Origin of the sequence: Halomonas sp. EF61 (assembly GCF_040147045.1) — a bacterium.
In the GTDB taxonomy this organism is placed as follows: Bacteria; Pseudomonadota; Gammaproteobacteria; order Pseudomonadales; family Halomonadaceae; genus Halomonas; species Halomonas litopenaei.
On sequence record NZ_JAMSHM010000001.1, the window covers coordinates 1,888,950 to 2,001,093 of the forward strand.

A 112,144-nucleotide genomic window follows, 5' to 3' on the forward strand; every position below is an offset into this window, starting at 1 on the left:
AGATAGGAACCATGAAAAGGATGCTGTCGTTGATTCTGGTATCAGTATTCACCCTGGCGCTGTTGAACGGCTGCAACACCGTTCGTGGAGTGGGCGAGGATATCGAGAAGGGTGGAGAGGCGATCCAGAAAAGCTCCAGCTAGCCAGAAAGGCTCGGTCTAGCCGGAAACCTTCCCGCTAGACCGAGCCAGGAAACACAGGGGCTGCGAGAAGAACCACGGCGGTGAGTCGCCTCGTCGTCGCTGTTCTCCCCATGGGTGCTCTTTATCGCCGTGCCTCTGCTGACTCGCGCTATCCGTTTCTCCGTCGGAACTTTCCCGCCATTGCTGTCTCCAACAGGTTCCATGTTCGTCGTCCCGACCGCCAGGTCTGTCAGTTGGCAACGAGTTGACCACGGCCTGTCCGTCAGGCGCAGCGCCGTGATAGGTTTTGAGGCGCGCTGCAGCGATACGAGGCTGGCGGGCGCTTGCACAAGGATTTCTGGCACTGGAGGCCATCGATGAAACCACTTCTTCCCCTGCTGCTGGTCGCGGCTCTGGCCGGCTGCTCGTCGTCGTCCGGCGGATCCGGCGAACCGGCACCGCTGCCGCCGGAGCGCGCTCCCATGGCCGAGGCCTGCGACGCCGAGGCGGTGCAGGGCCTGGTCGGCCAGAGCTACGACGCCAGCTTCGATGAACGGCTCAAGGCCGAGAGCGGGGCCAAGACGGTGCGGGTGCTGCGTCCCGGCGGGGTTGCCACCATGGACCTGCGGCTGGATCGCCTCAACGTGCGCCTGGATGATGCCGATGTCATCCGTGAGCTGGCCTGCGGCTGAGCGTCACGCTGCCCGCCCGGCAATCGACAAGGCCGCCCTTCGGGGCGGCCTTGTTGTGTGGACTGGTTGTGTGGACTAGTTGTGTGAAGACCTATCGAGCTGTCGGGCGATGACACACCTTCAGCGCTCGCCCAGTTCCTGGTTCGTTCGCATCTCTTCCTCTTCGGCCTGCTTGCGCAACTTCTTGCGCAACGCGGCTTTTTCGTAGCGCAGCTTGCGGATCGGCGTGTCCAGGGTCAGCGGAGGCACCGAGGCCGGGCGGCCGTCGGGGTCCACCGCCACCATGGTCAGGTAGCAGCTATTGGTGTGGCGAATGACCTTCTGGCGGATGTCCTCCGCCACCACCTTGATGCCGATCTCCATGGAAGAGCGGCCCACATGGTTGACGCTGGCCAGAAAAGTCACCAGCTCGCCCACGTGGATCGGTTGCTTGAAGCGCACCTGGTCCACCGACAGGGTCACCACATAATGGCCCGAATAGCGGCTGGCGCAGGCGTAGGCGACCTCGTCGAGCTTCTTGAGGATGGCGCCACCGTGTACCTTGCCACTGAAATTGGCCATGTCGGGGGTCATCAGTACGGTCATGCTCAATTCGTGCTGACCCGGTAGGCTCTGCTCTGCCATCGAAGTTTCCTCGGAATACGGTGCGCGGGGGGCTGTAGGCGTCTGTCTGGCGCTCCACCACAGCATAACGCCTTGCCCCCCGGCAAGGGGACAAGGCGCTCGTTGAAAGTCAGTTGTCGCCTCGGCTGTACAGGCCGCCAAGCGCCCGGCTGACGCTCCGGGAGGCCTCTACAGCCAGGTCAGGCAGACCGAGATGATGATGCCGGTGACGAACAGCTGGATCAGGCAGAAGCCCATGATGTCCTTGGCCTTTAGCCCGGCGATGCCGAGTACCGGCAGCGCCCAGAAGGGCTGCAGCAGGTTGGTCCAGGCGTCACCCCAGGCCACGGCCATGGCCGCGCGGGGAATATCCACGCCAAGCGCCTGGGCGGCAGGAATGACCACCGGGGCCTGAACCGCCCACTGGCCGCCGCCGGAGGGCACAAACATGTTGACGATGCCTGCGCTGAGGAAGGTCCAGAACGGCAGGCTGGTCTCGGTGGCAAAGGAGATCATCGCCTCGGACATGGTCTCGGCCAGTCCCGACTGGATCATGATGGCCATGATGCCGGCGTAGAAGGGGAACTGGATGACGATGCCGGCGCCACCCTTGATGCCCTCGTGCAGGCTGTTGAGCAGGCTCTGGGGGGTGCGGTGGAGGATGATGGCCAGGAACAGGAACATGAAGTTGACCACGTTCAGGTTCAGACCGCCGCCGCCGACGAAGTAGCTGATTAGATAGATCAGACCCGGTACGCCTACCAGCAGCGCCAGAGTCATGCTGTTCTCGAGGCGCTCGGCCGGGCGGGTGATGCGTACCCGACGGTCCTCGTCATCTCCCAGCAGCGCCGGATCGACGTAGACGCTTTCCTTTTCGCCGGGCAGCATCAGCCGGTTGACCAGCGGCACCGCGATGAAAAGAGCTAGCACGATCAACAGGTTGAAGTAGGAGAAGATCGTCTCGCTGGTGCCGATCACGCCGATCTGCTCCACCGAGAAGTGGCCATCGGTGGCGATGGTCAGCGGCACCGAGCCGGCAAGACCACCGTGCCAGACCACGAAGCCGGAGTAGGCGCTGGCCACCAGCAGGCGATAGTCCACCCGAATGACCCGGGCCAGCTCCTTGGCGAACAGGGCGCCGACCACCAGGCCGAAGCCCCAGTTGATCCAGCTGGCCGCCAGCGACACCAGGGTCACCAGCAGGATGGCGGCGCCGGCATTGTTGGCAAGGCCTGCCAGGCTCTGCAGCAGTCGCTTGACCGGCGGTGAGCTTGCCAGCATGAAGCCAGTGACCAGCACCAGCAGCATCTGCATGGAGAAGCTCAGCAGGTTCCAGAAGCCGTCACCCCAGTAGGTGAGCACGGCCATGGGGGACTGGCGTTCGATGGCGATGGCTGCTGCGGCGGCGATGATCGTCAGCAACAGGACGAAGATGTAGGGATCTGGCAGATAGCGTTCCACCAGTTTCACGGCGGGTCGTGACAATGCTCTCAGCATGGCGTGTATCGCTTCTTCTGGTTGTGAAAGAGGGCCTTCCCGGGCCACTGGGAGTCAACGGTGCCGCAGCAGGCGCCCGTGAGTCAAAACCACCTGTAAGGCAGATAACGTCTCGGCACATTCACCATCGGTGATCTTCGGCCGTCGCTCCTCAGGCGGTGTCACGCCAGCGCGTGCTGCGATAGCGAAGATAGTAGGTCACAAGTACCGCCGAGCGCACTGCGGTAAAGGTCGTAAAGGCCAGCCACAGGCCGTGGTTGCCGAGCCCCTGGGTCAGCCACCACAGCGGCAGATAGACCGCCAGGCCGATGAAGATGGAGTTGCGCATTTCGGCAATCGCGGTGGCGCCGATGAAGACCCCATCGAGCAGGTAGCTCCACACCGCGATCAGCGGCATGGCGACCATCCAGGGCAGAAACTGGGCCGCCGTGGCGCGTACCTCCGGCAGGCCGGTAAGCAGCGCGATCAGGGCATTGCCGCCCAGCGCGAAGGCGAGGCTTGCCAGGGCCGCAGTGGCCAGCGAGCACAGCGCCGCCGCGCGCACCGAGAGAGCGAAGTCATCGAAACGACGGCGACCGATGGCGTGACCGGTAAGGGCCTCGGCGGCGTTGGCGAAGCCGTCCAGGCCGTAGGAGGTCAGCATGATGAACTGCAGCAGCACCGCGTTGGCGGCCAGCACGGTGTCGCCCTGGGACGCCCCCTGGGCGGTAAAGAAGGCCTGGGCGAACAGCAGGCCAAGGGTGCGCACGAACAGGTTGGCGTTGACCGAGAACAGCTCCCGGTAGGCGCCAATGGTCAACAGCCGCGCCCGCTCGAAATGTCCGCCCAGTCGGCCCAGGCGTCGACGGCACAGCCACAGCCCCAGGGCGGCGGTGGTGTAGTCGGCGATTACCGTTGCCCAGGCCACGCCGTCGCTGGTCATGTCGAGTCCCACTACGAACAGCACATCGAGCACGATATTGACGCCGTTGTTGGTCAGCAGCAGCAACAGCGTCACCCGACTGTTCTGCTGGCCGAGGAACCAGCCGAGGATGGCGTAATTGGCCAGCACCGCCGGCGCCGACAGCAGACGAATGGCGGCGTAGCTCTCGGCGAGCCCGGTAGCCTCGGGGCTTCCATCCAGTAGCCACAGCCCCAGCGCGATCAGCGGGTCACCCAGCAGGATCAGCGCAAGTCCGATCCCTCCTGCCAACAGCAGCGACTGCCCCAGCAGATGGCGCACCTGATCGTCGCGCTCGCGTCCCAGCGCCTGGGAGGTCAGGCCGGTAGTCCCCATGCGCAGAAAGCCAAACCCCCAGTAGAGGAAACCGAACAGGGTCGCGCCCAGCGTCACTCCGGCCAGGTAGCGTGAGTCGGGCAGGTGGCCGACCACGGCGGTGTCGACGAGGCCCAGCAGCGGCACCGTGATATTGGACAGGATGATCGGCCAGGCCAGGCCGGCGATGCGCGGCAGGCGTTCGAGGGTGGACGAGAAGGTGCTGGTGGAGGTCGACACGATGAAAGGCCTGTTCGGCTGAAGGCAAGGGCGCAACGGGACGGCGGCGAGGTGGGCAAGTGTCCGGTGATGGGGGAAGGGGGTCAAGGCCATGACCCCAAGGCGACGGCCTCAAGGTAATGCCGTCGCCAGGCATGGCGGTCGCGTTGCGGGAAGTGGTTGCTCAGGGCAGGGCCATGTCTGGAGTTGAAATGTCCGATATATCATTCAAGTGTCATCTCGTGTGATGAAACAATCTGTATCTCCTGTTAATCAATAGATACGTTTGGTTTCATTCTAGAGGATGACAAAAATAGTCAGGATGACTACTAATAAAGAGAGGTCGATATTAATAAAAAAGGATTAATAAAAGGCAGGAGGTATAAGAAGAAAACAGGAATCACTCGCGAAAAGCTGACGATATACAAAGAAAAAAACGATTTTACGCAGGAGTGTCAAAATGAAAGTATTCCAGCGCTTTTCCCGGGGCGAGCGCGCCCCTGTGCGCAAGTCTTCCTCCCTGAATCACCCCCGCTACCGTGGGCAGCGCGGAGCCAGCGCGATCGAGTATGCGATCATTCTTGCGGTGATAACTGTGGTGATCATTGGCGTGCTTCAAACAGATTCTTTTACCTCGGGAATTTCTGGCCTGGCTACCGATATTGGGTCTCTTTTCTCTTCTGATGATTGAAAAAACAAATAGTCGTTAAGGCTTGCCAATGTCCCCATCATTATTAAGAGTTCTTGCGGGGTGTCTTGTGCTCTGCGCTCTGGCCATGGCCTTTATCGGCTGGTCGCTAAGTCGTACCGCGATGACGACGAGCGTCGATTCGGTGTCAGGCCCCGAGCCCACCCCCGAACCTCTGGGCCATCCGGTTCTGGTGGCGGCCAGAGACCTGGCAGCGGGGGAGCGTCCTGCCGATCTCGAAGACGCGTTGCGCCTGGCCTACTTCCCCGAGCCGCCTGCAAGCACCTTCTCTGCTCTCGATCAGTTGCCCGACACGCGCCTGGCACGTCCTCTGGCGGAAGGCGACGTGCTGCGTGAAAGCGGCTTTGTCGGTGGCAGCGCTCTGGCCGAGGTGGTGCCTCCGGGCTTTCGCGCGGTGGGGGTCGGCATCGATGCGGTGATCGGTGGCGGTGGTTTCGTCGCCCCGGGGGATCGCGTCGACGTGCTCTATTTTGCCGAGGCTCAGGGGGAAGGTGGCGAGCGACACCGCCTGGCGCGACGACTGTTTGCCGACGTGTCGGTGCTGGGGGTCGGCGAGCGACTGGTGGGCGTGGACGGTGACGACGAAAAGGGGGGAGAGCGCACCGCGGTGCTGGCGATGCCCGAGACCGAGACCGCCCGGCTGCTGCTGGCCGAGACCACCGGGCGGCTGCGCCTGGCGGTGGTGGGCAGCGAGGAGGCCGCCGGCTTTGGCGAGGGGATCGATGATCTGCGCATGATGGCAGGCGGCGCCAGCTTCCTGCCGGTATCCCTGGGCCAGAGCCTCAGTGAGCCGGGCCAGACCGTCAGCTTCGAGGAGTTGACCGGTGTCGAGCGACCGGCAGCGAAAAGTGCTCCCGCGCCGCCACAGACCGGCTATCGGGTGGTGCAGCACGTCGGCGCCAGTCGCAGCGTGGTCACCCTGCCGTGACGGCGGTGGAGGAAGCAGGCAGACAACCATAACGAGAGGCCGGTAGTCGCCGAGGGAAAGGCGAGATACCGCGCCCGCGCAGGGAACAGGAAGGACCATGACGCGAGACAATGAGATCGTCCCACGCAGATCGGGGCGCGGGGGTACGTGCGCCGGAACACCGGTTAGCCGTCTGGCGAACGCGGCCCCTTCGGCACCGTGCCTGATGTTCGGCCTTGGGCGTAGCCTGGTGCTTGGCCTTGTAGTCGGTCTGGCACTTATGCTGGCCGGCGTCACGACAAGCAACGGCCAGGCGCTGGCGCAACAGCCGCCGCTGACCCTGGCGGTCGGCGATCAGGAGTGGCTGGGCCAGCCCGGCCGTATCACCCGCACGGCGGTGGGGCGGGGCGACGTGGTCGAGGCCCAGGTTCTGGACCCGCGTTCGCTGCTGGTCACCGCGGTGGGGCCGGGCAGCACCACCCTCAAGGTGTGGACGGCGGGGGCCAGTCAGCCCCGCGAGACGTTCATTCAGGTACGTCCCGCCGGCGGCGAGGGGCTCGAAGGCGAGTACTCGCTGGCCCCCCATTCTTCCAGCGCCGAGATCCGTGGCGTTACGAGGTCGTTGGAACGCCACGATCAGGCGGTGTCACGCTTCGCTACCCCTCCCATCGATGCCAGCCAGCAGCTAGGCCCTGTTCAGGTGCAGACGGATATCCGCGTCGTCGAGGTCAACCGCAGTCGCATGGCTTCGGCCGGCTTCTTCATCGGTCGCAACCAGGCCGGCTCCACCCGCTTCGCGCTGGGGCGCAGCGACGAGACCCTCGACTTCCTTTCTGGCGGTGCGGTGGCACCCAACGCCGGAGACGGGGGCTTCTCGATCATCCAGGTCAACACCAGCGGGGTGCTGTCGGCGATCAGTGCGCTGAGCGCCAACGGCTTCGCCTACACCCTGGCCGAACCCAGCCTGGTCAGCCTGTCGGGCCAGACCGCCAGCTTCCTGGCCGGTGGCGAGTTTCCCTTCCCGGTGCAAAGCGGCGATGACGAGATCAGCGTCGACTTCAAGGAGTTCGGTATCCGCCTGCAGCTGACGCCGACGGTGCTCGATGAGCGTCGGATCATGCTCAAGGTGGCGCCCGAGGTGTCCGAACTCGACTTCTCCCGGGGCGTGCAGACCGCAGGAGTGGCGGTGCCGGCACTCAACGTGCGCAGGACCGACACCACCGTGCAGCTCGGCAACGGCGAGAGCTTCATCATCAGTGGCCTGGTCAGTCGCAACATCATCCAGAGCGTGGACAAGATTCCGGGGCTTGGCGATATCCCGGTGATCGGCAGCTTCTTTCGCTCCACCCGACTGGATCGCGACGAGAAGGAGCTGGTGATGATCGTGACCCCCCATCTGGTGCGGCCACTGGCTGCCGGCGTCGATCTGGGGCCGATGCCTGGGGAGGCTTTCGAGGACTATGACCCCAATTTTCTCGAGCTGATGTTCGATCCCCGTGATGCCCAGGAGATCCAGCGTGTCTCCGAGGTCGGCTTCAGTCCCTGAAGGTTGGCGTTCGACGGCTGGTGTTCGGCGATCAGGAGGATGCATGCACTTTCGTCAAAAGCGAGTCCAGGAAACTGAGCCCCAGTCCGCCCCGGTGGTGGGGCCTGGGCTGGTCAGCGAGTTGCACCAGCTGGTCATCGAGCGCCTCGAGGATGATTCAAGGGGACTACTGGATGATCCGCTGCAGCTACGCCAGCGGGTACGGGAGCTGATCGAGGAGACCCTCAGACTCAGGGGCTACGCCCGCTCCGACGAGTGTCTCGAGCGGCTGGTCGAAGGTGTCTGCCGCGAGCTCAACGGCTTTGGGCCGCTGGAGCCGCTGCTCGCCGATGACGGTATCTCGGACATCCTGATCAACGGCCATTCCCAGGTGTTTATCGAGCGCGGTGGTCGGCTCGAACCCTGCGCGGTCAACTTCCTCGACGACGACCATGTGCTGAGGGTGGTGCGACGCATGCTGGCCCCCCTGGGTAAACGGCTGGACGAGTCGAGCCCCATGGTCGACGCGCGACTGGCCGACGGCTCCCGGGTCAACGTCATCATCGCGCCGCTGTCGCTCAATGGCCCCAGCGTGTCGATTCGCAAGTTTCGCCGCGAGGCGCTGGGTGCCGATGACCTGGTGGCCATGGGCAGTGTGCCGCCCAACCTCATGACCTTTCTGCGCCGGGCGGTGGAAGAGCGCTGCAATGTGCTGATCAGCGGTGGCACCGGTGCCGGCAAGACCACCCTGCTCAACGTCTTGAGTGGGGCGATACCGGCCAGCCAGCGGGTGGTGACCATCGAGGACAGCGCCGAGCTGCAGCTCGCCAGCCATCACGTGGTACGCCTCGAGACCCGGGCGCCAAACATCGAAGGCGAGGGCGAAGTCGGCGCCAGCGCCCTGGTCAAGAACGCCCTGCGCATGCGTCCTGACCGGGTGCTGCTGGGGGAGAGCCGGGGCGATGAGGTGCTCGACATGCTGCAGGCCATGAATACCGGCCACCAGGGCTCCATGAGCACGGTGCACGCCAACTCCGCCGGCGACGCCGTGGTGCGCCTGGAAATGATGGTACGGATGTCACGCTTTCAGGGCACCGACGCCCTGGTACGCCAGATCATCACCACCGCCCTCGATCTGATCGTCCATGTGGAGCGGGGCAGCGACGGCAAGCGTCGGGTGGCCGAGGTACTGCGAGTCGGTGGTCTCCAGCGCGGCGAAGTCCAGCTGGAGCCCTTGTACCGAGCCGACGGTGGCGCGGTGCCCTCGCTGCAGCCACCGGGCGACGATGACTCACCGATCGGCTGGCGCCGGCTGCTGAGCTCCCTGCAGGAGCCTTCGCCATGACGGTCTGGGGAATGTTTTCGCTGGTAGCCCTGTGCCTGGGGGGCGCCGCCTGGCTGCTGCTGAAGAGCGCCAGTGCGCTTACAGAACGCGCCGCAGGTGGTACACGCACCGCCCGGCGGCGGCTGATGTCCCAGGATTCGTTGATGGAGTGGCTGGTGGAGCGACTCACCGCGGCGGGGCTGCCGGCCTCGCCGGCCGTCGTGGCGCTGTCGGGAGGCAGCCTGCTGGTGCTGGCGATGCTGCTGCTGTCGCGGCTGGGGGCGGTGTGGGGCCCCGCCATGGTGCTGGTCATGGTGCTGGCAGCCAACGCCCTGATTCGCTTCAGAGCGGCGAGGCTGCGACGCCGGGCGAGGCGCCAGCTTGGGCCCTTTCTTGGGCATATCACGCGAGGGCTCAGCGCCGGTCAGGGCCTGGAAACCGCCTTCGAACTGGCCATCAAGCGCTCTCGGCCGCCGTTGTCGGATGCCCTTTCCCGAGTAAAGCTGCGTCGCCAGCTGGGCCAGGAGCTGGACGAGGGCCTGGCCCGGGAGGGCCAGATACTCAGGCTCGACGAACTGCGGCTGCTGGCCACCGCGATACGCATCAATCAGCGTCACGGCGGCAGCCTTTCCGAGATGCTCGACGCCTTCGCCTCGGCCCTGCATCAACGCGAGCAAAGCGGCCGAGAACTCGCCGCCATGACCGGCGAGACCCGCGTCAGCGCCTGGGTGCTGGGACTGTCGCCGCTGGCGTTGACGCTGTTTATCCACTTCACCCAGCCGGAATTTCTGGCACCGATGCTCGAAAGCGCCGGCGGACGCCAGGCATTGATGCTGGCGGTGGCGCTTCAGCTTGGCGGCGGCTGGCTGCTGTGGCGAATGCTCAAGTCGGTGTAAACCCGGGCGCGTCGCGACATGACGATAACGAACAGGAGGCGCGGATGTGGAACCTATGGTGGAGCGGGGCGGTGATGGCGTTGGCGCTGGCGGCGTCACTGCTGTTGATCAGCGCCCGCCGGCCGCTGGGCGCCGAGGGCGAGCGACGCCACGACGAATCCCGGCTGCTGCGCGAGGGGCGCGGCCTGTGGCGTAGTCGGTCCCGTCAGCAGGGTATGGCGGCGCGACTGTCGTTGCGCCTGCGCCAGTGCGGGCATGTCGGTGCCAAGGCGCAGCTTGCGGTGTTGCTGGCCTGGGGCGTGCTCGCTGTCGGTGCGGTGATGCTCGGGGGGCTTCTGGCGCTGGCCGGTGGCAGGCCACCGTTGGCGGTGGTCGCCATGGGAGCCGCCTGGGGAGGCTTCGCGCTCGGGCTCGGCTGGCTCGCCATGGAGCGCAAGCGGCGGCGGCGCATTCGACGACTCGATGAGGATATCGAGCTGGTGCTGCAGGTGACGCGGATGCTGTGGGACACCGGCATGACCCTGGAGAGCCTGCTCAACCGGCTGATCCAGCAGCTTGGTGCGACCACCCCGGACATGGTGCTGGAGCTTCGTGTCGTGGCCAATCGTATCGACAGCGGCCAGGACCGGGAACGGGTGCTGGAAGAGGCGGCCGCGGTGCAGGCCAGCGAAGGGGTCGAGCAGTTCTTTCTGCTGTTCGCCCAGATCGCCCGTACCGGCGGGCGAGCCAGGGACAGTCTGGCGACCCTGGTCGATCGCCTCGGGGCGCAGCGACGTACCCGGCTGCAACAGAAGGTCAGCCAGCTCTCCGGCACCATGTCGCTGGTCATGATGCTGTGCCTGTTTCCCGCCCTGCTGATCGTCATGGCAGGGCCTGCGCTGGTCAACCTGGGCGGCCTGATGGGGTCGCTCGGTGGACCATGACAACGGATCGCTGGAGGCGCCCATGCGCACGACAACAACGCTGAACAAGCGCTCGCCATCACCGAAGATGCGTCCCCTGTGGCTGGCCACCGGTGTGGTGCTGATGACCGGATGCTCGAGTACACCGGATGGCCCAACGTCGATGGCGGCGCTGGGCGCGCTGTCGCCGGACATCTCGCGGGCCGCCCCGGAGCAGAGCGTCGGCCCCTGTGGCCGACGCTACGACGCCGAGATCGGCGTCGAGCTGTCGCTGATCCAGCGCATGCTGGACGACGACAAGCCGCGCTCGGCCGCGGCCCATCTAGAGGCCGGCGACTATGGTCTACCGCTGGCCTGGCGGCTTGAGGGCGAGGCGCTACGCGCCGTCGGCGACACTGTCGCCAGCGACCGGGCCTACGAGGCCCTGCTGGGCACCTGCCTGGCCGCGGACGGCTATCGCGGGTTGGCCCGCAATGCCTTCAGCGAGGGACGGCGTGAGCAGGCGCTGGCGCTGATGCGCGAAGCCCGCCAGACACGGCCGATTGATCCACGCATTCGCAACGACCTGGGCTACCTGCTAATGCTGGCGGGGGACAATCGGGCCGCCGCCGAGGAGTTCCGCACCGCGCTCGAGCTGGACCCGGGGCACGAGCAGGCCGCCGCCAATCTGGTGCTGGCGCTGAGCCGCAGCGGGCAGCGGCAGCGTGCCGCCGACGCCGCCCGGCACTTCGGTGTGGATGCACGGCTGGTGGGCGTGCGCGATAGCGCTGCAGCCACAGAGCTCTCTGCATCGGGCTCGGCATCGCGGTCGGTATCACGTCCGGCGGCGCAGGCCGAGAGTGAAGAGTCATGAAGCCTCGTCGATCCATCCATCCGTGCAAGGAGCGCCTGTCCATGCTGTCGAACCTGTTGTCGAAAAAGACCTTGCTCGAGCCGCGAACGCTGGTCACCGTCGCCCTTATCTGCCTGCTGGTCAGCCTGGCGCTGGTGTTCTGGCCCGACAGCGCCAGCGCGCAGCAGACAGGAACCGCGCAGACCAGCTCCCAGGCCGTTGCCTCGTCGCAGGTCGTGCGCCTGCCGGCCACCCGGGATCCCTTCGGCGAGCGTACCCGCACGCTACTGGCCGTCCAGCGCGACGGGCGCCTGGCGTCACCCTCGCCCCAGGCGCTTTCGGGCAAGGTGCAAGGTCAGATCTACCAGCGCTATGTGGACAGCTTCGGCCACCCGATTCCTGAGCGCTATATCGAGACGGGCTTTGGCGAGGACTAGACGTGCCATGGCGCCATCGCCGCGGGTTGAGCCCTGGCCGAATCACGTAACCGGAAAGGCCAGAACCGGCTGGCCGGTGGGCGATCGTGCTCAGGCGATTGGGCGAGCGAAGGAGCGCAGGTGTGGCCCAGCCTCCCAGCGTGGCGCCATCGGCGTGATGACCGCCTTCTTGCTGGTGGGGCTGGTGGTGGTGGTGACGCTGGCACTGGACGCCGGTCGCCTGTATCTCGAGCAGCGCCGACTTCAGCAGGCTGCCGACCTGGCGGCGGTCTCGACGGCAGCAAGCTGCGACGCGCTGTTTCAGGGCGAGGCGTGCCGCTCGGGAGAGCTGCGCCAGGCCGCCATCGCCGCCGCCGCGGCCAACGGCGTCGTCGTGGGCGCCGATAGCGAACAGGGCGAGGCCACTCTGGCGGTGACCCAGGGGGCGCTGGACGATGAAGGTGTTTTTGATGACGAGGAGGGACTGGCCAGCGCCGTCAGCGTGGTCCTGAACCGCCAGGTGCCCAGCAGCCTGCTGGCCAACCTGGGAGAGCTGCTCGGGAACGAGGTGGAAGATCTGGTCATGCTCCAGGCCAGCGGTGTGGCGCGGCGAACCGCGGTGGTGACCCTGAGCGCCGGCACCCGCCTGCTTGCGCTCGATACCAGCGAGTCGACGCTGCTCGATGCGCTGCTCGGAAAGCTGATCGGGGGGAGTCTCGATCTCACCGTGCTGGGTGCAGATGACGGCGTGGGCCTGGACGTCAGCCTGGGCGAGGTGCTGGACGTGGAAGCGCTGGACGTCGACCTCGATGAGGGCCTGACTCAGAACTTGGCCCAGACCTTGAACGAACCTCTGGATCTGCACACGCTGGGCAGTCGACTGGCATCGGTGTTGGATCTGGCGGGTGGCAACCCGGTGCTTGGCGACGCGCCAGGCGAGAGCTTCACCCTGGGCGAGCTGCTGGCGATCGATACCAGCGGCGAAGTGTCGATGACATCCTTGCTCGAAGCACGCGTTCCGGTCCGGGATCTGCTCGAAGGGGCGCTGCTGCTGACGACCAGCAAGCAGCAGGATAGCGTCAGCCTCGGCTTGGCCGATCTCTCGCCGCTTGTTGTCGGCCTGGGGCTAGACCTTGCCGATATCTCGCTTGAACTCGACGTCATCTCGCCGCCGAGCATCGCCGTGGGCCCTCCGGGGCCCTCAGCGGCAAGCCTCGCGAGCGATTGTGCACCTTCCAGTTGCTATCGCAGCGTGGCACGCAATGCCCAGCTCGGGGTGGCGCTGGATGTCGAGCTGAATGTTCTTGGGCTGATCGGTGTGAAGGCGAGCACGCGAGTGACCGGGGCCAGTGGCAAGGCGGCGATCGGTTCACTGGCCCCAGCGGACGATAGCCTCGCGCTGACGCTCGCCGCCAGGCGCGAACTGCTCGAGGTCACCCAGTCGGTGGAGGGTACTGGATTGCTCGGCATCGGCTCGGTTTCGCAGACCGTGCGCTCCGGCGGGACTGGTGATGCCACGCAGCTCATCCGCTGGCCAGCGCAGAAGGGGGCGGAGTTCGATGACCAGGGGGGGGCTCAACTGACCGGCGTGCTCAGCGGCCTGCTATCAGACCTGGGGCTCTCGGCGCTGTTGTCCGGGACCCTTACGGACGTCAATACGATACTGCTCGAGCCGCTGCTCGAGGGGTTGGGCATCGGTATCAACACCCTGGAGGTGCGGGTGCTGGCGGTGGACGCCGGAGGCGTCGAGTCGTTGACTGCCTGCGAGGCAACCCAGGCCGGCTGTCGAGGAGGAACCTAGACCATGCATAGAGGCAAGGGCACGCGAGCGTGCCGCCAGGGCGGAGCAGTGGCCATCGAGTTTGCCATCGTGCTGCCGATCTTCCTGCTGTTGCTGTACGCCCTGGTCAGCTATTCGGTGGCCATGGTGCAGCAGCACCAGTTGACCCAGGTGACCAGCGAGGCGGCCAGGTCTGCCGCGGTGGTGGCGAGCGCCCCCTGGCTCGCCGACGAGGATATGCTGGCCGAGGCCACCCAGCGAGTGCTGGACAGCATCGAGGCCATGGGCTGGCTCGCCGACGATACCCCTGGCTGCATCGAAGGTGCCAGGGTGGCGATCGAGGACGACACCCTGACGGTGTGTCTTGAGCGCTCGCTTTCGATAAAGACCTTGAGCGTGGCGGGCATCAGCGTCCCCGATCTGCCCGAGGCCTTGAGTGGGCGGGCGGTGATCAAGCTCTAGCCGGGGTGCCGCCCCTGGCCTTGAAACGACACGAGCCGCCCTTGGGCGGCTCGTTGAGATTTTCGGGTCGTGGCTTGCGAGAGGTGGTGTGCGGGTCGTGGCTTGCGTCGTCGAGCAGACTTGGCCCGTTGCCGGACTCAGGCAGCGGTGATGATGTGGTACTTCTCCATCAGCTGATCATGGCTCTCGACCCGCTCCGGGTCCAGCGGAATGCAGTCCACCGGACACACCTGTTGGCACTGGGGCTCGTCATAGTGGCCCACGCATTCGGTGCACAGGTTGGGGTCGATGACGTAGATCTCCTCGCCGGGAGAAATGGCGCCATTGGGGCATTCCGGTTCGCAGACGTCGCAGTTGATGCACTCGTCGGTGATCATCAGTGACATTAGGGGTCCTCGCGCAGAGTCGTGGCCACAGGGCCAAGGCAGCGTGCCGCCGGAATCTCGCCGTCGCGAGGGGGCCGGGCAGGCTGCAGGGGGGCTCGGCAAGGCCGATAGCCACCCTGGAGTTCGGGATCAACGGGAAGACCACGGCCTGATCGCAGCGCGCCGAGGTCAATTCCCAGTGTGATGGTCAAGTATTGTAATGGCTACGCAGGGTTTGTGCGACCTTGGGGTGCACATGCTTCGAGATGTCGCCGCCCAGCCGAGAGATCTCCCGCACCAGAGTGGAGGAAATGTAGGAGTTCTCCACCTCGGGGGTCAGGAACACGGTCTCCAGGTCCGGCATCTGGGCGCGGTTCATGTTGGCCAATTGCAGCTCGTACTCGAAGTCGGAGACGGCGCGCAGTCCTCTCAGCAGCACCCGGGCGTTCTGCTCTTTCATGAACTCCGTCATCAGGCCGGAAAAGCCCACCACCTCGACGTTGCCAAGGGAGGCAACCACCTCTCGGGTCAGCGCCAGACGGGTGTCCAGGTCCAGCGTCGGGCCCTTGCCAGGACTCGAGGCGATGGCCACCACCACCTTGCCGAACAGCCGCGAGGCGCGCTCGATCAGGTCATAGTGGCCATTGGTGATGGGATCGAAGGTGCCAGGATAGATGGCGGTGGTCATCACCTCTTCTCCTGTCTCTCGTCAGCGAACGGCGTGTCCAGCTCGTCGCCGGCTTCGTCGAGCCGGCCAAAGGGATTGTCCACGCTCAGCGACACCGGCTGCTGGTAGCCGGGGATGTGGATGCTGTCGGCACCGACCTCAAGCTCAGGGCCTTCCAGCACGCCTTCACCGAAACGATAGCGCACGGCGAAGTGTCCCGCATCGGCCTGTTGGTGGTAGACGGCGGCCTGGGCCCGCGTGGCCTCGCGACGCTCGCGCCAGGCGGCCATGGCATCGGCGCCGTGGCGCTTGGCCAGCAGCCGTTCGGTGGCCTCGGGGGAGATCAGCACCCCGGTGGCGTTGTTGCCGCCAAAGCCCTTGGCGTTGATCAGGCTGGCGTCGGCCTTGAACGCCTGGGTGTCCTTGAACAGTCGCAGGCGCTCGGCGTGGACGTCGTCGGCGACCCGGTCGAGGGTACAGATGCCCGGCAGCAGGCCGTAGGCGAAGCTGCCCAGGGCGTTGGTGAGCTGGTCGCCGGCGGCGCTGCCCTGGGAGTGGCCAAGGTAGGCCTTGATCGCCACCACCGGCCAGTCGGTGATGCCGTGGGCCTTGGCCACGGCGTCGAACACATGGGACTCGGTGGTGCGGTTCTTCGGCGTCGAGGTGCCGTGGGCGTGGATATAGCTGCGTTCTCGCAGGCTGGTCTCGCCGAGCATGTCGCGAATCAGCGAGCAGGCCTTGCCGAGGGTCACGTAGTTGCCGATGCCGGGGGCCGAGATCGAACGCTTCCAGCCGTCGGCGTTGACGAACACCTCCGGTGCGGCGGCCAGGATATCGGCACCCACTTCCAGCGCCAGGCTGTCGTCCATCAGCATCACGAACTGGCTGGACTCACCCATGGTAAAGCCGCAGTTGCGGGCGAAGGGGCGGCTGGCGCGCTGGTAGTCGGCGTCGGTCAGAAGCTCCAGGGCGTCCAGCGCCTTGAGGCTGTCGTCGTCGGCCAGCGCCCCCATGGTGCGAAAGCCCTCGATGATCTCGGGGGTGATCGGGGCGTCCGAGGTGCCGACCATGACGATGCGGCGGCGGCCGCTTCTGATGTCGTCGATGCCCAGGCGCAGGTTGTAGAGGAAGCTGGCGCAGGCGCCCAGAGCGGCGCCGGTGGCACCGACGCTACCCAGCACATAGGCATTGAGGAAGTCAGCGGGCATCTGGCCGTAGCCCAGCGGCATCTGCTTGGAGGTGGCGCGCTTGCCCGAGACGAAGCTCTTGAGCAGGCCTCCCCAGCCCTCGTCGTCGAGCTGACCGATGGAGTTGCCGGCATAGACGGCGATGGCGTCCGGGTCCAGGCGGTCGCGCAGCGAGTCCCAGTCGAGTCCACTGTCACCGAGGCAGTCGCTGGCGGCGAATACCGCCATGGACAGCCCGCGCGGGTGATGCACGCTACGGTAGAGCTGACTCGGGTCGAAGCCGCTGGGCAACTGGCCTGCGGCACGGACCTGGGCCTGGCGGGTCTCCGGCAGCATCACGTCCATCTGGCCGGCGGGTACCGTGACTTCCAGATGATGGCGATCGACCTCACGCACCTGCCAGGTGGGCGGCAGGTTGTCCGGTAGCTGCCTGCGGCGCAGGCGAAAGGTCAGCGGCGATTCCAGCGCCAGGTTGGCGCGGCGATTGGCGGGCAGCCCCTCGTCATTGAAACGGGGATCCTCGATGCGACGAATCAGGGTGTGGCTGAGCACCTGGTCGCGGGTCTCCTGCGCCAGCTGGGCGGCATCGAGCACCTGCCCCTGGGCGTTGTGCCAGCGCTGGTCGGCGTCGCAGTGCGCCAGGCGCATCATCGCCGCCAGGCCGAGCAGGGTGGAGGTCTGCTCGGCCTCGGGAAGGGCGTCGAGCACGGTGCGACGGAAGGCCTGGTGGCCCGAGGTACGGCCGGCCGGGTTGACGCCGCCCATGCCCACGATCACCGGTAAGTGTGACAAGCCGGAGTCCTCGTATTGAAGCGGGTGAAAGGCTCGCTCTCGGAGCGGAGAAACGACATTGAAGGGCGCTGCGACAGACCCGGACAGCCTGGCTGTCCGTGAACGAGGTAAAGACGGCTCGACTCTCGTGTTGCCTTGCAGCGATAGCGTGACGATCGCCTGCAAGCGTCGGTCGAGAGGAGCCTGAACCTCACCATTCTGGCGGCGAGGAGTCGTGCCTCGCGCGATGCCGCGTGCGCCCCAAGCAAAACGCCGTTCGATATTGCCATGGGAGAGGGATTCAGGCCAGCGATGTTAGCACTTGGTCTTGCCTCAGTCATGCGCGTTTCGGTGAAGCCAAGGGGGAGAAAGGCTTGGCGCCGGGGCTCGCGCCCGGTCTCGCTCGACAACGTGAATGGTGAAGGCGGGACGAGTCCTGCGGTGTAAGCCCCTGCTTACGCGTGAGGCACTTGATACACTGCATGCCAGGGCAAGACCAGGTCTTCGCCTCGCCGTTTCCACTGCCCGAGATCGCCCATGTCCGACGCCCCCCGCATCGTCACCTCGAACCAGACCGGTCCCCACGAGGACCTGCCGCGTCGGGTCAGTCGCGGTCTGTCCCATGTCTGGCGCAAGCCGCTGGCCGAGCACACCCGTGAAGCCTTCGCCGAGGCCGAGACCTGGCGCAGGGCTCAGGGTGAGCGAGGGCTTATTCTCGACGCCTGCTGCGGGGTCGGGCTGTCGACCCGCAAGCTGGCCGAGCGGTTTCCCGAGCACTGCGTGATCGGCGTCGATCGCAGCGCCGATCGACTGTCGCGGGACCACGGCCGGCTGCCGGACAACGCCCTGCTGGTGCGCGCCGACCTGGTCGACTTCTGGCGGCTGGCGCTGGCCGAAGGCTGGCGACCGGAGCGCCACTACCTGCTGTACCCCAACCCCTATCCCAAGTCGGTGCAGCTCAAGCTGCGCTGGCACGGGCATCCGGTATTTCCCGCCATCGTCGGCCTGGGCGGACGTCTCGAGGTGCGCTCCAACTGGCGTCTGTACATCGAGGAGTTCGCCATCGCCGTGTCCCGGGCCACCGGCGTCACCACACCGCTGGGGCCCTTCGACCCCGGCGATGACCCGCTCACCCACTTCGAGCGCAAGTACCATGAGCACCACCAGCCGCTGTGGCATCTGGTCGTCAACCTTGACCATCGCCCGGGGCTGATGCCCGGCATGTAAGCGGCCACTCGCCGACTCCCAGGCCGCCACTCTACCAGGGGGTGATCACGGCACATGGCTCATCGGGACGAACTGTGCTCCAGCGCGCGGAAGCTTTCGCCAAGGGTACGGGCGAGCCAGCTGGCGATGGGGCCACGGGCGGCGTCGCGGCGGGCCACCGTCTCCACCTCGATGGTGGGGGGCTCGCCGAGGCCCGGTCCGGTCAGCTCGACCAGTTGGCGCCGGAAGGGTGGATAGTGCGCGATGTGCTCCGGTACCAGCGACCAGCCAAGCCCGCGGGCGGTCAACTCGGCCATGGAGTAGAAGCTGTTGAGTCGCCAGTGCTGGGGGCTCAACGGTTGTTCGGCCTGACGGTCTGGCTGGCGCGAGGCGATCATCAGCTGGCGATGATGGGCCAGTTCGCTACGGGTCACCGAGTGGACGCTGGCCAGGGGGTGGTCGCTACCCGCCACCCAGCGCTGGCGCAGGTGGGCGATACGCTGACCCTCCAGCGGGCCGGCGGTGTGGGCCTGGCTCAACAGGATGCCGAGATGGGCGGTGCCCTGTTCGACCCAGTCGGCGACGTCGCCCTGGGCGCCGTAGAGCAGGGTCAGCGACAGCGCCGGGTAGTGTTGCGCCAGTGCCTCCAGGGTGGCATCCACCGGTGGCATCTCGACCAGCGCCTCGTGGATCGCCACCACCAGCTGGGCCTCCTCGCCCTGGGACAGGGTCGCGGCTCGCGCATTCAGGCGCTCGCACTGGGCCAGCACCGCCCTGGCTTCCGGCAGTAGCGCCTGACCCGCCGGGGTCAGGGTTGGCGAGCGCGAACTGCGGTCGAACAACTCACAGGCCAGATCGAGCTCGAGATGGGCGATGGCGGTGCTCACTGCCGACTGGGCGCGGCCAAGGTGGCGCGCCGCGGCGGAGAAGGAGCCGCGCTCGGCGCAGGCGATGAACAGGCGCAGCTGATCCAGGGTCCAGTGCATGGGGTGGGTCTCACCTATCGTAAAACCTGATAGTAGCTACCTGGCAACCATCGTCCAAGTCACTAGAATAGCGATCCATCGATAGTCATCACGCCGTCGGCGGGGGTAGTCAAATGCGGTCGCTCAAGGAACGCCTGATCCATATGGTGTCGTTTGAACTCGGCGGGCTGGTGATCGTGACCCCGTTGGCCAGCGTGCTGACAGGCCACGGTCTGGGCGAGATGGGCGTGCTGGCGGCGGGGCTGGCCACCGCCGCCATGCTCTGGAACCTGGTCTGGAACTGGCTGTTCGATCGCTGGCTACCGACCCGTCGGCGCACCCTGTCCCAGCGTTTTGCCCAGGCCATGGGCTTCGAGACCGGGCTTCTGATCATGACCCTGCCGGCGGTGGCCTGGTGGATGGAGATCGGCCTGGTCGAGGCATTCTGGCTCGACGCCGGCTTCATGCTGTTCTTTCTGGTCTATGCCATGGTCTTCAATTCCCTGTTCGACCGCATCGTCGAACGTCGACTCCACGGAGCAAACGGATGAGCTACTTGTACCTGGCGCTCGCCATCGTGGCCGAGGTCATCGCCACCTCAGCGCTCAAGGCCTCCAACGAGTTCACCCGGCTGTGGCCAAGCGTGGTGGTGGTGGTCGGCTACCTGGCGGCCTTCTATCTGTTGTCACTGGTGCTGCGCAGCGTGCCGGTAGGCATCGCCTACGCCTTCTGGGCGGGGCTTGGCATCGTGCTGGTGACCCTGGTGGGTATCGTGGTCTACGGCGAGAAGCCAGACCTTCCCGCGGTGATCGGATTGGCCATGATCGTGGGAGGTGTCGCTGTCATTCAGCTGTTTTCCTCGGTGTCCTCTCACTGATGGGGTGGTTCGTCGTGTGACCGGGTTGAGTCGTTGCCGCCCAGCAGGTCGGTGCGGCCTTCCGGCGGCGTCGTAGTGCCGATGGACTGCTCGATGGCCCGGCGTTCGGTCTCGAGGCCGCCTTCGGCACTGGTGACGTCGGCATTGTCGCTGGCCGGGACGACGTTGCTCGGTGCTGGCGTGGCCGGTGTCGCGACTCCCTGAGGCGGCTCGACGGCGGAGACTTCCGATGGGGAAACGACGGGTACACCCTGGGGAAAGATGATTTCCCGGGCCTCGTCCGGCATCGAGATACCGGCTTCGGTCAAGGTGTTCTTGATCTGGCGCAGTACTGCCGAGCGCAGCTTGACGCCGGCGATGGTCTGGCCGTCAAACCAGAAGTAGGCCTTGAGATTGACCGTGGATGCGCCAAGGGCATCGACCAGTACCATGGGTTCGGGGTGCGCGATGATCGCTTCGTGCGCGGTCAGAACCTGATGGATCAGCGTCTGGGCATGGGTGACAGAGTCATCGTAGCCGATGCCGATATCGACGCTGGTCCTGAGGCCTGGTGAGGTGGAGTAGTTGATGACGATCGTCTTGAAGATCGTGGCATTGGGAATCTGAATATGATTGCCCTCGGCAGACAGCAGCACCGTCGAGCGGGCGTTCATGCTTTGCACGATTCCGCTGTGCTCTGCGACGGTGATCCAGTCGCCGCGACGAAAGGGCTGGCGTATCGACATGATAAGCGTGGCCAGGAAGTTCTCGGCGATGTCGCGAAAGGCAAAGGATACGACAATGCCGATCATGCCGGCGCCGCCGACCACGGAAAACGCCAGGCCGGTCAACCCGGCGACCTGCAGGATGAGATAGATGCCGAGCAGCAACACAGGAAGGGCGATGGCACGGGCCAGCACCTGGCGTAGAAAGGGCGAGGCGACACGCTTGCGCAACAGGCGCCTGGCCAGCGCCGAGACCAGGCGTGCAAGCAGCCAGGCCAGCGGCAGCACCAGCAGCGCCAGCAAGGCCAGCGGTACATAGGTCAACGCCTCGCGGCCAAAGCGCCCAAGTTCGTCGATGACCGGCGTCAGCGACAGCGTGAATTCGGGCTGCACCTCGATGCGATTGACGACGGCGACAACGCCCTCGGTCTTGGCGGCCAGGGAACCGGCCCAGTCGCGGTGGTTCCCCGAGGCCGTCGCACCGTCCAGGTAGACGATGCCTTCCTTGACCTCGACGGCGAGACTACGATACCAGCCGGCCGAGGCCAGAATGCCGGTCAATCGACGTTCGATATCGGCATCCTCGGTGCGCTCTGAGACCGCGATCGTCTGGGTGCCCTCGACGCTCGGCGCCTCCTGGGCACGTGCGCTGCTGTCGAGTACGACGTTGCCAAGCATGGTGCCAAGGATCAGTACGTACAGGATCCCGCGCATGGCCTTTCTCCACGAATGCAAGTCGCTTCTCAGCATGCTGGTATTTTCCTGGCTTAGCCACTGCAGGCTGTGCTTGGCTGGCGCTGTTTCTGCTCGTCGATACGCGCGGTCGTGCGTCGGGTGACGTCGGTCGAATTAGGCGGGTGGTTCTCCGAGGATTGTGAGAATCGTCACCGATCCGCCGCCGGCCCGGTGGCGTAGAGCGCGGCGTGGTCATGTCATCAAGCTATAGTCGAATCCTTGGACGCCAGGCGGTAGACTCGGCCCTCGTTGCGCCGCATGGGCGCAACGCCCGTTCATCGCAGGGAAGTCTTCATGTCGCCTCGCTCGCCATTCGCCTGGCCCGTTCTCCTCGTTTCCGCCCTGGTGGCGTTGTGCCTCACGCTGTTGTCCGCCGCCTCGGCGCAGGCCGCCGGCTTCGGCAATCTGGCCGAATTATCCAAGCAGGGCTTTCTGATCAGTGCCGAGGCACGTCTGCTCGGCACCGGTGATGCGCCCGGCGAGACCCTCGGCAGCCTGACCCCGGAGCGCCAGCTCACCCCGGCCTCGGTGACCAAGGTCTACACCGCGGCAGCGGCGCTGGATGCCTGGGGCCCGCAGCATCGTTTCACCACCGAGCTCGTCAGCACCGCGCGCCCGGGAAGCGACGGTACCCTGGCCGGCGATCTGGTGATGGTGGGGGGAGGCGATCCCAGCCTGACCAGCGAGGACCTGTGGCGCCTGGCCCAGCGTCTGCACCAGGCCGGGGTGCGCCGGGTGACCGGACGGCTGGTGGTCAGTCAATGGCGCTTCGGTCCGGTGACCTGCCGGACCATCGATCGCTGCACCGCCCGCGAGCGCTCCGACAACGCCTACAGCGCGCTGCTGACGTCGGCCGGGGTCAACTACGGTAGCTGGTGCGTGCAGGTGGCGCCTGGCGCCGTCGGCGGCCCGGCGCGTATCACCGGCTGCAACAGCCAGGCGCCGCTGTTCGCGGTCAACAACAGGGTCACCACCCAGGGCGCCAACGCCGGCACCAGCCTGCAGGCGACCCGGGTCAATGGCGCCGAAGGCGAGACCCTGACGGTCAGCGGCCAGATCTCGTCCAACGCCCTGCCGCGAGAGGTCTACCGTGCCAGCGCCGATCCGGCGGCCCAGACGGCGGCGACCCTCAACGCCATGCTGGCGCGCTCCGGCATCCTCGTCGAAGGCGGCGTGGCCACCAGCAGCGAGGCGCCCCCCGGCGGCGCCCGTCGCCTGGCAGCGGTGGACGGCAAGCCGCTGCAGGAGATCCTGCTGCGCATGCTCAACTACTCCAACAACTACATGGCCGATGTGCTGGCGCTGGATCTGGTGGAGGGGCCGCGGGTCGAACTCGATCAGGCCGGTGCGGCGCTGGAGGCCTTCGTCGCCCGGGTGCCCGGCCACGGCGAGGTGACCCTGGAAAGCGGCAGCGGCCTGACCACCGGCAACAAGATCTCGGCCCAGGGCGGCAACGCCCTGCTCGAGTACATGTTCGGGCGGGCGGACCTGTTCCCGGTGTTCAACGCCGGCCTGCAGGCCCCGACCAACGGCCCCATGCGCTTTATCCGGCGCGGTTCGCCGACCTTCCAGAGCCACGTGACGCTCAAGACCGGCACCCTCAATCAGCCGGTGGCGGTACGCGCGGTAACCGGCTACTTCCGTACCGCCAGCCACCGCTTCGGCGTTTTCACCGTGCTGGTCAACGGCACCGCCAACACCCCTTACATCAGCTGGGCCAGGGTGCTTGACCTGGTATCCCTGGATCTCGACCGCATGATTGCCAACCACTGAGGGGCCGGGAGCGCCCCTTTCGCCACGAGGAACCCTCATGAAGCCCGGACACACCGGCTGGCGCCACCTGATTCACTCGACGCGTTACTCGCTCAAGGGCCTGCGGGCCGCCTTTCGTCACGAATCTGCCTTCCGTCAGGAGCTCGCGCTGTGCCTGGTGCTGGTACCGCTGGCCTGGTGGATCGGTGACACCCCGGTGGAGTGGATCCTGCTGGTCGGTAGCTGCTTCATGGTGCTGATCGTGGAACTGCTCAACAGTGCCATCGAGAGCGTGGTCGATCGCATCGGCCCCGAGCGCCATGTGCTGTCCGGTCGGGCCAAGGACATCGGCTCGGCGGCGGTGATGCTGTCGCTGGCGATGGCGGGGCTGACCTGGGGGCTGCTGGCCGTGGAGAAGTTCCTGATGGCATAGGCGGCCGTGCTCACACGACCGGGCTTGCCTGATGGCCCAAGGGACCGTGCTCACAGGCCCGGGCTTGAGTATGCTCAGGGGAGGAGCACAGGCCCAGGCCCGCCGTGATCTGCGCACGGGGGCGACGAGTGAACAAGGAGAGCCGCCATGCAGCTGAGCCAGGATTTCTTGCCCCGAGACGACATCCCCACCGCCCTTGTCGGTGCCCTGGATGCCGCCTGGGAGCGCCTTGCCTCGCGGCTCGAACAGGCAGACAACGTCGCCGAAATGAGCGGCAATGAGCCCCCCGGCGAACTTTATCAGGCATTGGAGCCCCATCGTCGGGTCGAGCTCGCCCGGGTGCTGGCGATCTCCGAGTTCGCCTGCGAGACCCTGTGTCGCCATCCCCAGTGGCTGGGTTGCCTGGACTCCAGCGGTGAGCTGGATCGTGCCTTGACGCCCGAGGCGCTCAGGCAGCTGCTCGACGAGGGCCTCGAGGCCGCCGAGGATGAAGCCGCCGTGCAGGCGGCGATTCGGCGCTTTCGTGCCGCGCGCATGCTGGCCATCGTGTGGCGCGACATCAACCGCCCCGAGGGCGTCGACGCCTGGGCCACCGGTGCCGCGGTGTCGCGCCTGGCCGAGGTCTGCCTGGAAGGGGCGCTTGGCTGGCTCGAGCGCTTTGTCGAGGCCCGCTGGGGGCGTCCTGCCCCGCGCGAGGACGGCAGCGAACAGCGCCTGGTGGTGCTCGGCATGGGCAAGCTGGGCGCCGGCGAGCTGAACCTGTCGTCCGACATCGATCTGATCTTCGCCTACCCGGAGAAGGGCGAGACCCAGGGTGGGCGCAAGTCGCTGGACCACGTCGAGTACTTCACCAAACTCGGGCAGAAGCTGATCTCGGCGCTGGACCCGGTGACCGCCGACGGCTTCGTCTTTCGCGTCGACATGCGCCTGCGCCCGCTGGGTGACGGTGGGCCCCTGGTCGGCAGCTTCTCGTCGCTGGCCGGCTACTACCAGGATCAGGGCCGCGAGTGGGAGCGCTACGCCATGCTCAAGGCGCGCCCGGTGGCCGGCGATATCGACGCCGGCTATGAGCTGTTGTCGAGCATCCGCCCCTTCGTCTACCGCAAGTACCTGGACTTCGGCGCCATCGAGTCGCTGCGCGAGCTCAAGGCGATGATCAATCGCGAGGTCCGGCGCAAGGGTATGCAGGGCAATATCAAGCTGGGGCCCGGCGGCATCCGCGAGGTGGAGTTCATCGTCCAGGCGTTTCAGTTGATTCGCGGCGGGCGCGATACGGAATTGCAGGTGACCTCGCTGAAGACCGCCATGCAGCGGCTGCCGGAGTTGGGCCTGCTGCCCCAGGAGGTGATCGACGAACTGCTGCCGGACTACGCCTTTCTGCGCGACCTGGAGCACGCCATCCAGGCCCTCGAGGACCGCCAGACCCAGGCGCTGCCCGACGACGACCTCGACCGCGAGCGGGTGGCGCTGGCGATGGGCGCCCAGGGCTGGCCGGCGCTGATGGCGCGTCTGGATGAGGTGCGTGGGCGGGTGCGCAAGCACTTCGACGCGGTCATCAGCGACCCCGAGGACGAGGTCGAGGAAGATGGCGTCGACGAAGGCGCCAGTCTCGATACCTGGCGCCAGCTATGGCGCGGCGAGCCGGACGATGACGAGGCCCAGGCGACACTGCAGGACGCCGGCTTCGACGATGCCGCCACCGCACTCAAGCGAATCAAGGGACTGGCCGGGTCACGCCAGGTTCAGGCCATGCAGCGTGTAGGCTACGAGCGCCTCGATGCACTGATGCCGCTGCTGTTGGACGCGGTGGCCGAGAGCGAGGCCCCGGATGCGGCGCTTGAGCGGGTGCTGCCGCTGATCGAGGCGGTGCTCAGGCGTACCGCCTACCTGGCGCTGTTGCGCGAGAACCCCGACGCCCTGGGCCACCTGATGAAGCTGTGCGGCGCAAGTCCCTGGATCGCCGAACAGATCGCCCGCTACCCGATCCTGCTCGACGAGCTGCTGACCCCGGATACCCTCTACACCCCGGCGGACAAGGAACGCCTGGCCGACGAGCTGCGCCAGACCCTGGCACGGATTCCCGAGGACGACGAGGAAGCCCAGCTCGAGGCACTGCGGGTGTTCAAGCACGCCCAGGTGCTGCACGTGGCGGCCTCGGACATCGCCGGCACCCGCCATCTGATGAAGGTCAGCGACTACCTCACCTACATCGCCGAAGTGATCCTCGACGCCGTGCTGGCCATGGCCTGGAAGACCCTGACCCGCAAGCACGGCTATCCGCTGGGCAAGGACGGCGAGCGTGCCGGTAAAGCACCGGAGTTTCTGATCGTCGGTTACGGCAAGCTTGGCGGCATCGAGCTCGGCTACGGCTCGGATCTCGACCTGGTGTTCCTGCACGATTGCGCCTCCCAGGGAGAGACCGATGGCAAGCGGGTCATCGACAACACCGTGTTCTTCACCCGGCTGGGCCAGCGCATCATCCACCTGTTGTCGGCGGTGACGCCGGCCGGTTCGCTCTACGAGGTCGACATGCGGCTGCGCCCCTCGGGCAACTCCGGTCTGCTGGTCAGCCCGCTCAAGGCCTTCGCCGAGTACCAGCGCGAGCAGGCCTGGACCTGGGAGCACCAGGCGCTGGTGCGCTCCCGGGTGGTGGCCGGCGACGCGACCCTGGCCGAAGGCTTCGAAGAGGTGCGCCGGGAGATCCTCGGCCGCGAGCGCGATCGCGAGGCGCTGCGCGAGGAGGTGGTCAAGATGCGCCACAAGATGCGCGATCACCTGGGCTCGAAGGGCTCCGACGATACCTTCGACCTCAAGCACGACCCCGGCGGCATGGTCGACATCGAGTTCCTGTGCCAGTACGCGGTGCTGGCACTGTCTCACCAGACACCCGAGCTGATGCGCTTCAGCGACAACATGCGCATCCTCGAGACCCTGGAGGAGACCGACCATCTCGAGGCCGACGAGGCCCAGGCGCTGCGCGACGCCTACCTGGCCGCGCGCAGCGCCAACCACCGCGCTGCGCTGACGCGGGAAAGCGCCCGGGGCGACGTCGAGGCGTTCAAGGACCACCGCCGAGCCATCATCGACGCCTGGAAAGCCTGGCTGGAGCCTGAACAGGGGTGAATGACGGCGGGGTCCAGCCCCGCTCGAGTGGCACACTGCAAGAGGGCGAGGCACGCCAGGGCAACAGGGCAAACAGCTGGTGAAGCGACATGACCGTGGATTCAAGCGTCGCACCTCGCTGCCTGTTCGCGCCAGCCGGTTCGTGGTCCTGGGCGTGGACGCCTTCAAGCAGTTCTGTGAGGATGAGCGAAAGCGTGCCGCCAACGAGCAGGCCGTCTCTCTTTTTGCCCCCCACGGCGTGAACTGTTGAAGGAGAATCCTTGATGAGTGGCAAGGTACTGGTCCTGCACGGCCCTAACCTCAATCTGCTGGGTACCCGAGAGCCCGAGATCTACGGCCACGAGACCCTGGCCGAAATCGACAACGCGCTGCGCGAGCACGCCGTGCTTGAAGGCTGGGAGCTCGCCAGTCGCCAGAGCAATCACGAAGGTGAGCTGATCGACGCCATCCATGCCGCACGTCTCGATGGCACCGTCGCCATCATCATCAACCCTGCGGCCTATACCCACACCTCGGTGGCGATCCTCGATGCCCTGAACGCCTTCGACGGCACGGTGATCGAGGTGCACCTGTCCAACGTGCACAAGCGCGAGAGCTTCCGCCACCACTCCTACGTCTCGCTGCGTGCCGATGGCGTCATCGCCGGGCTCGGCAGTCAGGGCTACCACGCCGCCCTGGATGCAGTGATCAGAAAGGGCTGACGCCGGATCAGCGATCGCGCCCCCGAGTCAGCGCCAGGGTGATGCCGGCGGCGCTGATCAGCGCCGCGCCGATCCAGGTCTCCGGGCGTGGCACGTCGCCGAAAAAGATGAAGCCGAACAGCGCCGCCCAGACGATCTGCAGGTACAGAAAGGGCGAGACCAGCGAGGCCGGCGCATAGCGCATGGCCAGGATCAGCGTGAGCTGACTGGCCGCGCCCATCAGGCCGACAAAGACGAACAGCGGCAGATCACCCAATGCCACCGGGGTCCAGAAGGCCGGAACCACCGCCGAGCTGACCAGGGCGCCGGCAAGGCCCGCGTAGAACAGCGAAGTGAGGGGATGGTCCTCGCGCCCGAAACGTCGGGTAGACAGCTGGTAGAGCGCGAAACAGGCGGTCAGGCCGAAGGGCAGCAGAATCGCCGGGTTGGCGCGCCAGTCCACCGGGCCCACGCAGATCACCACCCCACCGAAGCCCACCAGGATCGCCAGCCACTGGCGCCAGCCGACCCGCTCCTTGAGCAGCGGAATCGCCAGCAGGGTCACCAGCAGCGGCGAGCTGAAGTTGATGACGTAGACCTGCAGGATCGGCAGGGTGCGAAAGGCCAGGTAGGCGAAGGTGCTGGCCCCCAGCAGCAGCAGGCCACGAACGAACTGTCCGCCCAGGGATGACGTCTTGAGCATGGCCATGCCCGGCCCACGTCCCAGATAGACCAGGTAGCCGGTCAGCACCAGCATATGGCCAACGTAGCGCGCCCAAACCACCTGCACCGGCGAATAGTCCTGGGCCAGGGTCTTGACCCCGGTGTCGAGCATGCAGAACAAGAGCCCCGCCGCCAGCATGAAGGCGATGCCCTTCATCGGCCGGTCGCGGTTGAGGGCCTGTGGCGACGTCAGGGGCGTAGTGTCTGGTGTCGATGAAGGTGTGGACATGGCGGGCCGTTGGCGGTCGAAGCGGGACGGCGACATTCTGCGCCGACAAAAAAGTAGCAAGCTAAATGATGCCTTTCATGGTACGTGAGCCAGGGGCCCGTCGCCAGCGAGTCAGCCAGGGTTGGGCATCAGGCCTCAGTCACTCGTCGGCAGCGCAATGGTGTCAGCCAAGCAGCGGCATCAGACCGGTGTGTGATAGCGCCCACAGGACAACGCTAAGAGTCACAAAGCTTGATAGCGTGCTTGCCATCAGGGCGGCGGCACCCACGCCCTCCATGCCGAAGCGCTGGGCGATCAGCGGGTAGATGCTGATCATCGGGCAGGCGGCGAAGATCATGGCGCCGGCGAAGATCAGGGGGGGCAAGGGCGCCAGGACGGTCTGGAAGGCCAGCAGCATGCCCAGCACCAGCAGCGGGTGGAGTACCAGCTTGCCGAGCATGATCTGGCCCATGTCCTTGACCATGCCGCGGATCTTGAGGCCGTACAGGGTGCCGCCGATGACGAACAGCGCAGCGGGCCCGGCGGCGCCGGCCAGCAGCTCGATGGTGCGATCCAGCGTCGCCGGCAGGCGTATTCCCAGTGCCGCCAGTGCCAGCCCCAGGCTCAGCGAGATCAGGATCGGGTTGCGGACAAGCCTGGTCAGGGTCTGGCGCAGGGCATCACCGGCGCGGGTGTCGCGCTGCTGACCGACCTCGGCCAGTACCAGGGCGCCGGGAATCACCAGCAGGATTTCGACCATCATGGTGTGGACCATGATGATACCCGCCGCCGCCTGACCCAGCGCCAGGGCAGCGATCGGGTAGGCGACAAAGCCGCTGTTGGAGGCGGACATGCCAAGGGCCTGGATGGCCCGCTCGGTGGGGGACTTCTTTTGGCGATTGCGCGGCAGCCAAAGGCAGGCGACGAAGGTGGCCACGGAACCCAGGGCGTAGGCTGCCAGCAGCGGCAGGCTGATCACTTCGCCAAGCGAGTTGCGGGTCAGGGCGCCGAGGATCAGTGCCGGCAGCGCGGCGTACAGCACGAAGTTGGCGACACCGGAGAGCTGCACCGGCGATACCAGGTTCCAGCGCCGGGCCAGAAAGCCGACGCCGATCAGCAGAAAGATCGGTGTGGTGATGGAGAGTATCGCTAGCATTCAGGCCTCCCTGCCATTGTCATACTTCCCCATATGCGCCTGTCCCCGGTGCGCTCAGACAAGGACGATCAGCTCACGTTGGCACGAATCTGGCGAGCCTTGCCCTGGAGCAGCGGCAGGTAGCGCTCAAGCAAGGTGTCGTGGTCGATTCTGGCGGCATTGGTGCTGATATTGATCGCACCGATCAGCTCGCCGTTGGCGTCGAAGGCGGGTACTGCCAACGAACGCAGCCCAGAATCCAGCTCCTGATCGACGATGGCATAGCCCTGCTGGCGAGCCTGGAGGATGGCGCGCTTGAGCTCAGCCTTGTCAGTGATCGTCTTGTCGGTGAAGCGCTCGAGGGTGGTGCGCTCGATAAAGGCATCCAGTTCGTCGTCGGTCTTCTGTGCCAGCAGCATGCGCCCCATCGAGGTGTAGGCGGCGGGCAGCCGTGTGCCCACCGACAGGGTGATGGCCATCAGCCGCTGGCGCGACGCCGAGCGCGCCACATAGGTGACCTCATCTCCGTCGAGTACCCCAAGAGAAGAGGATTCGCCGCTTTCGGTAGTGATGTCCTCGAGCACCTGCTGGATCAGGTGCTGATAATTGTTGGCGGACAGGAAGGCGTAGCCGAGCTTGAGCACCCGCGGCGCCAGCTCGAAGTGGCGATGGTCCTTGCGCACATAGCCCAAGGCATGCAGCGTCAGCAGAAAGCGTCTGGCGCGGGCACGGTTCATGCCGGTGCGCGTCGCCACCTCACTCAAGGTCATCCGAGGGTGGGCCTCGTCGAAGGCCAGAATGACGTCGAGGCCGCTGGCGAGGGCAGTGACGAAGTCGCGGTCATCCGGGCTCAGGGCGGCGTCGGCCGGTGCCGTATCCATCGAGGTGTCCTTTTTTCAGATTCGAGTGTCACTAAGATCTAGTGTTGCAGTGATCGAGCGCCACGACGTGAGAGCGTTGTACAGCCCGAGCGACGATGATAGCAGGGCAGCGTCCGGATACGGCCCCCGATGTCATGGCAGCAAGAAGACATTCGTCTTCTGTGGGCGACGGTTTGCTCCCGTGTTGTCGATAATCTAGCATGCTTGTTCGAGGTGCGAACACCTGTGCGACTATTGGTGGGGCGGCCATGCTGTCGCCATCGCGTGTCCTTGTCGTTGCCTCCTTGCTGCTATCCCCTTGAACTCGCCCCGGTCGATACGCCCCATTCGCTCCCCAGAAGAAGAGGAACCTTGCCATGTCCGACGCCCTGCTGAGCCATCCATTCATGAGCCAGAGTGCCCTGGAAGCCTGTCGCGACGATGACCTGGTGGCCTCGATGCTGGCCTTCGAACTCGCCCTGGCGCGCGTCCAGGAAGGTGTCGGCGCACTGCCAGCGGGCAGCGCCGGGCGCATGGCGGCGGCGCTTGAGCATCACGACTTTGACACCGCGGCCATCGCCCGGGGTATCGCCAGCGGCGGCAACGCGGCGATCCCCTTCGTCAAGGCCGGGCGAGCGGCGTTGCCGGACGAGCTCAAGGCGTGCTGGCACCAGGGGGCGACCAGCCAGGATGTGGTGGATTCGGCGCTGATGCACCTGCTGACGCCACGCCTGGCGAGCCTGGATGGCCTGCTCGAGCGCTGTCGCAACGCGGTTCTCGCGCTGATGCGTGACCACGAGCAGACGCCCATGGTCGGCCGTACCCTGATGCAGCAAGCGCTGCCGATGACCTTTGGGGTCAAGGCGGCCCAGTGGGGCATTGGGCTCGAGCGCGCGCGACGCCGGCTTGGGGATATCGCCGCCGAAGGACTGCCGGTGCAGTTCGGCGGTGCAGTGGGGGTGCACTCGGGCTGGGGGGAACAGGGGCTCGAGCTGATGCAGGCCTTGGCCGAGGAGCTTGGCCTGTCCTGCCCGGTACTGCCCTGGCATACCGACCGCCAGCCGATCCATGCCTTGCAGACCGCCCTGGACGCCGTCGCCGGGGCGTTGGAAAGCCTGGCGCTGGACGTCGCCCTGCTGACCCAGACCGAGGTTGGCGAAGTCAGCGAGCCGAGCGCCCCTGGCATGGGCGAATCGTCGTCGATGCCGCACAAGCGCAATCCGGTACGCTGCGCCCTGATTCGCGGCGCGTCGCGTCGGGTGCACGGCCACACCACGGTGATCATCGGTGCCGTGGCCCAGCCGCTGGAACGAGGCCTCGGCGAGTGGCACGCCGAGTGGGCGCCGCTCAGCGAGTCGGTGCTACTGGTGGAAGGGGCGCTGGAGCAGGCGGCAACCCTGCTGGAAGGACTCGAAGTACATCCTGAGCGCATGGCCGCCAACCTGGCGTTGACCGGCGGCGCGATCATGGCCGAGCCGGTGGCGCGCCTGCTGACACCCCACCTCGGCAGCGACAGGGTCAAGGCGCTGGCGGCCGAGGCTGCCGAGACCGCGCGCCGCCAGGGGCGTCCTTATCACGAGGTCTTGCACGAGGTGCTGAAGGCGGAGGCGGGCGAGCCATCCACCGCAGAGCAGAGCAGTGAGGCTCCCCGGCAGCCCCTCGATATCAGTGTCGAGCAGCTCAAGGCCGCCACCGATCCGGCGTTATACATTGGTAGCAGTCGACAACAGGTCAGCAAGGCCAGGGAGTGGCTGGAGCAACGCTAACACGTTGATTGATAGGTAGAAGAACGAGAAGGGGCGGGAGCGGCGTATGCCGTTCCCGCCCTTTTTGCGTTTGACGGCCCTGACGATCGGCAGTAACTTGTTCGTATAACAAACCTACGTTCACATAGCGAACAAGGCTGTTCTGTCCACCGCATTGGTTCATCGTTAACAGAGGCAACCCACATGGCCGAGATCCTGAGTCTTGACGAAGCGGTAAGGCGCTACGTCCATGACGGCGCCACCGTCGCCATGGAAGGCTTTACCCACCTGATTCCTTTCGCCGCCGGGCATGAGGTCATTCGCCAGCGTAGGCGCGACCTCACCCTGATCCGGATGACCCCGGACCTGATCTACGACCAGTTGATCGGTGCCGGCTGCGTGAAGAAGGTGATCTTTTCCTGGGGGGGCAACCCTGGCGTCGGCTCGCTCCATCGCCTGCGTGATGCGGTGGAAAAGGGCTGGCCCCACAAGGTCGAGATTCTCGAGCACAGCCACGCCGCCATGGCCTGCGCCTTCGAGGCTGGCGCCGCCGGATTGCCGCTGGCGGTGCTGCGCGGCTACGTCGGCAGCGAGCTGCCCAACGTCAATGACCAGATCAAGTTCATCGAGTGCCCCTTCACCGGCGAGCGCCTGGCGGCGGTGCCCTCGGTGCGCCCGGACGTCTCTATCGTTCACGCCCAGAAGGCCGACCGTGCCGGCAATGTGCTGGTCGAGGGCATCATCGGGGTGCAGAAGGAAGCGGTGCTGGCAGCCAGCCGCGCCATCGTCACCGTCGAGGAGATCGTCGATGACCTGGACACCCACCCCAACGCCTGTGTGATCCCAGGCTGGGCCATCGACGCCATCGCCGTGGCCGAAAAGGGCTCGCTGCCGTCCTACGCCCACGGCTACTACCCGCGTGACAACCGCTTCTACAAGGAGTGGGACGCCATCGCCCGCGACCGTGACGCCTTCACCCGCTGGATCGACGACAACATCATGAACACCGCGGAGGACGCCCGATGAGCACCGCAATCGACTACAGCGCCAGCGAGATGATGACGGTCACCGCCGCCCGGGCGCTGGAAAACGGCATGACCTGTTTCGTCGGTATCGGCCTGCCGTCCGAGGCCGCCAACCTGGCGCGGCTGACCCATGCCCCCGAGGTGGTGCTGATCTACGAATCCGGCACCCTGCAGACCAGGCCGGACGTGCTGCCGCTGTCGATCGGCGATGGCGAGCTGTGCGAGTCGGCGCTGACCACGGTGTCGGTGCCGGAGATGTTTCGCTACTGGCTGCAGGGCGGAAAGGTCAGTGTGGGCTTTCTGGGAACCGCCCAGATCGATCGCTACGCCAACCTCAACACCACCCTGATCGGCGACTACACCGCACCCAAGGTACGCTTGCCCGGTGGCGGCGGGGCGCCGGAGATCGCTACCAACGCAGGTGAAGTGTTCATCACCCTGAAGCACTCGCCGCGGGCCTTCGTGCGTGACGTCGATTTCATCACCACCCTGGGCTTCGGCCGCGACGGCAAGGGACGCGACGGTGTACCCAATATCGGCAAGGGGCCGACTCGCGTGATCAGTGACCTGTGCGTGATGAAGCCGGACCCCGAGGATCGTGAACTGACGGTGGTCTCGCTGCATCCCGGCGTGACGCGCGAGCAGGTCCAGGAGGCCACCGGCTGGGACATTCGTTTCGCCGCCGAACTCGAGACCACGCCGGTCCCCAGTGCCCATGAGCTCGAGGTGCTGCGTGAGCTGAAGGCGCGCACCGATCGTGCCCACAGCGGCCAGTAACCGGCCCGTCAGCCCCAACCAGACCTCCATTTCGCCCCTTCCCCGACACACCCCGCGCCAGTGCGCGGGGTGACCAAGGAGTCCGACATGACCGACGTCTTTCTCTGTCATCCCCGTCGCAGCGCCATCGGGCGCTTCGGTGGCACCCTGGCAAGCGTGCGTCCCGACGACCTGGCCGCCGACATCTTCAAGGCGGTGCTGGCCCAGGCGCCAGAGCTTGATCCCGGCGCCATCGAAGAGGTCTTCATGGGCTGTGCCAACCAGGCCGGCGAGGACAACCGCAACGTGGCGCGCATGTCGGCGCTGCTGGCGGGTCTGCCGACCTCGGTGCCCGGTACCACCATGAATCGTCTGTGCGGCTCCGGCATGGATGCGGTAGGCACCGCCATGCGCGCGATCAAGGCCGGCGAGATGGATCTGGCCCTGGCCGGCGGGGTGGAGTCGATGTCCCGGGCGCCTTACGTCATGGGCAAGGCGGAAGGCGCCTTCTCCCGGGGGCAGCAGATCGAGGACACGACCATCGGCTGGCGCTTCGTCAACCCGCTGATGAAGAAGCTTCACGATACCCACTCGATGCCCGAGACCGCCGAGAATGTAGCCGAACAGTTCGACATCTCCCGCGCCGATCAGGACGCCTTTGCCGTACGCTCCCAGCAAAAGGTCGCGCGGGCCCAGCAGGAGGGTCGCTTCGCCGAGGAAATCACCCCCATCGAGATCCCCCGGCGCAAGCAGCAGCCGCTGGTGTTCGACATCGACGAGCATCCTCGCGCCGGTACCACCCTGGAGAAGCTGGCCGCCCTGCCGACCCCCTTCAAGGACAATGGCAGTGTCACTGCCGGCAACGCCTCCGGGGTCAACGACGGCGCCTGTGCCATGCTGGTCGCGAGCCAGGCGGCGGTGGAGCGCCATGGCCTGGTGCCGATGGCGCGTATCGTCGGCATGGCCACCGGCGGGGTGGAACCGCGCATCATGGGCTATGGCCCGGTCCCGGCGGTGCGCAGGCTGCTCGAGCGCAGCGGCGTTACGATCGATGAGATCGACGTGATCGAGCTCAACGAAGCCTTCGCCGCCCAGGCCCTGGCCTGTCTGCGCGACCTCGGCGTCGCCGACGATGATCCCCGGGTCAACCCCAACGGCGGGGCCATCGCCCTGGGCCATCCGCTCGGCATGTCCGGGGCGCGCCTGTTGATGACCGCCGCCCACGAGCTCAACAGGAGCGGCAAGCGCTACGCCTTGTGCACCATGTGTGTGGGCGTGGGCCAGGGCATCGCCACCCTGATCGAACGGGTATAGAGGAACAGGAGAGAGGTCATGGCATTTCTGAATATCGAAGGACGCAGTGTCGCGTATCGCCTGCTCGGCGCCGAGGCCAATCCTCTGGTGGTGCTGGCGCATCCGCTGGGCATGAGCCAGGCGGTGTGGGACGACGTCCTGCCGGTGCTGCTGCCACGCTACCGGGTGTTGACCTGGGACCTGCCCGGTCACGGCGCCAGCCAGGCCTGGGGCGACGGGCCGATCACTCCGGCCGAACTGGCGAAGGAAGCCATCGCCCTGGCCGACCACGCCGGCGCAGGCCGCTTCCACTTCGTCGGTACCTCCATCGGTGGCGTGGTGGGGCAGCAGCTGATCAGCGAGCACGGCGAGCGCCTGCTCTCCGCCGCCCTGACCAACACCGGGGCGGTGATCGGCACCAGCGAGCTATGGACCACCAGGGCCGAGCGTGTGCGGCGCGTGGGCCTGGCGGCGATGTCCGGCGAGATCGTGCCGCGCTGGTTCGCTGCCGCCTGCTTCGACGCCGAGCCGGCCCTAAAGGCGGGCTGGTGCACCCAGATGGGGCGCGGTGACGACGAGTCCTACGCGCTGCTCTGCGAAATGCTGGGGCGAGATACCTTCACCGGCAAGCTCTCCGGCAAGGGCGTCAAGGTGCAGCTGTTCGGTGGCAGCGAGGACCTGGCGACGCCACCGGCCACCCTGGAGGCCCTGGCGGCCGAGTGCGACGGCGCCCCGCTCGAGGTGCTCGAGGGCGTCGGTCACGTGCCTTCGGTAGAGGCGCCAAGCCGATTCGCCGAGAAGCTGCTGGCGGTGATGGCGGTGGACCTGGGCGATGTGGGCGCGGAGGGCGTCGATTATTCCACTGGCCTTGCGACCCGCAAGCAGGTGCTGGGCGAGGAACACGTGGCCCGCTCCACCCACAATGCCAACAGCCTGGACACTCCGTTTCAGCAGATGATCACACGGCTGGCCTGGGGCGAGCTGTGGTCCAACGACGACCTGACGAGACGCGAGCGCAGCATGATCACCACCGGCATTCTCGCCGCCCTGGGGCGCGAGGAGCTGACCCTGCACCTGAAGACCGCCCAACGTATCGGCCTCAGCGAGGCGGAGCTGCGTCAGGTGCTGATGCACGTGGCCATCTATGCCGGCGTGCCGGCGGCCAATCATGCCTTTGCCCTGGCCAAGGAACTGGGCTGGGGGACGGTCGAGCCCTGAAGGTTCGTCGTCATGCGTTTGATGGAAGCCACTGAATGAAGGTGGCGGGGAGCCCCATGTCTGGTGATGTCGGCCTGTGTCTGGCGGCTCCTTGTTCCTGCGTCAGCATCCCGGCGCGAGCGTGCCTGATGCCGTCGTGAAACGGTGCGGACGTCAGTTCGCCGGCCCGCATCGGCAGACCTATCGTCAGTAGGACCCCGGTACCTGGCATCGCCTTCGAGCCTGCCTCTGTTTGCCTGCGGCATCTCGCTCCACTTGCAGGCCCACCGTTACTTCAAGGATGAGCTCGGGACCAATGTCGCCTGCCCGTCGTGGGGCCGCTCGTCTTGGTTTTCCCTATCTTAGCGTTTCGATAACAAGAGAGGACACATGTCTACTCCCTGCATCATCTGTGTCGCCATCACTGGCAGCGTGGGCCGCAAGGAACATAATCCGGCCATTCCCGTGACCATCGAAGAGCAAGTCGAAAGCACCCAGGCGGCCTTCGAGGCAGGAGCCGCCATCGCCCATTGTCATGTGCGTAACGACGATCAGTCGCCCACGTCGGATCCGGAGAAGTTTGCCAGGCTGATGGAAGGCCTGAGGACCCATTGCCCGGGCATGATCATCCAGCTTTCCACCGGCGGTCGCTCCGGGGCCGGAGAGGCACGCGGCGGCATGCTACGCCTCAAGCCCGACATGGCAAGCCTCTCGGTGGGCTCCAATAACTTCCCCAACCGCGTCTACGAGAATCCGCCCCAGCTGGTGGAGTGGCTCGCCGACGAAATGCTCAAGTACGACGTCAAGCCCGAGATCGAAGCGTTCGATCTGTCGCATATCCATCAGGCGGTGGCTCTGTCGAAACAAGGCAAGCTCAAGGGGCCGCTTTACGTCCAGTTCGTCATGGGCGTCAAGAACGCCATGCCGGTGGACAAGCCCACCCTCGACTTCTACGTCGAAACGCTGAATCGGCTCGCACCGGACGCCCAGTGGTGCGGCGCCGGGATCGGGCCCAACCAGGCCCTGCTCAACGAGTGGTCGATCGCTGCGGGCGGGCATACCCGCACCGGGCTCGAGGATAACGTGCGCCTCGATCGTCATACCCTGGCTCCCTCCAATGCGGCCCTGGTCGAGCGCGTCGTGACCCTGTGCGAGAAGTACGAGCGGCCGGTGGCCACCTGGCAGCAGGCCCGCCGGATGCTCGACCTGACTGAATGATCGGGAGGCATCTTCAGCCTTTGGAAGGCTGGCGCTCTCGGACTGGAACATCCGCCATAGTTGGCGATGACCGTCTGGGCTGCTTCCCCATCGGTTCGTCTGTTGCTGATCGAGAAGCGCCTGTATCGGGGCTCAGGCTCCCTGAAGGGCATGCGCCGGGCCTGGCTAAGGAACTGGGCTGGGGAAGCGGCGAATCATCGGCATAAGGGACATGGTTTGCCGCTTGGGGTAAAAGAGTGGTAAATAGCTGACTCACGGAGCACAGAATCCTCCAGGCAGGCAGCAAGGCTTCCTGCCCGTTGGTGACTTGCCATGCCATAGGTGGCAGGGCAACCCTGCTGCTCCATTCGTGGATCCTCGGTCAGTTGCTAGACTTGGCAAAAGGAGAAAGAGAGGATTCCGTCAGGCAGGGAGTGCCCGATGCATGCCCGTTTCGGCAGCAAGAGGTCAACTATTGATGTGGTTCAAGACGTTTGTGGCGATACTGCTCGGCACCTTGATGGCGAATACGGCGTCGGCAGAGTGGCGCTACACCCAGGCCCACCAGATGTTCGGCGACGCCCCGGCGGCGCGAGTCGATGATGGCAGCGGTCATTCTCTGGCACTGGTGTGCTGGAACGGTGTGCCCATGGTATCGGTGGCCGGTTATGCCTCCCAGATGGGCGCCGATCGGCGCAAGCCGCTGGAGGTGCTGGTGGACGGCATCGGGTATCGCCTGGAGTCACGCCACTCCCCCCACGACGGCGTGTGGTTCGCCCCGTCTCCCCTCGGTTTGACCAAGACCCTGCAAGGCGGCAACGTGGCGGTGGTCACACCCCAGGATACCCGTCCCTCACGCTTCCCGCTGAGTGGCGCCGACGAGCCCATCGAGCGCGTGCTGGCGGCCTGTCGCTAGCGCTGTCGGCGTGGTGGAGGCTGACGAGGTGCCACGCCACGGCGCCACGCTGGACACCCGTCACGTCGCCAGATCGCAGGCCACCATGCTCAATCATCGTATCAAGCTGCGCCATCTCAACGCCTTCCTCGAGGTGTCGCGCAGCCGCAGCTTCGCCCGTGCCGCCGATGCCCTGGCGATCACCCAGCCGGGCATCTCCAAGGCCATCCGTGAACTCGAGGAGATCGTTGGCGCCAGCCTGTTCGAGCGTAGCGCCCAGGGCGTCAGTCTGACCCAGGCGGGACTCACCCTGTTGCGCCACGCGGGGCCTGCGCTGCGCGCCCTGGAAGAGGGCGTGGTGGCGCTGGCCGACGGCCATGGTGGGCAGCGTTGGCTCAGGGTCGGGGCGCTGTCGACGGTGGAATCGCGGCTGCTGCCGGCGGCGATTCAGCACTTCCAGGCCTCGCCGCTGGGCCAGGAGACCAGCGTGACCGTGACCACCGGCGCCAGCGCCTTTCTGCTGTCGCGGCTGGCGCTGGGTGAGCTCGACGTGGTGGTGGGGCGTATGACCGAAGCCCGCGAGATTCGTGACCTGGCCTTCGAACATCTCTACTACGAGTCGCTGCGGCTGGTGGTGCGCCGGGGGCATCCGCTGGCCACCGTCTCGCCCTGTCCTCCCGAGGTCCTGAGCGACTACCCCTGGGCCGTGCCTCCCCCTCAGACCACCTTGCGTCAGCGGGTCGACAGCTTCTGTGTGCGTCACGCCATCAGTTTGCCCGCGCCCTGTCTGGAGACCCTGTCGCTGCCGGTCAGCCGGCGCTTCACACTGGACACCGATGCCATCTGGGTGGCGCCCTTCGAGGCGGTGGCCGAGGATCTGGAAAGCGGCCAGCTGGTCGAGCTGGCACTGTCCTTCGAGCACCAGGGTGGCTCGGTAGGGCTGTGTACCAACACCTCTTTGAGCCCCAGCCTGGCGCTGGAAGGCTTCGCCGAGTCGCTGCGCCAGGCCGCCGCGGCAAGACCCCAGTAGCGGCGCTGAAATATCCGGGGGCGAAGCAGCAGGCCAGGACGTACTCGTTCCTGCGGTCCGACGCCCCGCCATCCGGTCATCATAACCCCTGGGTTATGACGACCGGCCAAGGTCTCAATTGGCAGCCCGGGTGTGGCTGGTCACACTGCAATCATCGCCTCGTGTCTCGAGGCGCGTGTGAACAACCAACAATCACGCCAGGACCTCTTCCCCCATGACCCTCAATCGGAACCTCAATCGTCGCTTCGTCGAGCGGGATCGCCAGTGGCACCCCGCCGCCTACACCCCCGGCTACAAGACCTCGGTGCCGCGCTCTCCCTCCCAGGCGCTGGTCAGCCTGCAGACCCCCAGCGTGTCGGAACTCACCGGCCCCGAGTTTAGCCGCCTGCGCATGGGACCCCATGACAACGACCTGCTGTTGAACTTCCGCGATGCCGATAGCCCCGGTCTGCCGGTGGGGGAGCGGGTGATCATGTTCGGCCGGGTCGTCGACCAGTTCGGCAAGCCGGTGCCGCAGACTCTGGTGGAGATGTGGCAGGCCAATGCCGGTGGCCGCTATCGCCACAAGAAGGACAGCTATCTGGCCCCGCTGGACCCCAACTTCGGCGGCGTCGGGCGCTGTCTCACCGACGACGATGGCTGGTACCACTTCCGCACCATCAAACCCGGTCCCTATCCCTGGCCCAATGGCATCAACACCTGGCGCCCGGCGCACATTCATGTGAGCGTCATGGGCCCGGCCATCTCCACCCGGCTGATCACCCAGATGTACTTCGAGGGGGACCCGCTGATTCCGATCTGCCCCATCGTCCAGACCCTGAAGGACGAGGAGGCCGTGGGCACCATGATCGGTCGACTCGACATGGCCCGCTCGCGTCCCATGGACGCCCTGGCCTACCGCTTCGACCTGGTGGTGCGTGGCGAACTGCAGACCTATTTCGAGAATCAGTGAACAAGACCAGGAACAACAGGTGCCGTGGTGCCCGAGTCGGCCCACGGCAGCGAGGAGACCTCATGCAACAGCCAAACCTTACCCCCACCGCGAACCTGATGCTGCGCGAGACCGCGTCCCAGACCGCCGGCCCCTACGTGCACATCGGCCTGGCGCTGGCCGTCGCCGGCCTGCCCGAGCGCGACGAGGAGATCTGGAACGAACTGGCCAAGGATAACGCCGAAGGCGAGCGTATCGAGGTGGCGGGACGGGTCATCGACGGTAACGGCGACCTGGTCCGCGACGCCCTGCTGGAGGCCTGGCAGGCCGACGCCAATGGTGACTATCAGACGGCGTTCGACCTCAAGGCGCCGTTCAACAGCTTCGGGCGTACCGCGACCACCGCCGAGGGCAACAGCGAGTGGCGCTTTGTCACCGTCAAGCCCGGCGCCATCGCTCGGCCCGACGGTCGCACCATGGCCCCGCACATCAACCTGACGATCTTTGCCCGGGGCGTGAACCTGCATCTGCAGACCCGGCTCTACTTCGATGACGAGCACAAAGCCAATGCCGGCTGTCCGGTGCTGGGTGCGATCGAGTCGCCGGCCCGGCGCCAGACGCTGATCGCCCGGCGTGAAGAGGGCGGGGAAGGCGGCCTGCCACGCTATCGTCTGGATATCGTGCTGCAGGGTGAGGGAGAGACGGTGTTCTTCGACTTCTGATCGCGTTCGCCTGACCACACGGACGTCGCGGCGTGAACCGCGACGTCCGTGTCGCTATTTGCCCGCGTTTGCACCGACGCTTCCATGGCCTATGCTAGCGGTCTTTCCCGCCCTGGCTTCGAGGCCCCCCATGGATATCCACCGCATCAATCCCACCCCCCGCTGGTCCGACATCACCGTGTTCAATGGCATGGCCCACTTCGTCGAAGTCGCCGAGGCGGACACCCGCGCCGATATCACCGGCCAGGTGGAGCAGATCTTCGAACAGGCCGAGGAGTCGCTGGCCAAGGTGGACAGCGACAAGACACGCATCATCTCGGTGACCATCTACCTGACCGACTTTGCCCACTTCGATGCCCTGAACATCGCCTGGGAGGCCTGGTTCGAGCCCGGCACCGCCCCCAGTCGCGCCTGCGTCAAGGCCGAGCTTGCCAACCCCGAACTGCTGGTCGAGATGGCCTTCGTGGCAGCGGCGGGGGAAGAGTTTCGCTAACACCGCAGCGCTATCAACGCGCCGCAGGCAGGGTCCTGGCCCTGCCACCACTCGATATGTTTCACGGGTACTTGCCCGTCCGACGATTCTCCACCAGCACCTCGAGGATGGCGTTGGCCGCCTGCATGGTCGCGCTGGGCGTCTCTCCCCGGCGCCGGCTGCAGACGATCGGTGAGGTAATGTGCTTCTCCGCCAGGTACAGGTAGCGAATGCCATCGCGGTTCTGTCGCTTGACCTGCTCCGGCACCAGGGTGATGCCGAAGTCCGACACCACCAGGCCCAGCGCCGTCTGCATCTCGTTGGCCTCCTGCACCACCGTGACCTTGAGCCCTCGGCGGCGAAACAGCCCCAGCACCAGGTCGGCAAGGCTCGGGCGCGGGCTCGCCGGGTACAGCACCAGCGGGTAGCGGGCGAGCTCCTCCATGGTTGGGGTGGTGCCCACCAGCGGGTGGCCCTCCGGCACCGCCGCCATCATCGGTTCCTCGAACAGCACCTCCTGTTCCACGTCGGGATCGTCGATCCTCAGGCGTCCGAAGCCGATATCGATACGTCCTGCCTTCAGCGCCTGCACCTGCTCCACCGTGGTCAATTCGGCCAGGGTCAGCTCCACCTCGTCCTTTTGTCGCAACTCGCGCACCAGCAGCGGCAGCTGGCCGTAAAACAGCGAGGGCACAAAGCCGATACCGAACATTTCCTTGTGGCTTCGAGACATACGGCGCACCGCCGCCACCGTGGTATCGAGCTTCTCGAGCATCTGCAGGGCATGCTCATGGAAGAACTTGCCAGTGGGCGTCAGGGTCAGCCCTCGGGGACCGCGAATGAATAACTGGGCCCCCAGTTCTTCCTCCAACTGATTGATCTGCCGGGTCAAAGGGGGCTGCGCCATATGCAGCCTGGCGGCCGCCCGGGTGATGTTCAGCTCTTCTGCTGCGGCACAGAAATAGCGCAGGTGTCGAAGCTCCATGATACCTCCAGGGTATTGCGGTCTACCCAGACCATATTGGTTGTGCCCCTCAAAGACAATCACACTGCACTCAATCGCCGGATCAAGCGTCTTTCCGCCGTAGGTCTCTGCCGATGTCGATGGCAGTGGTGCTTCGCATCGTAAGAGAAATCTTACCAAGGTATGGCTTGATCGCTTACGAGTCGCCGAGGCTTACAGCGCTTGCGGCTTTCCTCATCACCCAGATCGCCAGCCCGTGGATGACAACGAGCTGATGGTAATTGCCGGAGCCGCCATGACCGCCCTGATCGAAAGCGTCGAGACCCTGCTGGTCGACCTGCCCACCATCCGACCGCACAAGCTGTCGATGGCCACCATGGCCACCCAGACGCTGGTGATCGTACGCCTCAAGTGCTCCGACGGTATCGAAGGCATCGGCGAGGCCACCACCATCGGCGGCCTGGCCTATGGCCCGGAAAGTCCGGAGAGCATGAAGGTCAACATCGATACCTACCTGGCGCCGGCGCTGGTCGGCCTGGCGGCGGACAACGTCAACCTCGCCATGGCCCGGCTCGACAAGCTGGCCAAGGGCAACGTCATCGCCAAGTCGGCGCTCGAGACCGCGCTGCTGGATGCCCAGGGCAAGCGTCTCGGGGTGCCCCTGGCGACACTGCTGGGCGGCGCCCGCCACGATCACCTGCCGGTGCTGTGGACGCTGGCCAGTGGCGATACCGACAAGGATATCGAGGAGGCCAGAAAGCGGCTGGAGCAGCGTCGCCATCGTGACTTCAAGCTCAAGATCGGCGCCAACGAGGTGGATCACGACGTGCGCCACGTTGCCGCCATCAAGGCCGCACTGGGGGATCGCGCCAGCGTCAGGGTCGACGTCAACCAGGCCTGGGACGAGGCCACCGCGGTGCGCGCCATCGCCGCCCTCGAGGAGGCCGGGGTCGACCTGATCGAGCAACCCATTCCGGCCCACGAGCGGGCTGGGCTTGCACGACTGGCCAATCGCTTCGAGGTCACCATGCTGGCCGACGAAGGTGTCCAGGACCTGCGCTGCGGGCTGGCACTGATCGAGTCCGGCTTCAGCGGCGCCTTCGCCCTGAAGATCGCCAAGAGCGCCGGGCCGCGCGGCGCGCTGCGCCTGGCCCACCTGGCCGACGCCGGGGGCATTGGCCTCTACGGCGGCACCATGCTCGAGGGCACCATCGGTACCGCCGCTTCGCTGCACGCCTGGGCGACCCTGCCCGAGATGGCCTGGGGCACCGAGATGTTCGGCCCCTTGCTGTTGACCGATGACATCGTCACCACCCCCCTGCGCTACGACGACTTTGGCGTGGCGCTGCCGCAAGGCCCGGGACTCGGGCTCGAACTGGATCACGACAAGCTGCGCGAGTACGCACGCAGCTGAGCGACATCGCCATCAGACCGGCCGCGCGAGCCTCCAGGGCTGCATCGACGGCCCCCGATCGAGAGGAGAACGAAGATGCTGTTTCAGGTGGAAATGACCGTCAAGCTGCCGCCGGATATGGCGCCGGAGCGCGCCGCCGAGATCAAGGCCCGCGAGAAGGACTACGCCCAGGAGCTGCAGCGCTCCGGCAAGTGGCGCCATCTGTGGCGGGTGGCCGGCAGCTATTCCAACGTCAGCGTGTTCGACGTGGCCGACAACGCCGAGCTGCAGGAGCTGGTATCGAACCTGCCGCTGTTTCCCTACATGGAGATCCGCGTCAAGCCGCTGTGCCGCCACCCGTCCTCGATCCGCGATGACGACAGCTAGGGTCTGCCCCTGGCCAGCCAGACGTCGGGGCAGAGCGAATCGCCAGGCCCCGGCCAGTACCGCCAACAACGATAACGACAAGTACGCCACACCTGAGGACCGCCAGATGAACAGTCTCAATCCCACCACCAAGTCAGTGCGCATCTTCGACACCCCGGAGGTACAGGACTTCCTCAATACCGTCGCCGGCTTCGACAAGACCGAAGGCAACGAGCGGGCCAAGGAAATCCTGCATCGTCTGCTGTCGGACCTGTACAAGCTGATCGATGACTTCGACGTCACCCCGGAAGAATTCTGGCAGGGCGTCAGCGTGCTCAACGCGCTCGGCGCCGAGACCCAGTACGGCCTGCTGGCCCCGGGTCTGGGCTTCGATCATTACCTCGACATGCGCATGGACGCCGAGGACGCCGCCCGCGGCCTTGCCGGGGGTACCCCGCGCACCATCGAGGGGCCCCTGTACGTCGCCGGTGCCCCGGAGTCCGAGGGCGAGGCGCGCCTGGACGACGGCTCGGACACCGACGCCGAGGCAATGTGGCTGACCGGTCAGGTACGCGATACCCAGGGCCAGCCGATCTCACGGGCCAAGGTCGAGATCTGGCACGCCGACAGCAAGGGCAACTACAGCTTCTTCGACCCGTCCCAGGCCGACTTCCACCTGCGTCGTACCATCTACACCGACGCCGATGGCCGCTATCGCGCGCGCAGCATCATCCCCTCCGGCTACGGTTGCCCCCCGGACAGCCCGACCCAGCAGGTGCTGGACCTGCTCGGTCGTCATGGCCAGCGACCGGCGCATATCCACTTCTTTATCTCGGCGCCCGGGTACAAGCACCTGACCACCCAGATCAACCTCGCCGGCGACCCCTACACCTACGACGACTTCGCCTTCGCCACCCGCGAGGAGCTGGTGGTGGACGCCAGGCGCATCGAGGACGCCAGCGAGGCCAGCGATCGTGGCCTCGAGGGGCCCTTCACCGAGGTGGTGTTCGACATCGAGCTTGCCGCCACCAGCGAGACCGAGCTGCAGCAGCGCCACAAGCGCCCCCGCGCCCTCGAGGACGGCTGAGCCGCCTGGACTCGCGACAACCCTGAACCGACCACCGAGTGTCACGGGAATCGCTGTGATGGACAGCCCTGTGATGGATAGCCCCGAGGTAAATCGCGCCAAGCCAGACCAGGCCTGCCCTGCGGGCAGGCCGCCCCAAGGGGCCGGCGGGACGAGCGACTCGAATGAGCTGTCTGTGTGAGCCGCCCGTGTGAGCGGACCGTGATAGAGAGGAGAACAACGATGAGCAACAAACTCGATCAGATCGAAGCCCGCGTGCGTGGTGCCGTCGAGGATGACCCCGAACAGGGCGTCTTTCGCTGCCACCGCAGCATGTTCACCGACCCCGAGTTCTTCGAGCTCGAGATGAAGCACATCTTCGAGGGCAACTGGCTGTTCATGGCCCACGAGAGCCAGATCGCCGAGCCCGGTGACTACTTCACCCTGAACATGGGGCGCCAGCCGGTGGTCATCACCCGCGACAAGGAGGGCGAGCTTCACGCCCTGATCAACGCCTGCGCCCACCGTGGTGCCACCATCTGCCGTCGCAAGCAGGGCAACAAGGGCACCTTCACCTGCCCGTTCCACGGCTGGACCTTCAAGAACGACGGGCGTCTGCTCAAGGCCAAGAACGAGAAGGCCGGCGCCTACCCGGACGCCTTCAAGCAGGACGGCTCCCACGACCTCAAACGCCTGCCGAAATTCGCCAATTACAAGGGCTTCCTGTTCGGCAGCCTGAGCGACGACGTCATGCCCATCGAGGAGTACCTGGGCGAGACCATGAAGGTCATCGACAACATCGTCGACCAGGCCCCGGAAGGTCTCGAGATCCTGCGTGGCACCTCGTCCTACACCTACACCGGCAACTGGAAACTGCAGGCCGAGAACGGCGCCGACGGCTACCACGTCAGCACCGTGCACTGGAACTACGCCTCCACCATGGACCGTCGAAACTACGACGAAGGCGGCACCAAGGCGGTGGACGCCGATGGCTGGTCCAAGTCCAAGGGCGGTTTCTACTCCTACGAGAACGGCCACATGATGCTGTGGACCCGGCTGCTCAATCCCGAGGTGCGTCCGGTCTACGAGCACAAGGAGCGCATCGAGAAGGAGCTGGGCGAGGCCCGCGCCGACAACATCGTCAACCAGACCCGCAACCTGTGTCTGTACCCCAACGTCTATCTGATGGACCAGTTCTCGACCCAGATTCGGGTGCTGCGTCCGCTGGCGGTGGACCGTACCGAGGTCACCATCTACTGCTTCGCGCCCAAGGGTGAATCGGCGGAGAACCGTCGCGTGCGCATCCGCCAGTACGAGGACTTCTTCAACGTCAGCGGCATGGGCACGCCGGATGACCTGGAGGAATTCCGCGGCTGCCAGAACGGCTACAACGGTGCCCTGGCCGAATGGAATGACCTGTCGCGTGGCGCCAAGCAATGGATCGATGGTCCCGACGAAGACGCCAGCGCCATCGACATGAAGCCGCTGAAGAGCGGTGCCTCGCCGGAGGACGAAGGCCTCTACGTGCTGCACCACCAGCACTGGGTCGAGGAAATGCTGCGCGCCATCGACAAGGAACGCAGCCAGTTCATCGCCACGGCCTCAGCCTGAATCCTGCGGAAAGGAGACGAATCATGAGCATCAGCTATCACGACATCCAGGCCTTTCTTTATCGCGAAGCGCGCCTTCTGGACGAGCGCGAGTGGGACGAGTGGCTGACCCTGTACCACAAGAAGGCCGAGTTCTGGATGCCCTGCTGGGACGACGACGACACCCTGACCGGTGACCCGAACAGCGAGATATCGCTGATCTACTACCCCAATCGGGAAGGGCTCGAGGATCGCGTCTATCGGATCAAGACCGAGCGCAGTGGCGCCAGCACGCCGGAGCCGCGCACCACCCACCAGATCACCAATATCGAGGTGATGAAGGAGGAGGGCGACAGCCTGGAGGTGCGCTTCAACTGGCACACCCTGAGCCACCGCTACAAGCAGACCGACAGCTACTTCGGGGTGTCTTTCTACACCCTGGACGTGTCCGGTGACAGCCCGCTTATCACGCGCAAGAAGGTGCAGCTCAATAACGATTATATCCACCAGGTCATCGACGTTTATCACATTTAAGTCGGTGAAGGAGAACGACCATGAGCTTCACCATCGCGCTCAACTTCGAAGACGGGGTGTCGCGCTTTATCGACTGCAACGAGGGCGAGACCGTCCTTGATGCGGCCTACCGCAACAAGGTCAATCTGCCGATGGACTGCTCCGACGGCGTCTGCGGCACCTGCAAGTGCCACTGCGACCAGGGCGAGTTCGAGCTGGGTGACGAGTACATCGACGAGGCGCTGTCCGACGAGGAGCTGCACGAGGGGCAGGTGCTGACCTGCCAGATGGTGCCGTCCTCGGACTGCGTGCTGTCGGTGCCGGTGGCCTCGACCGTATGCAAGACCGAGGTCGACAGCCGTGCCTCCACGGTGGTCCACGTCGAGCCCTTGTCCGAGGACTCCATCGAGCTTGCCATCGATATCGAAGGCGAGCCGCTGAACTTCCTGCCGGGGCAGTACGTGCACCTGGAGGTACCGGGCTGTGGTGAGCACAGAAGCTATTCGTTCAGCTCGCTGCCGGGGGAGTCCCGCGCCAGCTTCCTGATCCGCAATGTGCCGGACGGGCTGATGAGCGGCTATCTGGCGGACAAGGCCAAGGCCGGTGACGCCATGGCCGTGACCGGTCCCATGGGCAGCTTCTACCTGCGCGCCATCCAGCGCCCGATCCTGATGCTGGCCGGCGGCACCGGGCTTGCTCCCTTCCTGTCGATGCTCAAGCAGCTTGCCGCGCTCGAGGCCCAGGGCGAGGGCGCAGGCCAGCCGATCCACATGATCTATGGCGTGACCAAGGACGATCATCTGGTCAAGTGCGAAGAGCTCGACGCGGCGGTCGAAGCGCTGCCCGACTTCGACTACCTGACGGTGGTCGCCGACGAGGACAGCAGCCACGAACGCAAGGGCTACGTCACCCATCACATGGACCCGCAGAAGCTGCATGACGGCGACGTCGACGTCTACCTGTGCGGCCCGCCGCCGATGGTGGATGCGGTGCTCAAGCACTTCGACCAGCAGGGCATCAAACCGGCGAGCTTTCACTACGAAAAGTTCACGCCCAACTGACGCGTCCTGCCCCGAAGCAGATCCGGCAAGGGAGACCTTTCGCCCTTGCCGACAACAGACAGCCGCAGGCCGGGGCTCCCTGTCCAGCGAGAGCCCCGCAATCTCATAACGATAATCACAACCTGACGAGACATGATCATGGCCAAGCTCACTATCGATAAAAACCTCAACACCGATAACACGCCCAGCACCGATAACACGTACAGCCGCCGCCAAGCTTCCCTGTCATCCCGGCGCCTTGGCCCGCTTGCACGTTCGCTGCAGGCCGCGACCCTGGCGCTGGCCGGTGCCGCCCTGTCCACCCAGGCCCTGGCCGAGCACGACGTCAAGCTCGGGCTGATGCTGCCGTACTCCGGCACCTACGCCGCACTAGGCGAGTCCATCACCAATGGGCTGAAGCTCGCCATCGAGCAGGAGGGCGGCAGCCTCGGTGGTCATGGTGTCGAGTACGTGACCCTGGACTCCGAGGCCAACCCCTCCAAGGCGCCCCAGAACATGAGCCGCCTGGTCAAGGGTGATGGCGTCGACGTGGTCATCGGTCCGGTCCACTCCGGCGTCGCCATGGGCATGCTGCGGGTGGCCAAGCAGACCGGCGCCATCACCATCATCCCTAACGCCGGACTCGAGGCGGCCACCAACCAGCTGTGCATGCCCAACGTCTTTCGCACCTCGTTCAGCATGTGGCAGAACAGCTATCCCATGGGGCAGGTGGCCTACGATCAGGGCCATCGCAAGATCGTCACCATCACCTGGGACTACGCCGGCGGCAAGGAAGACCTGGCCGGCTTCGAGCAGGCCTTCACCGATGCCGGCGGCGAGATCGTCGAGCAGATCCTGGTGCCGTTTCCGAGCACCGAGTTCCAGACCTACCTGGCGCAGATCGCCAGCATCGCCCCGGACGCCGTCTACACCTTCTTCGCCGGTGGTGGCGGGGTCGGCTTCGTGCGGGACTACGCCGCCGCCGGACTCAACGACAGCATTCCGCTGTATGGCTCGGGCTTCTTGACCGACGGCAACCTGGGGGCTTTGGGTGAGGCCGCCAACGGCGTGCAGACCACCATGCACTACGCCGAGACCCTGGACACACCCCAGAACCAGGCCTTCGTCTCGGCCTACCAGGAAGCCTATGGCGAGGCCCCGGACACCTATGCGGTGCAGGGCTACGACGCGGGCAAGCTGCTGGCTCAGGCCTACGCCTCGATTGACGGCGAGCCCGACCGCGAGGCGCTGATCGCGGCGCTGGAAGCGGTGGAACTCGACAGCCCGCGCGGCCCGGTGAGCTTCTCGGCCTCCCACCACCCGATCCAGAACGTCTACCTGCGCGAGGTAAGGGACGGCGAGCACCACGTCACCTCGATCGCCAGCGAGCAGCTGGAAGTTCCCGACAGCGCCTGCCCGATGAAGAGCTGAGGCGACCTTCGTTCACCGCGTCAATGACCTGGCCGAGGCGCCCGCGAATACCGGGCGCTCTCGGGCGGGCCAACGCCAAAGGAGTTCTTCATGGACCTTGCCTTCTTCGGGGTGCAGCTGCTCAACGGCTTTCAGTACGGGCTGTTGCTGTTCCTTATCGCCAGCGGCCTGACGCTGATCTTCGGCATCATGGGCATCATCAACCTGGCCCACGGCGCCATGTACATGATCGGCGCCTATCTGGCCTTCGACCTGACCCAGCGCCTCGGCAACTTCTGGTTGGCGATCCTGATTGCGGTGCCCATCGCGGTACTGCTGGGGCTGGTCATCGAGCGGCTGTTTCTCGACACCCTGTACAAGCGTGACCACCTCTACCAGGTGCTGTTGACCTTCGGCCTGATCCTGGTGCTCAACGAGGCCCAGCGCATCATCTGGGGCGGCGACGTCCACTCGGTGGCGCTGCCGGAGCCCTTTACCGGCGCCATCGCCCTGACCGACAACCTGCAGTACCCGGTCTATCGGCTGTTCGTGGCGGCGGTATGCCTGGTGCTGGCGGGGGCCATCTACTGGATCATCCGCCACACCCGGCTCGGTATCGTGATCCGCGCCGGCGCCGTCAATCGCGAGATGGTCGAAGGGCTCGGCATCAATATCCGCACCCTGTTCACCCTGATCTTCAGCGTCGGCGTGGCCCTGGCGGCCTTCGCCGGGATGATGGCGGCGCCGCTGTCGTCGATCACGCCGGGCATGGGCGACTCGATCTTGATCACCTGCTTTGTGGTGGTGGTCATCGGCGGCATCGGCTCGATCAAGGGGGCCTTCTTCGGCGCGCTGTTGATCGGCATGGCCGAGACCTTCGGTCCGGTGCTGATCCCGAGTCTCGCCAGCATGCTGATCTACCTGATCATGGCGCTGGTGTTGCTGATCAAGCCGCGCGGCCTGTTCGCCTGAGACCCGACGACAATCACCCTCCGCTCGGGCATCCCTTGCCGCCTGATCGGACCCCTTTGCAGACGGGACACCCGTCTGGAGGAGAAACACCATGTTGCATCGATATCCCAAGCGCGTGACGGTCCTGCTGCTGGCGGGCCTGGCGCTGCTGATCGCCTATCCGGCCTGGGGGCCGGCGGTATTCGGGGAGTCCAGCGCCTTCTTCATGGAGAAGCTGACCCTGATGCTGATCTTCGCCCTGTTCGCCGTCAGTCTCGACCTGCTGGTCGGTATCCTTGGCCTGGTCAGCCTGGGCCATGCGCTGTTCTTCGGCCTGGGGGCCTACACCCTGGCGATGGCCAGCCCCGACTTCAGCGCCGCCTCGCTGTGGTGGATGCTGCCGCTGGTGATGCTGGTCTCCGGCCTGGTCGCCGCCATCGTCGGCCTGCTGGTGCTGCGCACCAAGGGCATCTTCTTCATCATGACCACCCTGGCCTTCGGCCAGATGCTGTTCTACACCGTCAGCACCTCCAGCATGACCGGCGGTACCGACGGCGTCTTCATCATGTTCCGCCCGAGCCTTGCCATGGGCGAGACACCGCTGATCGACCTCGACAACCCGCTGACGTTCTTCTACTTCTGCCTGGCTCTGCTGGTGGCGGTCTACCTTATCCTGCGCGCCCTGACCCGTTCCCACTTCGGCCAGGTGCTCGATGGCATCCACGACAACGAGCACCGCATGCAGGCGCTGGGCTACGCCACCACCGGCTACAAGCTGATCGCCTTCGTGGTCTCGGCGATGATCGCCGGCGTCGCCGGCATGCTGGCGGCCATGCAGTACGGCTTCGCCAACCCGGCCCAGCTTGGCTGGCACCACTCCGGCGAGGTGCTGATGATGGTCATCCTCGGCGGCATGGGAACCATCTTCGGGCCGATCCTCGGCGCCTTCGCCTACGAACTGCTGCTGTACTTCTACGAGCACCTGACCAACCACTGGCCGATCCTGATGGGCCTGACCATCATTATCGCGGTGCTGGTGCTGCCCAAGGGCATCGCTGGGCTGCTGCTCGACCCGCCGGGGCGCCAGGCCTCGCTGCTGGGGCGGCTTGGCGGTGGCAAGGACAACTTGGCGAAGGGCAGACAGACTTCCGCCTCCGACAGCGACGGTAAAAGCGTCGGCAAAAGCGCCGGGGAGGTGTCCTCATGAGCAGCATGCTCAAGACCCGCGGGCTGACCCGCAGCTTCGGTGGCCTGCTGGCGGTCAATGACGTCGACTTCGAGGTCGAGCAGGGCGAGATCCACGCCATCCTCGGTCCCAACGGTGCCGGCAAGAGCACCCTGATCAACCTGCTGTCCGGCGAGATTCCGCCGACCCGCGGCGAGATCGAGTATCGCGGCAGCGCGATCCAGGGCAAGAAGGCCCACCAGGTCGCCCGACTCGGTATCGGTCGCAGCCACCAGAAGACCAACATCTTTCCGCGCCTGAGCTGTCTGCAGAATTGCCAGCTGGCCGCGCGTATCCACCACGGTGGCGTCATCGGCAGCTGGCGCTCGCGCCGGCGGGCCCGCGAAGTCGATGAGCGGGCGCTGGCCGCGCTGGACACCTGTGGTCTGGTGACCCGGGCCCACACGGTGTCCTCCGGCATGAGCTACGGCGAGCAGCGCCAGCTGCAGATCGCCATGGTGCTGGCCACCCAGCCACAGCTGATGCTGCTGGACGAGCCGATGGCCGGCATGGGCCGCGAGGAGACCGACCAGGTCGCCGACCTGCTCAAGCGGCTGTCTCGCGACTACACCATCGTGCTGATCGAACACGACATGGACTCGGTGTTCCGCCTGGCCGATCGCATCACCGTGATGGTCGACGGTTGCGTGCTGGAAAGCGGCGACACCGAGAGCATTCGTGCAAGCGAAACGGTGCGTGACGTCTATCTGGGACGTCACGACAGCAGCGAGGACAGGCGCCCCAGCGATAGCGTCGATATCGGCAACGGCTCCAGCAATAGCGAGGTGACGTCATGAATGTGGCGATCAAGGAGGCAGGAACTCAACGGGTGGACGCTGCCGAGGATGTCGAGTCGCCGTTGATCGAGGCTACAGGCCTGCACACCTTCTACGGCGAAAGCCATGTGCTGCACGGGGTGGACCTGACCCTCCAGGCCGGCGAGACGCTGAGCCTGCTCGGTCGCAACGGGATGGGCAAGACCACCACCTTGAAGTCGATCCTCGGCTTCGTGCCGCCGCGCCATGGCGAGGTGCGGATCATGGGGGTGGACACCCGCAAGCGCCGTCCCTGGCAGATCATTCGTCAGGGCATCGGCTACGTGCCGGAAGGGCGGGGCATCTTTCCCGGTATCAGCGTGCGCGAGCATCTGGTGATGGCCGCACGCCCGGGGGCTGACGGTCGTACCGACTGGGATATCGAGCGGGTGCTGGACACCTTTCCCCGGCTCAAGGAGCGCATCGGCCACGATGGTTCGCTGCTGTCCGGGGGCGAGCAGCAGATGCTGTCGATCGGTCGCGCGCTGATGCTCAACCCGCGCCTGTTGATTCTCGACGAGGCTACCGAAGGGCTGGCGCCGCTGATCCGCGACGAGATCTGGTCGATCCTGCGCACCATCAAGGCCTCGGGCATCGCCAGCATCATCGTCGACAAGAACATCGACAACCTGCTCGAGGTGGGCGACCGCCACCTGTTGATCGTCAAGGGCAAGGTGGTGTTCGACGGTGACAGCCAGGCGTTGAGGGCCGATCCCTCGATCCTCGATACCCACCTCGGTGTGGGCTGAGGCCACGCCGTGGCCACTTCACCCACCGCATCCGACAGCAGAAGGACAGCAACATGAAGCGATTCGAAGGACAGGTGATGCTGATCACCGGCGCCGCCCAGGGGATCGGTCGGCGTCTGGCCGAGCGGGCCGGCGAGGAGGGCGCTGCCCTGGTGCTGGTCGATCGCGCCGAACATGTCCACCAGGTGGCCCGCGAGCTTGGCGAGCAGGGAGTCGAGGTCCTTGCCCTGAACGCCGATCTGGAAACCTGGGAGGGCGCCGAGGGCGCCATCAAGAGCGCCATCGAGCGCTTCGGGCGACTGGACGTACTGGTCAACAACGTCGGCGGGACCATCTGGGCCAAGCCCTACACCCAGTATTCACCGGAGCAGGTCGAGGCCGAGGTGCGTCGCTCGCTGTTTCCGACGCTGTGGTGCTGTCGCGCGGCGCTGCCCCACCTGATCGATAGCGGCGGCAATATCGTCAACGTCTCCTCGGTGGCCACCCGCGGGGTCAATCGGGTGCCCTACGCTTCGGCCAAGGGCGGGGTGAACGCCATGACCGTGGCGCTGGCCATCGAGATGGCCGAGCACGGCGTAAGGGTCAACGCCACCGCCCCCGGCGGCACCGAGGCGCCGCCCCGGCTGACGCCGCGCAACGCCGAGCCCCAGAGCGAACAGGACAAGCTGTGGTACCAGCAGTTGATCGACCAGACCCTGGCGTCGAGCCTGATGCACCGCTACGGCACCCTTGACGAGCAGGTCGGGCCGATCCTGTTTCTGGCCTCCCGCGACGCCAGCTATATCACCGGCACGGTGGTGCCGGTGGCCGGCGGCGACCTGGGCTAGCCGGTTGATGCCGCGTGACGTGGACCCACCTTGCATCCCGCTGTACCTGCGGGGGCACCGGGACGGCGTGGTGAATCTTGTATCCTCCTTGGCCTGGCCGCGTGCCGGGCCTTTTTTGTCTTCCGTCGACGTCGCCAGGGGACCCACCAGGTGACATTCCTGGCCGTACATCGACGCCATCATCAAGGAGCCAGCCCATGCGCCGAACCGACTCCGATACCGTAACCGCACCCCAGGGATCGGCTGCAGGGTCGTCCCTTTTTCGTGACCTGTCACTGTCGGCGGTGACGGCAGGCTTTGTCGCGGTGCTGATTTCCTACTCGGGGCCGCTGGCGATCTTCTTCCAGGCCGGGGCGGCGGCGGATATCTCACCCGAGATGATGACCTCCTGGGTGTGGGCCATCTCGCTGGGGGCGGCGGTGTCGGGCATCGTCCTGAGCCTGTGGCTCAGGGTGCCGGTGGTGACGGCCTGGTCGGCGCCGGGGACGGCGCTGCTGATCACCCTGTTCCCGGAGCTGTCGCTGGGCGAGGCGGTAGGCGCCTACCTGACAGCGGCGGTGCTGATGCTGATCATCGGTGTCACCGGCAGCTTCGACCGGTTGATGGCGCTGATTCCGTCGGGCGTGGCCGCCGGCATGATGGCGGGCATCCTGTTCCAGTTCGGCCTCGGTGCCTTTGCGGCCATCGAGACCTCGCCCTGGCTCGCCGTCGGCATGTTGCTGGCCTATCTGGTGTTCAAGCGGCTGGCGCCGCGCTATTGCCTGATCCTGTTGCTGATCACCGGTGTGGTGCTCGCCGTGGTGCTGGAAGGCGCGAGTCTCGCCGGCGTCGGTGTGCACCTGGCGATTCCCCGCTTTATCGCTCCCGAGTGGACCATCACCAGCACCCTGAGCCTGGCGTTGCCGCTGGTGGTGGTGAGCCTGACCGGCCAGTTCCTGCCGGGAATGGCGATCCTGCACGCAGCGGGCTATCACACCAGGGCCCGGCCGATTCTGACGGTGGCCAGCCTGACCTCCTTCGCCACTGCCTGCTTTGGCGGCATCACCACGGTGATCGCGGCCATCACCGCTGCGCTGTGCACCGGCAAGGATGCCCACCAGGACCCGGGCCGTCGCTACGTCGCCGGGGTCGCCAACGGCGTCTTCTACCTGGTCGGTGGGCTGTTCGCCGGCACTATCGTGGCGCTCTTCACTTCCTTGCCCGGCGCCTTTGTGGCGGTACTGGCGGGGCTTGCCTTGATCGGTGCGATCACCAGCAATCTGGCCGCCATGATCGCCGCCGAGGGGCACCGCGAGGCCTCGGTGATCGCCTTTATGGTGACGGCCTCGGGCATGAGCCTGTTCGGTCTGGGCGCGGCCTTCTGGGGGGTGGTGATCGGCATGCTGGCGGTCAGATTGCTGCACGCTGGACGCGCCGCGGCCTGACGCTGGCGGTGATGCATGGTCCCAGGCCGAATGGCGCTCGAGCGTCGCGAATTCATCGATGTCAGCACCGTCGGTGAGCCTGACCTGCAGCCGTCTGATACCGCTGGATTAGTGTGCTGAAACGATCGCTGCGTCAGGGTGGGAGCGCGGGGTGACAAAGTTGCCGGCTATCATCGGCGGAGCCCTATTTGGGCGCTGTCCGAAAAGTCGACGAGCGAAGGTTAGACAAGGCAAAAATCGGTGAGAAAGCGCAGTTTACGGAGTGTAAATGAGCATTTTGATCCGATTTTTAACGCCGTATTACCGAGTGCAGGCACTTTTCAGACAAGCCCTAGGCAAAGATGTCCGCTGTACTCGCTCGAATCACCAGGAAACCGCCGTGACCCCGTATTCAAGAAGTGCTCTCGCCTGCCATGCGCTGGCGACCCTGATTCTGATCGCCTTTGGTCTGGTCTATCTCGGCCGCAGCGAATTCATGCCCTACCATGCCGCCGCCATGGGGCTCGACTGGGCGTCGGTCGCTCCAGGCACCCGACAGGTCCTGCTGGCGCTGATGCACGCCCTGGGGGGCGCCTGTCTCAGCGTGGCGATGCTGGTCGGGGTTCTGCTGTGGGGACCGTTTCGGAGGGGGGCCGACTGGGCGACCTGGACGGTGCCGCTGGCCGGCTTTGTGCTGTGTGCGACCTCGCTCTACGCTCAGGTCGGGGTCGCCCTCAGGACGCCGGCGTCGCCTCCCATGCTGCCGGTCATCGCCGCCGGTGTCTTGCTGGCGCTGGGGCTGTGGCGGTCACGGCGCTGGTGCAGGCGTGCCGTCCCGTCGAGCACCCGGTCGGACTCACGCTAGCGCACCGTACTGACGGTAACCGCAGGGTCAGTCTCCCTCCCACTTCTCCAGCAGCCGGTCATGATAGCGCCCCAGCTCAAGAAGCCGACTGGCACCCCGCCCGCTTTCGCCAAGCCGTGCGCGCAGAAGACGCAGGCGCTTCTCGCAAGCGCTTCGCTCGGCGGCTTCCTGTGTCTGCGCCAGCAGGTCTTCCACCTCACGAATCTCGCGCTGAAGCTGAAGCTCCGGGGGCAGATAGCCTGAGTTCTTCAGCAGTCGGTAGCCTGCCCGCAGCGCCTCGGGAATCATGCTGTCGTCGTCGAGTTCGATGGGCTTGCCGTGATCCGGCAGGTCGTCGAAGGCGCCTTCCTGCTGCGCCTTCTGGATACGTGCCTCGGCCAGTTGGTCGAGCAGGGACATGGGAGCACCTCGTGGCGTAAAGCGGTCCTGTTGACCCGACTTTAGGCCATCGGCGCGCTCCCATCACCCGCCACCGGGAACCTTCAAGAGAAGGAAGGCTCGAGGGCTACAGCTCTGGATGTCGACGATGCCAGTCGGTGACCTGCTGGAAGGCCCAGCCGGCGCGTACCAGCATTGCTTCGTCGAACATCGGTGCGATGAACTGGAAGGCGATGGGCCCGCCCTGCTGGCTGAAGCCCGCCGGCAGGGTAATGGTCGGGTGCCCGCTCAGATCGAAAGGACAGGTATAGCGCAGCATGCCGGAAAACAGCGCTTCATCCTCACCGAACTTCTCCATGAAGGCCATCGACGGGGCGGCGTAGGCGGTGACCGGGGCGATCAGCAGGTCGACACTGGCCAAGAGGCGATCGACCCGGCCCTTGAACTCGGCCCGGCGCAGCAGTCGTTGCTGGTGGTCCATGGCGCTCTGGGCGCGGCCCAGGTCGATCAGACCTGCAAGACCAGGGCCGTACGCTTCGCGCTGGCTGGGGAAGGTCTCGGCATGGGCGACGGCGGTCTCCACGCCGCACAGTGGCGCCCAGTCGAATACCGCCTGCTGGGTGTCGGGGAAGTCGATTTCCTCGATCACGGCATCGAGCTGTCCCAGCGTGGACACGACCTGTTCGAGGACGCCGCGGGTTTCGGTATCCACCGCTTCGATGGCCCAGCGAGGGTCGAGCCCGATACGCACGCCCTTCAGGCCTCGCGTCATGCCGGCCAGGTAATCCGGCACGGCGAGGGGAACGGCGGTGGGGTCACGTTCGTCGGCACCGGCAATAACGCCAAGCAGCGCCCCTACATCGGCGGCGCTGCGGGCGATCGGCCCGATGTGGTCCATCGAGGCCGCCAGCTCGAAGGCGCCGTGTCGGCTGACTCGGCCCCAGCTCGGCTTGAGGCCGGTGACGCCGTTGGCGGCCGAGGGGAAGCGAATCGAGCCACCGGTGTCGGTGCCCAGCGAGCCAAAGCACAGCCCGGCGGCGGTGGCCACGCCGGAACCGCTGGACGAGGCGCCTGACCACAAAGCCTCGCCCCAGGGGTTGGTGGGCGGCGTGATGTCGGGGTGGTGATCGGCGAAGGCGCCTTCGGTCTGCTGCAGCTTGCCCAGCAGCACGGCTCCGGCCTGGTCGAGGCGTGTGACCACGCTGGCCGTTTCCCGGGGCACGTGGTCACGGTGCAGGGGCATGCCGTGGGTCGTCCGGGTCCCCGCTGTCCACAGCAGATCCTTGACGGCCAGCGGAACGCCCTGAAGGGGCCCCTTGTGGATGCCAGCGGCCAGATCGCGGTCCGCCTGGGCGGCCTGTTCAAGTGCACTGTCGGCCATGACGGTGACAAAGCTGTTCAGGGTGGTATCGACGCTGTCGATTCGCTCGAGCATGGTTCGAGTGACCTCGACGGCGCTCAGTTCCCTGGACTGGATTCGACGGCCGACCTCGATAAGGCCGTCAAAGTGCAGCGGATGGTCTGTCATTGTTGTCATCCTGATGGTGAGAGAAGACGCTCACCTTCAGGGTAGGCAGGGCGTGGGACTCAGGTTTGCCTGAACGGGCCAAGCGTTGGCCCGAGAGGGCCAGAGCGAGCTGGTGGGGTCACATCGTCCCGGGTGCGTGGCGACCTGCTTGCAGCAAGGTAGAGGGCGGATGACCGTAGGCCTGACGGAAGCTTCGGCTGAAGTGGGAGACACTGGTGAAGCCATGCTCCAGGGCGACCTCGGTGACGCTGCGGATACCACCTGCCCGCAGGGTGGCGCGACTCTGCTCCAGGCGAATCGCCCACAGTGCTGCCATGGGTGTGTGACCGTGCTGAGCGAACAGCCGGGTGAGGGTGCGCCGAGAGACATGGTTGTCCCGGGCGATGCGATCGAGGCTCAGGGACGGGTCCCGGTGCTGTTGTTGCAGGTAGTGACAAAGGCGTCGGTAGAGCACGTCATTGCGACTGTCGCCAGCGCCGCCCAGCCCCTCGAGCACCAGAGCCGCCAGATCGACCATCGCCTCGCCGAGCCCGATCGACGAGGCTTCGGCGTCCAGCCGGGCGCCGTCTCGGATCAACGCCTTCAAAGAGGTGGCGCCGGGCAAGGTCGCCGGGATAGGTCGCGCGGTCAGCGGCTCGGTGGAGGTCAGGCGACGCATCAAGGGCGCCCGAGGAAGGCGCACAAGATGAAGCGCGCTGGCGCTCAGGCACCATTCGAACGGGCGGCAGGCATCGTACAGCACCAGGTCGCCGGGCCCGATGGCGATACGCCGCTGATCCTGGTCGAGTCTGGCCGTGGCGTTCTCGAGAAAGCCGAGCCACAGGTCATCGTCGCTGTCGCGGGACAGGTGGTGTGACTGCCGGCGCCAGCGGTGGGAAGAGGCGGCCATGGTACTGATGGCGACGTCGCCGTATTGCCTGACGTTGAGACTGCCATGGAAGGGCCGTTCGTCGAGGCATTGGCTGTCGGCTGGAATGCAGTGGCTGCAGACGACGTCGTGCCAGAAGGCGAAGCGCTCTCGGGAGTCGATCTGTCGGGTGGTAAAGGCGGCCGTCATGCGGGTGTCCTGTGGGGCGGGCACGGGGGCTCGGAACCCGCCTTTGTCTCGACACTATAGCGCAGGCGGGCCAGCAAGCACTCCATGGCAGTGGCAGCCAGGGGGCATGTTCCTGGGAGAGGCCAATCGGCGAGGGACTGTGATGGTTTGGCATAGGCGCATCTTGCCTCATGTTTCACCATCGAACTCGGCAAAGAGTTCATGAACAAGGCTTCTCAGCCACTGGTTGGCGGGGTCCTGATGAAATCGGCGGTGCCAGAACAGGTTGATCGGCAAGGGCGGAAAGTCCAGTGGGTGGGCGCGGGTCACCAGGCCAAAGCGCTCGGCGGTGGCCTCGGCCAGCTTGTCGGTCACCGTCACCACCAGATCGGTGCTGGCGATCACGAAGGGTACCGTGACGAAGTGGGGCATACGCAGGCACACCGGGCTCGGTACACCGGCCTCGGCCAGCACGTTGGCGATCGACTCGTGGCCTGTCCCCTGGGCATCGATCAGGACGTGGCGGGCGCACAGGAAGGCCTCGCGGGTCAGCTCACCTTTGGCCAAGGGATGGCCCTGGCGCATCAGGCAGACATAGCGCTGGGTGAATAATCGACGCTGGTAGAAGCCGGCACCCAGCTGGGGAATCAATCCGACGGCAAGGTCGATTTCGCCGTCCTCCATGCGTCGCTTCAAGTTGTGGCCTCGCACTGTCTCGAGGCTGACGCCGGGCGCGGCCTTCTCCAATGCTTCGAGCAGGCGTGGCAGAAAGACGATCTCGCCGATGTCGGTCATCGACACGGTGAAGCGCCGGTCGCTGGCGGTGGGATGAAAGTCGCGCGCCAGATTGAGCCCGCGCTCCAGCTGTAACAGGGCGTCCTCGACCAGGGGGTGCAGGCGATTGGCGTAGGGGGTCGGTGCCAGCCCGCTCGAGGTTCGCTCGAACAGTTCGTCGTCCAGCAAGGTACGCAGGCGTTTCAGCGCGTGGCTGACGGCAGGTTGGGTGATGCCCAGTCGCTCGGCCACCCGGTTGAGGTTGCGCTTGCGGTGGATCAGGTCGAAGACCACCAGCAGGTTGGTATCGATATCGCTCAGACGGAGCATGGATGGGACTCCCGGGGGGCGACATTGGCCAGAATAGTTCGGTGAGTTTGCCTCAGTATGCCGTGAGAATGTGGCGATCCACGGTTAGACCTAAGTCCCCCCGCAGGCCGAAATCCGGCGCAACCAGCTGACGTGGCGCCATATTCATACGGTTGATGGGAGACATGATCGTGGCTTTGTGGAGCCAAGGGGGGCGTCTTTCTAAGGTGGGGGCTCTAGATGGCTCGCCCCATGTCGAGACGACCTGCAGAGGAGCTTCACCATGACCCAGCCAGATCAAGCCTCCCAGCAAACACACGCCTTCTCGCACGCTCGACTGAGGGTGGCGGTCGTCGGCGGTGGCATCGGCGGCGTCGCCCTGGCCATCGGCCTTGGCCGCGCCGCGGACCTGAATGTTCGCCTGTATGAAGCGGCCAACGCCTTCTCCGAGATCGGCGCCGGCGTTTCCTTCGGGCCCAACGCGGTGCGTGCCATCGAGCGCCTCGAGCTCAAGGCGCCATATTCCGATATTGCCGATGGCTCCCCGGCGCCCTTCGAGGATGTCTGGTTCGAGTGGCGGCGCTGGCATGACGACAACTACCTGACGGCCTCCCTGGCCCCTGGCTGCGGGCAGTCATCGGTGCATCGTGCCGACTTTCTCGATGCCATCGTGGCCCATCTACCGGAAGGTATCGCCCAGTTTGGCAAGCGCCTGGCGTCCGTCGATCAGGACGATCACGGGTGCCGACTCGAGTTCACCGACGGCAGCCACGCCGAGGCCGATATCGTGATCGGCTTCGATGGCATCAAGTCGGTGGTGCGCGAGCACGTGTTGCCTCCGCAGCAGTACGGCTATCTGGGGCCTCGCTACAGCGGCACCGAGGCCTATCGCGGGATGATCGAGACCAGCGCCCTGGCCCAGGCCTTCGAGGCGGCCGGCGTCGAGCCGCGCCTGGCGCGGGTGCCGCAGATGTACCTGGGCCCGGATCGCCACCTGCTGACCTTTCCGGTCAAGGGGGCCGAACTCGTCAATGTGGTGGCCTTCGTCACCGATCGCCGCGCCACGCGCTTCACGCCGGCGGGGGACGCGCCCTGGGTGGTCGAGACCAGCCAGCAACAGATGTTCGATGACTTCCCCGACTGGGGACCGGCGACCCGGACGATTCTCGGGCTGATCGAGGCGCCTACCCGCTGGGCGCTGCACGATATCGCGCCGCTGCCGCACTACCGGCGCGATCGGGTCCTGCTGGTGGGAGACAGCGCCCACGCCATGCTGCCCCACCAGGGGGCGGGTGCCGGACAGGCGCTGGAAGACGCCTATGTGCTGTCTGAGCTGCTTGCCGACCCGCGCTGTGATCGTTCCAGTGTCGAGGACGTCTTGGCGGCCTTCGAGACGGTGCGACGGCCTCGTGCCAGCCGAGTGCAGACCACTTCCTTCGAGGCTGGAGAGCTCTACGAGTACGCTGCGCCGGGAATCGGTGATGACGAGGCGCGTATCGCCAGAGAGCTGGAGCAGCGCTTCGACTGGCTGTGGCAGCACGACCCCGAGGACGACGTGATCGCCTCTCGCCGGCAGTTGGGCTGGGCCGAGGCGAAAGCCGAACGCTGAGCGTCCTTGCGGCCATGGGCCCAACCTTCGGATCGCAACGCCTTCACAACGACAACAATACAGGAGGTCTCCATGACCACCACCGCTGACGAGTTTCTGGCCGAGCGACGCTTCGGTCGCTTTCAACGCCACCTGCTGATCTGGTGCTCCCTGATCATCGTGTTCGATGGCTACGACCTGATCATCTATGGTGTGGTGCTGCCATTGGTGATGGAGCAATGGCAGCTGACCAGCATCCAGGCGGGCCTTCTGGGAAGCTCTGCACTGCTTGGCATGATGGTCGGCGCGATCACCTTCGGCACCCTCGCCGATCGCCTCGGGCGCAGGGTTATCATCCTGTCGTGTCTGGCGCTGTTCAGCGTGGTCACGGTGATCAATGGCCTGGCCACCACCCCGACCCAGTTCGCGGTGTGTCGCTTTATCGCCGGATTGGGGCTTGGCGGGGTGATGCCCAACGTGGTCGCGCTGGTCACCGAGTATTCACCGAGGCGGCTGCGCACCACGCTGGTGGCGATCATGTTCAGCGGCTACTCCATCGGCGGCATGCTGTCAGCGGGCCTCGGCATCCTGATCGTGCCTCGCCTGGGCTGGGAGATGATGTTCTTCCTGGCGGGGGTGCCGCTGCTGTGCCTGCCGTTCATGTGGCGCCACCTGCCGGAGTCCCTCGACTATCTGGTGCGCAAGGGACGCCATGAGGAGGCCGAGCGTATCGCTCAGCAGCTGACACGGCAGGAGGGCCTCGATGCCATCCCGCGCCTCGCGGCCAGCGAGGAGGCCGACGCCAAGGCGCCTGTCGCCGCGCTGATGCAGCCCCAGCGCCGCGTCAGCACGCTGATGTTCTGGTTGGCCTCCTTCATGTGCCTGCTGATGATCTACGCCCTCGGTTCCTGGCTGCCGACACTGATGACCATGGCCGGCTATCCCATCGGCAAGAGCCTCGGCTTTTTGCTGGTGATGAACCTTGGCGCCATCGCCGGCGCCATCGGTGGAGGACTGGCGTCCGACCGACTGTCGCCACGGCTGGTGCTGATCGTGTTCTTTGTTGCCGGCTCCTGCGCCCTGGCGCTGCTTGGGCTGAAGAGCTCGACGCTGGTGCTCTATGCCCTGGTTGCCGTTGCCGGCGCGGCGACCATCGGCGCCCAGATCCTGATCAACGCCTACGTCGCTCAGTACTACCCGCCGGCCATTCGCTCCACCGCGGTGGGATCGGCGCTGGCGGTGGGCCGCGTCGGAGCCCTGGCGGGGCCGTTGGTCACCGGCATGCTGCTGTCGCTGTCGTTGCCCCACGCGGTCAATTTCGCCGCCTTTGCGGTGCCGGGACTGATCGCACTGGTGGCGGTGTCGCTGATCGGACGCCCGTCCACGGCAACGACCGCCTCGCCGCACACCGGCTAGACGACGGGGCCGCACCGTGCAGCTGGACCGGCAGTGAGATCCGCTGGTCCAGCACGCGGATGACGCCCTGAATTCAAACAACAAGAGAAACCCCCGCGAGATCGCTCACGCGGGGGCTTTGGTAATGGGTCGCTTGCGCTTGACGGTCGATCAAGACCGTCAGGCGGACCCCTTTCGATCAAGCCCTGCCAAGGGCTCTGGCGCTAGCTTGGACTCAGGCGTCGGCCTTCTCCTTTTTCTTCTTGCGGCCAGCCGGCTTGCCGGTGGGTGTGCTCGCTTCGTCCTTGGTGTTCTGTCGGGCCCTTTCTGGGGCCTTGGCAGGGTCATCGGCAAGCGCCCGGGCCGGCGCGCGCGCTTCGCTCTTCTTGATCACGGTGGTGCCGGCGAAGGTCTCGCCCTCCACGTAGACCTCTCCGTAGTAGGACGCTCGCAGCACTTCCTTGAGCTCGCTGATCAAGGGATAGCGCGGGTTGGCGCCGGTGCACTGGTCATCGAAGGCCTCTGCGGCCACTTCATCGAGCTTGGCCAGGAAGTCGGCCTCGGGGACGCCGGCGTCCCTGATCGAGGCGGGGATGTCCAGCTCGCGCTTGAGCTCATCGAGCCAGTTGATCAGTCGCTCGACCTTCTGGGCGGTGCGGTCGCCGGCCTGGGACAGCCCCAGGTGATCGGCGACCTCGGCGTAGCGGCTGCGCGCCTTGGGCCGGTCGTACTGGGAGAAGGCGGTCTGCTTGGTCGGGTTGTCGTTGGCGTTGAAGCGCACCACGTTGGTAATCAGCAGCGCATTGGCCAGACCATGGGGCAGGTGGAACTCGGCGCCGAGCTTGTGGGCCATGGAGTGGCACACGCCGAGGAAGGCATTGGCAAAGGCCATGCCGGCGATGCTGGCGCCGCTGTGGACCTTTTCGCGGGCCACGGCGTTGCGCTCGCCCTCACGGTAGCTGGCAGGCAGGTACTGTTTCAGCAGCTTCAGCGCCTGCAGCGCGTGACCGTCCGAGAACTCGTTGGCCAGCACCGAGACGTAGGCCTCCAGCGCGTGGGTCACGGCGTCATAACCCCCGAAGGCGGTCAGCGAGCGGGGCATCTTCATCACCAGGTTGGCATCGACGATGGCCATGTCCGGGGTCAGCTGATAGTCCGCCAACGGGTACTTGATGCCGGTGGCGTCATCGGTGACCACCGCGAAAGGCGTGACCTCGGAGCCGGTTCCGGAGGTGGTGGGGATGCACACCAGGCTGGCCTTTTCGCCCATGGTGGGGAACTGGTAGATCCGCTTGCGGATGTCCATGAAGCGCATCGCCAGGTCCTGGAAGTGCACGTCAGGGTGTTCGTACTTGACCCACATGATCTTGGCGGCGTCCATCGGCGAGCCGCCACCGAGCGCCAGGATCACGTCGGGCTGGAAGCTGGCCATGGCCTCGGCGCCCTTGTCGACGATCGACATGGTGGGGTCGGCCTCGACGTCGTAGAAGGTGTGGACCTCCATGCCGAGGCCCTTGAGCAGGGCCATCAGCTCATCGGCGTAGCCGTTGTTGAACAGGAAGCGGTCGGTGACGATAAAGGCGCGCTTCTTGTCCTTGAGGTCGGTCAGCGCCACCGACAGGCTGCCGCGACGGAAGTAGATCGATTCGGGGAGCTTGTGCCACAGCATGTTTTCCGCCCGGTTGGCCACGGTCTTGGTGTTGATCAGGTGCTTGGGACCGACATTTTCGGAGATCGAGTTGCCGCCCCAGGAACCGCAGCCGAGGGTCAGCGAGGGCGCCATGTCGAAGTTGTACATGTCGCCGATGCCGCCGTGGGAGGTGGGGATATTGACCAGGATGCGCGCGGTCTTGAGGCGGTCGCCGAAGTAGCGGATACGTGACTGCTGGGTGTCCTGGTCGGTGTAGAGCCCCGAGGTGTGGCCGATACCGCCAAACTCGACCATGGTGCAGGCCTGGTCCACCGCGTCCTCGAAGGAACTGGCGCGGAACATGCCGAGCGTCGGTGACAGTTTTTCGTGGGCAAAGGCGTCGTCGATGCTGACCCGCTCGCCCTCGCCGATCAGGATCTTGGTGTCGGCCGGTACCTCGATGCCGGCGAGTCCGGCGATGGTCGCCGCCGACTGGCCGACGATGGCGGCATTCAGTGCGCCATCTTTCAACAGCACCTGACGGACCTGGTCGGCCTCGTCGGCGGACAGCAGGTAGGCCGCGTGGGAGGCGAAGCGTTCACGCACCTCGTCGTAGACCTCATCGAGTACGATCACCGCCTGCTCCGAGGCGCATACCACGCCGTTGTCGAAGGTCTTCGACATCAGGATCGAGGCCACCGCCCGCTTGATGTCAGCGCTTTCGTCGATCACCACCGGCACGTTGCCGGCGCCCACACCGATGGCCGGCTTGCCCGAGGAGTAGGCCGCCTTGACCATGCCGGGCCCGCCGGTGGCCAGGATCAGGTTGATGCCCTCGTGCTTCATCAGGGCCTCGGACAGCGCCACCGAGGGCTGGTCGATCCAGCCGATGATGTCCTGTGGTGCGCCGGCGGCCACCGCCGCCTCCAGCACCAGCTTCGCGGCAGCGTTGGTGCAGTGACGTGCGCGTGGGTGGGGCGAGAAGATGATGCCGTTACGGGTCTTCAGCGAGATCAGCGCCTTGAAGATGGCGGTGGAGGTGGGGTTGGTGGTGGGGATGATGCCGCAGATCAGGCCCACCGGCTCGGCGATGGTCATGGTGCCGGCTTCATCGTGGGTAGCGATGACGCCGCAGGTCCTGTCGTCCTTGTACTTGTTGTAGATGAACTCCGAGGCAAAGTGGTTCTTGATCACCTTGTCCTCGAGCACGCCCATGGCGGTCTCTTCCACCGCCTGGCGGGCCAGCGGTATGCGGGCCTGGTTGGCGGCAAGCGAGGCAGCGCGAAAGATCGCATCGACCTTCTCTTGAGAGAAGCTGGCAAAGACCCGTTGCGCGGCCTTGACCCTGGCGACGAGGGCGTCGAGTTCAGCGAGGTTGGTAACAGCCATTATTGGCCTCCAATAGCGTGACAAAGGAAAGAAAAGCGACCTGCGAAACCTCCTCGGTGTATACGGTGCCTGCTGCTCGGGCCTTGGCAAGCTGGTGGCTCGGGCGTCGGCGGGCATAAGGCTCGTGTGGCGGCGAGCATAAGGCTCGGGCGTCGGCGAGCATAAGAAGCAAAGCGGCTTGAAAAGTGGCTTGATGTCTTCCCGTCGAGATTCAGTCTATGGCTGTCTCGATTCAGCTCTGCTGACAGGGGTCAGTTTTGTCGCCGGTATTCCGCTGATTCGAACATCATGATGATCGCAAGCATCAGCCCGGCCTATCCGTGGGCTGGGGTAGGGAGGGCGCTTCAGCCGAGCCCCCTGTGGAGGAGGAGAGGTAGGCTCCACCTCGGTCAGGAGAGGCCATTGGCAATAATGTCAGGACACAAATCGTCACTCCGACGGGTCTTGCGACCCGAGTGATGGTTGACTAGCCTTGTGTGACGATAGTTGGACGAAAGCTATACAGAACGAAAGGAGTCGTTATGTGGAGCCTCAAGGATCTTCATCTGCAGCCGATCGCCGGTGAATGGAGGGCTGGAAGTTCCGGCGAGTCGCTCAAGGTGATGGACCCCTACCACCAGAAACAACTGGTGGAGATCACCCAGGCAGATTGCTCCGACGTCGAGCGTGCCTTTGATGCGGCCGACCGAGCGCAACGGCAGTGGGCGGATACCAGCGCTACCCACAGAGCGGCTGTACTGCTCCGTGTCGCCGAACTGATGGAAGAGCGCAAGGATGAACTGGTCGAGTGGATCATCCGCGAGTCGGGCAGCACTCGCATCAAGGCCGAACTCGAGTGGAACAATGCCTGGGAGATGTCGCTCGAAGCCGCCGCCATGGCCACTCGCGTGCAAGGTACCACTGCCGCTTCGAGCGTCCCGGGCAAGGACCATAGGGTCTATCGCAAGCCGCTGGGCGTGATTGGCGTGATCAGTCCCTGGAACTTTCCCTTCCACCTGACCCAGCGCACCATCGGCCCCGCCCTTGCGCTGGGTAACGCCGTGGTGCTCAAGCCTGCCAGCGATACCCCCTTGACCGGTGGATTGCTGCTGGCACGGCTTTACGAGGAAGCGGGGCTGCCGAAGGGGCTCCTCAGTGTTCTGGTTGGTGCTGGCAGCGAGCTCGGCGACCCGCTGGTCGGACATCGGCTCGCCAAGCTTATCTCCTTCACCGGTTCCACCGAGGTGGGCCGACAGATCGCCAAGGGGGCGGTCGGCGGAGAACATATCAAGCCAGTGGCACTGGAACTCGGCGGCAACAGTCCCTTTGTGGTGCTCGATGACGCTGACATCGATCGGGCCGTACGGGCGGCGGTGGTCGGCAAGTTCATGCATCAGGGCCAGATCTGCATCGCCATCAACCGTATCATCGTCGATGCGTCGATCCACGACGCCTTTGTCGAGCGCTTCGTCGAGCGGGTCAAGGGGCTCAAGGTCGGGGACCCCTCCGACGCACATACCGTCATCGGACCGATCATCAACGATCAACAGCTAGACGGGCTGAAGGACACCATCGACAGGGCCCGTGAGTCTGGTGCCCGGGTGGCGCTCGAGGGCTCTCTTGAAGGCCCTTGCCTGCATCCCTGGGTGTTCAGCCACGTCAGCGAAGAGATGGACCTGGCCTGCAACGAGATCTTTGGTCCGATCGCCGGCATCATCAAGGCCGACGGTGAGGCCGAGGCGATACGCATCGCCAATGCCACCGAGTATGGCCTCTCCGCAGCGGTCTTCAGCGGTTGTTCGGCGCGCGGCGAACGGGTGGCACGCCAGATAGAGTCGGGAATGGTGCACGTCAATGACATGCCGGTGAACGACGAACCACACATGCCGTTCGGTGGTGAGAAGAATTCCGGGATCGGCCGCTTCAACGGTGACTGGGTGCTAAACGAGATGACAACCGTGCAATGGGTCAGCGTCCAGCACGAGCCTCGCGACTATCCCTTCTGATGGTTTCCCTCGGATACGGTGCGAAGCGCGTGCCGCCTGCTAGAGTCAAGTAGACTTAGGGTTGTGGATTGAACCCTCTGTGAGCGTCCCTGGACCCTGGCCAGGGTCAACCGACAGCGCTAGGGTGAAAGGGAATCACGACCAACGTCTTAGACAAGGAGATGTTATGAAAAACAGCATGATGCGTCGTTTCGGAATGGCTTTCGTGATCGCGATGATGGCGGGTGGTCTGGCCGCCTGCGAAGAGGAAGGCCCTGCCGAGCAGGCCGGCGAGGAAATGGATCAGGCGGTCGAGGATGCCGGTGAGTCCATGGAAGACATGGGCGAAGAGATGGAAGAGTCGGCCGAGGAAGCCACCAACTGATGTGACAGGCGTCACCGTCAGCGGCGCTATGCCGAGAGAGGCAGCGTGAAGGACGGGTCTGCTCACACTGACCTTGTGGGTCGGTGATGTCGCCTGTCTTCGCCGCTGAGGAGTATCAGGATAAGAGGTCTGTCCCCAGGGGCAGGCCTTTTCTGTGTGCAACGGAGTTGTTTCATGATCAAGCGGATCAAGATCGCGGCGGCACTGAGCGGCCTGATGATGTCCCAGGCAGTGATGGCCGCCGCGCCCGAAACGTCACACTGGTCCTACACGGGAGACACGGGACCTGCCTACTGGGCTGACATCGACGACGACTTCAGTATGTGTGGCCTAGGTCGCAACCAGTCGCCCGTCGATATCGATGGCGCTATCGATGCCGAACTTCCACCGCTACAACTTGACTACGCGACCACCGGGACCAGGGTCTTCAACAATGGCCACACGGTGCAGGTAGCCTCCCCCGAGGGCAACACGCTGACGCTTGATGGGGATCTCTTCATCCTGCAGCAGATGCACTTTCACGCGCCTTCCGAGCACACGGTAGACGGACGCCGGTTCCCGCTGGAAGCGCATCTGGTGCACAGCGACAAGGACGGCAACCTGGCGGTAGTCACGGTGCTGTTCGAGGAAGGCGAGGAAAATGCAGCATTGCGCTCGCTTGCCGATAGCCTGCCAGATACCGCCGGTGAACGTGCCGACGTAACCGATACCGTGAACTTCACGCAGATGTTGCCGGCCCAGCATGACTACTATCGCCTGAACGGTTCCTTGACCACTCCACCCTGCTCCGAAGGCGTCCGCTGGGTGATCATGCAGAGCACGCAGGATATTTCATCTGATCAGGTCGAGTCGTTCTCTGCTGCGATCGGGGACGCCAATAACCGGCCGCTGCAGCCTCTGAATGCCAGAGTGCCACTCAAGTAGTTCCGTCTCTCGACAACACCTTGTCACATGGTGATAAGCATCGCTCCCGGACGTCGTCGGCGCTGCTGCGCTGGGTCCGGGCCGGCACTTGCATGGCATCATTGATGCCGTCGGTACTAGCCAAGTCGCGATTGTCACTCTAATGTAAACGGGGAAGTTACAAATTTTTCTCCGGGAGGTGCTTCATGAAGCAAGGAATGTTTCGTCGTCTGGCCCTGGCCAGCGCTGTGGCGTCCATGATGCTGGTACTGGCGGGTTGCGAGGACGACGCGGCCGAAGACGCTGGCGCTCAGGTGGACGATGCACGCGAAGCGGTGGAAGAGCAGGCGCAGGAGACCGCCGCCGAAGCGGAGCAGTTGGCCGAGGACGCCGGAGAGGCGATGAGCGAGACCGCCGACGATGCCGAGCAGGCGATGGATGAAGCCGCCGCCGAAGCGGAGCAGCAGGCCGAGGACGCCGGAGAGGCGATGAGCGAGACCGCCGACGACGCTGAGCAGGCGATGGATGAAGCCGCTGCCGATGCCGAACAGCAGGCCGAAGAGGCGGAGCAGGCAATGGATGAAACTGCTGCCGACGCTGAACAGGCGATGGATGAAGCCGCCGCCGATGCCGAGCAGCAGGCCGAGGACGCCGAGCAGGCGATGGACGAAACCGCTGCCGATGCCGAACAGCAGGCCGACGAGGCTGCCGCAGGAGCCTCCAACCTGGTCGACGATGCTCAGGAAGCGCTGGGTGATGCTGCCGATGCCGTGCAAGAGCAGGCCAACGAGGCCATGGAGGGCATGAGCAATCTGGCAGAGGACGCCCAGAATGCCCTGAGCGATATGGCCGGTGACGCCGAACAGGGGGCCGATGCGGCTGCCGAGAGCGCGGGTCAGGCGGTCGAGGAAGCCGGTGACGAGGTCGAGCAGGCGACCGACGAGGCGGCCCAGTAAGTCGAACCTTCTGGTCGGGGCTTTTGCGCCGGGCGTCGGTTCTACAGGCTCGGTTTCTTCAGGCTTGGCGCCTTCATGGCGCCTTCATGGCGCCTTCAGACGCACCCACCGGCCCTTGAGCCCGTCAGAAACACAAAAAGGCCGAGATCCTGGATCTCGGCCTTTTTGCGTTGCCTATTTGTGGGCTGGGTGGCCATCACTGCCCGCCGCTGAGGGCGGCAGGCAGCGACGATGATCAGCCGTTCTGCTCGATGCCCTGGATGTACCAGGGGGCATCGTCACGCATTTCGCGGATCAGGTGCCAGGTCTCGTTGAACTCGGTTTCGCTGCCGTTTTCCTTGAGCACGCCGTGGAACAGCACCCGCGCCTCGGCCTGGTTGGCGAACTCCTGAACGCCGCCGAGCTCCGCAAACAGGCGCACGATTTCGGTCTGGTTGTTGGCCGGCTCCTGGGCCCGCTGTTCGCGCAGCAGGTTGTAGAGTTCCGGCGTCACGTACTCCTGGATGCGCGGCAGGTCGTTGTTGTCCCAGGCCCGCTGCAGGGTCATGAAGTGCTCCTTGGCACCGCCGAGGAAGCGTTCACGGTCGAACCAGGCGGGGTCTCCCTGAGGCCCTCCGGTCTGAGTGCCTGCGCTGTGGGCACCGAGACCTCCGGCGGAGCCTGGCATGTTGAACGGTGAGCTCTGGTGCTGTTCACGGTGCATGCCGGATGAACCGCCTCCCGCCGATGCGGTGGCCGTGCGCCGCCGTGCCAGCAGCTTGAACAGCAGGAAGGCCGCGCCTGCCATCAGCAGCAGGTCGACCATGCCGAGGCCATCGAAGGCGCCGCCGAAGAACAGCGCGCCGAGGAGGCTGCCGGCCAGCAGACCGCCGAGCATACCGCCCATCAGGCCGCTCTTCTTGCCGGCGGTCGGGGCGGCGTTGGGACGAGCGGTGTTCTGTGACTGGGTCGCACTGGGGCTGGCCTGGCGCGAGTAGGAACCAACACTCTTGCCGCCACCCAGGCGGCGGGCGTCGGCGCTGTCGACGGCAAGGCCGAAGCCCATCACGCCGACAAGGATCATCACGAGAAGGTGACGCATCGAAGACATCTCCGTAGTTCGGCCTGCATTGGCCAGTCTGGGCCTTTGACCCTGGTGGTCAGAGGCACGTCGCTCGTCCATTCTAGCGATAACGGGCGCCGCGGGAAGCCGTGTACAACGAAAAGTCGAGGAGACCCCATGCTGATCGAACGTAGTGACAGTCTGCTGCTGGTGGTCGACGTGCAGACGGCATTGATGCCGGTGGTGGAAAGAGGGGATCAGGCGATCACCGAGATCGGCTGGCTGGCGGCCGTGGCAGAGCGCCTGGAGGTGCCTGTGTGGGTGACCGAGCAGTATCCTCAGGGGCTCGGGGCGACCGAGCCGCGACTGAAATGTGCCCTGCCACAGAGCACCCGCTGGTTCACCAAGAGTCACTTCAACGCCTGCCGGGAGCGCGATATTGCACAGGCCTTCGAGGCGGCTGCGCCGCGTCAGGTCGTGATTGCCGGGGCCGAAGCCCATATCTGTGTGCTGCAGACGGCACTTGGCCTGCTGGAACGGGGTGTCGAGCTGTTCTGGCTGGTCGAAGGCTGCGTCAGTCGCCGCAGCGATGAAGCGAGACTTGCCGGCGAGCGCGCAAGACAGGCCGGCGCCTGGCAAGTCAGCGCCGACATGGTGGCCTACGAATGGCTGGAACGCTGTGACGACGCGACCTTTCGCGAGGTGCATCGTGAACTGCTGCGCCCCAGGGCGTCCCGGCCGCTGCGGCTGGCGCCCTGAGGATCACAGCTGGCGCGCCAGCCAAGCCAGACAATAAAGCCACGCCTTCATGATCGCTGAAAGGTGGCACCGTGCACCGTCTGCGGCGCACGGACGAGCGCTACCGGCGTAGCGGCGGCGCGACTCAGGCGGGGTTGTCGCGGGTGAACACCAGGGTGCCACCCTCGGACTCGGCGGCGTTGAAGCGGTACCCGGCCACGTCGAAGTCCTTGAGCCCTTCCTTGTCGTCCAGGCGTTGCTGGATCATCCAGGCGGCCATCAGTCCCCGGGCCTTCTTGGCGTAGAAGCTGATGATCTTGTAGCGATCGTTCTTCCAGTCCTTGAACACCGGGGTGACCACTTCGGCCTTGAGCTTTCTGGCATCGATGGCCTTGAAGTACTCGTTGGAGGCCAGGTTGACCAGCACAGGTGTTCCGCTCTGTGCCACCGCCCGGTCGAGCTCCTCGGTCAGCAGCGGCTTCCAGAAGGCGTAGAGGTCCTTGCCCTTGGCGTTTTCCAGACGGGTGCCCATTTCCAGGCGATAGGGCTGGATCAGATCCAGCGGGCGCAGCAGGCCATAGAGGCCCGACAGGATGCGCAGATGATCCTGGGCGAAGCGGTTGTCAGCTTCATCGAAGGCGTCGGCCTGCAGGCCGACGTAGACGTCGCCCTGGAAGGCCTGGGCGGCGACCTTGGCGTTGTCCGGAGTGAACGGGGTCTGCCACTGACCGAAGCGCGCCGCGTTGAGTCCGGCGATCTTGTCGCTGACGCCCATCAGCTCCGAGATGCGGGCCGGGCTGTAGTCGCGCAGGATGTCGATCAGCTCGCGGGAGCGGTCGAGGTAGTCGGGCTCGCTGTGGATATCGGTGGTGGCCGGGGTCTCGAAGTCCAGCGTCTTGGCCGGAGAGATCACGCTGAGCATGGGCGTGCTCCTGATGTCAGGTAGGGAAAATTGGCAAGTGGCAGTCATTGTACCAAGCCCCGCCGCCGCTCGGGACGAGGGCGAGGCTATGGACACCATAGTAAAGAGGGCATGCCTGCCGGCAAGGGCAGGCGTTGTTCTCTACTTGAGGCCGGGGCTGGGGGGGGGCGAGGCCGCTTCAGGGGCTGGGGTTGGGCAGCCTGTGATGGATGGCCTCGATGCCTTCGATGACGTCGTCGGCCAGCACCAGGGCCTCCGAGGCGAGGTTGCTCTCGAGCTGCTCCATGGTGGTCGCGCCGATGATGTTGCTGGTCAGGAAGGAGCGCGAGTTGACGTAGGCCAGCGCCATCTGGGCCGGGTCCAGGGCGTGCTCGCGGGCCAGTTCGACGTAGGCCCGGGTAGCATCGATCGCTTGATCGGAGCTGTAGCGGCTGAAGCGGTCCCACAGGGTCAGGCGGGCGCCAGGCGGACGGGCGCCGTCCAGATACTTGCCCGACAGCACACCGAAGGCCAGCGGCGAGTAGGCCAGCAGTCCCACCTGTTCGCGGTGAGCGATCTCTGCCAGCCCCACCTCGAAGGTCCGGTTGAGCAGGTTGTAGGGGTTCTGTATCGAGGCGACCCGCGGCAGGCCCAGGGACTCGGCCAGTTGCAGGCAGCGCATCACGCCCCAGGGTGTCTCGTTGGACAGACCCACGGCGCGTACCTTGCCGGCATCGACCAGTTCCTTGAGGGCCGACAGTGTCTCTTCCAGATCGGTGGCCTGCTCGTCCTCGTCGTGGGTATAGCCCAGGCGACCGAAGAAGTTGGTCGAACGGTCCGGCCAGTGCAGCTGGTAGAGATCGACGTAGTCGGTGTTCAGGCGTGCAAGGCTTGCGTCGATGGCCTCATGAAGATGGGCGCGAGTCAGGCGAGGTCCGCCGCGGATGTGCTTGATACCGGGGCCGGCAGCCTTGGTGGCGATGACCACGTCGTCGCGGCTTTGGCGGCCCTTGAGCCAGGAGCCTACATAGCTCTCGGTCAGTCCCTGGGTTTCGGCCTTGGGTGGCACCGGGTACATCTCGGCGGCGTCGATGAAGTTGACGCCGAAGGCCACCGCGCGGTCGAGCTGGGCATGGGCCTCGGCCTCGGTGTTCTGCTCGCCGAAGGTCATGGTTCCAAGGCACAGGCGACTGACGTCGATGCCGGTGTTGCCAAGGGGACGGATCTGCATGGGGACTCCTTGTGGTAGGCCTTTGTCAGGGGGGCGCAGCGCCGCCGCCGGACCGTTTTTGCTGCAAAGCATCGAGATGGTACCTTTGGCCGATAGGGGTCGCCAAATCCCGGGGGTTGAGTCCGTATCGGGCCAGGCGTATGCTTGCCACCCCGTTGCCGCGGAGGAGTCCGTGGCACCGTCGATTCAACAGGAGATCGCCCGCGACACAGGAGGTGTCCGGTCCGACTTCCATCCTTTGGACTCAAGGTTGTTGCCATGCAGCAGGCATCGTCACTGAAGACGCGGCTCGAGTACCGTCTGGCCCAGCAGTTGTTTCACACTCGCTGGTTGCCCCGCTCGCCGCGAACCCAGAGGCTGACCATGCGTCTGTTTCAACGCTGTGCGGACGCCGGGCACCCGGCAGCACTGTCGTTGTACGGGCACATGCTGTTTCACCGGTCACGGGCACCCCAGGACAAGGCACGCGGCGCTCGCTACGTGCTGCAGGCCGCCCATGGCGGGGACGTCAGGGCGCAGTACCAGGCAGGCCAGATCCACGAACATGGCTGCGCGCTGTACCCGGCGCGCCACGACCACGCCGTGACCTGGTACGCCCGGGCCGGGGAAGCGGGTCATGCGTTGGCGGCGGCGCGCCTGGAGCGCGCCTACCGGGATGGTGAGCTGTCGCTACCGGTGGATCCAGAGCGTGCCGCCTACTGGGCGGTGCTGGCTTCTGCAGGGCAGGCCTCGTCAGGACAGCCCTCGTCAGAGCAAACCTTGGCACGGCAGGCCTCGCCAGGTTCGGCCAATAGCGCCCTGGCCAATGGGCAGCCTGTCCCGGGTCAGTCCGCCAGGCAAGACGGTGTCACGCTGGACAAAGCGGAAGCCCAACAGCGACACTAGAGGTATCAGGCGCGGCGGTTGGGTCGCGCACGGGTCCCGGTGAGGCCGAGACGAGCGGCGGTTCAGGATTCCCTGGCCGCCGCTGGTAGTTTGGGCCTCGGGTACGGTTTTCGTTGTCGGGTGACGTCGGGGAGGCGTTTTGGCCGACTGTCACGACGAGGTTTGCTGCCTGTGGTGTTACCGACTCTGCTGGATATCGAAGCCTCTGGATTCGGGCGCGGCAGCTACCCGATCGAAATCGGCCTGGCGCGGCCGGACGGCAGCTGCTGCGCCTTTCTGATTCAGCCCCTCGAGGAATGGACCCACTGGGATCCCAAGGCCGAGCTGCTGCACGGGATATCCCGGGCCCGGCTCGAGCGCGAGGGCTATCCGGTACGTCACGTCGCCCGTTGGCTTAACGATGAGCTGCACGATATCGGCATCGCCTACAGCGATAGCTGGGGGTACGACAACACCTGGATGTCGCTGCTGTTTCACCACGCCGGCATGATCCCCGCCTTCCGCCTGGAAGCGCTGCGGCGGTTGCTCGACGAGACCCAGATGGCGATGTGGAGCGACATCAAGGAGTCGGTGATCGAGGAGCGGGGCATCCAGCGCCATCGCGCCGGCGAGGACGCCCGGCTGCTGCAGTTGACCTTCGCCCGCACCCAGGAGCTCAGCGCGCGCCGCTGACGCTCACTGTCTATCGCTCTCGCTGACGCTCACTCTTTCTCGCGTTCTTTCTCGCACTCTTTGCTTCGCCATGGCGCCGCTCTCTATGGAGCTGTTGGGAGCCTGCCTACCTGAACAGTTACCCACAGCCGGTCCGACTGACCGTCTGTGGATAACGTGCGCTGGTGTGAACCTTCAGGGAGCGAGATCAATCGGCGGCGACACGCAGCAGCAGCTTGCCGGTGTTGGCATTGTCGGCGAGGTGCTGGTGGGCGGCCTCGACCTCCGCGATGGGCCAGTCGGCGTCGATCAGCGGAGCGAGCTCGCCGCGCTCGAGCCTTGGCCACACGTGGCGAGCGAGTTCACCCAGAATCCTGCCCTTGTCTTCCGGTGACCTGGCCCGCAGGGTCGAGCCGATCAGGCGCTGGCGCTTCATCAGCAGGCGGCCGATATCGAGCTCGGCGTGGCGTCCGCCCATCAGCCCGAGCACCACCATTCGTCCATCGGCGGCCAGCACCCGTTGATTGTCGGCCAGATAGCTGGCCCCCACCGGGTCGAGGATCAGGTTGACCTCGCCGAATGCCTTGACCGCCTCGACGAAACTGCCCTGGTGGCGGTTCCAGCCCGCCCTGGCACCCAGCGACAGGCAGCGCTTGAGCTTTTCATCGCTGCCCACGGTGACAAAGCAGGGGTGACCGAACTCGCGGCACAGCTGGATCGCGGCGGTACCGACGCCGCTGGCGGCGGCGTGCAGCAGCACCTGTTCGCCTTCGGCGAGTTGGCCTTCGATGAACAGGTTCAGCCAGGCGGTGGCGTAGACCTCCGGCAGGGCGGCGGCCTCGCGCAGGCCAAGGCCATCGGGCACCGGCAGCACCTGGCGTTCGTCCACGCAGACCTTCTCGGCGTAGCCGCCACCGGCCAGCAGCGCGCACACTTGCTGCCCAACCTGGAGCTTTTCGACCTCGGGGCCGAGCGCCACCACGCTACCGCTGACTTCCAGTCCCAGCACCTCGGAGGCGCCTGGGGGCGGTGGGTACTGACCGGCGCGCTGCATCAGGTCGGCGCGATTGACGCCGGCCCAGGCCACCTCGATATGCACTTCTCTGGCCCGGGGGGCGGGGAGATCGTCGGTGGACCGCCAGATCAGGCGGTCGCCGTCTTGCTGCATGGCGTACATCGGACATCCTCCATGATGAAATGAGAGGTCTACGAGGTGGTTGAGAAGCCGCTTGGACGCAGGAGCCTAGCGCTTGTCCAGGCGGGCCTCGAGCGCCTCCAGCAGGGCGTCAGGGGTGTCTGCACTGATCAGCGTATCGAGGGTGGCGGTGTCGAGAAAGCCCTGCTCCACCCCGGCGTGGAGGAACCTAAGCAAGGGGCGATAGAAGGCGCAGGTGTCGAGAATGCCGATGGGCTTGGCGTGCAGGCCGAGGTAGCGCCAGGTCCAGGTCTCGAAGAATTCCTCCAGGGTGCCGATCCCGCCCGGCAGCATCACGAAGGCGTCGGCGTTGGCCGCCATCTGGGCCTTGCGCTCGTGCATGTCGCCGACACGAACCAGTTCGGTCAGGCCATCGTGGGCCAGCTCCCGGTCCACCAGGTGGTGGGGCATGACGCCGATGACCTGGCCTCCGGCCTCCAGGGTGGCATCGGCCAGCGCGCCCATCAGGCCGACACTGGCGCCACCGTAGACCAGGCCATGGCCGCGTTCGGCCAGGCGCCGGCCGAAGGCGCGGGTATCTTCGAGAAAGCGGGGATCTTCGCCCTGGCGTGAACCAAGATAGACACAGATCTGGGCCATGGAACGTTCTTCCTGTCGCGGCGTGAAGGGGGAGAGCGCTTGTCTGCGAGCAGCTCAGGGCAATAGATCGATGATGCCGTAGTGCTCGTCGACCCACTGGCCGATCACATTGTTGCCGCACAGGTGATGGGCGTACTGGGTGTGCAGGCAGCGCACCTGATCGTGGTTGGCGATGCCGCCGATGCCGCGTTCACGCAGCACCTTGTCATAGCCCAGACGCTCGACCTCGGCACGCTGCTCGGCGCTCATGTGCGCCCAGCGGGTCGCGATGTAGTCCTGGTGGCTTGCATGGTAGGCCGCACGGAAGTCGTCATCCTCCTTCAGCCGGGCTTCCAGCGACTTGATCACGCCGGCGGCCTCGATCCGTGACAGCTCCACCTTGAGCAGCTCTGAACTCAGCCAGAACAGGGTGGGAAACGGCTTGCCGTCGACGATCGGGGCCATGCGCAGCACCAGCGGAGTGCCTTCGCCGTCGGTGGCGGCAAGGGCCTCGATGCCGCGGGGCTCGCGACCGAGCTGCTCGGCGATGATCGCCGTCTGGGCGGCATCGGGGGGCGTGTCAGGACGGATCACCATCGGGGTTGTCTCTTACGAATTTGGTGGAGCGCCCCACCGCGCGAAAGAAGGCACGATTGAGCTGTTCCGGGGTGGGGACGTAGGCCTGCTCGCGCTCGATGAACTCGGCGCCGCGTGCGATCAGCACGTCGTAGAGGCGATTGAACGGGGCATCATAATCGTAGGGATCGGCGCCGAACAAGCGAATGTGCGGATAGTCGGCGAAGCGCTCGAGGAAGAAGGCTTCCAGGCTGGCCTCGGCGGCGCGATGGCGGACCTTGTCGTCCGGGTCCAGCCACAGGGTGTAGCGGATCGCCATGGGCACCTCTGGTGTCGATATGGCTCCACCCTAGCATTTTTGCCATTTTGACGCTTGTTCGGCCGGTCTTTTTACCGCGAACGGGGCAGTCTCGAAGGGCTAGCTCGAAAGGCTGTCTCGAAGCGCTATCTTGAAACGCTATCTCGAAGGGCTATCTCGCCAGCGCCACCACCTGGGCATCGGTCAGCGCGATCAGGTCGTCCGGGGCCAGGGTGATTTCCAGGCCGCGGCGTCCGCCGCTGACGTGGATCTGGCTGTGGTCGTGACAGCTGTCATCGATAAAGGTGGCCAGACGCTTCTTCTGACCCAGCGGGCTGATGCCGCCGACCACATAGCCGGTGGCTCGTTCGGCCGCTTCGGCCTCGGCCATGGCGGCCTTGCGACCCTTGGCCGCCTTGGCCAGGGTCTTGAGGTCGAGCTTGCGCGATACCGGCACGATAGCCACCACCAGGCGCTGGCCATCGATGCTGGCCAGCAGGGTCTTGAACACCGCCGCGGGGTCCAGTCCCAGCGCCTCGGCCGCCTCCTCGCCGTAGGCCGGCGAGCGCGGGTCATGCTCGTAGCTGAGTGTGGAAAACGGTCTGCCGGCCTTTTCCAGCGTCTTGACGGCAGGGGTCATGGTCAGGCGATCTCCGGTTCGTGAAGGTGCTCCATCAGGGCTTCGCGCAGCTCGCCTTCGATCGGCACCGCCTTCTTGGTCTGGTGGTCGAAGTGCACCAGCACGGTGTGGCCGAGATTGGTCAGCTCGCCCTTCTGGTGGGCTTCCTGGGTCACGGTGAAGGAGCTGTTGCCCAGGCGTGACAGGTAAGTGCGAACCTCGATGTCATGGCCATAGTGGAGTTCGGCGCGATAGTCGATCTCCATGCGTGCCATGATCAACCGCCACTTGGCCGGGTCCAGGTCCGGGGTGAACAGTCGGAAGAGGTCGTTGCGTGCCAGCTCGAACCAGGCCGGCAGGCGGGTATTGTTGACGTGACCGAGGGCGTCGGTGTCGTAGAAGGCGGGCTCGATGGTGCGGGTCAGCATAGGGCGTTCTCGTTTGTTGTGGTGGCGATGTGGTGATGTCAGGGTTTCAGGATTGTCCCAAGCAAGCGCTAGGTCAAGATGCGGGCGTCGGCGCGCCCGTCTTGGCTCAACGCTTGGCTCAGCCTTTAGCTCAGCCCTTATCTCTCAACTTCGGCGGCCTGCCCACCACTGCTGCACGCGCATCCACGACAACAGCCACAGGGTGGCGGCGGCGAAGCCCAGCAGGGTGCCTGGCCACAGGCCGAGGCTTGCGTAGGTCAGTGACACCACCAGGGCGTAGCACAGAAGCGAGCCCAGGCCCGCAGGATAGTGCTTGATGACCGTGGCCACTGGCGCTGCCCCCTGGGTCAGGTGGAGGATCACCAGGAACGGGTACATGGTCACCGGGAACGCCGCCATGACCCCGGCCCAGGCGCTCGGCACCACATGGGCGAGGCCGGTGATCAGGAAGATGATGCCCGCGGCGAGCCCTGCCCGAAGCGCCAGCGCGGGCCAGGAGAAACCGCCCTTGGGGGTGGCCTTGACGTCGGGGACCCGGCGATACAGCCAGGTGAAGACGATGATGGCGGCCAGGGTGGTGAGGGTGCCTCCGAGGCGGCTGAAATCGACCTGGGTCAGCAGGCTGCTGGCGGCGAGCCAGGCGGCAAGGCCACCCGCGGTTCCCTGGGCCACGCCCTTGAGCCCGTCACCGCGTGCGGCCAGTAGGTAGCCGCCGCCCAGCGCCAGGGTCGCGGTGAAGCCGGCCAGGGTGTGTACGGCGCTGTCGCTGGCGAACTGGGGCGACAGCTCCAGGCCAATGAAGAACAGTGCGATGGCGGTGCCCAACGGGTAGCCGGAGAGCAGGCCGGCGACCCGGGTGCTGACCCGCTCGGCGATGACCGACAGGCCGAGCACGACGCCGACGGAGATAAGCAGTTTGGCCAGTTGCCAATGAAGGGGGACGTCCATGAGGGGAGGGGGTTCCTTGGGTTATCGTAGGTATCTGGTGACCAGGTTCAAGCGAGATGACCATGACCGAGCTGTCGCCGCCCCCGAGGCCGGAGCGCTGCGAGCTGTGCGCGCGAGGGGCGCCCCTGACCAAGCATCATCTGATACCGCGTTCGCTGCACGGCAAGGCGCGCTATCGCAAGCGCCACGATCGCGTCGAGCGCCTGACGGCGATCCTGTGGGTGTGCCACGGTTGCCACCGCCATCTTCACGCGCTGCTGAGCGAGCGTGAGCTGGCCGACCATTATCGCAGCCGCGAGGCGCTGCTGGCACATCCGGAGATTCGTTCCTTCGTCGAATGGCTGTCGACCAAGCCCGACGGCTTTCGGCCCAAGAGGCCGACCCGGCGAAGAGGCTAGGGCTTCAGTGCGGTGCCTAGACCAGCCTGAGCCCCTGGCGATCGACCCAGGCGGCGGTCACCGCGGCCGCCAGCGGTTGGCGAAGGTGTTCCGGCAGGGCGTCGACGGCGGCGTCGCGGCTGTCGAAGGCGCGATTGCGCAGCCAGCAGTAGGCCCAGGCGCAGGCCTCGGGCTCATCGCCGGGTGTCGGCCGGGCGGGCATCTGGACCAGCAGGAACAGCGCGGTACGCACCGCCCAGTGGGGTGGGATCTCGTCGTTGTCGGCGGCGGCCCAGCGCTCCAGTGTGGCGCCGTCCGGGGTCTCTCCCGGGTCGCCGAGGCCGGCGACCCGGGCGGTTTCTGCCAGGATCAGCGCCAGGCGATCGGGGTCGCCGCGTCCAAGCGCCAGCCACTGGCCGATCAGGGCAGGCATTCCTCGGCATACCTTGGCGAAGAATCCGTGATGCGGCATGGTGCTTGTCATGGGGGAAGCGTCCTTCAAGTGCTTGGCCAGGGTATCCTGGCAACCGACCAGCCATCGTCAGGGAGATGACCATGAAACCCGATTTTGCCACGCCGATCGATCGACGACAGCCCCGCGGTGATGATCGTTCGCCACATTGGCCGTCACAGAAGTGGCACCGCCACGGTGATGACGTCCTGCCGCTGTGGGTCGCGGACATGGACTTCCGCTCGCCCGAGGCGGTGGTCGAGGCGCTGTCGGCGCGCATCGATCACGGCGTCTTTGGCTACGGTCTGGTGGCGGAAAGTCTGGAACAGACACTGATCGACTGGAGTGCCAGCCACTATGGCTGGGACATCGAGGCCCGCTGGCAGCACTGGCTGCCGGGGGTGGTACCGGCGTTGCACCTGGCGAGCCTGGCCTTTACCGAGCCTGGCGATGGGGTGCTGACGGTGACGCCTATCTATCCGCCGTTCTTGCAGGTGGCCAGGCGCACCGGGCGCCTGCCCCAGCAGGCAGCCATGCGCCCGCCCCAGGCGCCGGGCGAGCCCTGGACGCTGGACCTCGAGGCGCTGGAGGCGGCGATCACCGAGCGGACCCGGCTGCTTCTGTGGTGCCAGCCCCACAACCCTACCGGACGAGCCTGGCGCCGCGATGAGCTCGAAGGACTCGCCGAACTGGTCGAGCGTCATCGGTTGATTGTGGTCTCAGACGAGCTGCACTGCGACCTGCTGCTCGACGAAGGAGCGCGCCACCAGCCCCTGGCCGCCGCCTTCCCGGCGCTTGCCGATCGCATCATCACCCTGTGGGCGCCCTCCAAGACCTTCAATCTGGCTGGGCTGACCGCCGCCTGCGCGATTTGCCCTGACGGCGGCCTGAGAAAACGCTTTCGCGATACCGCCAAGGGATTGATGCCGGACGCCAATGTGCTCGGGCTGGTGGCGGCTGAGGCCGCCTATCGCCACGGCGAGCCCTGGCGCCAGGAGTTGTTGACGGTACTGCGTGGCCACCGCCAGACGCTGGTCGAGCGTGTCGCTGGCTGGCCCGGCGTGGGCTTCAGCGCCCCCGAGTCGACCTATCTGGCCTGGCTCGATCTGCGCCAGTTGACCCTGGGGGCCGAAAAATCGCCTGCCTCGGCATTGCTCGAGCGAGCCGGGGTCGCGCTGTCGGATGGCGCCGACTTCGGCTGGCCGGGCTTTGCGCGGCTCAATTTCGGCACCACGGCCACCCAGCTTGACGAGGCGCTGGCGCGCCTGGACCAGGTGCTGGGCGGCTGAGTGGCGCTGGCGTAATAACCTCAACAACGAAAACGGGGCCTTCGAAGGGCCCCGTTTTCATCTTTTTTAGGCGATGAGCGGCAAGGCGCTCGACGTCTCGATCCACTCAGTAGAGCAGGGCGAACAGCTTGCGGCGGTAGCTCACCGTCAGCGGATGATCGGCGCCGAGTGCGTCGAACACCCGCAGCAGGGTCTTGCGCGCCAGGTCGTCACCGTAGGCACGGTCGCGCTTCATCACTGCCAGCAATCCTTCCAGGCCGGGTTCATAGTCACCGTCGGCCACCTGGCGCAGCGCCCTCAGATAGTTGGCCTCGCTGTCGTCACGCCCCTCCAGGGCGGCCAGGGTCTCGGCGTCGGGCGCTTCTTCGCCGAACTCGATGCTGGCACGAACGCCGCGGGCCTCGGGACCGTCGCGGTCTTCCGGAGGTAGCGCGTCAAGCAGGGCGCGCGCTTCATCATTGCGACCTTCCGCCACCAGCACTCGGGCCATCTGGATCTGGTAGGCCAAGTGGTCGGGGTACTGCTGTGTCAGCTGCTGCAGGATCTCCAGCGCGGTGGCGGTGTCGCCCGCCGCCAGGGCCTGCTCGGCCTGTTCTTCGGGGCTTGCCGGAGCATCTTCCGGGGCCGGGAAGTAGCGGCCCAGCCACTCGCGAATTTCCTTTTCCGGCAAGGCGCCCTGGAAGTGGTCCACCAGACCGCCCTGGCTGATCAACTTGACGTCGGGTACCGAGCGTACGCCGAGCTGGCCGGCGATGTCCTGGTTGTCGTCGATGTTGAGCTTGGCCAGCAGGAAGGTGCCGGCGTACTCGCGGGTCAGCTTTTCCAGCACCGGCATCAGGTTCTTGCAGGGCTCGCACCAGGGGGCCCAGCAGTCCAGCAGCACCGGGATGCGCATGGACAGCTCCAGCACCTGCTGAATGTTGCTGCGGTCGACGTCGAAGATCAGGTCGCTGTCGGCCGGCCCCTGGGACGCCGCGGCGGCACCCTGGGCGGGTTCGCTGCTCGGATCGCTGCTCAGAGGTTCGCCTGTACGAGGGTCGACGATGGGCATGGGACACAACCTTGTCAAAAGTGAATTGCCCTAAAGATGCGGGCGACGGCCACCGACTTCAAGGCGCCTGCCGATACGCCGGAGCATGCCTGGAATCGATGACTGGCCAGCGGTGTGCCCAAGACGCGGTAAAGGGCTGCGGCGACGGTCGATTCTTGACCGACTCGGGTTGATCGAGGTCAGCTCTTCGACGAAAGAAGGAGGGGTGGATGGCTAATCCGGGGACACGGAAGCGCCAAAAAATATCGAATTGGCACAGAAAAATTAAGATTTAATCAGGGGGCGGGCTTCGTAGTACAGCGATGCCGCAACGGCGTCTGGTGGCGAAGCGCTGGCCTCGGCCAGCACCGGACAGCCAACAAAAAAACGAGGCAGTCCCGAAGGACTGCCTCGTTTTCGTATTTGGTAGCGGGGACCGGATTTGAACCGATGACCTTCGGGTTATGAGCCCGACGAGCTACCAGACTGCTCCACCCCGCATCAACGAGGACGTAGTATACGGATAATTCTGGCTGCGTCAACCCTGTGCGATTTCGGGTGTGATGGGTCGTGCCGTTCGGGCGCTGTGGTCCATACTGGAGTGGCTGTCATGCAAATGTCAGTGCTAGACGCTAGCCTGGTGGATAGTCGTTGTGGACGTTGATTCGACGCAGTACCACGACGAAGGCCTGCCGAGGTAGGCAGGTGGGGCTGGGCGTCGCAGTGGCAGGAGGCCACCCGCGATCGCTCTGGGCCCGAGGTTCCTGGTTGCGCGAATGCGCAGCACCAGAGCATCCACTGCTATACATGCTTGCAACAACAAGTGCCGTCGCCAAGCGGCGGCGTGAAGGACAATCAGGGAGGTCGTCTATGACTCAGCAAAAGCCCGTCGCGTGGGTCACCGGTGGTACTGGTGGTATCGGAAGCTCAATCTGTCGCGAACTGGCGGATGCCGGCTATCAGGTAGTGGCCGGTTACAACAATCCTGACAAGGCCAAGACCTGGCTGGAGACCCAGAAGTCGGATGGCTATGACAATATCGACATCGCCGGCATCGATCTGACCGATTTCGAGGCCTGCCAGAATGGCGTCAAGGCGATCGAGGACCAGCATGGGCCGATCGCAGTGCTGGTCAACTGTGCCGGTATCACCAAGGATGGCACCTTGAAGAAGATGTCGGCGGACCAGTGGAACGTGGTCATCGACACCAACCTCAACAGCGTCTTCAATACCTGCCGCAGCGTGATCGAGAGCATGCTGGAGCAGGGCTACGGACGGATCATCAACATTTCGTCCATCAACGGCCGCAAGGGTCAGTTCGGCCAGGTGAACTATTCCGCCGCCAAGGCCGGCATGCACGGTCTGACCATGGCGCTGGCGCAGGAAACTGCGACCAAGGGCATCACCGTCAATACCATCTCGCCTGGCTATATCGCCACCGACATGATCATGAAGATTCCGGAGAAGGTGCGCGAGGCCATTCGCGAGACCATCCCGATGAAGCGGTACGGCACGCCGGAAGAGATCGGCCGCCTGGTCAATTTCCTGGCCAGCAAGGACAACGGTTTTATCACCGGTGCTAATATCGACATCAATGGCGGTCAGTTCATGGGCTGACAGACGTCGCGCCGGGCTCACGAGGCTCGGCGATGTACATTTCGCCAGAAACCACGATGCGAGGCCAAAAGGCCTCGCATCGTGGTTTTCAGGGGTCGAAAGAGTTCAGGGGTTGAAAGAGGGCGGAAGGCACGGCAAGCCGTGCATCGCTCAGGGTGGTGGCAGTTGACTCAGCCCATCCAGCAGGGCGTCGAGCTCCTGTACCTCGCGCTCCCACTGCTGGCGCGACACTGGACCGGTGGCCAGCAGCCCGCACAGTACCGAGATCAGCTCGTCTTCCCGGCTCGGCGCCTGGCCAAGGCTATCGTTGAGGCGGTCGACCTGGATCGCCAGGCGCAGTGGCTCGTCCTGGTGGCCGATCGGATGGCCCGCCAGGAGCGCCAGGTGCACCCGCAGTCGTGCCAGACGCTCGGCGACTTCCTCCGCTGGAGCAGGATCGCGTCGTGCGGCGTTGCGCTGTGCGTGGGCCTGTTTCAGCGCCGGCGGCAACGATAACGCGGCAGGAATCTCCACATCACTGCAGAGGCGACCGGCGAGGCAGTCATCGTCGGCCTCAAGGTGCTCGAGAATCAGGGGTTTGACCTCGCGCCAACGTCCGACGACCTCTGCCACGGAGAGCCGTTCCAGGCGCTCGCGCCGAGCCCGTACGATGCCGGCCCAGCGCTTGCGCATGCCTTCGGTGCGCCGGCCCGATGGTAGCGGTTCCAGAGCGCTGGCCTCATCCACCGCCTTGTCCAGCCAGTCGGCCTCGCTGCTTGCCGCGGGTTGCCAGGCATCGATGCGGTCGATCAGGGCCTGCATCTGTTCCAGGCGCTCGCGAGCACGCTGGGCACGATCATCGCGCTCGGCGTCACGCTGGGCGAAGATCTGGTCGCATAGTTGGCGGAATTCTCGCCACAGGGTCTGCTCCTCGCCCTTGGGCGCGCGCCCCAGTTCGCGCCAGCGCTGTTGCAGTGCCTTGGCCTGGTCGGCTCGCTGGCGTGCCGGCAGTCGTGCATCGACCAGCGCTCGGGCCTGGTCGATCACCTCACGCTTGGCGTCGGCGATCTCGTTGGCGCGGCGATCGATCAGCGCCTGCAACTGGTGCCGGATGCGGCCGAAGCGTCGTCCGATGGCCTCTGCGTGATCGCGCGGGACAGGGGCGGTGCGGCGCCACTGTTCCCTGGCCTGGTCGCGGATCTCGCGCAGCGCGTCGGGGTCGGCCTGGGCGGCGGGCTGCTCCAGAAGGGCCTCGATCTGCTCGCACAGCGCTTCGCGTTCTGCCAGGTTGGCCTCGCGCAGGCGCTGTTGTTGTTCACGCCAGGCCTTGAGCGACTCGCGAATACGTTCGGAGGTTGCCCGAAAGCGCTCGGACTGCTCGCGGTTGGCCGCGGCGTCGCCCAATGCCTTCCACTCCTTGACCAGCTGGCGATGGCGGCGGTCACGGTCACGGTCGGTGAGGGTGGCGTCCTGCTCCAGGGCCTCGATGGCCTGGCACAGTTGCTCGCGCTTGGGACCGGCGACGAAGCCGCGCCAGTCGCGCAGTTCGGCGAGTCGTGCGCCGAGGCGCTTGAGTCGAGACTGCTGGGCACCGGCCGAGGACGGCAGCTGATCGGCGAGGTGGCGAAGCCGCTGGTGCAAGCGGCTCGCTCCCTTGAAGGTACCCTCGTCGAGCAGCGCCTCGAGACGATCCAGTTCCTCATCGAAGCGTGTGAGCTGGGACTCCGATGGTTCGTCCCCGGAAAGATCCTTCTCCAGGCGGAGATGGTGTCGCGCACGTTCGAGCCGCGGGTCTGGCGGCAGACCTTCGGGCCACTTGCAGTCGCTCACCAGCTGCTTGAGCGCAGCCTCGTCGCCGGCCCTGATGGCTTCCTCCAGCGGCAGGGCGCGCTCGACCAGGCGCTGGTGGGCCTGGTTGATGGCGTCGTAGTTCTTCAAGGCCTTGTCGTAGCGCTGGCGCAGGCCGTCGTCGGCCAGGTGGATCTCGGACAGTGCCTGCCAGCGGTTGGCCATCAACTGCTTCTGAGCGCGCAGGCTGGCAAGGTCCTGTTCACCGACATATTCGCCCTGATAGAGCGCGGCCAGGCTTTCTTCCAGCGCCATGACCAGTGCCTCTCGGTCCTGGTCGGCCTGCTCGCGGCGCTGTCGGTCGGCACGCAGGGCGTGTTCCTGGGCCTCGTGATCGTGAATCACCTTGCGACAGCGCAGGCTGGCCTCCTGGTAGCGCTGCTCCTGCCCGGCGTCGGGCAGATCCGCCAGTCGAGACCACTCGCGCTCCAGATGGCGGAAGCGCCCAGCGTAGAGAGGCTCCCAGGTGGCACGGGCGTGCTGCTCGAGACTGGCCAGCAGTTGCTCGCGTCGTTCCCGAGCCTGTTCCACGGCGTCGGCGTCGGCGCGCAGTCGACCCAGGCGTTCCTTGGCGTCGCGCACCACGTGGCGATCCCGGCGGGCCGCCTGGGCCAGCTGCTTGAGACCTTCCTCGGAGGTGACCCGCTCGGCGGCGGCGTGACGTACGGCGGCGATGCCGTTGTCGCAGGCCTGGCGAATCAGGGCGGCCTCGTCATCGAGCCTGGCCAGGGCGGCGAGTCGCAGCTGCTGGTTATCGCCCTGGAGGGCGATCTCCTCGAGCATCGCCGCGTCGTCCAGGGACTCGACGATCTGCTGGCGGCGGCCAAGTTCGATGCCGCCCTGGCGACCGATCAGCAGCGCGATGAGCTGACGATCCAGCTCGCGTGATCCTTTACCCTCGACGCGCAGCTGCAGCAGTCGCTGTGGGTCGTCCAGGCGTCTCGCCGCGGCGAGACGGACGTCGGGCTCGGTATCCTGGACCAGGGTCTCGAGGGCCTCGCGTTGGCTCTGGGGGTCGAGCCGTTCGGCGGCGTCGCGTCGGACCTGTGGATCGGGATGTCGCCAGCGTGGCGAGAAAAGGCGGCGGAGGAGTCCGGGCATGGGGCTTCCTGCAAAGAAATAAAGAAAGGTGGCGAAACGGCTTCACCATCTTGTTATTGCGCCAGGCTAAGCCGGGCGTCGAGATAGAAAGTTTATCTAAGCATGCGCGCCACCATCAGAAAAGGCCTCAGCGCAGGGCTGTGGCTGATTGGAGACACTGACAGGAGGACAATTGAGGCTTATGATCGGTTGCAGGACCGGGGGCTCTGACTTAGCTTGAGATCATCCCCCGACCAACACCCGACGTGGAGTTCGGCAATGAGCCTCAAAGTGGACAGGGACAGCATGGCGTTTACGTTCAAGGGTGGGATGCTGCCCATGACGGTGATGGAGCTTTCCAGTGCGGATCCCGAGGAAATTCGCGATCAGCTCGCGGGCAAGCTCTCGCAGTCGCCAGCCTTCTTTCAGCACACCCCGGTGGTGCTCAGCGTCGAGAAGCTCGACGAACCTCACCTGGCCCTGGAACGTATCTGTGCGGTGTGCCGGGCGCACAAGCTGCTGCCGGTAGCGGTGCGCGGTGGTGCCGATCCGGTCAAGCAGTCCGCCTGGGCGCTCGGACTTGGCTGGTTCCCCCCCCAGGATGCCGCCCGTGCGCGTACCCTGGAAAGCGTTCCGGTGCAGGAAGACGAAGACGTCACCGTGGTCGAGGAAGTGGAGGCTGACGCGCCTCATGGCGGACGTATCTTTCGTGGCACCGTGCGTTCCGGCCAGCAGATCACCGCTCCCGACGGCGACCTGACCGTGATCGGTGCGGTCAATGCCGGGGCCGAGGTACTGGCGGCGGGCAATGTCCACGTCTACGGTGCCCTCAGGGGGCGTGCCCTCGCTGGCATTCACGGCGACCACCAGGCAGGCATCTTCTGCCGTGAGCTGCATGCGGAGCTGTTGTCGGTGGCGGGCAACTACAAGCGTCTCGAAGATATCGACCCCCAGCTGCTCGGCTCCTCCGTCCAGGTCGTGCTGACGGACGATCAGTTGGGGATCACCGCGCTGAAGTGAGCCTTCAGCTGGGCTTGTAAGGAGCCTTTAGCCGGGCTTGTGAAGCGCCTTCAGCGGGGCATTGCCGCATCAGCGGGCGCTTTAGCGCGGGACAGCGATTTTTATAAGGCCGTGCCTGGTCACTGCGGTGACCACACAGGACCAACAACTTTACGACGACAGGATGCGACACTTGGCCAAGATCATCGTTGTGACCTCCGGTAAAGGCGGGGTCGGCAAGACAACCAGTGCGGCAGCCATTGCCACCGGGCTGGCACTCAGAGGCAACAAGACGGTAGTGATCGACTTCGATGTCGGTCTACGGAACCTCGACTTGATCATGGGCTGCGAGCGCCGTGTGGTCTACGACCTGGTCAACGTTATCCAGGGCGAGGCCGGGCTGAACCAGGCGCTAATCCGTGACAAGCGCGTGGACAACCTGCATATCCTTCCTGCCTCCCAGACTCGGGACAAGGATGCCTTGACCCAGGAGGGCGTCGAGAAGGTGCTGGACACCCTGACCAAGGACTTCGACTACATACTGTGCGATTCACCCGCCGGTATCGAACGTGGTGCCCAGCTGGCCATGTACTTCGCCGACGAGGCCATCGTGGTGACCAACCCCGAGGTGTCTTCGGTGCGTGACTCCGACCGTATCCTTGGGCTGTTGTCATCGAAGACCCGGCGGGCCGAGCAGGGCAAGGACCCGATCAAGGAGCACCTGCTGATCACCCGCTACAACCCCGGACGGGTCGACCAGGGAGATATGCTGAATCTCGAGGACATTCGCGAGATCCTGGCCATCAACCTGGTAGGTTTGATTCCCGAGTCCGAGGCCGTGCTGAGAGCCTCCAACCAGGGGGTCCCGGTCACCCACGACGACAGCAGTGACGCTGGCCAGGCCTATATGGATACGGTCAGCCGCCTGATCGGAGAGGAGGTGCCCTTGCGCTTCCACGAGTATCAGAAGAAAAGCCTGCTGAGCCGCATGTTCGGAGGAGGAGGTCGCCGGTGAAACTACTCGATTTCCTGAAGCGCGAACGCAAGAAGTCCGCGTCTGTCGCCAAGGAGCGGCTGCAGATCATCGTGGCGCACCAGCGTAGCCAGCGGGGACAGCCTGACTTCCTGCCGATGCTGGAGAAGGAGTTGCTTGAGGTCATCCGCCGCTATGTCGAGGTGGACGACGATGCCATCAATATGTCGCTGGACAGCGAGGACAACTGCTCGGTGCTCGAGCTCAACGTGACCCTGCCGCGCAGCAGTTGATGCAGCGTCTGGTGTTGCTTGAACGTCGTGATATCGTCGATGCCACATCGCCGATGCGATATCGACAATGCCAGCCATCAAGATGACGCCCCTTGGGCGTCTTTCGTGTATTTCCTTCCCGCGCCGGACTCGACCTGTGATCGTGCAGGCTGAGCCCGGCGTTGGCCTGTGCTAGGCTGACGGGCCTTTGACGTACGCGTGGAGACCGCAATCCCATGGCGCAGCCGAAAGCCGCTCCGCTGACCTTTCTGTGGCACGACTACGAGACCTTTGGTGCCGATCCTCGGCGCGATCGTCCCTCGCAGTTCGCGGCCATCCGTACCGACGCCGAGTTCAACGAGATTGGCGAGCCGGTGGAGCTGTTCTGCAAGCCCGCCGATGATGCCTTGCCGCACCCGATGGCCTGCCTGATCACCGGTATTACGCCCCAGCAGGCGAGGCGCAACGGTGTGCCCGAAGCCGAGTTCGCCGGCGCCATCGTCGACGAGATGAGCGTCGCCGGGACCTGTGCGGTGGGCTACAACAGCCTGCGCTTCGACGATGAGGTCAGTCGTCACCTGTTTTACCGCAACCTGATCGACCCCTATGCACGGGAGTGGCAGAACGGCAATTCGCGCTGGGATCTGATCGACGTGGTGCGCGCCTTCCACGCCTTGAGGCCAGAGGGCATCGAGTGGCCAAGGCGCGAGGACGGCAGTCCCAGCTTTCGCCTGGAAGACCTGACCGCGGCCAACGGTATCGAGCATGCCGGCGCCCACGACGCCCTGGCCGATGTACGCGCCACCATCGCCCTGGCGCGACTGTTGCGGGGCGCCAATGCCAACCTGTTCGACTACCTGCTGTCGCTCAGGGCCAAGCGTGAGGTGCGCAAACGCCTGGATACGACCCAGCGCAAGCCGGTGGTGCATATCTCCCGGCGCTATCCTGCCAGCCGTGCCTGCGGGTCTCTGGTGATGCCCCTGGCCGAACACCCGACCAATCCCAACGGCGTCATCGTCTACGACCTGTCGCTGGACCCTGCCGACATGCTCAGTCTCTCGGCCCAGGAGATTCGTGCTCGGGTATTCGTCAGCAATGACGACCTGGCCGAGGGCGAAAGCCGGATTCCGCTGAAGGTCGTGCACATCAACAAGTGTCCGGTGATCTTTCCGCCCAGTGCGCTCAAGGATGTGTCGGGGCCCCATCAGGGCGAGTATGGCGAGATCGTGGCGCGCATGGGGCTCGAGATGGACGCCTGTCGCGGTCACTACCAGCGGCTGGCCAAGGACCCCGATATCGTCGCCAAGGTGCAGGAGGTGTTCGCCGAGCCACCGCCGGAGCCGCCGAGGGATCCGGACCTGATGCTCTACTCCGGCGGGTTCTTCTCTCCTGCCGACCGCCAGCAGATGGAGCGCGTGCGTGCCATGGATCCCTGGGATCTTGTCGACGCCAGCTTTGCCTTCCAGGACCCGCGCCTCGAGGAGATGCTGTTTCGCTACCGCGCCCGCAGCTATCCGGACACCCTGACCGGCGAGGAGCAGGCGCGCTGGGAGACCTTCCGGTGGGAGCGGATGAACGACTCGGCGCTGGCGAGCCTGACGCTAAAGGACTTCGCGCGTGAAATCGAACGTCTGAACCAGACCTCGCTGAGCGATCGCGAACGCCAGATCCTCGAGGAGATGGTGATGTTTGTGGAGTCGATCATGCCCGCCCAGGCGTTCGGCTAGGGGGGGCAGCCTGGCGCAGACGTACGGCGTCGCACTGGCCGTGTCGGGCATCATCAATATGGCTCCATGAATCAGGTGCCATGTATCAGGTGTGATGAAGCGGGTGAAACGACGCGGGTGAAACCACAAGGCCCGACCGGCGCTGCCGGTCGGGCCTTGTCGTCACTGCTGTCGGCGTCGCCAGCCGGGCGGGATCGCCCCCAAGCAGGGGGCGATGGGGGGGCCAGGGCCTTTTGGCAGAGCCCTGTCAGGGTTTGGCCGCCTGGGCGCTGGTGTCCGCCGGCGTCGGTGACAGCGCTTCTTCCTCGTCACCGGGCAGGGCTTCCAGGTCGCCTTTCAACGCCATGACGTCGCTGGGTGCGGCGCCCGGATCGAAGGTCACGTCCACCACGGCGGCGCCACCCAGACGCTGCCAGCTGTCCTTCAGGCTGGCGGCGTCGACCTCGAGCACCGCGGCGGCCAGCCGCTCACGCCTATCGAAGTCGGTGTCGCCGTAGGACAGCGCCTGCCACAGGCGGGTGGTGCGCTCCTCGAGGCCCGAATCACGCTGGGTAATCTCGTCGTGGACCGCCTGGCGATAGGTGGCCAGGGTGTCGTCATCCAGGCTGTCCAGACGCTCGGGCACACGGTCGAGGAAGTCGCTGACCCTGGCCTTGAGCTCGTCGCTCTGGGTGGAGGGAGACTGCACCAGCAGGCTGATGCCCGGAGCGTGCAGCAGCGGTGAGTAGCCTGCGCTGACGATGTACCCGAGCTGCTGTTCGGTGCGCAACTGCTGGTAGAAGGGGGTCTCGAGCAGCTTGCCGAGCACCGCGATGCGGGCCTGGGTGGCGATACCCTGGTCCGGCCCCTGCAGGTAGCGAATCAGCAGCGACTCGTCTCGGCTGGAGTCCGGCGTCAGGCTCGGCAGATCGACCGCCTTGAGTACCTGCAGGTCGGTGATGGCGTCCGCGCCAAGGCTGGGCTCAAGCGCCGCGATGGCCTGCTCGGCCTCGTCGCGTGCCAGCGACTCTTCCAGGTTGCCGACCACCAGCGCCTGCAGGTGCAGCTCGTCGAGGAAGCGCTCGCGGAAGTCGCGCAGGTCCTGGGGCTCGAGGTCGGACAGCGCCTCCAGCAGTACCTGGGGGGACCACTGGGGCCGAATCAGCGCCTCGGACAGGGTGCGTTGACCCTGGTGATAGAGCGGATTGCGTGGTGCATTCCCCCATTGCTTTTCCAGGCCGTAGCGTACTCGGGCGACGCTTGCGTCGAGGATCTCACCCTGCTTGAGCTGGTCGATCACCTCCCGTATCACCCTGTCCTGGCGGTCACGCCAGCCGGTGAAGGACAGCGTCATGCCACGCGAGTGGGCATAGGCTTCATACTTCTGTCCCGCCAGGCGCGCGGCGTAGAGCTTCTCGTTGAGGCTGTCGTTGAGCCAGCCGGCCAGCAGTTGTGTCAGCACGGCCTGGCGCGGGGACTGGCTGGCGCCAGGGTGCTGCAGGCTGAAGCGCCAGGAGGCCTTGGGCGTATCGTACTCGGCATCGGCCTTGTACCAGGCGTCGGCCTCGGGGGTGTCGATCAGCAGCGAGGGACGCTCGTCGTGGGCCTCAAGCAGCGCCAGGTCCTCGGCGATAAAGGGATTGGGCTCGGGCAGCGCCAGCCCCGCCAGGGGGGCGGCTGTGGTGTCGGCCAATGGCGTCTCTTGCCAGGCGGTGTCGTAGTAGCGGCTACGTTGGTCGCCTTCGACCTCGGGGCCGGTGTACAGGCGGATCATGTTGTCGGGGCGCAGCGCATCGAGCCAGCGACGCACTTCCTCTGCGTCGAGGCCGTCCATGCGGTAGCCGGCGCGGTTGACGTCCTCGAGCGGGTAGTGGGTCAGGCTCATGGACAGGCGCATGGCCTCGTCCAGGGCGTTACCGTGCTGCTGGAACTGGAACGCCTGCTCGGACAGGCTGGCCTGCTCGTCGTAGCGTTCCTCGCTGATGCCCTGTTGGCGAATCTGCTCGATGGTGGCAAACAGACTGGCCTGGATGCGATCGAGATGCTCGCGACCCTCAGGGGTCAGGCTGACATCCACGGCCAGCAGTGCATGGCGGCCGTCACCTCGGGTGACGCCAGCGGACAGGCCGTCGGCCCAGCCGGCCTCGCGCAGGCGGCTCAACAGGCTGCCGGGCCCCTCATGACCGATCAGGTTGGCGATGTAGCTGGCCGGCTTGTGGCGATAGCTGAGCACGGGGTCGGGCACCGGGAACAGGAAGCTGACGCGGCGAGCGTCGCGCAGCGACTGGGCCTCGGCGGCCAGCGGCAGGCGTGAGCGATCCACCAGTGGGGTGTCGATGACGGGTGCCTCGAGGCCGCGATCGGGCACCTCGGCGAAGCGTTCGACCACCAGTGTCTGCAGTTGATCCAACGGCATCGGCGCCACCACCGCCAGATGCATGACGTTGGCACCGTAGTGGTTGTCGTAGAAGTTCATGACCCGCTTGCGCAGGCTGGGCTCCCCTTCGGGCCGCTCGGCCAGGGTCTCCTTGCTGCCCACTGAGAAACCCACGGTGGGGTTGGCCGGATTGAGCAGGGCGTCGAGGACCTCGTTCTCGCGGCGTGCGTCATCGCGCAGGCGCGCCTGATATTCGGAGTGCACCACGTTGCGCTCGCTGCCCAGGCGGTCGGCGTTGAACAGCGGGTCGATGAAGAACCGACTGAAGCGATCCAGAGCGCCTTCGAAGGCCTCGGGCTCCACATCGAAGAAGTAGTTGGTGTCCAGCGAGGCGGTGAAGGCGTTGTGGCGCCCGCCGTGGCGGCTGATGTAGCCCTGGTAGGCGTCGGGCTCGGGGTAGGCCTCGGTGCCCAGAAACAGCATATGTTCGAGCAGGTGGGCGAGCCCCTGCAGGTCATCGGGATCCTGGGCGCTGCCCACCGATACATTGAGTGACGCCGCCGCCTTGTCGGCCTCGGGATCGCTGACCAGCAGGACGTCGAGGCCGTTGTCCAAGGTCAGTACGCGATAGTCGCGATCATCGTGGGGGCTGACGATCGGCGTCGTGGCGGTGGCCACGTCGGCGTCGGCCTGAGCCGTGGGCGGTTGCTCGCTGGTAGCGGCCGGGGCCGCGGAAGCCTGAGCCAGCGGTAGCCACAGGCCGATCAGGGTGGCGACGAGGGCGCTGGCGCCGCGTCGTGTGAGGGTCGAAGCCATCACGTCTCCTTGGAAGTCTGGCGCCACATCTTGCCGATGGGGTGGGCACAGGATGGGTCTTGCTCTTGAGGATTGTTCACTCGTCTTGATACCGGAAAAGCGCCCAACAGTTCCCCGGGAGGGGGGCTCAACAGTGGCTTGAGGTCCTCGGGATCACTCTGCGGGTCCAGCCAGGCCCTCGCTTGACCGGGGGGCACGACCGCCGGCAGACGGTCGGTCAGGGGGGCTAGAAAGCCAGGGCTAGGTACCGTGATCAAGGCGAAGGAGTCGTTATAGTCGGTAAGGGTGGTGTGAAACCTACACCATAGTCCGGCCAGCAGCATCGGCCCGCGGTCTGCTCTGGTGATCAGGAAGGGCTGCTTGTAGTTCGGACGCGGCTGCCAGGCGTAGGCGCCGGCTACCGGCACCAGGCAGCGCCGCGCGCGGAAGGCGTCACGGAACATCGGGCGCGAGTCGAGGCTTTCGGCGCGGGCGCAGTGGGGAGCGTGATCGAGCACCTGCAACCAGGGCGGTGTCAGGCCCCAGAAACCGATCCCCAGGGTAGGGCGTCCAGCTTCCAGGCGGATGATCGACAGTGGACGGCGCGGGGCCATGTTGACGCCGCTGATGGCCTGGGCCGGAGCATCGAGGTCGTCGAGGGCGGTCTCGATGGCGCGGGCGGGAATATAGAGACGGCCGGTCATGGGGGCTCCTGCGATCTGGAGGGCCAGCGTACCCAAGCTCCCGGTGTCAGGAAAGCCTTGAGCCCGTTGTCGCGGCGAAGGGGGCATAATGAGCGGTCGAAAACAGTGTTCGATTAATGTATGCTGAACGATACCGCTGAACCTGAAGCCGCCGATGTCCGGCCGCGAGAGAGAAGAGCGATGGCGCGTCCAAGACAGCATGCCCCCGAGGAGCTTCACGCCCAGGTGATGGCCGCCTGCGATGCCTGGCTGGCTGAGCAGCCGGTGCATGCCCTGTCGCTGCGCTCGTTGGCCCGGGAGGTGGGCTGTGCGCCGAGCACCCTGCTGAAACTCTACGGCAGCTTCAACAACCTGCTTCAGCACGTCAACCTGGAAAGCCTCGGTCGGCTGCGCACGGTGATGGAGCCCCTGCTGGTGGACACCACCGAGCCTGAGGCCCGGCTGCGTGCCCTGGCCCAGGGGTACTGGAAGTTCGCCCGCGAAGACGCCCATCGCTGGCAGCTGATGTTCGACTATCCGCTGGCCCAAGAAGGCGAGCTCGATCAGCGCCAGACCGATATGATCGGCGCACTGTTTGCCCGGGTCGAGGGGACCCTGACCGAGTATCAGCCGGAGCTCGAATCACTCGAGGCGCAGCGCCTGGCGCGAACCCTGTGGGGCAGCGTTCATGGCCTGGTGCAGCTGGGGCTCAATGATCGTCTTGGCTATTCCCAGGGCGGCGCCTTCGAGGTCGAGGAGCTGCTCGATCAACTGCTGTCGACCACCCTCGCCGGACTCAAGCAGATAGGCCGTGACCAGAGGGGCGATAGACAGGTGAACGACACGCCGTGATCGACGCACTCGTCTGGGGCCTCGTCGGCCTGCTTGCCTGCATCGCTGCCTGGCGCTTCTATCGCGCCCCGGCGGTGTATATCCGACGTTTCGTGTTTGCCTTTATCCATGTGTTGTACCGACTTCGCTTCCAGGGGCGTCGCTTCGTGCCCCCGCGCGGGCCGGCGCTGGTGGTGTGCAATCATGTCAGCTTCATGGATGCACTGGTGATGGGCGGCGGCAGCCCCAGGCCGCTGCGCTTCTTGATGGATCGTCCGATCTACGAGTCGAAGCGCCTCAACTGGCTGTTCCGCATGGTCGGGGCGATACCCGTGGAGTCGGATCGTCGTGACCCGGGCAATGTGCGTCGCGCCCTGGAAGAAGTCAGCCGCGCCTTGAGAAACGGCGACGTGGTGATGCTGTTCCCGGAAGGGCGGCTGACGTCGGATGGTGAGGTCAAGACCTTCCGCCGGGGCCTCGACCTGATCCTGTCGAGGGACCCGGTGCCGGTGATTCCCGCCGCGCTGTCAGGCCTGTGGGGCTCGTGGACCTCCAATTGCCACGGCAAGGCTCTGGCCCATTTCCCCAGGCGCTGCCGCGCCCGGGTGGCGCTCTACTTCGACGAGCCGGTGCCGCCGGGGCAAGCCACCCGTCAGTCGCTGGAGGCCCGGGTGCGCGAGCTCAAGGCCGAAGCCGATCGCTGGGTCGAGACCGGTAAGCCCTGAGGCAACCGCCGCCGGGGTGCGCAGGCTCCGGCAGAGGGAAGGTCGGGTTAGGGAAGGGATAACGCAGAAAGGGACGGCCTCGGCCGTCCCTTTCTCGTTAGTGCTTTGCTTGTCAGTACTTAGCTTGTCAGTACTTAGCTTGTCAGTACTTTGCTTGTCAGTACTTTGCTTGTCAGTGCTTTGCTGGCAAGTACTCTGCCTTGGTGGCTTGCTCGCCGGTTCCTTCCCTGCATGTCGCGTCGCGACAGACGTACCTCCGGTCCTTGCGGTGATCAGTCGTTCGCGTCGGACTCTGCCAGGACGCGGCGAGTGCCGGGCCAGCAGCTGACCGAGGTGATCAGGTTGTCGCGCATCTCGAGGATTTCCATGCGGATGTTGCCGATCTGCAGGCAGGCCGGGCCGTCGGGGAAGGACTCGAGGTGTTCCAGTATCACCCCGTTCAGCGTCTTGGGGCCGTCGGTGGGCAAGTGCCAGCCCAGCGACTTGTTGATATCACGGATATTGGCGGTGCCGTCGATCACGTGGCTGCCATCGCTCTGGGGCAGCATGTCCTGTTCCTGGCCGGCCACGTCGGTGGTGAATTCACCGACGATCTCCTCGAGGATGTCCTCCAGGGTCACCAGGCCTTCCACGTCGCCGTACTCGTCCACTACGATGCCAATGCGGCGCTTCTGCTTCTGAAAGTTCAACAGCTGGGTGTGCAGCGGCGTCGATTCGGGGATGAAGTAGGGCTCCCGCGCTTCCTGCACGATGGCCGCCTTGGTCACCTCTCCTCTGGACAGGAAGCGGGCGGCATTGCGCAGGTGCAGCATGCCGATGATGCTGTTGATGTCGCCCTTGAACACCGGCAGCCGAGTGTGCTGGCTGGTGCGGATCTGGGTCAGGATATCCTCGAGACTGTCGTCGAGGTCGATGCCGACCACCTCATGGCGCGGCACCATGATGTCGTTCACGGTGACATTCTCGAGATCCAGAATCGACAGCAGCATGGCCTGGTGGCGATGGGGAATCAGGGTGCCGGCCTCGTGGACCACGGTGCGCAACTCGTCGCGGGTGAGGTTGTCACCATTGCCGTCGATATTCTTGACGCCAAGCAGTCTGAGCAGGCCGTTGGAGATCACGTTGACCACCCACACCAGCGGATACAGCAGCTTGAGCAGCGGCTCCAGGATCATCGAGGCCGGGTAGGCGATGCGCTCCGGCTTCACCGCCGCGAAGGTCTTGGGGGTGACCTCGGCAAAGATCAGCACCACGATGGTCAGGATCGCCGTGGAGATGGCGGGGCCGCTGACATCGCCAAAGAAGTGGATGGCGATGATGGTGGCGATGGAGGCGGCCAGGTTGTTGACGAAGTTGTTGCCGATCAGGATGACGCCGATCAGCCGGTCGGGACGCGCGAGCAGGCGCATCACGCGCTTGGCGTTGCGCTGTCCGCTGTTGGCCTGGTGGCTCAACCGATAGCGGTTGATCGACATCATGCCGGTCTCGGAACTGGAGAAGAAGCCCGATAGGGCAATCAGCAGAAAGAGCAGGCCGAACAGCAGGCCCACCGGAAAGTCGTCGTTCAAGACGTGAAATCCTTGGTCGCGGGTAGGGGTCGAGTTGTAGGGGGTCGGGCCGGGAGTGTCAAGGAGACCTCCTGTCTAGCTGTGCGCTAACAGCACCTCAAGGACAAACTTGCTACCAAAGTAGGCCAAAAGCAGTGCGATATAGCCTCCCAGGGTCCAGCGCACCGCCCGCATGCCTCGCCAGCCAAGGCGGTAGTGGCACAGCAGCAGTACCGCGAACACCAGCCAGGCCAGCAGCGACAGCACCGTCTTGTGGACCAGGTGCTGGGCGAACATGTTGTCGAGGAACACGAACCCGCTGGCGATGGCCAGCGTAAGCAGGGCCATGCCCACCCAGATCATCTCGAACAGTACCCGCTCCATGGTGGTCAGCGGCGGTAGTGCCTGTACCACGCCGCGAATCCGGTGATGCTTGAGGGCCTTGTTCTGGACGCCTACCAGTATCGCCTGCAGCGAGGCGATGGCCAGCACCGCGAAGGCCAGGGCGGAGCTGACGGCGTGGAAGGCGATGCCGGGGGTCATGCCGTTGGCGCTGGTGGGGGTCGGTAGTTCGGTACCGAGCAGCAGCACCACGCCGGCAAAGGGGAACAGCACGGCGGCGATATTGAGCACCGGTTTGAACAGGCTGGCGCCCAGCAGCACCACCACCGCCAGGGCGGTGACCAGCACCGCGCTGGTGGACAGTCCTGGCAGCATCGAGCCCTCGAGGGCAAGCAGGCCGCCGGCGACGACCAGGTGGAGAGCCGCCGCCAGGGTGCCGAAGCCACGCACCAGTAGATCGCGCGGAGGAACCCGGCGAATCAGGGTCAGCCCTTGCCAGGAGGCAGCCGCCAGATAGAAGACAAAGGCCAGTAGAGCCAGAGGTAACGCCTGCATGCTGTGCTGTCCGTGCGCCTTGCCGGCGCCTTTGAAGATAGGGATCCTGGGTCCGGGGAATGCCTTCCCCTCGACACCGACTATACCGGATAGCGCCTCGGCTGACAGCCAGCGGGCGGCCTTCTTCGGCTGTCTTGCCGGCAACTGCATGGAGAGTCCGCGCCACAAGGCGTATAATTTGCGCCATCGTCAAGGCCGCGCACCGGCGGCCGTCTCAAGGGGCGTCTCGACAAGGGCGCCTTGAGGCCATCGCATTTGGAGAGGCCCATGTTTCAGAACCTGAGCGAGCGTCTGTCCCAGACGCTGAAGTCGATCAAGGGTCAGGCACGCCTGACCGACGACAACATCAAGGACACCCTGCGCGAGGTGCGCAAGGCGCTGCTCGAGGCGGACGTTGCCCTGCCGGTGGTCAAGGCGTTCATCGAGCGAGTGCGCGAACGTGCCGTGGGCCAGGAGGTCTCCCGCAGCCTGTCGCCGGGCCAGCAGTTCATCAAGATTGTCCAGCAGGAGCTGGAAGTCACCATGGGCGAGGCCAACGAAGGGCTGTCGCTCAAGGGCACGCCCTCCGTGGTGCTGATGGCCGGCCTGCAGGGTGCGGGCAAGACCACCTCGGTGGCCAAGCTGGGCAAGTATCTGCGCGAGCGCGAAAAGAAGAAGGTGCTGGTGGTTTCCACCGACGTCTACCGCCCCGCCGCCATCGACCAGCTCGAGACCCTGGCCAAGGAGGTCGAGGTCGACTTCTTCCCGTCGCGCTCGGATCAGGCCCCGGTGGACATCGCCACGGCGGCACTGAAACACGCCAAGATCCAGTTCCATGACGTGGTGCTGGTCGATACCGCGGGTCGCCTGGCCATCGACGAAGCGATGATGCAGGAGATCCAGGGGCTGCATCAGGCCATCGAGCCCTCCGAAACGCTGTTTGTGGTCGACTCCATGACCGGCCAGGATGCGGCCAACACCGCCCGCGCCTTCGCCGATGCCCTGCCGCTGACCGGGGTAGTGCTGACCAAGGCCGACGGTGATGCCCGTGGCGGTGCCGCCCTGTCGGTGCGTCACGTCACCGGTCGTCCGATCAAGTTCATGGGTGTCGGCGAGAAGGTCGATGCCCTCGAGCCCTTCCATCCGGATCGTGTGGCCTCGCGCATCCTCGGCATGGGCGACGTGCTGTCGCTGATCGAGGAAGCCGAGCGTACCGTCGACAAGGGCAAGGCCGAACAGCTCGCCAAGAAGGTCAAGAAAGGCCAGGGCTTCGATCTCGAGGACTTCCGCGAACAGCTCCAGCAGCTCAAGAAGATGGGCGGCATGAGCGGTCTGATGGGCAAGCTGCCGGGCATGGGGCAGATGGCCGAGATGGCCCAGGGGCCTGGGCCCGAAAAGGAGCTTGGCAAGCTCGAGGCGCTGATCAACTCGATGACGCCGAAGGAACGCCGTAATCCGGACATCATCAACGGCTCGCGCAAGCGCCGTATCGCCGCCGGTGCCGGCCTGCAGGTGCCGGACCTCAATCGTCTGCTCAAGCAGCACAAGCAGATGCAGAAGATGATGAAGAAGGCCGGCAAGAAAGGCGGCATGCAGAAGATGATGAGGGGCATGTCCGGCATGATGGGCGGAGGTGGTCCTGGCGGTCCCGGAGGCATGGGCGGCATGGGTGGCCCCGGCGGCATGCCCTGGCGCTGAGTCTGTTTTCTTGCGCTGGTGCTGTTTTTAATGCCAAGCGCCCAAGCGTGATGAAGATGCAATACGCTGGGCCCGCCACTCCCGGCCCTGGCACCGCTGGTGCGCCGCTCGTCAAGGGATGAGCGGCAAAAAAGGTTCCCTTGGGGGGTGGTTTTCCGTAGAATACTGCCTCTTCACTCGAGGACCGCGCCTGGCGCGGCCCTCGTCGTGAGCGAAACACCGGTGGCTGGCCTGGCCGTCGCCGTTATCTGAAATCCCAACCGAAGGACAGTCAACGTATGGTTACCATTCGTCTGGCACGTGGTGGCGCCAAGAAGCGTCCCTTCTACCACCTCGCCGTGACCGATTCCCGCAACGCCCGCGACGGCCGCTTCATCGAGCGTCTGGGCTTCTTCAACCCGGTGGCCCGTGGCCAGGAAGAGCGTCTGCGCATCGACCTCGACCGCATCGCCCACTGGCAGTCCCACGGCGCGCAGCTGTCTGACCGCGTCGCCGAGCTGGTCAAGGAAGCTCGTAAGCAGGCCTGAGGCGCAAGCCTTGCCTGTGAATGTCCCGGTGTGAAAGAGGTTTGACCCAGATGGCATCGCCACAACGCCCTAGCGCGCAGCGCCAAGCGCAAGACGATCGCCACAGCGACGATTACGTCGTGCTGGGCAAGCTGACCAGTCCTTACGGCATCAAGGGCTGGCTGAAGGTGTATTCCTACACCTCACCCATGGAAGGCATTCTCGACTATGCCGAATGGGTGGTCCGTCACGACGGACAGATTTCGCGCCATCGCCTCAAGCAGGGGCGCAAGCAGGGACAGGGCCTGGTCGCCCAACTGGACGGTGTCGATGACCGTGACCGCGCCGAGAGTCTGGCCGGAGCGGACATCCTGCTGGCCAAGCAAGACCTGCCCGAACTCGACAGTGAAGAGTACTACTGGCACCAGCTGGAAGGCCTCAGGGTCGTTACGCTGGAAGGGGTGTCTCTGGGACGCCTGGCCTACCTGTTCGAGACCGGTGCCAACGACGTCATGGTCGTGAAGGGCGGTGACGCCCCGGACGATCGCGAACGTCTGCTTCCCTACCTGCCCGATGACGTGGTCAAGCGCGTCGATCTCGAGGCAGGGGAGATGCTGGTCGACTGGGACCCGGAGTTTTGAGCGCAGTGCGTTCGAAAACCGCGTCGACAGGAGATCGATAACGTGTGGATAGGGGTGGTGTCACTGTTTCCGGAAATGTTCGAGGCGATTACTCGCCACGGCGTGACCGGCAGGGCCGTCGACAAGGGCCAGGTGACGCTGGAGTTCTGGAACCCCCGGGACTACGCCACCGACCGCCATCGCACCGTGGATGATCGCCCCTATGGCGGTGGTCCCGGCATGCTGATGAAGGTCGACACCCTGAGAAGTGCCATCCACGACGCCCGCAGCCGAGCCCAGGCGGCCACCGGCGAGCGTCCCAAGGTGATCTACCTGTCGCCCCAGGGGCGCAGACTGGATCAGCAGGGCGCGCGGGAACTGGCGTCCGGACCGCCCCTGGTGGTGGTGGCGGGGCGTTACGAAGGCATCGATGAACGCGTGGTCGAAGCGGACATCGATGAGGAGTGGTCGATCGGCGACTATGTCCTGAGCGGGGGAGAGCTGCCCGCCATGGTGCTGATCGATACGGCGGCAAGGCTGGTGCCCGGTGTACTGGGCCATCAGGATTCCGCGGTCGAGGACTCCTTCAACGACGGTCTGCTGGACTGTCCGCACTATACGCGCCCGGAGGAAATCGACGGTCGCAAGGTGCCGGACGTACTGCTCAGCGGTCACCACGGACAGATCCGTCAGTGGCGGATGAAACAGTCCCTGGGGCGTACCTGGCAACGGCGGCCCGACCTGCTCGAGGGCAGGCAGCTGTCGAAGGAGCAGAAGCGGCTGTTGAACGAGTTCATCGACGAACACGCCGACAAGGCGGAGGTGCAGGACGATCGTCGGGATTCCGACGAGGCGGCCAGTCGCCGCTGACGGACCTGCGTCATCAACGACCCGCGCGCTCGAGCTTCGAGGGCCGGGATCACGATCCATCGGCACCCACGACCGATCGATGGATCACAACGATTTCAGGAGTGAGTCAAATGAGCAGCAAGAACAAGGTGATCCAGGCGCTCGAAGCCGAGCAGATGAGCAAGCAGGTGCCGGACTTTGCACCGGGCGACACCATCGTCGTTCAGGTCAAGGTCAAGGAAGGCAACCGCGAGCGTCTCCAGGCCTTCGAAGGCGTGGTCATCGGCAAGCGTAACCGCGGTCTGAACTCCGCTTTCACCGTGCGCAAGATCTCCCACGGCGTCGGCGTCGAGCGTACCTTCCAGACCTACAGCCCGCTGGTCGACTCCATCAGCGTCAAGCGTCGCGGTGACGTGCGCCAGGCCAAGCTGTACTACCTCCGTGAGCGTAGCGGCAAGTCTGCTCGTATCAAGGAAAAGCTGGCTTAAAACAGCCAGCGCTGTCAGCCAGTCCGAGGGAGGCCCCGCCTCCCTCGCCCGACACCCCGTCACCACCTTCGTGGGGCGGGGTGTCGGTGCATTGGGGGCCCTCTCGTGCTTCACCAGTGCCCTCGATGGCCAGCCCCACAGCCCAGGAGGTGTTGCTTGAGCGCCGGCGATCGTCAGACAATCGACCGCTTCCTCGACCAGCTATGGCTCGAGCAGGGCGTCAGCGACCATACCCTGAGCGCCTATCGCCACGATCTGGAGGCCTGGGCCAACTGGCTTTCAGGTCAGTCTTGCGCGTTGCTCACGCCGGGTGAGCGGACCTTGCCGGACTGGCTGGACTCGCGTCGCGAGCAGGGCTACAAGCTCACCAGCAATGCCCGGCTGCTGTCGAGTCTCAGGCGCTTCTACCGCTGGGCCCTGGCCGAAGGGATGATCGAAGCAGACCCGCTGGCCCGGGTGCGCCTGCCGCGGGTACGGCCATCGTTGCCGGACACCCTGGACGAGGACGAGGTCGAGCGCCTGCTGAATGCGCCGGACCTGTCCACCGCCCTGGGACTGCGCGATCGCGCCATGCTCGAGGTGCTGTATGGCGCAGGGCTTCGCGTCAGCGAACTGGTCGGTCTGACCACCGATGCGGTCAATCTGCGCCAGGGCGTGGTGCGGGTGCGCGGCAAGGGGCAGAAGGACCGTCTGGTGCCGCTGGGCGAGGAAGCCGGCCACTGGCTCGAGCGCTACCTGCGCCAGGGGCGTAGCGAGCTGATGAGCGATATCCAGCGTCCGGCGCTGTTCCCCGGACGGGGCGACGGCGCCATGACCCGCCAGACCTTCTGGCACCGAATCAAGCACTACGCCAGTGTGGCAGGCATCGATCGTCCGCTGTCGCCACACACCCTGAGGCACGCCTTTGCCACCCATCTGTTGAATCATGGGGCCAATCTGCGTGTCGTACAGATGCTGCTGGGGCACTCGGACCTGTCGACGACCCAGATCTACACCCATGTGGCGCAGGCGCGACTGGAAGCCCTGCACGCCGACCATCATCCTCGAGGCTGACCCATGAAACGCCCTCTGTTCGTGCTTTCCCTGCCCGCTCTGCTCACCGCTGCCCTGTGGACCAGCGGTGCGCTGGCGGCCCCCCCCGCCGCGCTCAACGAGCTTGAGGTGAACGGCCAGAAGATGCCGGTGAGTCAGGTGCTGGATACCCCCATGGACGGCATCTACGAGGTGCGTCTGGAGACCGGGGAGTCCTTTTACACCAACGAGAGCGGCAGCCACTTCCTGGTGGGGGATCTGTACCAGAACGCCGAGGACGGCCTGGTCAACCTGTCCGAGCAGAGCCGCAACGCCAGCCGCGCCAGCCGCGTGGCGGCCATCGACGAGTCCGAGCAGATCGTCTATCGCGGGGTAGATGAGCCCAAGGCCACCATCCACGTCTTCACCGATACCACCTGTCCTTACTGCCGCAAGCTGCACGAGGAAGTGCCGCGCCTCAACGAGCTGGGCATCCAGGTCAACTACCTGGCCTTCCCGCGTGGCGGCATGCAGAGCGAAGGCGCCCGCCAGCTCGAACAGGTGTGGTGCGCCGACAATACCAGCGAGGCGATGACCGCCGCCAAGAGTGGAGAGGTTCCGAGCGGCGCCACAAGCTGCGACAATCCGGTGGAGCGGCAGTATCATCTGGGGCTGGAGCTGGGCGTGCAGGGCACGCCGGCGATCATCCTGCCCGACGGCACCATGGTCCCGGGCTATGTGCCCGCCGAACGGCTGGCCGAGCGCCTCGGCATCGACGGCTGAGCCCGTCCGACAACACAATCGAGAAGGCTCGAGCCAGACTCGGGCCTCGCCAAATCGCTGACACAGCCGTCGCTTGCGGCGACGGTCGAGAAGGGAGAATGACATTGAAACCGGTGAGAGTGGGAATCTGTGGGCTGGGTACCGTCGGTGGCGGCACCTTCAATGTACTGACGCGCAACGCCGACGAGATCGCTCGGCGTGCCGGTCGCCCGCTGGTGATCGAGCAGGTCGCCCATCGCAGCATCAATCCCGCCTGTGACCTTACCGGTATTCGTACCACCAAGGACGTCTTCGAGGTGGCGACCAACCCCGATATCGACGTGGTGGTGGAGCTGATCGGCGGCTACGACGTGGCTCGCGAGCTGGTGATGATGGCCATCGAGAATGGCAAGCACGTGGTCACCGCCAACAAGGCGCTGATCGCGGTGCACGGCAACGAGATCTTCAAGGCGGCCCATGAAAAGGGCGTGATCGTGGCCTTCGAGGCCGCCGTGGCCGGCGGTATCCCGGTAATCAAGTCGCTGCGCGAGGGCCTGGGTGCCAACCGCATCAGCTGGGTGGCGGGTATCATCAACGGTACCGGCAACTACATCCTGACCCATATGCGCGACGAGGGCCGGGCGTTCGAGGACGTGCTCGCCGAGGCCCAGGCGCTGGGCTACGCCGAGGCCGATCCGACCTTCGACGTGGAAGGCATCGACGCCGCCCACAAGCTGACCATCCTGGCGTCCATCGCCTACGGTGTGCCGCTGCAGTTCGACAAGGCCTACACCGAGGGTATCTCTCGGGTCACCGCCGAGGACGTCGAGCAGGCGGATAACCTGGGCTACATCATCAAGCACCTGGGTATCTCCAAGCGCACCGGTGACGGCCTCGAACTGCGCGTCCATCCGACGCTGATTCCCAAGGAGCGGCTCCTGGCCAGCGTCCACGGGGTCAAGAACGCCATCGCCGTGATGGGTGACGCCGTCGGTCCGACCCTCTACTACGGTGCCGGCGCCGGTGACGAGCCCACCGCCTCGGCGGTAGTCGCCGACCTGCTCGACGTGGCCCGCGACATCTCCACCGAGCATCGCTATCGCACGCCTTATCTGGCCTTCTGCGGCGTCACCGATGACTGTGACGAGCTGCCGATCATGCCCATGGAAGACATCACCACGGCCTACTACCTGCGCCTGCTGGCGGTGGACCGCCCCGGCGTGCTGGCGCGGGTGGCGACCATCCTGTCCGAGGAGGGTATCTCCATCGAGGCGCTGATCCAGAAGGAGGCCACCGAGGGCGAACTGGTGCCGATCATCCTGCTGACCCACCGTACCCTCGAGAAGCACATGAACGAGGCCATTCGCCGCATCGAGTCCCTGGCCGACATCGCCGGCTCGGTGACCCGCATTCGCGTCGAGAGCCTCGACGAGCAGGACTGATGATGCCTGCGGGAGCGGGCCCAGGCTCGCTTTCGCGGGCGCTTCGCTGGAATCTCAGGCCGCGCCCCGGGCGGCGGCAAGGAATCACAAGATGCGCTATATCAGCACCCGCGGGCAGGCGCCCGCGCTGTCCTTCGAAGAAGTCGTCCTTACCGGCATGGCCGCCGACGGTGGCCTCTACGTTCCCGAGGACTTCCCTCACCTGAGCGCCGACGACCTGGCCGACATGGCCGGGCTGTCCTACGCCGAGATCGCCTTTCGGGTGATGAAGCCCTTCGTCGGCGGCGAGATCGACGACGACACCTTCCGTGGCCTGGTCAAGGACGCCTACGCGACCTTCAGCCACGACGCCGTGGTGCCGCTCAATCAGCTCGACGCCAACCACTTCCTGCTCGAGCTGTTCCACGGTCCGACCCTGGCGTTCAAGGACGTGGCCCTGCAGCTGCTCGGACGTATCCTCGATCACTTCCTCAAGAAGCGTGGCGAGCGCGCGGTGATCATGGGCGCCACGTCCGGCGACACCGGCTCGGCGGCGATCGAGGGCTGTCGTCACTGTGACAACCTCGACATCTTTATCCTGCACCCCCACAACCGGGTGTCCGAGGTGCAGCGCCGGCAGATGACCACGGTGCTGGCCGACAACGTCTTCAACGTCGCCATCGAAGGCAACTTCGACGACGCCCAGGCCATGGTCAAGGCCAGCTTCGCCGACCAGAGCTTCCTCGACGGGGCTCGGCTGGTGGCGGTGAATTCGATCAACTGGGCGCGGATCATGGCCCAGGTGGTCTACTACGTAGCCTCTGCCGTGGCGGTGGGCGCGCCCCAGCGTCAGGTCAGCTTCTGCGTGCCCTCGGCCAACTTTGGCAACGTCTTCGCCGGCTACGTGGCCTACCGCATGGGGCTGCCGGTGAAGCAGTTCATCGTCGCCACCAACGCCAACGACATCCTTCACCGTACCCTGGCCGACAACGACTTCTCCAAGCAGGAGCTGCTGGCCACCCTGGCGCCGTCCATGGACATCGTGGTGTCGTCCAACTTCGAACGTCTGCTGTTCGAAGCCTACGACCGCGACGGCGGCGCCGTGGACGAGCTGCTCGGGCGCTTCCAGAACGAGCCGACGGTGCTGGCCGAGGCCCCGCTGGGCCGGCTGCGCGAGGTGTTCTCGAGCCACAGCGTGGATGACGACACCATCCTCGAGGTGATCCGCGAGGCCCACCACCGCACCCAGGAGATCCTCGATCCCCACACCGCTACCGGCTATCGTGCCGCCGAGCGCGAGCGCAGGGACGCCTCTACGCCGATGATCACCCTGGCCACCGCCCACCCGGCCAAGTTTGCCGAGGCGGTGGTCAAGGCCGGCTTCCCGGGTGTGCCGCTGCCGCCACATATGGACGATCTGCTCGAGCGCGAGGAACGCTACGAGGTGCTGCCGGCTAGACTCGAAGCGGTACAGGCCTTCGTCGCCGAGCATCGTCGTCGCTGAGGCCTTCGGGACGGGACCGAGCGCCGTGCGGCTCGATTCTGTGCCAATCGGTTCTTATCCATCGGTTTTTGCCAAGGGTGCCCGCTGCCGGGCATCCCGACAGGGAGACTTCCATGAAGCTGTGGGGACGCAACAACTCGGTCAACGTCAAGAAGCCCGTCTGGTGTGCCATCGAGCTGGGGATCGACCTCGAAAGGGTCGACCTGGGAGGGCCCTTCGGTGGGCTCGATACGCCGGAATTCCTGGCCAAGAATCCCAACGGCCTGATTCCCTGTCTCGAGGACGGCGACCTGGTGCTGTGGGAATCCCACACCATCGTCCGCTATCTGGCCGATGTGCACGGTGACGGTCGGCTCGCGACCGACTCTGCCGGCGCCAGGGCGCGCTGCAGCATGTGGATGGACTGGGCGCTTGGCAGTCTGGCGGGCCCCTATCGGGATCTGATCATGAACCTGGTGCGCGGCACCCCCGAGACCCGCGACGATGCGGCCATCGAGCGTGGCCTGGCCGGGTTCGAGAAGAGCCTGCGTATCGCCGACGGTGCGCTGGCTCGCCAGCCCTGGCTGTCCGGCGAGGAATTCGGCATCGGTGATATTCCGCTGGGGGCCTACGTCTACCTGTGGTTCGCCCTGGATATCGAGCGCCCGAGCCTGCCGAACCTCGAGGCCTGGTACGAGAAGCTGACCCAGCGCAGCGCCTATCGCGAACACGTGATGCTGCCGATCAGTTAAGTCGATCCAGCAGCGTTGGACGCGCCGGTATCGCGTCGGCGCAGGTGGCGGTCAGCACGCCATCTGCGCCGACCTTCTCGGTTCCCGACACCCTCCTGCGCCACCCTCGCTTCAACCTTCCAGAGAATCCGATGTCCCACTCTTCTCCGGCAAATGCCGGCTCGAGCGAGCATGCCGAGCCGCGTCCGCGTATCGAACCGCGTCCTCGCAACGAAAGGCTATATCGGCAGGGACTCGAGGCCGGGCTGTCGGAGCTTCAGGCCCGGCTGCTGGCCGGACGCCTGCCCGACTACCAGGGCGAACTCGGCCCGCTGGTCGATCCGAGTCTGCGTCATCTGGTCCATCCCGAGCGTCTGGCCGATGCGCCGAGAGCGGCCGAGCGCATCGCCCAGGCGGTGGCCGAGGGCGAGCACATCGGCATCCTCACCGATTACGACGTGGACGGCATCACCTCCCACGTGGTGATCCGGCGCACCCTGAACGAACTGTTCGGGGTGCCGGAGTCACGTCTGCACAGTCTGATCGGTCACCGTATTCATGACGGCTATGGCATCAGCCTGCCGTTGGTGGAGCGCACCCTGAAGCTGACGCCGCGGCCCAGCCTGGTGATTACCGCCGACTGCGGCAGCAGCGACGAGGCGCGTATCGCCAGGCTCAAGGCGGCGGGAATCGACGTGGTGGTCAGCGATCACCACGCTTTGCCCCAGGAAGGGCCGCCGCCCTCGGCCTATGCCACGGTCAATCCGACCCGAGCCGACTGCGACTACCCGGACGCCACCATCGCCGGCTGCATGGTGGCCTGGCTGTTGATGTCGCTGACCCGCCAGGTATTGATCGAACAGGCGGTACTGTCGCCGTCCACGCCCAAGCTCTCGCCCTGGCTATCCTACGTGGCGCTGGGCACCGTGGCCGACTGTGTGTCGCTGGGTGGCAGCGCCATCAACCGGGCGGTGGTGCGCCACGGTCTGGCGCTGATCAATCGCATGGGCGAGCCCTGCTGGCGGGTAATGGCGGAGCGCCTGGGCGCCGACAGCGTGCCCTTCAACGCCGAGACCCTGGGCTTCCAGATGGGGCCGAGAATCAATGCCCGTTCGCGCCTCGATGATCCCTACGCGGCGCTTCACTTCATGTTGGCCGGGGATGACGGGGTGGCGCGGCGTCACCTGGAGACCCTGGACGCCGACAACCAGTCGCGCAAGGCCATCGAAGCCGACATGGTCGCCGAGGCCAGGCTGCTGGCCCGCCGGGCGCTGGACGCCGACGAGCCGGTGGTCATCGTCTATCTGGAGAACGGCCATCCGGGGGTCCAGGGCATCGTCGCCTCGCGCCTGGTGCAGGCCTACGGGCGGCCGACCCTGGTGCTGACCCCCGCCGCCGAGGCCGGCATGCTGACCGGCTCCGGACGCTCGGTGGAGGCGCTGCACCTGCGCGATGCTCTGCAGCGCGCCCACGACCTGGCCCCCGAGGCGCTTACGCGTTTCGGCGGCCACCGGGGCGCCGCTGGCGTCGGCGTGGTACAGGAACGTCTCGACGACTTCCGCCAGGCGCTGATCACCGCGGTCAGCGAACAGCTCGGCGATCTGGAACTGGTGCCCAGACTCTACACCGACGGTGAACTCGGCGAGCATCAGCTAAGCCTCGAGACCCTGGTCGAGATCGAGGGCCTTGGCCCCTTCGGCCGCGAGTTCGAGGCGCCGCTGTTCGAGGGGCGCTTTCTGGTGGAGCGGCTCAAGCCGGTGGGTGACGGCAGTCACCTGACCCTGGAGCTGTCCTGTCGCGGACTGACCCTGAAGGCCATCTGG

106 protein-coding genes, 1 tRNA gene and 1 pseudogene (1 of these 108 running past the window's edge) are annotated in these 112,144 nt (G+C 65.5%); 73 read left to right on the plus strand and 35 right to left on the minus strand.

Translation table 11 applies throughout. The features are described from left to right. Window positions 1–11 precede the first annotated feature (11 nt). Both NFI08_RS08355 and NFI08_RS08360 read left to right on the plus strand, forming a co-directional pair. Window positions 12–143 carry an entericidin A/B family lipoprotein gene (locus NFI08_RS08355; RefSeq protein ID WP_045991399.1) on the plus strand — a complete coding sequence of 44 codons (132 nt, stop codon included), beginning with the start codon at window positions 12–14 and terminating at the stop codon, window positions 141–143. A gap of 356 nt (window positions 144–499) precedes the next feature. Continuing rightward, entirely contained in the window at window positions 500–814 is a 315-nt protein-coding gene (locus NFI08_RS08360; protein WP_045991400.1) for an I78 family peptidase inhibitor, read from the plus strand. A gap of 120 nt (window positions 815–934) precedes the next feature. On the opposite strand, the gene NFI08_RS08365 is transcribed toward NFI08_RS08360, so the two are convergent. The 3 genes from NFI08_RS08365 to NFI08_RS08375 all read right to left on the minus strand — a co-directional run bounded on the left by NFI08_RS08365 (window position 935) and on the right by NFI08_RS08375 (window position 4,409). Beyond that, window positions 935–1,438: an acyl-CoA thioesterase gene (locus NFI08_RS08365; RefSeq protein ID WP_045991401.1), complete on the minus strand. Its 504-nt coding sequence runs from the start codon at window positions 1,436–1,438 to the stop codon at window positions 935–937. Between the two features lie 168 nt (window positions 1,439–1,606). Beyond that, window positions 1,607–2,914 carry a short-chain fatty acid transporter gene (locus NFI08_RS08370; protein ID WP_045991402.1) on the minus strand — a complete coding sequence of 436 codons (1,308 nt, stop codon included), beginning with the start codon at window positions 2,912–2,914 and terminating at the stop codon, window positions 1,607–1,609. A gap of 151 nt (window positions 2,915–3,065) precedes the next feature. Next, window positions 3,066–4,409: an MATE family efflux transporter gene (locus NFI08_RS08375; RefSeq protein WP_231498423.1), complete on the minus strand. Its 1,344-nt coding sequence runs from the start codon at window positions 4,407–4,409 to the stop codon at window positions 3,066–3,068. A gap of 439 nt (window positions 4,410–4,848) precedes the next feature. On the opposite strand from NFI08_RS08375, the gene NFI08_RS08380 reads away from it, so the two are divergent. The 10 genes from NFI08_RS08380 (at window position 4,849) to NFI08_RS08425 (ending at window position 14,141) form a co-directional block, all read left to right on the plus strand. Then, window positions 4,849–5,079 (plus strand): Flp family type IVb pilin, encoded by a 231-nt coding sequence (locus NFI08_RS08380; RefSeq protein WP_349588568.1) that lies wholly within the window; start codon window positions 4,849–4,851, stop codon window positions 5,077–5,079. A gap of 67 nt (window positions 5,080–5,146) precedes the next feature. Then, complete coding sequence (cpaB, locus tag NFI08_RS08385) at window positions 5,147–6,025, plus strand: Flp pilus assembly protein CpaB (RefSeq protein ID WP_349588571.1); 879 nt, start codon at window positions 5,147–5,149, stop codon at window positions 6,023–6,025. A 229-nt stretch (window positions 6,026–6,254) separates the two neighbouring features. Further along, window positions 6,255–7,550, plus strand: a complete 1,296-nt coding sequence (locus NFI08_RS08390; RefSeq protein ID WP_349588574.1) for a type II and III secretion system protein family protein — start codon at window positions 6,255–6,257, stop codon at window positions 7,548–7,550. A 43-nt stretch (window positions 7,551–7,593) separates the two neighbouring features. Then, a complete protein-coding gene (locus NFI08_RS08395) occupies window positions 7,594–8,874 on the plus strand; it encodes a TadA family conjugal transfer-associated ATPase (RefSeq protein WP_349588577.1) in 1,281 nt (426 codons plus the stop codon). Beyond that, window positions 8,871–9,749 (plus strand): type II secretion system F family protein, encoded by an 879-nt coding sequence (locus tag NFI08_RS08400; protein WP_349588580.1) that lies wholly within the window; start codon window positions 8,871–8,873, stop codon window positions 9,747–9,749. The genes NFI08_RS08395 and NFI08_RS08400 overlap by 4 nt, the downstream gene beginning before the upstream one ends. Before the next feature lie 44 nt (window positions 9,750–9,793). Further along, complete coding sequence (locus NFI08_RS08405; protein ID WP_045991405.1) at window positions 9,794–10,672, plus strand: type II secretion system F family protein; 879 nt, start codon at window positions 9,794–9,796, stop codon at window positions 10,670–10,672. Window positions 10,673–10,694: 22 nt separating this feature from the next. Then, entirely contained in the window at window positions 10,695–11,504 is an 810-nt protein-coding gene (locus NFI08_RS08410; RefSeq protein ID WP_052704232.1) for a tetratricopeptide repeat protein, read from the plus strand. After that, the gene (locus NFI08_RS08415; protein WP_083970208.1) at window positions 11,501–11,920 is read left to right on the plus strand and encodes a DUF3613 domain-containing protein; all 420 of its coding nucleotides are present in this window, start codon (window positions 11,501–11,503) and stop codon (window positions 11,918–11,920) included. Before NFI08_RS08410 ends, NFI08_RS08415 begins: the two co-directional genes overlap by 4 nt. A 154-nt stretch (window positions 11,921–12,074) precedes the next feature. Then, on the plus strand, window positions 12,075–13,700 hold the full coding sequence (locus tag NFI08_RS08420) for a pilus assembly protein TadG-related protein (RefSeq protein WP_162197824.1): 1,626 nt from the start codon (window positions 12,075–12,077) through the stop codon (window positions 13,698–13,700). Window positions 13,701–13,703: 3 nt separating this feature from the next. Beyond that, window positions 13,704–14,141 carry a TadE/TadG family type IV pilus assembly protein gene (locus NFI08_RS08425; protein WP_045991408.1) on the plus strand — a complete coding sequence of 146 codons (438 nt, stop codon included), beginning with the start codon at window positions 13,704–13,706 and terminating at the stop codon, window positions 14,139–14,141. 137 nt (window positions 14,142–14,278) lie between these two features. Here NFI08_RS08425 and NFI08_RS08430 read toward each other — a convergent pair whose 3' ends face one another. From NFI08_RS08430 to NFI08_RS08440, 3 genes are all read right to left on the minus strand, one after another. Further along, entirely contained in the window at window positions 14,279–14,527 is a 249-nt protein-coding gene (locus NFI08_RS08430) for a YfhL family 4Fe-4S dicluster ferredoxin (protein WP_045991409.1), read from the minus strand. A 187-nt stretch (window positions 14,528–14,714) separates the two neighbouring features. Continuing rightward, complete coding sequence (gene coaD, locus NFI08_RS08435; RefSeq protein ID WP_045991410.1) at window positions 14,715–15,194, minus strand: pantetheine-phosphate adenylyltransferase; 480 nt, start codon at window positions 15,192–15,194, stop codon at window positions 14,715–14,717. After that, complete coding sequence (locus NFI08_RS08440; RefSeq protein WP_045991411.1) at window positions 15,194–17,125, minus strand: beta-ketoacyl synthase; 1,932 nt, start codon at window positions 17,123–17,125, stop codon at window positions 15,194–15,196. Before NFI08_RS08440 ends, coaD begins: the two co-directional genes overlap by 1 nt. Before the next feature lie 543 nt (window positions 17,126–17,668). On the opposite strand from NFI08_RS08440, the gene trmB reads away from it, so the two are divergent. Beyond that, window positions 17,669–18,358, plus strand: coding sequence for a tRNA (guanine(46)-N(7))-methyltransferase TrmB (gene trmB, locus NFI08_RS08445; protein ID WP_045991412.1), 690 nt, complete (start codon window positions 17,669–17,671; stop codon window positions 18,356–18,358). Between the two features lie 59 nt (window positions 18,359–18,417). Here the strand turns inward: trmB and NFI08_RS08450 are convergent, their stop codons facing one another. Then, window positions 18,418–19,323: a LysR family transcriptional regulator gene (locus NFI08_RS08450; protein ID WP_222568317.1), complete on the minus strand. Its 906-nt coding sequence runs from the start codon at window positions 19,321–19,323 to the stop codon at window positions 18,418–18,420. Between the two features lie 113 nt (window positions 19,324–19,436). On the opposite strand from NFI08_RS08450, the gene NFI08_RS08455 reads away from it, so the two are divergent. Both NFI08_RS08455 and NFI08_RS08460 read left to right on the plus strand, forming a co-directional pair. After that, on the plus strand, window positions 19,437–19,853 hold the full coding sequence (locus NFI08_RS08455; RefSeq protein WP_052704233.1) for a PACE efflux transporter: 417 nt from the start codon (window positions 19,437–19,439) through the stop codon (window positions 19,851–19,853). After that, window positions 19,850–20,179, plus strand: coding sequence for a DMT family transporter (locus NFI08_RS08460; RefSeq protein WP_045991415.1), 330 nt, complete (start codon window positions 19,850–19,852; stop codon window positions 20,177–20,179). The genes NFI08_RS08455 and NFI08_RS08460 overlap by 4 nt, the downstream gene beginning before the upstream one ends. Here NFI08_RS08460 and NFI08_RS08465 read toward each other — a convergent pair. After that, on the minus strand, window positions 20,173–21,597 hold the full coding sequence (locus tag NFI08_RS08465; RefSeq protein WP_253555152.1) for a mechanosensitive ion channel family protein: 1,425 nt from the start codon (window positions 21,595–21,597) through the stop codon (window positions 20,173–20,175). The two genes, NFI08_RS08460 and NFI08_RS08465, sit on opposite strands and share 7 nt — an antisense overlap. Before the next feature lie 315 nt (window positions 21,598–21,912). On the opposite strand from NFI08_RS08465, the gene dacB reads away from it, so the two are divergent. The 4 genes from dacB to aroQ all read left to right on the plus strand — a co-directional run bounded on the left by dacB (window position 21,913) and on the right by aroQ (window position 27,627). Beyond that, window positions 21,913–23,391, plus strand: a complete 1,479-nt coding sequence (dacB, locus tag NFI08_RS08470; protein ID WP_045991416.1) for a D-alanyl-D-alanine carboxypeptidase/D-alanyl-D-alanine endopeptidase — start codon at window positions 21,913–21,915, stop codon at window positions 23,389–23,391. Window positions 23,392–23,428: 37 nt separating this feature from the next. Next, a complete protein-coding gene (locus NFI08_RS08475; protein ID WP_045991417.1) occupies window positions 23,429–23,803 on the plus strand; it encodes a diacylglycerol kinase in 375 nt (124 codons plus the stop codon). A gap of 147 nt (window positions 23,804–23,950) precedes the next feature. Next, on the plus strand, window positions 23,951–26,926 hold the full coding sequence (gene glnE, locus NFI08_RS08480) for a bifunctional [glutamate--ammonia ligase]-adenylyl-L-tyrosine phosphorylase/[glutamate--ammonia-ligase] adenylyltransferase (RefSeq protein WP_349588592.1): 2,976 nt from the start codon (window positions 23,951–23,953) through the stop codon (window positions 26,924–26,926). A gap of 260 nt (window positions 26,927–27,186) precedes the next feature. Then, complete coding sequence (aroQ, locus tag NFI08_RS08485; RefSeq protein ID WP_349588595.1) at window positions 27,187–27,627, plus strand: type II 3-dehydroquinate dehydratase; 441 nt, start codon at window positions 27,187–27,189, stop codon at window positions 27,625–27,627. Between the two features lie 7 nt (window positions 27,628–27,634). Here the strand turns inward: aroQ and NFI08_RS08490 are convergent, their stop codons facing one another. From NFI08_RS08490 to NFI08_RS08500, 3 genes are all read right to left on the minus strand, one after another. After that, window positions 27,635–28,558, minus strand: a complete 924-nt coding sequence (locus tag NFI08_RS08490; protein WP_213230036.1) for a DMT family transporter — start codon at window positions 28,556–28,558, stop codon at window positions 27,635–27,637. A 163-nt stretch (window positions 28,559–28,721) separates the two neighbouring features. Further along, window positions 28,722–29,693 carry an AEC family transporter gene (locus tag NFI08_RS08495; RefSeq protein WP_045991421.1) on the minus strand — a complete coding sequence of 324 codons (972 nt, stop codon included), beginning with the start codon at window positions 29,691–29,693 and terminating at the stop codon, window positions 28,722–28,724. Between the two features lie 68 nt (window positions 29,694–29,761). Beyond that, window positions 29,762–30,553: an IclR family transcriptional regulator domain-containing protein gene (locus tag NFI08_RS08500; protein ID WP_108448464.1), complete on the minus strand. Its 792-nt coding sequence runs from the start codon at window positions 30,551–30,553 to the stop codon at window positions 29,762–29,764. A 356-nt stretch (window positions 30,554–30,909) separates the two neighbouring features. Here NFI08_RS08500 and NFI08_RS08505 point away from each other — a divergent pair, with 356 nt between their 5' ends. The 11 genes from NFI08_RS08505 to NFI08_RS08555 all read left to right on the plus strand — a co-directional run bounded on the left by NFI08_RS08505 (window position 30,910) and on the right by NFI08_RS08555 (window position 41,816). Further along, window positions 30,910–32,298, plus strand: a complete 1,389-nt coding sequence (locus NFI08_RS08505) for a class-II fumarase/aspartase family protein (protein WP_349588600.1) — start codon at window positions 30,910–30,912, stop codon at window positions 32,296–32,298. Between the two features lie 183 nt (window positions 32,299–32,481). Next, on the plus strand, window positions 32,482–33,303 hold the full coding sequence (locus tag NFI08_RS08510; RefSeq protein WP_108131168.1) for a CoA transferase subunit A: 822 nt from the start codon (window positions 32,482–32,484) through the stop codon (window positions 33,301–33,303). After that, complete coding sequence (locus tag NFI08_RS08515) at window positions 33,300–34,079, plus strand: CoA-transferase subunit beta (protein WP_108131169.1); 780 nt, start codon at window positions 33,300–33,302, stop codon at window positions 34,077–34,079. Before NFI08_RS08510 ends, NFI08_RS08515 begins: the two co-directional genes overlap by 4 nt. Window positions 34,080–34,166: 87 nt before the next feature. After that, entirely contained in the window at window positions 34,167–35,372 is a 1,206-nt protein-coding gene (gene pcaF, locus NFI08_RS08520) for a 3-oxoadipyl-CoA thiolase (RefSeq protein WP_108131170.1), read from the plus strand. A gap of 18 nt (window positions 35,373–35,390) precedes the next feature. Further along, a complete protein-coding gene (locus NFI08_RS08525) occupies window positions 35,391–36,569 on the plus strand; it encodes an alpha/beta fold hydrolase (protein ID WP_349588605.1) in 1,179 nt (392 codons plus the stop codon). A 369-nt stretch (window positions 36,570–36,938) separates the two neighbouring features. Beyond that, on the plus strand, window positions 36,939–37,766 hold the full coding sequence (locus NFI08_RS08530) for a 3-oxoadipate:acetyl-CoA acetyltransferase (RefSeq protein WP_108448470.1): 828 nt from the start codon (window positions 36,939–36,941) through the stop codon (window positions 37,764–37,766). A 457-nt stretch (window positions 37,767–38,223) separates the two neighbouring features. Further along, on the plus strand, window positions 38,224–38,661 hold the full coding sequence (locus NFI08_RS08535; protein ID WP_045991427.1) for a hypothetical protein: 438 nt from the start codon (window positions 38,224–38,226) through the stop codon (window positions 38,659–38,661). A 28-nt stretch (window positions 38,662–38,689) separates the two neighbouring features. Further along, entirely contained in the window at window positions 38,690–39,670 is a 981-nt protein-coding gene (pcaQ, locus tag NFI08_RS08540) for a pca operon transcription factor PcaQ (protein ID WP_231498425.1), read from the plus strand. A 214-nt stretch (window positions 39,671–39,884) separates the two neighbouring features. Further along, the gene (pcaH, locus tag NFI08_RS08545) at window positions 39,885–40,622 is read left to right on the plus strand and encodes a protocatechuate 3,4-dioxygenase subunit beta (protein ID WP_045991428.1); all 738 of its coding nucleotides are present in this window, start codon (window positions 39,885–39,887) and stop codon (window positions 40,620–40,622) included. A gap of 62 nt (window positions 40,623–40,684) precedes the next feature. After that, window positions 40,685–41,323 carry a protocatechuate 3,4-dioxygenase subunit alpha gene (gene pcaG, locus NFI08_RS08550; RefSeq protein WP_083970203.1) on the plus strand — a complete coding sequence of 213 codons (639 nt, stop codon included), beginning with the start codon at window positions 40,685–40,687 and terminating at the stop codon, window positions 41,321–41,323. A 130-nt stretch (window positions 41,324–41,453) separates the two neighbouring features. Continuing rightward, on the plus strand, window positions 41,454–41,816 hold the full coding sequence (locus NFI08_RS08555) for a RidA family protein (RefSeq protein ID WP_108448471.1): 363 nt from the start codon (window positions 41,454–41,456) through the stop codon (window positions 41,814–41,816). A 61-nt stretch (window positions 41,817–41,877) separates the two neighbouring features. Here the strand turns inward: NFI08_RS08555 and NFI08_RS08560 are convergent, their stop codons facing one another. Then, window positions 41,878–42,780 (minus strand): LysR family transcriptional regulator, encoded by a 903-nt coding sequence (locus NFI08_RS08560; protein ID WP_045991431.1) that lies wholly within the window; start codon window positions 42,778–42,780, stop codon window positions 41,878–41,880. Window positions 42,781–43,054: 274 nt separating this feature from the next. Here NFI08_RS08560 and NFI08_RS08565 point away from each other — a divergent pair, with 274 nt between their 5' ends. The 14 genes from NFI08_RS08565 to NFI08_RS08630 all read left to right on the plus strand — a co-directional run bounded on the left by NFI08_RS08565 (window position 43,055) and on the right by NFI08_RS08630 (window position 56,971). Continuing rightward, window positions 43,055–44,173: a muconate/chloromuconate family cycloisomerase gene (locus NFI08_RS08565; RefSeq protein ID WP_045991432.1), complete on the plus strand. Its 1,119-nt coding sequence runs from the start codon at window positions 43,055–43,057 to the stop codon at window positions 44,171–44,173. A gap of 75 nt (window positions 44,174–44,248) precedes the next feature. Then, window positions 44,249–44,539: a muconolactone Delta-isomerase gene (gene catC, locus NFI08_RS08570; protein WP_045991433.1), complete on the plus strand. Its 291-nt coding sequence runs from the start codon at window positions 44,249–44,251 to the stop codon at window positions 44,537–44,539. A gap of 106 nt (window positions 44,540–44,645) precedes the next feature. Beyond that, window positions 44,646–45,605 (plus strand): catechol 1,2-dioxygenase, encoded by a 960-nt coding sequence (gene catA, locus NFI08_RS08575; protein WP_108131175.1) that lies wholly within the window; start codon window positions 44,646–44,648, stop codon window positions 45,603–45,605. A 222-nt stretch (window positions 45,606–45,827) separates the two neighbouring features. Then, on the plus strand, window positions 45,828–47,195 hold the full coding sequence (locus NFI08_RS08580; RefSeq protein ID WP_045991435.1) for a Rieske 2Fe-2S domain-containing protein: 1,368 nt from the start codon (window positions 45,828–45,830) through the stop codon (window positions 47,193–47,195). A 23-nt stretch (window positions 47,196–47,218) separates the two neighbouring features. Beyond that, window positions 47,219–47,707, plus strand: a complete 489-nt coding sequence (gene benB, locus NFI08_RS08585; protein ID WP_108131177.1) for a benzoate 1,2-dioxygenase small subunit — start codon at window positions 47,219–47,221, stop codon at window positions 47,705–47,707. A gap of 20 nt (window positions 47,708–47,727) precedes the next feature. Beyond that, a complete protein-coding gene (gene benC / locus NFI08_RS08590) occupies window positions 47,728–48,747 on the plus strand; it encodes a benzoate 1,2-dioxygenase electron transfer component BenC (RefSeq protein WP_045991437.1) in 1,020 nt (339 codons plus the stop codon). 138 nt (window positions 48,748–48,885) lie between these two features. Beyond that, window positions 48,886–50,157 carry an ABC transporter substrate-binding protein gene (locus NFI08_RS08595; RefSeq protein WP_108448542.1) on the plus strand — a complete coding sequence of 424 codons (1,272 nt, stop codon included), beginning with the start codon at window positions 48,886–48,888 and terminating at the stop codon, window positions 50,155–50,157. 90 nt (window positions 50,158–50,247) lie between these two features. Further along, window positions 50,248–51,108, plus strand: coding sequence for a branched-chain amino acid ABC transporter permease (locus NFI08_RS08600; RefSeq protein ID WP_045991438.1), 861 nt, complete (start codon window positions 50,248–50,250; stop codon window positions 51,106–51,108). A 91-nt stretch (window positions 51,109–51,199) separates the two neighbouring features. Next, window positions 51,200–52,294, plus strand: a complete 1,095-nt coding sequence (locus NFI08_RS08605) for a branched-chain amino acid ABC transporter permease (RefSeq protein WP_108448474.1) — start codon at window positions 51,200–51,202, stop codon at window positions 52,292–52,294. Continuing rightward, a complete protein-coding gene (locus NFI08_RS08610; RefSeq protein ID WP_108448475.1) occupies window positions 52,291–53,109 on the plus strand; it encodes an ABC transporter ATP-binding protein in 819 nt (272 codons plus the stop codon). The genes NFI08_RS08605 and NFI08_RS08610 overlap by 4 nt, the downstream gene beginning before the upstream one ends. Then, complete coding sequence (locus NFI08_RS08615; RefSeq protein WP_108448476.1) at window positions 53,106–53,876, plus strand: ABC transporter ATP-binding protein; 771 nt, start codon at window positions 53,106–53,108, stop codon at window positions 53,874–53,876. The genes NFI08_RS08610 and NFI08_RS08615 overlap by 4 nt, the downstream gene beginning before the upstream one ends. 53 nt (window positions 53,877–53,929) lie before the next feature. Then, window positions 53,930–54,703: a benzoate diol dehydrogenase BenD gene (gene benD / locus NFI08_RS08620; protein ID WP_349588619.1), complete on the plus strand. Its 774-nt coding sequence runs from the start codon at window positions 53,930–53,932 to the stop codon at window positions 54,701–54,703. Window positions 54,704–54,900: 197 nt separating this feature from the next. Then, entirely contained in the window at window positions 54,901–56,127 is a 1,227-nt protein-coding gene (locus NFI08_RS08625) for a benzoate/H(+) symporter BenE family transporter (protein ID WP_349588622.1), read from the plus strand. 379 nt (window positions 56,128–56,506) lie between these two features. Continuing rightward, window positions 56,507–56,971 carry a hypothetical protein gene (locus tag NFI08_RS08630; protein ID WP_349588625.1) on the plus strand — a complete coding sequence of 155 codons (465 nt, stop codon included), beginning with the start codon at window positions 56,507–56,509 and terminating at the stop codon, window positions 56,969–56,971. 27 nt (window positions 56,972–56,998) lie between these two features. Here the strand turns inward: NFI08_RS08630 and NFI08_RS08635 are convergent, their stop codons facing one another. From NFI08_RS08635 to NFI08_RS08650, 4 genes are all read right to left on the minus strand, one after another. Next, window positions 56,999–57,370, minus strand: coding sequence for a DnaJ family domain-containing protein (locus NFI08_RS08635; RefSeq protein WP_108448480.1), 372 nt, complete (start codon window positions 57,368–57,370; stop codon window positions 56,999–57,001). 106 nt (window positions 57,371–57,476) lie between these two features. Further along, window positions 57,477–58,877 (minus strand): amidase, encoded by a 1,401-nt coding sequence (locus NFI08_RS08640; protein ID WP_349588628.1) that lies wholly within the window; start codon window positions 58,875–58,877, stop codon window positions 57,477–57,479. 118 nt (window positions 58,878–58,995) lie between these two features. Then, entirely contained in the window at window positions 58,996–59,934 is a 939-nt protein-coding gene (locus tag NFI08_RS08645) for a helix-turn-helix domain-containing protein (RefSeq protein WP_349588631.1), read from the minus strand. A 168-nt stretch (window positions 59,935–60,102) separates the two neighbouring features. Next, window positions 60,103–61,017 (minus strand): LysR family transcriptional regulator, encoded by a 915-nt coding sequence (locus tag NFI08_RS08650; protein WP_349588634.1) that lies wholly within the window; start codon window positions 61,015–61,017, stop codon window positions 60,103–60,105. A gap of 262 nt (window positions 61,018–61,279) precedes the next feature. Here NFI08_RS08650 and salA point away from each other — a divergent pair, with 262 nt between their 5' ends. Continuing rightward, window positions 61,280–62,605, plus strand: a complete 1,326-nt coding sequence (gene salA, locus NFI08_RS08655) for a salicylate 1-monooxygenase (protein WP_349588637.1) — start codon at window positions 61,280–61,282, stop codon at window positions 62,603–62,605. Window positions 62,606–62,677: 72 nt separating this feature from the next. After that, a complete protein-coding gene (locus NFI08_RS08660; protein WP_349588640.1) occupies window positions 62,678–64,000 on the plus strand; it encodes an MFS transporter in 1,323 nt (440 codons plus the stop codon). Between the two features lie 214 nt (window positions 64,001–64,214). Here NFI08_RS08660 and adhE read toward each other — a convergent pair whose 3' ends face one another. Then, window positions 64,215–66,998 carry a bifunctional acetaldehyde-CoA/alcohol dehydrogenase gene (adhE, locus tag NFI08_RS08665; protein WP_349588643.1) on the minus strand — a complete coding sequence of 928 codons (2,784 nt, stop codon included), beginning with the start codon at window positions 66,996–66,998 and terminating at the stop codon, window positions 64,215–64,217. Between the two features lie 521 nt (window positions 66,999–67,519). On the opposite strand from adhE, the gene NFI08_RS08670 reads away from it, so the two are divergent. From NFI08_RS08670 to NFI08_RS08685, 4 genes are all read left to right on the plus strand, one after another. Continuing rightward, a complete protein-coding gene (locus NFI08_RS08670; RefSeq protein ID WP_349588646.1) occupies window positions 67,520–68,983 on the plus strand; it encodes an aldehyde dehydrogenase family protein in 1,464 nt (487 codons plus the stop codon). A 166-nt stretch (window positions 68,984–69,149) separates the two neighbouring features. Then, window positions 69,150–69,347 carry a hypothetical protein gene (locus NFI08_RS08675; RefSeq protein WP_045991360.1) on the plus strand — a complete coding sequence of 66 codons (198 nt, stop codon included), beginning with the start codon at window positions 69,150–69,152 and terminating at the stop codon, window positions 69,345–69,347. 174 nt (window positions 69,348–69,521) lie between these two features. Continuing rightward, on the plus strand, window positions 69,522–70,271 hold the full coding sequence (locus NFI08_RS08680; RefSeq protein WP_240184196.1) for a carbonic anhydrase: 750 nt from the start codon (window positions 69,522–69,524) through the stop codon (window positions 70,269–70,271). A gap of 185 nt (window positions 70,272–70,456) precedes the next feature. Then, complete coding sequence (locus NFI08_RS08685) at window positions 70,457–71,206, plus strand: hypothetical protein (protein WP_052704223.1); 750 nt, start codon at window positions 70,457–70,459, stop codon at window positions 71,204–71,206. A 235-nt stretch (window positions 71,207–71,441) separates the two neighbouring features. Here the strand turns inward: NFI08_RS08685 and NFI08_RS08690 are convergent, their stop codons facing one another. Continuing rightward, window positions 71,442–72,287, minus strand: a complete 846-nt coding sequence (locus tag NFI08_RS08690) for a Tim44 domain-containing protein (protein ID WP_045991358.1) — start codon at window positions 72,285–72,287, stop codon at window positions 71,442–71,444. Window positions 72,288–72,425: 138 nt separating this feature from the next. Between NFI08_RS08690 and NFI08_RS08695 the strand changes: the two genes are divergently transcribed. Continuing rightward, entirely contained in the window at window positions 72,426–73,007 is a 582-nt protein-coding gene (locus NFI08_RS08695; RefSeq protein ID WP_045991357.1) for an isochorismatase family protein, read from the plus strand. Window positions 73,008–73,131: 124 nt separating this feature from the next. On the opposite strand, the gene yaaA is transcribed toward NFI08_RS08695, so the two are convergent. Next, window positions 73,132–73,908 carry a peroxide stress protein YaaA gene (yaaA, locus tag NFI08_RS08700; protein ID WP_045991356.1) on the minus strand — a complete coding sequence of 259 codons (777 nt, stop codon included), beginning with the start codon at window positions 73,906–73,908 and terminating at the stop codon, window positions 73,132–73,134. Between the two features lie 178 nt (window positions 73,909–74,086). Further along, a complete protein-coding gene (locus NFI08_RS08705) occupies window positions 74,087–75,118 on the minus strand; it encodes an NADP(H)-dependent aldo-keto reductase (RefSeq protein WP_213230540.1) in 1,032 nt (343 codons plus the stop codon). Between the two features lie 258 nt (window positions 75,119–75,376). Here NFI08_RS08705 and NFI08_RS08710 point away from each other — a divergent pair. Both NFI08_RS08710 and NFI08_RS08715 read left to right on the plus strand, forming a co-directional pair. Beyond that, a pseudogene (locus NFI08_RS08710) lies at window positions 75,377–75,832 on the plus strand (tetratricopeptide repeat protein); the annotation flags it as partial. Between the two features lie 336 nt (window positions 75,833–76,168). Next, window positions 76,169–76,675 (plus strand): hypothetical protein, encoded by a 507-nt coding sequence (locus tag NFI08_RS08715; RefSeq protein WP_108131597.1) that lies wholly within the window; start codon window positions 76,169–76,171, stop codon window positions 76,673–76,675. 187 nt (window positions 76,676–76,862) lie between these two features. On the opposite strand, the gene NFI08_RS08720 is transcribed toward NFI08_RS08715, so the two are convergent. The 7 genes from NFI08_RS08720 to NFI08_RS08750 all read right to left on the minus strand — a co-directional run bounded on the left by NFI08_RS08720 (window position 76,863) and on the right by NFI08_RS08750 (window position 81,297). Next, entirely contained in the window at window positions 76,863–77,831 is a 969-nt protein-coding gene (locus tag NFI08_RS08720) for an NAD(P)H-quinone oxidoreductase (protein ID WP_349588653.1), read from the minus strand. Between the two features lie 66 nt (window positions 77,832–77,897). After that, the gene (locus NFI08_RS08725; protein WP_349588656.1) at window positions 77,898–78,449 is read right to left on the minus strand and encodes an LOG family protein; all 552 of its coding nucleotides are present in this window, start codon (window positions 78,447–78,449) and stop codon (window positions 77,898–77,900) included. A gap of 54 nt (window positions 78,450–78,503) precedes the next feature. Further along, window positions 78,504–79,025, minus strand: a complete 522-nt coding sequence (locus NFI08_RS08730) for a DUF501 domain-containing protein (RefSeq protein ID WP_045991352.1) — start codon at window positions 79,023–79,025, stop codon at window positions 78,504–78,506. Beyond that, window positions 79,009–79,323 carry a hypothetical protein gene (locus tag NFI08_RS08735; protein WP_045991351.1) on the minus strand — a complete coding sequence of 105 codons (315 nt, stop codon included), beginning with the start codon at window positions 79,321–79,323 and terminating at the stop codon, window positions 79,009–79,011. The genes NFI08_RS08730 and NFI08_RS08735 overlap by 17 nt, the downstream gene beginning before the upstream one ends. Before the next feature lie 151 nt (window positions 79,324–79,474). After that, on the minus strand, window positions 79,475–79,942 hold the full coding sequence (gene ybaK / locus NFI08_RS08740; protein ID WP_045991350.1) for a Cys-tRNA(Pro) deacylase: 468 nt from the start codon (window positions 79,940–79,942) through the stop codon (window positions 79,475–79,477). A gap of 2 nt (window positions 79,943–79,944) precedes the next feature. Next, window positions 79,945–80,349, minus strand: coding sequence for an acyl-CoA thioesterase (locus tag NFI08_RS08745; protein WP_045991349.1), 405 nt, complete (start codon window positions 80,347–80,349; stop codon window positions 79,945–79,947). A gap of 144 nt (window positions 80,350–80,493) precedes the next feature. Continuing rightward, complete coding sequence (locus tag NFI08_RS08750; RefSeq protein ID WP_045991348.1) at window positions 80,494–81,297, minus strand: hypothetical protein; 804 nt, start codon at window positions 81,295–81,297, stop codon at window positions 80,494–80,496. Between the two features lie 62 nt (window positions 81,298–81,359). Here NFI08_RS08750 and NFI08_RS08755 point away from each other — a divergent pair, with 62 nt between their 5' ends. Beyond that, a complete protein-coding gene (locus NFI08_RS08755) occupies window positions 81,360–81,695 on the plus strand; it encodes a hypothetical protein (RefSeq protein WP_045991373.1) in 336 nt (111 codons plus the stop codon). A 16-nt stretch (window positions 81,696–81,711) separates the two neighbouring features. Here NFI08_RS08755 and NFI08_RS08760 read toward each other — a convergent pair whose 3' ends face one another. After that, complete coding sequence (locus NFI08_RS08760; protein ID WP_045991372.1) at window positions 81,712–82,146, minus strand: hypothetical protein; 435 nt, start codon at window positions 82,144–82,146, stop codon at window positions 81,712–81,714. A gap of 83 nt (window positions 82,147–82,229) precedes the next feature. On the opposite strand from NFI08_RS08760, the gene NFI08_RS08765 reads away from it, so the two are divergent. Further along, on the plus strand, window positions 82,230–83,414 hold the full coding sequence (locus tag NFI08_RS08765) for a MalY/PatB family protein (RefSeq protein ID WP_349588663.1): 1,185 nt from the start codon (window positions 82,230–82,232) through the stop codon (window positions 83,412–83,414). Window positions 83,415–83,520: 106 nt separating this feature from the next. Here NFI08_RS08765 and NFI08_RS08770 read toward each other — a convergent pair whose 3' ends face one another. Both NFI08_RS08770 and NFI08_RS08775 read right to left on the minus strand, forming a co-directional pair. Further along, a complete protein-coding gene (locus tag NFI08_RS08770) occupies window positions 83,521–84,465 on the minus strand; it encodes a thioredoxin family protein (protein ID WP_045991346.1) in 945 nt (314 codons plus the stop codon). 403 nt (window positions 84,466–84,868) lie between these two features. Continuing rightward, window positions 84,869–84,945 (minus strand) — tRNA-Met (locus NFI08_RS08775). A 369-nt stretch (window positions 84,946–85,314) separates the two neighbouring features. Between NFI08_RS08775 and phbB the strand changes: the two genes are divergently transcribed. Further along, complete coding sequence (phbB, locus tag NFI08_RS08780; RefSeq protein ID WP_045991345.1) at window positions 85,315–86,061, plus strand: acetoacetyl-CoA reductase; 747 nt, start codon at window positions 85,315–85,317, stop codon at window positions 86,059–86,061. 150 nt (window positions 86,062–86,211) lie between these two features. On the opposite strand, the gene NFI08_RS08785 is transcribed toward phbB, so the two are convergent. After that, window positions 86,212–88,989 carry a DUF349 domain-containing protein gene (locus NFI08_RS08785; RefSeq protein WP_349588667.1) on the minus strand — a complete coding sequence of 926 codons (2,778 nt, stop codon included), beginning with the start codon at window positions 88,987–88,989 and terminating at the stop codon, window positions 86,212–86,214. Window positions 88,990–89,247: 258 nt separating this feature from the next. Between NFI08_RS08785 and minC the strand changes: the two genes are divergently transcribed. From minC to sbcB, 4 genes are all read left to right on the plus strand, one after another. After that, window positions 89,248–89,988, plus strand: coding sequence for a septum site-determining protein MinC (minC, locus tag NFI08_RS08790; RefSeq protein ID WP_045991343.1), 741 nt, complete (start codon window positions 89,248–89,250; stop codon window positions 89,986–89,988). Window positions 89,989–90,160: 172 nt separating this feature from the next. After that, window positions 90,161–90,982 (plus strand): septum site-determining protein MinD, encoded by an 822-nt coding sequence (gene minD, locus NFI08_RS08795; RefSeq protein ID WP_045991342.1) that lies wholly within the window; start codon window positions 90,161–90,163, stop codon window positions 90,980–90,982. Then, complete coding sequence (minE, locus tag NFI08_RS08800) at window positions 90,979–91,233, plus strand: cell division topological specificity factor MinE (protein ID WP_045991341.1); 255 nt, start codon at window positions 90,979–90,981, stop codon at window positions 91,231–91,233. Before minD ends, minE begins: the two co-directional genes overlap by 4 nt. Before the next feature lie 215 nt (window positions 91,234–91,448). Further along, window positions 91,449–92,939 (plus strand): exodeoxyribonuclease I, encoded by a 1,491-nt coding sequence (sbcB, locus tag NFI08_RS08805; RefSeq protein WP_108448491.1) that lies wholly within the window; start codon window positions 91,449–91,451, stop codon window positions 92,937–92,939. Between the two features lie 247 nt (window positions 92,940–93,186). Here the strand turns inward: sbcB and NFI08_RS08810 are convergent, their stop codons facing one another. Both NFI08_RS08810 and NFI08_RS08815 read right to left on the minus strand, forming a co-directional pair. After that, window positions 93,187–96,111, minus strand: a complete 2,925-nt coding sequence (locus NFI08_RS08810) for an insulinase family protein (protein ID WP_349588672.1) — start codon at window positions 96,109–96,111, stop codon at window positions 93,187–93,189. After that, window positions 96,111–96,794, minus strand: coding sequence for an SOS response-associated peptidase (locus tag NFI08_RS08815; protein ID WP_222568279.1), 684 nt, complete (start codon window positions 96,792–96,794; stop codon window positions 96,111–96,113). The genes NFI08_RS08810 and NFI08_RS08815 overlap by 1 nt, the downstream gene beginning before the upstream one ends. 180 nt (window positions 96,795–96,974) lie before the next feature. Between NFI08_RS08815 and NFI08_RS08820 the strand changes: the two genes are divergently transcribed. Both NFI08_RS08820 and NFI08_RS08825 read left to right on the plus strand, forming a co-directional pair. Continuing rightward, window positions 96,975–97,625, plus strand: coding sequence for a TetR/AcrR family transcriptional regulator (locus tag NFI08_RS08820; RefSeq protein WP_045991337.1), 651 nt, complete (start codon window positions 96,975–96,977; stop codon window positions 97,623–97,625). After that, entirely contained in the window at window positions 97,622–98,329 is a 708-nt protein-coding gene (locus NFI08_RS08825) for a 1-acyl-sn-glycerol-3-phosphate acyltransferase (RefSeq protein ID WP_349588677.1), read from the plus strand. Before NFI08_RS08820 ends, NFI08_RS08825 begins: the two co-directional genes overlap by 4 nt. Before the next feature lie 272 nt (window positions 98,330–98,601). Here the strand turns inward: NFI08_RS08825 and NFI08_RS08830 are convergent, their stop codons facing one another. Beyond that, window positions 98,602–99,897 (minus strand): HlyC/CorC family transporter, encoded by a 1,296-nt coding sequence (locus NFI08_RS08830; RefSeq protein WP_349588680.1) that lies wholly within the window; start codon window positions 99,895–99,897, stop codon window positions 98,602–98,604. A gap of 75 nt (window positions 99,898–99,972) precedes the next feature. Next, window positions 99,973–100,773, minus strand: a complete 801-nt coding sequence (locus tag NFI08_RS08835) for a cytochrome C assembly family protein (protein ID WP_045991335.1) — start codon at window positions 100,771–100,773, stop codon at window positions 99,973–99,975. Window positions 100,774–101,040: 267 nt separating this feature from the next. Between NFI08_RS08835 and ffh the strand changes: the two genes are divergently transcribed. From ffh to recJ, 11 genes are all read left to right on the plus strand, one after another. Beyond that, window positions 101,041–102,450, plus strand: coding sequence for a signal recognition particle protein (gene ffh / locus NFI08_RS08840; RefSeq protein WP_045991334.1), 1,410 nt, complete (start codon window positions 101,041–101,043; stop codon window positions 102,448–102,450). 278 nt (window positions 102,451–102,728) lie between these two features. Further along, a complete protein-coding gene (gene rpsP / locus NFI08_RS08845) occupies window positions 102,729–102,977 on the plus strand; it encodes a 30S ribosomal protein S16 (protein WP_045991333.1) in 249 nt (82 codons plus the stop codon). A gap of 50 nt (window positions 102,978–103,027) precedes the next feature. Continuing rightward, window positions 103,028–103,597 (plus strand): ribosome maturation factor RimM, encoded by a 570-nt coding sequence (gene rimM, locus NFI08_RS08850; RefSeq protein ID WP_045991332.1) that lies wholly within the window; start codon window positions 103,028–103,030, stop codon window positions 103,595–103,597. 42 nt (window positions 103,598–103,639) lie between these two features. After that, on the plus strand, window positions 103,640–104,446 hold the full coding sequence (trmD, locus tag NFI08_RS08855; RefSeq protein WP_045991331.1) for a tRNA (guanosine(37)-N1)-methyltransferase TrmD: 807 nt from the start codon (window positions 103,640–103,642) through the stop codon (window positions 104,444–104,446). 110 nt (window positions 104,447–104,556) lie between these two features. Continuing rightward, on the plus strand, window positions 104,557–104,913 hold the full coding sequence (gene rplS / locus NFI08_RS08860; protein ID WP_045991330.1) for a 50S ribosomal protein L19: 357 nt from the start codon (window positions 104,557–104,559) through the stop codon (window positions 104,911–104,913). Between the two features lie 156 nt (window positions 104,914–105,069). After that, window positions 105,070–105,966, plus strand: coding sequence for a site-specific tyrosine recombinase XerD (xerD, locus tag NFI08_RS08865; protein WP_239452500.1), 897 nt, complete (start codon window positions 105,070–105,072; stop codon window positions 105,964–105,966). A 3-nt stretch (window positions 105,967–105,969) separates the two neighbouring features. Continuing rightward, window positions 105,970–106,707, plus strand: a complete 738-nt coding sequence (locus NFI08_RS08870; RefSeq protein ID WP_045991329.1) for a DsbC family protein — start codon at window positions 105,970–105,972, stop codon at window positions 106,705–106,707. A gap of 104 nt (window positions 106,708–106,811) precedes the next feature. Continuing rightward, the gene (locus NFI08_RS08875) at window positions 106,812–108,128 is read left to right on the plus strand and encodes a homoserine dehydrogenase (RefSeq protein WP_349588686.1); all 1,317 of its coding nucleotides are present in this window, start codon (window positions 106,812–106,814) and stop codon (window positions 108,126–108,128) included. A gap of 91 nt (window positions 108,129–108,219) precedes the next feature. Beyond that, complete coding sequence (thrC, locus tag NFI08_RS08880) at window positions 108,220–109,611, plus strand: threonine synthase (RefSeq protein ID WP_045991327.1); 1,392 nt, start codon at window positions 108,220–108,222, stop codon at window positions 109,609–109,611. A 113-nt stretch (window positions 109,612–109,724) separates the two neighbouring features. Then, window positions 109,725–110,342, plus strand: coding sequence for a glutathione S-transferase family protein (locus tag NFI08_RS08885; protein ID WP_045991326.1), 618 nt, complete (start codon window positions 109,725–109,727; stop codon window positions 110,340–110,342). A gap of 131 nt (window positions 110,343–110,473) precedes the next feature. Further along, a protein-coding gene (gene recJ / locus NFI08_RS08890) for a single-stranded-DNA-specific exonuclease RecJ (protein WP_349588690.1) crosses the window boundary here: on the plus strand, window positions 110,474–112,144 show its 5' portion. The gene runs 141 nt beyond the window's last position; the window shows 1,671 of its 1,812 coding nt (coding positions 1–1,671); its start codon is at window positions 110,474–110,476; the stop codon falls past the right edge of the window.

What these genes read in the sequence shown, in the direction of transcription:
- NFI08_RS08355 (WP_045991399.1), top strand. Translation starts at nt 12, where the DNA reads ATGAAAAGGATGCTGTCGTTGATTCTGGTATCAGTATTCACCCTGGCG.
- NFI08_RS08360 (WP_045991400.1), top strand. Translation starts at nt 500, where the DNA reads ATGAAACCACTTCTTCCCCTGCTGCTGGTCGCGGCTCTGGCCGGCTGC.
- NFI08_RS08365 (WP_045991401.1), bottom strand. Translation starts at nt 1,438, where the DNA reads ATGGCAGAGCAGAGCCTACCGGGTCAGCACGAATTGAGCATGACCGTA.
- NFI08_RS08370 (WP_045991402.1), bottom strand. Translation starts at nt 2,914, where the DNA reads ATGCTGAGAGCATTGTCACGACCCGCCGTGAAACTGGTGGAACGCTAT.
- NFI08_RS08380 (WP_349588568.1), top strand. Translation starts at nt 4,849, where the DNA reads ATGAAAGTATTCCAGCGCTTTTCCCGGGGCGAGCGCGCCCCTGTGCGC.
- NFI08_RS08395 (WP_349588577.1), top strand. Translation starts at nt 7,594, where the DNA reads ATGCACTTTCGTCAAAAGCGAGTCCAGGAAACTGAGCCCCAGTCCGCC.
- NFI08_RS08400 (WP_349588580.1), top strand. Translation starts at nt 8,871, where the DNA reads ATGACGGTCTGGGGAATGTTTTCGCTGGTAGCCCTGTGCCTGGGGGGC.
- NFI08_RS08405 (WP_045991405.1), top strand. Translation starts at nt 9,794, where the DNA reads ATGTGGAACCTATGGTGGAGCGGGGCGGTGATGGCGTTGGCGCTGGCG.
- NFI08_RS08410 (WP_052704232.1), top strand. Translation starts at nt 10,695, where the DNA reads ATGCGCACGACAACAACGCTGAACAAGCGCTCGCCATCACCGAAGATG.
- NFI08_RS08415 (WP_083970208.1), top strand. Translation starts at nt 11,501, where the DNA reads ATGAAGCCTCGTCGATCCATCCATCCGTGCAAGGAGCGCCTGTCCATG.
- NFI08_RS08425 (WP_045991408.1), top strand. Translation starts at nt 13,704, where the DNA reads ATGCATAGAGGCAAGGGCACGCGAGCGTGCCGCCAGGGCGGAGCAGTG.
- NFI08_RS08430 (WP_045991409.1), bottom strand. Translation starts at nt 14,527, where the DNA reads ATGTCACTGATGATCACCGACGAGTGCATCAACTGCGACGTCTGCGAA.
- coaD (WP_045991410.1), bottom strand. Translation starts at nt 15,194, where the DNA reads ATGACCACCGCCATCTATCCTGGCACCTTCGATCCCATCACCAATGGC.
- NFI08_RS08440 (WP_045991411.1), bottom strand. Translation starts at nt 17,125, where the DNA reads ATGGGCGGCGTCAACCCGGCCGGCCGTACCTCGGGCCACCAGGCCTTC.
- trmB (WP_045991412.1), top strand. Translation starts at nt 17,669, where the DNA reads ATGTCCGACGCCCCCCGCATCGTCACCTCGAACCAGACCGGTCCCCAC.
- NFI08_RS08450 (WP_222568317.1), bottom strand. Translation starts at nt 19,323, where the DNA reads ATGCACTGGACCCTGGATCAGCTGCGCCTGTTCATCGCCTGCGCCGAG.
- NFI08_RS08455 (WP_052704233.1), top strand. Translation starts at nt 19,437, where the DNA reads ATGCGGTCGCTCAAGGAACGCCTGATCCATATGGTGTCGTTTGAACTC.
- NFI08_RS08460 (WP_045991415.1), top strand. Translation starts at nt 19,850, where the DNA reads ATGAGCTACTTGTACCTGGCGCTCGCCATCGTGGCCGAGGTCATCGCC.
- NFI08_RS08465 (WP_253555152.1), bottom strand. Translation starts at nt 21,597, where the DNA reads ATGCGCGGGATCCTGTACGTACTGATCCTTGGCACCATGCTTGGCAAC.
- dacB (WP_045991416.1), top strand. Translation starts at nt 21,913, where the DNA reads ATGTCGCCTCGCTCGCCATTCGCCTGGCCCGTTCTCCTCGTTTCCGCC.
- NFI08_RS08475 (WP_045991417.1), top strand. Translation starts at nt 23,429, where the DNA reads ATGAAGCCCGGACACACCGGCTGGCGCCACCTGATTCACTCGACGCGT.
- glnE (WP_349588592.1), top strand. Translation starts at nt 23,951, where the DNA reads ATGCAGCTGAGCCAGGATTTCTTGCCCCGAGACGACATCCCCACCGCC.
- NFI08_RS08490 (WP_213230036.1), bottom strand. Translation starts at nt 28,558, where the DNA reads ATGTCCACACCTTCATCGACACCAGACACTACGCCCCTGACGTCGCCA.
- NFI08_RS08495 (WP_045991421.1), bottom strand. Translation starts at nt 29,693, where the DNA reads ATGCTAGCGATACTCTCCATCACCACACCGATCTTTCTGCTGATCGGC.
- NFI08_RS08500 (WP_108448464.1), bottom strand. Translation starts at nt 30,553, where the DNA reads ATGGATACGGCACCGGCCGACGCCGCCCTGAGCCCGGATGACCGCGAC.
- NFI08_RS08505 (WP_349588600.1), top strand. Translation starts at nt 30,910, where the DNA reads ATGTCCGACGCCCTGCTGAGCCATCCATTCATGAGCCAGAGTGCCCTG.
- NFI08_RS08510 (WP_108131168.1), top strand. Translation starts at nt 32,482, where the DNA reads ATGGCCGAGATCCTGAGTCTTGACGAAGCGGTAAGGCGCTACGTCCAT.
- NFI08_RS08515 (WP_108131169.1), top strand. Translation starts at nt 33,300, where the DNA reads ATGAGCACCGCAATCGACTACAGCGCCAGCGAGATGATGACGGTCACC.
- pcaF (WP_108131170.1), top strand. Translation starts at nt 34,167, where the DNA reads ATGACCGACGTCTTTCTCTGTCATCCCCGTCGCAGCGCCATCGGGCGC.
- NFI08_RS08525 (WP_349588605.1), top strand. Translation starts at nt 35,391, where the DNA reads ATGGCATTTCTGAATATCGAAGGACGCAGTGTCGCGTATCGCCTGCTC.
- NFI08_RS08530 (WP_108448470.1), top strand. Translation starts at nt 36,939, where the DNA reads ATGTCTACTCCCTGCATCATCTGTGTCGCCATCACTGGCAGCGTGGGC.
- NFI08_RS08535 (WP_045991427.1), top strand. Translation starts at nt 38,224, where the DNA reads ATGTGGTTCAAGACGTTTGTGGCGATACTGCTCGGCACCTTGATGGCG.
- pcaH (WP_045991428.1), top strand. Translation starts at nt 39,885, where the DNA reads ATGACCCTCAATCGGAACCTCAATCGTCGCTTCGTCGAGCGGGATCGC.
- pcaG (WP_083970203.1), top strand. Translation starts at nt 40,685, where the DNA reads ATGCAACAGCCAAACCTTACCCCCACCGCGAACCTGATGCTGCGCGAG.
- NFI08_RS08555 (WP_108448471.1), top strand. Translation starts at nt 41,454, where the DNA reads ATGGATATCCACCGCATCAATCCCACCCCCCGCTGGTCCGACATCACC.
- NFI08_RS08560 (WP_045991431.1), bottom strand. Translation starts at nt 42,780, where the DNA reads ATGGAGCTTCGACACCTGCGCTATTTCTGTGCCGCAGCAGAAGAGCTG.
- NFI08_RS08565 (WP_045991432.1), top strand. Translation starts at nt 43,055, where the DNA reads ATGACCGCCCTGATCGAAAGCGTCGAGACCCTGCTGGTCGACCTGCCC.
- catC (WP_045991433.1), top strand. Translation starts at nt 44,249, where the DNA reads ATGCTGTTTCAGGTGGAAATGACCGTCAAGCTGCCGCCGGATATGGCG.
- catA (WP_108131175.1), top strand. Translation starts at nt 44,646, where the DNA reads ATGAACAGTCTCAATCCCACCACCAAGTCAGTGCGCATCTTCGACACC.
- NFI08_RS08580 (WP_045991435.1), top strand. Translation starts at nt 45,828, where the DNA reads ATGAGCAACAAACTCGATCAGATCGAAGCCCGCGTGCGTGGTGCCGTC.
- benB (WP_108131177.1), top strand. Translation starts at nt 47,219, where the DNA reads ATGAGCATCAGCTATCACGACATCCAGGCCTTTCTTTATCGCGAAGCG.
- benC (WP_045991437.1), top strand. Translation starts at nt 47,728, where the DNA reads ATGAGCTTCACCATCGCGCTCAACTTCGAAGACGGGGTGTCGCGCTTT.
- NFI08_RS08595 (WP_108448542.1), top strand. Translation starts at nt 48,886, where the DNA reads ATGGCCAAGCTCACTATCGATAAAAACCTCAACACCGATAACACGCCC.
- NFI08_RS08600 (WP_045991438.1), top strand. Translation starts at nt 50,248, where the DNA reads ATGGACCTTGCCTTCTTCGGGGTGCAGCTGCTCAACGGCTTTCAGTAC.
- NFI08_RS08605 (WP_108448474.1), top strand. Translation starts at nt 51,200, where the DNA reads ATGTTGCATCGATATCCCAAGCGCGTGACGGTCCTGCTGCTGGCGGGC.
- NFI08_RS08610 (WP_108448475.1), top strand. Translation starts at nt 52,291, where the DNA reads ATGAGCAGCATGCTCAAGACCCGCGGGCTGACCCGCAGCTTCGGTGGC.
- NFI08_RS08615 (WP_108448476.1), top strand. Translation starts at nt 53,106, where the DNA reads ATGAATGTGGCGATCAAGGAGGCAGGAACTCAACGGGTGGACGCTGCC.
- benD (WP_349588619.1), top strand. Translation starts at nt 53,930, where the DNA reads ATGAAGCGATTCGAAGGACAGGTGATGCTGATCACCGGCGCCGCCCAG.
- NFI08_RS08625 (WP_349588622.1), top strand. Translation starts at nt 54,901, where the DNA reads ATGCGCCGAACCGACTCCGATACCGTAACCGCACCCCAGGGATCGGCT.
- NFI08_RS08635 (WP_108448480.1), bottom strand. Translation starts at nt 57,370, where the DNA reads ATGTCCCTGCTCGACCAACTGGCCGAGGCACGTATCCAGAAGGCGCAG.
- NFI08_RS08640 (WP_349588628.1), bottom strand. Translation starts at nt 58,877, where the DNA reads ATGACAGACCATCCGCTGCACTTTGACGGCCTTATCGAGGTCGGCCGT.
- NFI08_RS08645 (WP_349588631.1), bottom strand. Translation starts at nt 59,934, where the DNA reads ATGACGGCCGCCTTTACCACCCGACAGATCGACTCCCGAGAGCGCTTC.
- NFI08_RS08650 (WP_349588634.1), bottom strand. Translation starts at nt 61,017, where the DNA reads ATGCTCCGTCTGAGCGATATCGATACCAACCTGCTGGTGGTCTTCGAC.
- salA (WP_349588637.1), top strand. Translation starts at nt 61,280, where the DNA reads ATGACCCAGCCAGATCAAGCCTCCCAGCAAACACACGCCTTCTCGCAC.
- NFI08_RS08660 (WP_349588640.1), top strand. Translation starts at nt 62,678, where the DNA reads ATGACCACCACCGCTGACGAGTTTCTGGCCGAGCGACGCTTCGGTCGC.
- adhE (WP_349588643.1), bottom strand. Translation starts at nt 66,998, where the DNA reads ATGGCTGTTACCAACCTCGCTGAACTCGACGCCCTCGTCGCCAGGGTC.
- NFI08_RS08670 (WP_349588646.1), top strand. Translation starts at nt 67,520, where the DNA reads ATGTGGAGCCTCAAGGATCTTCATCTGCAGCCGATCGCCGGTGAATGG.
- NFI08_RS08675 (WP_045991360.1), top strand. Translation starts at nt 69,150, where the DNA reads ATGAAAAACAGCATGATGCGTCGTTTCGGAATGGCTTTCGTGATCGCG.
- NFI08_RS08680 (WP_240184196.1), top strand. Translation starts at nt 69,522, where the DNA reads ATGATCAAGCGGATCAAGATCGCGGCGGCACTGAGCGGCCTGATGATG.
- NFI08_RS08685 (WP_052704223.1), top strand. Translation starts at nt 70,457, where the DNA reads ATGAAGCAAGGAATGTTTCGTCGTCTGGCCCTGGCCAGCGCTGTGGCG.
- NFI08_RS08690 (WP_045991358.1), bottom strand. Translation starts at nt 72,287, where the DNA reads ATGCGTCACCTTCTCGTGATGATCCTTGTCGGCGTGATGGGCTTCGGC.
- NFI08_RS08695 (WP_045991357.1), top strand. Translation starts at nt 72,426, where the DNA reads ATGCTGATCGAACGTAGTGACAGTCTGCTGCTGGTGGTCGACGTGCAG.
- yaaA (WP_045991356.1), bottom strand. Translation starts at nt 73,908, where the DNA reads ATGCTCAGCGTGATCTCTCCGGCCAAGACGCTGGACTTCGAGACCCCG.
- NFI08_RS08705 (WP_213230540.1), bottom strand. Translation starts at nt 75,118, where the DNA reads ATGCAGATCCGTCCCCTTGGCAACACCGGCATCGACGTCAGTCGCCTG.
- NFI08_RS08720 (WP_349588653.1), bottom strand. Translation starts at nt 77,831, where the DNA reads ATGTACGCCATGCAGCAAGACGGCGACCGCCTGATCTGGCGGTCCACC.
- NFI08_RS08725 (WP_349588656.1), bottom strand. Translation starts at nt 78,449, where the DNA reads ATGGCCCAGATCTGTGTCTATCTTGGTTCACGCCAGGGCGAAGATCCC.
- NFI08_RS08730 (WP_045991352.1), bottom strand. Translation starts at nt 79,025, where the DNA reads ATGGTGATCCGTCCTGACACGCCCCCCGATGCCGCCCAGACGGCGATC.
- NFI08_RS08735 (WP_045991351.1), bottom strand. Translation starts at nt 79,323, where the DNA reads ATGGCGATCCGCTACACCCTGTGGCTGGACCCGGACGACAAGGTCCGC.
- ybaK (WP_045991350.1), bottom strand. Translation starts at nt 79,942, where the DNA reads ATGACCCCTGCCGTCAAGACGCTGGAAAAGGCCGGCAGACCGTTTTCC.
- NFI08_RS08745 (WP_045991349.1), bottom strand. Translation starts at nt 80,349, where the DNA reads ATGCTGACCCGCACCATCGAGCCCGCCTTCTACGACACCGACGCCCTC.
- NFI08_RS08750 (WP_045991348.1), bottom strand. Translation starts at nt 81,297, where the DNA reads ATGGACGTCCCCCTTCATTGGCAACTGGCCAAACTGCTTATCTCCGTC.
- NFI08_RS08755 (WP_045991373.1), top strand. Translation starts at nt 81,360, where the DNA reads ATGACCGAGCTGTCGCCGCCCCCGAGGCCGGAGCGCTGCGAGCTGTGC.
- NFI08_RS08760 (WP_045991372.1), bottom strand. Translation starts at nt 82,146, where the DNA reads ATGCCGCATCACGGATTCTTCGCCAAGGTATGCCGAGGAATGCCTGCC.
- NFI08_RS08765 (WP_349588663.1), top strand. Translation starts at nt 82,230, where the DNA reads ATGAAACCCGATTTTGCCACGCCGATCGATCGACGACAGCCCCGCGGT.
- NFI08_RS08770 (WP_045991346.1), bottom strand. Translation starts at nt 84,465, where the DNA reads ATGCCCATCGTCGACCCTCGTACAGGCGAACCTCTGAGCAGCGATCCG.
- phbB (WP_045991345.1), top strand. Translation starts at nt 85,315, where the DNA reads ATGACTCAGCAAAAGCCCGTCGCGTGGGTCACCGGTGGTACTGGTGGT.
- NFI08_RS08785 (WP_349588667.1), bottom strand. Translation starts at nt 88,989, where the DNA reads ATGCCCGGACTCCTCCGCCGCCTTTTCTCGCCACGCTGGCGACATCCC.
- minC (WP_045991343.1), top strand. Translation starts at nt 89,248, where the DNA reads ATGAGCCTCAAAGTGGACAGGGACAGCATGGCGTTTACGTTCAAGGGT.
- sbcB (WP_108448491.1), top strand. Translation starts at nt 91,449, where the DNA reads ATGGCGCAGCCGAAAGCCGCTCCGCTGACCTTTCTGTGGCACGACTAC.
- NFI08_RS08810 (WP_349588672.1), bottom strand. Translation starts at nt 96,111, where the DNA reads ATGGCTTCGACCCTCACACGACGCGGCGCCAGCGCCCTCGTCGCCACC.
- NFI08_RS08815 (WP_222568279.1), bottom strand. Translation starts at nt 96,794, where the DNA reads ATGACCGGCCGTCTCTATATTCCCGCCCGCGCCATCGAGACCGCCCTC.
- NFI08_RS08820 (WP_045991337.1), top strand. Translation starts at nt 96,975, where the DNA reads ATGGCGCGTCCAAGACAGCATGCCCCCGAGGAGCTTCACGCCCAGGTG.
- NFI08_RS08835 (WP_045991335.1), bottom strand. Translation starts at nt 100,773, where the DNA reads ATGCAGGCGTTACCTCTGGCTCTACTGGCCTTTGTCTTCTATCTGGCG.
- ffh (WP_045991334.1), top strand. Translation starts at nt 101,041, where the DNA reads ATGTTTCAGAACCTGAGCGAGCGTCTGTCCCAGACGCTGAAGTCGATC.
- rpsP (WP_045991333.1), top strand. Translation starts at nt 102,729, where the DNA reads ATGGTTACCATTCGTCTGGCACGTGGTGGCGCCAAGAAGCGTCCCTTC.
- rimM (WP_045991332.1), top strand. Translation starts at nt 103,028, where the DNA reads ATGGCATCGCCACAACGCCCTAGCGCGCAGCGCCAAGCGCAAGACGAT.
- rplS (WP_045991330.1), top strand. Translation starts at nt 104,557, where the DNA reads ATGAGCAGCAAGAACAAGGTGATCCAGGCGCTCGAAGCCGAGCAGATG.
- NFI08_RS08870 (WP_045991329.1), top strand. Translation starts at nt 105,970, where the DNA reads ATGAAACGCCCTCTGTTCGTGCTTTCCCTGCCCGCTCTGCTCACCGCT.
- thrC (WP_045991327.1), top strand. Translation starts at nt 108,220, where the DNA reads ATGCGCTATATCAGCACCCGCGGGCAGGCGCCCGCGCTGTCCTTCGAA.
- NFI08_RS08885 (WP_045991326.1), top strand. Translation starts at nt 109,725, where the DNA reads ATGAAGCTGTGGGGACGCAACAACTCGGTCAACGTCAAGAAGCCCGTC.